Below are 115343 nucleotides of genomic sequence, written 5' to 3'. Positions count from 1 at the left end.
GTGAATCTGAATTAGAATAATTCAATTCTATGTACTTTATCTTTTCTTCAATTTTTTTATCGCTAAATAATATAATAAATATTATTTTCCAATTACAAACTAACCATGCTACTGTAAATGTTCCTATTATTGGATTTGAAAGACGTTCATCAATACTTTTTTTGAAAGATGGTATTAGTTCTTTAAGCATATCCCCATATTTAAAAATATCGCAAATATAACCAAAATAAACAGTTCAAAATCGCAATTTAAACCTTAAAAAACAAGATGAATATTAAAAAAAATTCACTTAAAAGTCTATAAGAAACAGAATAAATTATTTAACCATTACCGCAACACAATATCCTTCACCAAATCCCGGCGCAACTCTTCGTTGATCATCTTAACGATCTTTTCTTTACCGTAGCTTAATTCTTCGCGTAATACCGCAGAAGACAAGGCCACATAGAGCGTAGTTCCTTTTAGCATGATTTCCGTAGTATAATTATTCACCCCGTTACCCATCAGGTTTTTCCAGGCATCGCGAACGTCGATCTTGTCCATTCCGGCCTGTAATTTATGATCCTGAATAAACTGTTTTAGTACGTCAGATATCGGAGATTCTTCATTAAATCGTTTTGCCATGCTGTTATTTTATAGAAAATGAAGTCGCTTTTTTGTAGTGGTATTCCATATCGTGCTCGTTTTTAAGCACCAGTTCTTCATCGGTTATCTTGATCAATTCTTCCTTCCATTTGGCGTAGGCCGTAGTATACTTTAGGTAAACATGGTCGTCTTGTTTGATCACGGCAACTTTTTCGTCCAGTTCACTCACCAGATACGTTCCGTCCAATTGTGGCATTACCTTTTTACGGAATCCTTTATTGTCTTTGATTTCAAAATAATCGATAGTCGGATTGATCGAATACTCCTTACTGCTTCCGTCGGGCATAATGGCTTTTTCAATTTCCCAATATCCGTTGATTTTGGCTAGCGCCGCATCATCGATTTTTTTATGACAAGCCGTAAAAGTAAGGCTAAACAGTACTACCGCAATTATTTTTTTCATGGCACAAACATTTTTACAAATTTACCTTTTAAAACGGGACAAACGAAACTTTAGAACAAAAAAACCAGTAGCTTTAAACCATTTAACAAACGTATAGTCCAAATAGAAATACGATCCCATATGAAACGAATATTCCTCTCGGCAATAACCCTTTTAACAATAGCCAGTTGCAGTTCCGAAAACGAAACGTCCAGCGGTTCCACTCCGGTAACACCTACGGAAAGTATGTATTTTCCACCGATCGGCTCCGGGAGTACCACCTGGGAAACGCGCAGTATTTCAGATTTAGGATGGCATACCAATGCCGTACAACCCTTATTGGATTATCTGGAACAAAAGCACAGCAAGTCCTTTATTGTTTTGGTAAACGGGAGGATTGTTATGGAAAATTATTTTAACGGCCATACCGCCAATAGTTATTGGTATTGGGCCAGTGCCGGAAAAACCTTAACCTCGACAATGACCGGGATTGCGCAACAGGAAGGCCTACTCAATATCAACAACAAAGTTTCCGATTATCTCGGTAACGGATGGACAAGTGCTCCTTTAGCGAAAGAAAATTTGATCAAGTGTAAAAACCTATTGACAATGACTTCCGGACTGGATGATGCCAGTAACGGCGATTGCGTCACACCGGCCTGTTTGACCTATTTGTCAGATGCTGGCACACGTTGGGCGTACGATAATGTGTATGTTAAACTTCAGGATGTAGTCGCTACTGTAGCACAAACATCATTCTCCAATTATTTTAATAGTCGACTACGGGATAAAATCGGAATGAACGGTATTTGGACGAATACATCCGATGGCCTAAGTGTCTATTCCAGTAATTCCAGAAGTATGGCGCGTTTTGGCTTGTTGATCCTAAACAAAGGGAAATGGGACAACCAGCAGATTCTAAACGAAAACTACTGGAACGAAGCGACAAACACTTCTCAAAACATCAACCTAGCGTATGGTTATTTATGGTGGCTCAACGGAAAGTCGAGTTATCATTTACCACAAAGTCAATATCAGTTTTCGGGCAGTATTATCCCTTCAGCACCATCGGATATGTATATGGCATTGGGTAAGAATGATCAGAAAATCTATATTATACCAAGTAAGAAAATGGTGATCATCCGTATGGGAGATGCGGCCGATGGCAGCAATATGGCCTTATCGGATTTTGACGAAGTACTCTGGCAAAAAATAAAGGCGTTATATGAATAACGCCTTTATTTTTATTTTTTATTGAAGTATCTGATAATTGCTACAATCAGCAATACAAAACTTGTTAATCGCAATGCCAGAAAAATACCGGGAAACGGTTTTTCTAAAAAGATAGCCAGAATTCCCAAAACAACACTTATGATCACCATTTTAAGCGGTGACAGGTTTTTAAAAAAAGCGATTACGTTGTTCATTAGCTTTTATTTGAAAAAGGAATCTACAAATTCAAATTTATTGAAGACCTGAAGATCTTCGATGCCTTCACCTACTCCGATATATTTTACCGGTATCTGGAACTGATCGGAAATTCCAATCACCACACCACCTTTAGCCGTACCGTCAAGTTTGGTCACCGCCAGACAGGAAACTTCTGTAGCTGCTGTAAATTGTTTGGCTTGCTCGAATGCATTTTGTCCGGTCGAACCATCCAACACCAATAATACATCGTGTGGTGCATCATCCTGTACTTTTTGCATTACGCGTTTTACTTTTGTCAGCTCATTCATTAAACCAACTTTATTGTGCAAACGGCCCGCTGTATCGATGATCACTACGTCAGCACCTTGAGAAACCGCCGATTGTAAGGTATCAAAAGCTACCGATGCCGGATCGCTTCCCATTTGTTGTCTTACGATAGGCACCCCAACACGGTCGGCCCAGATTTGAAGCTGATCAATAGCTGCTGCACGGAACGTATCCGCTGCACCTAAGACCACTTTATGTCCGGCTTTTTTAAACTGATAGGCCAATTTACCGATGGTTGTTGTTTTTCCAACACCATTCACCCCCACCACCATGATTACATACGGCTTTTTGTTGGCCGGGATTTCAAATTCACTGGCTTCACCGGAATTGGTTTCCGATAATAGTCCAGCGATTTCTTCGCGTAGAATACCATTTAATTCATCCGTGCCAAGATATTTGTCCCGTGATACACGGGCTTCGATTCTTTCGATAATTTTCAGGGTTGTATTCACCCCAACATCAGACGAAACCAGGATTTCTTCCAGGTTATCCAAAACCTCATCATCTACTTTTGATTTTCCGGCTACGGCTTTGGTCAGCTTTGAAAAGAACGATGTTTTCGTTTTTTCCAATCCTTTATCCAGGGTTTCTTTTTTCTCTGATGAAAATATTTTTTTAAAGAAATTCATTCGGTTATTTTACAATTAAATTACGATTTAGAAACGTAAATCTGATCGTTCCGAAAAAACGATCCTTCTTACAATTCTTACGACAAATATAAAAATAAAAAAGCTACTTCCATACGAAAGTAGCTTTTCTATAAATTGTATACTGGAATTATTTCTTTTTTAAGAATTCATCCACTTCTTCAGGAGACATTACAGACTCAACGAAAGTATAAGCACCTGATTTAGGTGATTTTACCATCTTGATAGCCTTAGTTAATCTTTTTGAAGCTGTTTGTAAAGTTGCTACGGTTTTCTTTGCCATGACTTACGATTATTTAATTTCTTTATGAACAGTTACTCTCTTCAAAATTGGATTGAACTTTTTAATCTCTAATCTGTCTGGAGTATTTTTTTTGTTTTTAGTAGTAATGTATCTTGAAGTTCCTGGAACACCAGAAGTCTTATGCTCAGTACATTCTAAAATTACCTGAATTCTATTACCTTTCTTTGCCATCTTGATCTATATTATTTAGGTGGGATTATTTTACAAATCCATTAGCTTTGGCTTGTTTCAAAACCGCAGCAATACCATTTTTATTAATTGTTTTTAAAGCAGCAGTAGATACTCGTAAAGTAACCCATCTGTCTTCTTCAGGAATGTAGAAACGTTTCTTAACTAAGTTAACGCTAAATTTTCTTTTGGTTTTATTCATAGCGTGAGAAACATTGTTTCCTACCATCGCTCTCTTACCTGTAAGTTCACAAACTCTTGACATTATACTTATCTTTATATTCGTTATTCAAAATCAGGGTGCAAAGTAACAAAAAAGAAACCTATTTCACAAACTATTTTGATTAGTTTTTTAAAATTTCTTTATAAATTTTTTCCAGAGCTTTGTTTACCGCCCTGTCTATAACCTTTTCGCGGGGTTGACCAAAGTTAAATTCTTCACTATAAATCCCTTCAGGAGTAGCAATCGCGATAAAAACCGTACCGACACCGGCATCAGAATCTCCTTTGGCCGGACCGGCATTTCCTGTAGTTGCAATGGCATAATCCACACCGAGTATTTTTTGCACACGTGATGCCATTTCTTCGGCCACTTCGGTACTTACAACCGAGTGCTTTTCGATAATCTCCGACGGAATTCCCAGCAGGTTTATTTTAGTTTCGGTGGCATAGCTTACAATACTGCCTTTAAAATAGGCCGACGAACCCGGAACCGATGTAATCGTTGCCGCTACACTTCCCCCGGTACAACTTTCGGCTGTCCCGATAGTTAGTCCTTTTTCCGTAAGTAATTGTCCCAATACAACCTCCAACGTTTCCTCGTCGTCATAACCGACAATATCGTTTTTGATGATCAATTCGAGTTTTTCTACCTGAATTTTAATTTCCCGATGCAATACAAACTCATCGATCCCCATAGCCGAAAGACGCAGGCGAACCCGTCCCGGACTTGGCAGATAGGCCAGTTTAATAAATTCCGGAAGTGCATTTTCCCAGCTTTCGATTCGCTCCGCCAGAAGACTCTCCCCAACGCCGTAGGTAAGAATTGTTTTATGAACGATATACGGTCTGTCGAAACGGTTAATCAACCTTGGAATCACTTCGTTTTCCATCAGGTATTTCATTTCGTACGGAACGCCCGGTAACGATATAAAAACGGTTCCGTTACGTTCCATCCACATTCCGGGTGCGGTTCCGACTTTATTAAAAAGCACAGTACTTTTGGACGGTACCAATGCCTGATCTTTATTGATCTGTGAAGCCGGTCGGTTAAATGCTTTTTCGATTATTTCCACTACATGAGCCAACACTGCTTCATTGACCACCAATTCGTCGCCGAAATAGTCACAAAGTGTCTTTTTGGTAATATCGTCCTTGGTTGGTCCTAAACCACCGGTAATGATCACCACATCGACTTTACTTTCCTGTTCCGAAAGCGTATCCAGAATATGCTGTCGATCGTCGGAAACGGATTGCATTTCATGTACTTTAATTCCGATTTTTTCGAGTGTTTTGGCAATAAAGGACGAATTGGTATCCACAATCTGACCGATAAGGATTTCGTCTCCGATGGTAATAATGCTGGCTTTCATTTTTTTTAACTGTAAAAGAACAAAGGCAAACCATTTCGTTCTGGTTTGCCTTTTTCCGGACGATGCCTATAGATTATAGTCTTTTTTAATTTCTTTTAAAGTATTCTCAACATGTTCTTTTAAACTTTTGAATACTTCTTTTATTTCTTTCTTTTTCCCTTGCGATTTGGTCCACTCCATGATATGAAGGTTTTCGTCATAAGCCAGATCCATTCCCATCAGATCCAGCGTTGGCTTGATCTTATGGGAAGCACTGTAGGTTTTGTCAAAGTCTTTTTCTTCGATTCCTTCTTTTATGATTCGGATTTCATTAGGAATTTCCGACACAAACAGTTGGATAATTTGTTGCGCAAACTCGGCATCATTATCCGAAATCTCGTAAACTTTAGATAAGTTATAATGTATTGCCATTATTTTACCTGTATTCTAAACAATTGTTTTCCTTCTATAAATCCTTCCAGTACGTCATTCGGATTCACCTTAGCCACGCCGGCCGGTGTACCTGTAAAAATAACATCACCGGTTTTAAGTGTAAAATATTGGGACACATACGCAATCAATTCATCGATTTTCCATAGCATATGACTTGTATTTCCCTTTTGCACTGTCTGACCGTTACTGGTTAATTCAAATGTAATATTTTCCAATGAATTAAATTCATTTTTTGGCAAAAAATCACCGATAACCGCCGAACCATCGAAGGCCTTAGCTTTTTCCCACGGAAGGCCTTTTTCTTTTAACCGGGATTGCAGATCACGAGCCGTAAAATCGATTCCCAGTCCGATTTCGTCATAATATTTATGTGCGAATTTCGGTTCGATATACTTCCCTACTTTATTGATTTTCACAAGAATCTCCACTTCGTGATGTACGTCATTTGAAAACTCAGGGATTACAAACGGGGCTTGTTTTATCAAAATAGCAGAATCCGGTTTTAGAAAAATCACCGGTTCGTCCGGGCGTTCATTTTGCAATTCTGCGATATGCTCGGTATAATTTCTACCAATACAGATAATCTTCATAAGTAGCGCTGCGTAGGTTTAACTTAATTTATTATTGAGTTTTCTCAACTTAATCCCGGTCAGTACTTTTTTGGTATACAACGGGAAATCGGCATTTTGAATCCAGCCAAAATAACCCGGTTCTTTATCAAATACCTCATCGACCAACACCCCTTTGTGTTTTCCAAAAGTAAAAATTTCCTGTCCTTCTGCATTTAATGCGATAAAACCGGCAAAATCAACTGATTTTTTACGGGTTGTAAATTCCGAAAGTGTTTTCATATCGTTTTCCAATTCCGGATAACGATCCAACTGTGCTTTTAATATTTCGTATGTTGCCATCGTATCGGCTTCTGCACTATGCGCATTGTCCAACGTCTGACCGCAATAGAATTTATAGGCTGCGCTTAACGTCCGTTCTTCCATTTTATGAAAAATCGTTTGTACGTCGACCGACACTCTGTTTTTCATATCAAAATCCACTTCGGCGCGAAGCAATTCCTCTGCCAATAACGGAATATCAAAACGATCGGAATTAAAACCGGCCAGATCAGAATCCTTGATCATATTGTGAATCTGTGTCGACAACTGTTTAAACGTTGGCTCATTAGCCACTTTTTCATCCGAAATCCCGTGAATCGCAGTCGAATGCGGTGGAATAGGCATTTCCGGATTTACCAGCCAGGTCTTACTTTCTTTATTTCCGTTCGGATATACTTTAAATATCGATATTTCCACTATTCGGTCTTTTGCCACATCAATTCCAGTCGTTTCAAGGTCAAAAAAGCAAATAGGTCTGTTTAATTTAAGTTCCATTTTATTGATTTGAATAGCTACAAATATAACGGTTTTGGAAAGACACCAAAAGTATTATAACAAAAAAGACCGGCTCCAAATAAATTTTGCCGGTCTTTTATTTTACGCTTCGCGCCTACGTAAGTTGGCCGTTTTGATATAAATTGTATCGCCTTATTTCTTTATTAATTTTTGAAATACTCCACTCCATTTTCACCCAGCAATCCTTTTTTACCGGCTTCGGTAGTCACTTCAAACAAACCAAACTGCCAATGCTTATTTACCGGAATAGCATTTAAGATTTTGATTTTCTTATATTTTGGCTTAACGGGCTTATAAATTGAATTTAAAACAAATAGTCCTTTTTTAGTATCCTTTTCAAGAATACAAATGCCATCCCATCGTTCTTTAATAGCATCATATTCATACGCCAACAGCACTTTGCCGGTTTCGTCTATTAATCCCATTTTACCGTTCTTTTTCATCAGGAACGTAGCATACCCCTGATTCGATCGAACCATTTCGATTTTATCGTCACTTTTAAAAATGATTTTATCTTTATCCATAGCATACACCCCATATCCTTCCTTCATTTTTATAATGATCATATTGCCTGAAACACTCACTATTTCACCGTAAGTATTTTCTATTCTTTTATAATTATTTTGCTTAGCCTCCCGCTCACTTTCAGTTGTATGAATCGAACGAATAACAGGTGCGTTATACCATTCCGGCAGTTCCTTCGCAACAACCCTGTCATCGGTAAAATCGACGCCTTTACCCTCCCAATAACTTTTTTCATCTTTGGCTATCCAGTAAAATTTGTCGTTATTTTCATCTTTATTTTGTTCCCAAGGCCAATCTATAGCGCTATATTCAATTGGTATAATCCATTTTCCTTTTGAGTTGATCAACCCTTTTTTAGTCCCTTTTCTCACCTGATAACTTTCATTGGAAACAGACGACACCTCATCATATTCAACAGGTATAAAAACGTTAAAATCCCTGATAACTCCCATCTTATTATTCTTATACGCAAAAATATCATTTGAAAAAAGAGACATCCTTACCGAATCCAAATTCATTTCCGCGAGTAGCTTTTTCCTATATTGATCAATAATTGAAATTTTGCCATTTTTTTTAATCACATATTTTCCTTTAAAATCCGGTGGCGTTATCACAAAATCCACCATACCGGCTGTAAAGGGTTTTACCTTTACAGCTCCCAAAGTATCACAAAGCCCCCAAAGATTACCATCCCGATACGGCAACAACAATTCGTTCTTTTTAGTATGCTGCGAAAAGACCGTCGTAACACTTACTAAAAAAAGTACATAAAATGCTTTCATAAATAGTTCTAATAAGTCGGTAAAACTACTGAAATATCTGACACCAATCTGATTTTAAAATAATCCCCCTTTTTCGTTACTCCCAGAGCCAAATCGTATTTCACGCCACGTTCTTTCTTATCCGGCTCTTTTCAGTTATCAAAACCCGGGAGGAAATCATAAAAAAAGCCCCGAAAAATCAATTTCAGGGCTCTTATTTTACATTTTATCACTGCTTAATGGTTATCGCCACGCCGTTTATCTTAATTTTTAAAATATTCTACGCCGTTTTCACCCAACAATCCTTTTTTACCGGTTGTCGTTGTCACTTCAAACAGACCAAACTTCCAACTCTCACTTACCGGAACCGCTTCTAAAATTTTTATTTCCTTATATTTTGGTTGAACCGGTTTGTAGATCGAATTTAATACAAACAGACCTTTTTTATGATCCTTTTTAAGTATACAAACCCCATCCCAAAATTTATCCTCAATAGCATCATATTCATAATCCAACAACATCTTACCCGTTTCATCAATCAACCCCATTTTACCATTCTTTTTCATCAGAAACGTAGCATACCCATGATTCGATTGGAACATTTCGATCTTATCATCACTTTTAACAATGAATTTATCCTGATTCACATCAAACACACCATAGCCCTCACTTATTTTCACAAGATACATATTGTTTGAAGAAGCAAGTATTTTACCATATTTTTCTTCTACTCTTTTACGATCATTTTCTTCTTCCTCCGTTACCATTCTTTTAACCAAACCCGAAGAAGATACACTGTACCACTCCGGCGTTTCCTCTCCCAAAACGATACTGTCGGCAAAATCAACTTCGTTTTTCTCTCCATTACTTTTTTCATTTCTGGCTACCCAGTAAAATTTGTCGTTATTTTCATCTTGATTCTTATCCCAGGAGTCATATACCTCAGTATATGCAGTTGGAATAACCCGTTTCCCTTTTGAGTTGATCAATCCTTTTTTACCTCCCTTTTCCACTCTATAACTTTCATTGGCCGCAAACGTTATGTCGTCATATTGAACCGGAATAAACATTTTAAAATTCCGGATCACACCCATCTTATTATTTTTATAGGCAAAAATATCCTTTGAAAAAAGAAACATTTCTACCGAATCCAAATCCATTTGCGCCAACAAGGTTCTTTTATGCTGATCGATAATTGAAATTTTTCCGTTTTTCCGAATCACATATTTCCCTTTAAAGTTTGGTGGCGTGGTTTGAAAATTCTTCATACCGGTTGTAAAAGGTTTTACTTTTACCTTACCTAAAGTATCGCAAAGCCCCCAAAGATTGCCATCACGATACGGCAACAACAATTGGTTCTTTTTAGTGTTCTGGGAAAAAACCATCGTAACACTTAATAAAAAAAGGAAACAAAATGCTTTCATAAATAATAGTTATTAGGTCGATAAAATCACTGAAATATCTGACACAAATATAATTTTAAAACCATTCTAATATCATTTTTTTTATCCAATTCACACAAAAACCGACTCCTGTTTTACACCCCTCTTTTTTGCCATCCGAATAGTTCTCAATTCCCTAAATCCGAGCAAAAAACAATAAACAAAAGCCCCGAAAAATAAACTTCGAGGCTTTTGTTTTAATCTTCGTGACTACCGTCATCGGCCATTCGGACCAACTTTGGTGTAAACTTCGCCACCACATCAATCAGTTCTTGTTGTGCTTCCATCACCACAGTGATATCTTTATAGGCCATTGGCGCCTCGTCTCTTCCGGCACCGACAAGCGTTACCCCGTGTTCTTTTAACACCTCACGCATATCGGCTTTGGTAATAGTTTTCACCGCCTGCGTACGGCTCATCTGTCTTCCAGCACCATGTGAAGCCGAATGAATCGCTTCCGATTCTCCTTTTCCGCGCACCAAAAAACCGGGAGCTGTCATCGAACCCGGAATGATTCCCATCACTCCTTTTCCGGCTGGCGTGGCACCTTTTCGGTGAACAATAACCTCTTCGCCATTCCAAATTTCTTTCCATGCAAAATTATGATGGTTTTCCACCTTTGCTAAAAGTGTCCCTCCAAGTGCTTTTTGCATCTTTTCGTGAATCACCTGATGACAAGCCGAAGCATAATCGCCAGCCAAATTCATCGCCAACCAATATTCCATTCCTTCCTGCGAATCCATATTCAGATACGCCAGATTGGCTGCTTCCTGCGGCAACTTACATATTTTTTTGGCCAGCTGCGTATAATGTCCGGCTATCGTGGCCCCCATCCCTCTTGATCCGGAATGCGTTAACAAAGCCACATATCTTCCTTTATCAATATTCAACACCTCATCACGTTGTTCGAATTCAATGATTCCGAATTCCACAAAGTGATTTCCTCCACCGGATGTTCCCAATTGCGACCAGGCTTTATCCTGCAACTTTTTAATAAACGGTGTCAGGTTAAACTCGTCTCGGTCGAGAATATCATGTTGCGTTTTATGTTGCCCGTGATACCCATGTCCGGCGCCAAATTTTGTATTGGCAATTAACTCTCTTTTGTATTTCGCCAGATTCTCATAAAAATGCGTTTCCGGAATATCATAGATCGACAACGCCATACGACAACCGATATCCACTCCGACACCATACGGAATAATCGCATTTTTTGTTGCCAGAACACCACCAATCGGTAATCCGTACCCCTGATGTGCATCGGGCATTAAAGCACCAGCAACCGTAACCGGTAACCGCATCGCTACTCGCATCTGATTTTGAGCGCCTTCTTCAATATGCTCTGCTCCGAATACCCGGTATTCTTTTCCGGTTTCCAACAACGGTATTGTTTCATCAACCGGAGCATTGGCCAACTCTATTAACTTTATAGCCAATTCCTCCCATGTTGCATCGTCCAGGTATCGTTCCGGATGCTCTTTTATATTTTTCAACAACGCTAACATCGCAATCTTATCCTGACCGAACTGTTTTGCTGCTATTTTTAATGCCAATCCTAAAATGGCATTTTCGCTATATCCAACCGCTATTAAATCGGTTCCTGTAATTTTTGTTTCCATTATCTATTGTATAATTCTTCCCGCATTTCCATCAAAAGCATTTCCGCTTTTTCGATATCGGGAAAATCATTTAAATCACTTTCGTTATACTTACTTTCAATACGCTCCAGTATATTTTCAGCTAGTAGCAGCAGTTCTTCATAACTTTTTTCTCCTGCTTTAATAGCCAGCAAAGCTTCCCGGTTTTTGCGTCTGATATTGAGTTTTCCGGTTTCCATGAGTTCATCAGCTACTTCCAACAATCGTATGGTATGCATCATATTTTTGGAATCGTATCCGCCCTGATGTTTTTCATTTACGGCATAACGCTCCTGATTACGCTTTTCAACCCATTCCCAATAGGCATTATAATCCTTACAATAGGACGAATAACTTTCTGTATTAAAACACAAATATACTTGTACTACTTCACCTTCATCCACCGATGACAAACTCACCTCGTTGGAATGCTTATTTTTCTGTACTCCTTTATAACTTTTTATTCCGGTTTGATCATAAAACAAAGCATACATTCCCTTTGCATGCGGTAGTTTTACCAATCCGCAGCGTTCTTGTTCATATCCCTGTGCTGCAATCCAATCCCGAAACGGAACCGCATCGTAATTTTGCAAAACAAAACAGAAATCCTGCACTTCCTTTTTTTCCTTCGGAAAAGGATTTACTATTTTCTTTTTCAATCCTTTCGCCTTACGGATCTGTGTTACCGCATAACCGGAAAAAGTATCTTTTGTTTGTTTCGACAGAAACATTTCGATTGTAAGCCGTTCCATAATCGGATGCTTAAACAACACACAATCTTCCGGTGTCGCCAATAATTCCAATATATTTGGGTTGTTTTTTAAAAGCAATTCTACAAATCTACCCAATTCATAATACACTTCATCATTGGTTTCATTCTGAACCTGTGCTACATGTTGCAATCCGAAGAACTGTTCTTTAGGAAGATAAAATACACCTTTCAGATCGGTATCCGATTCCGGCATATCCAAACCATAGGCTTTACTACCGCTGACACATTCAAACAGCAGCAGTCCTTTTTCTTTTATTTCCTGTATTGTCATAACGTTTTAGCATGGTTTGAAAAAAGGCATCCAGACTTTCGGTTTCGAATATATCTTTTCCGACCGATTTTACGGCTTCTGTTGTTTTTTCAAAAGTTGTTTTTATAAAATCACTTAGTTCCTCGGTTATCATAACCTTATCGGCTTCTTTTGCAGTTTCTTTTTGTTTGATCAATTTCAATATTGTTGTTTTCACTTTAGCCTCATCCGGCAATACGGTCAATAGTTTTTCCATTGTCATCGGTGCTATCGTTTCTTTTTCGACACACCATTTGGCCGCCAATAAAGGGCGAAGGATGTAAAACAACTTTTTGATTTTTATTTCATTACCTTCCTCCATCGTCAACAGTGCACTTTTAGCGATTCCCAAATAATGAAACGCATTACTCCTTTCACTAAAAAAACCTTGCGACAACTGCCATAGCGTTTCACGAAATCCTTTTTCTTCGCAATAGACTTCCGGTGATTGCAACCATTCGAATATTGTTGTGTTGGATTTATTCATGAGTTGCAATACTTTTTTCAAATCCCAACCATACACATCCAGTTCGTCCGTTATCGGAAATGATAAATGTCCATCTACCTCTTTAACCGATAAATAATCATTTACATTACGTATATAGACGAATCGTACATCATAATCGCTATCCGGAGAAGGAAATCCCCAGGCGCGGCTTCCGGATTCGTAGGCAAACACTATTTTTATACCGTTTGCCCTTTCTATTTCTTTTAATTTTTCTGCTATTATTGTTTTCATTTTTAAGCTTTTTATAAAACCGGGTAACAAGCAAAAAGAGTACTAGAGTGTGCTACCATTATACTATCTGTACTGACAAGTACAGTGTCGGAATCGAACCGACTCTACCCGACCCCTAATCGAAGTAACTCTTTTTTTTACGACACCGGTATTTTTGTTTTAATTGTAAAGAGGCAATATTGGTAAAGTGATCAGTCCTTTTAATTGTACGAAGTAACACTTTAGTACGGCACTCTTTGTGTAAGCGTGACAAGCAACAAATGACTTTCGGGACTCGAACCCAATTTAATCTACCAACGAAGTAACATTTGTTTACGACAACCTACGAAACAGAAGCTACATTCGAAAAAAGTACCGGGGCTGTCATTGCCGGAATCGAACCGGATAGCCTTGCTGCTTTTACAACTTCGCTATTCCTCCCCTAAGTGGTGACGAAGTACCTTTTTTCTACGACATTCTGTTTTATTTTTAAACAGGGCAACTAGCAAAAAGAGCATATAATCCTGCTCTACCAACTGAGCTACATCTTAGCGATGGCGGGATTCGAACCCGCGACCCGGGCAGTCTAAATGCGAAGTAACTCTTTTTTACGACACCTGTTTTTTTATTTCTTTTATAACTCCCACGATGTTCTTAACCGTGGGAGTACCACCTACAACCCAATGGCATTGATTTTATCCAAGGCTGTTTCTTTGTTTTCCAAAGCATCTAAAAGATCAAATATTTTATCGGACCAACCGGCCATCAAATACACATCATTCTCTCGTACATCTATCGGTTGCTGACCGTATCCCGCCAAATCGAACAAATACAATTTTGCCTGTGGCGCAATTCGTTTGTACTTTTTCCAGGAACCGGCAAACGAATTAAAAGTCATTTTACTGTCCCACATCTGGACATCGGTAAAAAACATCACCTTGTCCACCTGCTGGTTTTTACGAATCAAATCTTCCAATACCAAATGTCCGTTCGTTGCATAACCTACTTCCCCCTCTCTCCTATAATATTCTTCCACATTGGCAAGTATGGCACTTTTTGACATATTGATTACTTTCCAGCTATCCCCAAACATCCCGCTGATTACATTTTTACAACGGGATTGCATTAACATTCCCAATACCAAACCGATATCATACAACAATATTTTACTTCGTGCCGAGATCGGTTTTTGCATGGATCCCGAAACATCACAAGCGATCACTACTGATGTATCGTAACCAAATCCGCGAATATTTTGCGCACTTATGGTAACCGCTTTTTCTAAAGCCTCCAAAATACTGGACGTAAACGGCGAACTAATTTGTTTCACTTCCCGATAGGCTGCCAAAAACCGAAAGGGCAATTGTTTGGAATTAATAACTGCTTTTTCATTCGTCAAATAATCACAAACCATAGCGATATGTTTTGCCGATACTTTTGCTTCGAGTATATTCCGAAGGTTTCGCATCAAAGCCATATAACCTACTTTACGGCTTTCGATCAATTCTTCCCATTTTAGGCCAAAAGCCATAGTACGAGCGTTTATATTTTCAAATTTTACCGTTCCTAAAACCGAAAGTTCCGTTTCCCATGTATAGGGAACTGCCAACGTATTGTTTACTATTTTATTAAATAACTCCTGTTGGTTTTGGTCTTTTGCTTTCGGGTGAACCAAAAACAAAGCATCTTTTAAAGTCACTTCCGTTTTCCGGTTGTATTTTGCAAACTGATATTCATCAAACGTATTGAACGATACTGCCAAACCTTTCTGAATTTGCTTTGAAAGTCGGTTTAATTTTTTGGTTTCTTTTCGTTCGTTGGCCAACTGATAATAGGCTAACAATTCCGAAATCTCATCTGCTCTTTTCACCACATTAGCAACTGCTTTGCTTACCGTTGCATTTCCGGAAGCCAATTTTGCTAATTCCACTGTCAATACCATCGGAACAGAACGCAAGTTCATTTCATTTCGAGCATATGCAGCTAATTTCGCTACAAATTCCGGATCGCATTTTGCCATTAATTCTTTAATTCGCTGCAATCGTTCCTCTTGCTTTTCATAAAAAGAATCACTTAATCCGGTTGTAACAACTGCGGTATACAATTCTTCTTCTGGCGACATTACGTAAGCCACAGCTCCTTCATTATTGATGATTCTTTTACTTTCTCTTTTTAATAAATTGAATTTCATCGTTTTACTTTTAGTTGTTACACTTCGTTTTTGTTACAGGATTGTTGTGTTATCCTGACATTGCAAAGATGGCCACCTAAGTACGCAACATAAATACGCAGTGAAATATTTTTTACAAATTATTTTTCAATTCATTAATTATCAAAATATTAAATGCTAAAAAAAACAGTTAACCCTATCAAAAACAAAAAACTACGCAAATACATTGCGCAATAAAAGCTATATTTGCTTTAAAATCAAAATCCAATTTGGTCATTATTTAACCAAACCACTAATTTCTTATTGAAATGGCTACAAACAAACTCGCTTTAATTCGCTATAAAACCATCGATAATTGCTTACGCAACCGATTCCGGAAGTGGACGTTGGACGATCTGATCGAAAAAGTAGCCGATGCCTTATATGAATATGAAGGTATCAGTACCGGTATCAGCAAAAGAACCATTCAGGGCGATATCCAGATGATGCGCAGTGATCGTTTGGGCTATAATGCACCGATTATAGTAACCGATCGAAAATATTATTCGTACGAAGACGAACAATTCAGTATTACCAACTCGCCGATTAATGATGCGGATATGGAAAAGATGAAAGAAATCGTTGCGCTTTTAAAACAGTTTAACGGGTTTAATTATTTTGATGAAATGAGTGGAATGATTGCACGTTTGGAGAACAATCTCTATAAATCGTCTGACAAAACCAAAAACTACATCCAATTTGAGAGCAATGCTCAATTAAAAGGAATTGAACATTTAACACCTATATACCAGGCCATTCTAAACCAGACACCCTTATTAATCGAATACCGTTCATTCAAAGCCAAAGAATCCCGACAGGATATCTACCATCCGTATCTTTTAAAAGAATACCGAAACCGATGGTTTTTAATTACGAAACCCAAAAAAGGAACGACTTTGGTTACGCTGGCACTGGATCGTATCGAGGCTTTTTATACCTTATCCAAAGAATTGTATATTCCTTACGAAGGCATTGATTTCGAACGCTACTTTGAAGACGCCATCGGCGTAACCAAAACCCAGAAAGACAGAGCACATCGGGTCATTTTACAATTCGACCCATATAATAGTCCGTATGTAAAAACCAAGCCGTTACATGCTTCACAGCAAATCCTTAGTGAAGATGAAAAAGGACTGATCATTCGTATAGATGTTGTTTTAAATTTTGAATTGGAACGGGAAATACTGGGTTTTGGAGAAAATGTAAAAGTATTGGCGCCAAAAATACTGGCACGAACCATCAAACGCCGATTGGAAAAAGCTAATCAACGCTATGACCAATAAAAAAGCCCCGAAAATAAATTTCGGGGCTTTTAGTATAATCGTATTTTATTAAATATCTCTGTTGATATCCCATGCTTCCAGGTAATCCGCAACGCGTTTTACGAAGCTTCCACCTAGCGCACCATCTACCACACGGTGGTCATAACTGTGCGACAAGAACATTTTCTGACGGATTCCGATAAAATCACCTGCCGGAGTTTCAATAACCGCCGGTACTTTTCGGATCGCACCCAACGCTAAGATACCCACTTGCGGCTGGTTGATGATTGGTGTACCAAAAACACTTCCAAAAGTTCCCACATTCGTTACCGTATAGGTTCCGCCTTGTGTATCGTCCGGTTTCAATTTACCTGCTTTTGCACGGTTTCCTAAATCGTTTACCGCTTTCGCCATTCCAACCAGATTTAACTGATCGGCATTTTTGATAACCGGAACAATAAGGTTTCCATTTGGTAAGGCTGCTGCCATACCTAAGTTAATATTTTTCTTTTTGATGATATAGTCACCTTCTACTGAAATGTTCATTCCCGGGAAGTCGCGTAATGCTTTTGCTACTGCTTCCATAAAGATTGGCGTAAACGTTAATTTTTCACCTTCTCGTTTTTCGAAAGCATTTTTAACTTTATCTCTCCATTTTACGATATTGGTTACATCCACTTCGATAAACGATTGTACGTGAGCCGAAGTTTGTTTGGACTGCACCATATAACCGGAGATCAGTTTACGCATTCTGTCCATTTCCACGATTTCGTCTCCACCGTTTACAGAAACCGGAACCGCTTTTGTAGCTGTTGCTGTCGGTTGTGGAGCTGCTGCTTTAGGTGCTTCCACCGCTGCAGGCGTCGCAACTGGCTGGCTACCTCTGTTTTTAACATACTCCAGGATATCGTTTTTCGTAACGCGTCCGTCTTTCCCGGTACCGTTAATTGCTTCTAATTCAGCAACCGATACGCCTTCTTCTTTAGCGATATTTTTCACTAATGGTGAGAAAAACTTATCCGATCCGGAAAAATCAGCAGGAGCCGAAACTGCAGCCGCTACTTCCACGGTTTTCGCTACTTCTGCCACAACAGCAGGAGTTGCTTCCGCTTTTGGAGCTGCTACCGCACCACCTTCTGTTTCGATAATGGCTATTGTCTGACCAACTTTTACCACATCGTCTACATTAAAAAGGATTTCCGTTAATGTCCCGGAAACCTCCGATGGCACTTCACTATCTACCTTATCCGTAGCGATTTCCAAAACCGCTTCATCTGCTTCGATAGTCTCACCTACGTTTTTCAACCAGTTGGTTATCGTTGCCTCAGCAACACTTTCTCCCATTTTGGGCAGTTTTAATTCAAACCTTGCCATATCTTTAAACTAAAGTTGTTTTTCTTTATTTGCTTTGCAAAATTAATATTTATTTCGATTTATTATTTCACAAAATGCAATTATTATTTAATTTTTACCACCTCACCCCGATCGTTACTACTATCACTTCCGATCCAGAATGAACTACCTTCCGGGATGATTCTATAGCGAAACTTCGCATCTTTATTACGCTCTAAAAAAGCGATGATGTCACGGAAACCAAAACTGTTATTATCCAACAGGACTTCAATTTGTTTCCCTTTTAAATCCGATTGCGAAAATAACGCATTTTCATTAATATCTTTATTCCAATAAAGCTTTTTTTGCAACTGCTCCGCTAATTTTTCCTTTAACGCCACATCGTTGGAAAACAAGCAATAGGCTTCCGTTTCCATCGGTTTTTTAACACCGGTCTGCTTTTTCTTAAACAACGCAAAAGCAAAAGTTCCGATTTCCATAAATACGGTAAAGAAAAGTGAGGCTTTAAAATGTTTCCGGTAAAAAAACTGCATGGCCTCCCGGAAACGCTTCATATACGTTCCATCTTTCACCGTGCTTTCACCTTTATAATGAATCACCGTGGTTTCGTTAAAATAATAGTTGGATTTTCCTGTTTTCAGTACCAGATACGATAAATCGATATCATCGGAATACATAAAACAATCCTCATCAAATCCACCGACTTCGAGGTACAGTTCGCGTTTTAGCACCATAAAAGCGCCGACAAGAATTGCCACTTTTCCGGTCTGATTTTCATTCAGATCCTGTGCATAGTATTGATTGAACAGTCCTGTTTTCGGAAAAAATTTATACAGACTTGTAATTTTAGTAAAAGCCACCCAGGGTGTTGGCACACCTCTTTTGGATTCCGGCAAAAAATTTCCGGTGCCATCGATTAATTTACAACCGATAATCCCCGAATCGGTTTGTTTTTGTGCAAAAGCAAGCACTTTTTCAAACGTATCTTCGGCCACTACCGTATCCGGATTCAGGATACAAACATACTCTCCTTTTGCCTGAGCAACACCTATATTGTTCCCTTTGGGAAACCCAAGATTATCCTGATTTGCAATAAGCATAACCTCCGGAAAACGTTCGCGCATCATGGCACAACTATCATCCGCGGAAGCATTATCCACGACAATAATTTCAGCCTCAATATTTTGCAATGCTTTTTGCACACTCAAAACGCATTGTTCCAAAAAATAGCGGACGTTGTAATTCAGAATAATAACCGATAACTGCATGCTACAAATATAAACAGTAAAAGTTCAAAATGATCCGGTATGTTTATCCGGGAATATTTTTTAACGTTTGCGCACGGCCACTCCATAAAAAACTTCCGAAGAATATACCTCTGGTTTTACATCGGTAAACAACAACCCTTTTTCTCTGGTTTGATATACTTTTTTAATTCCGATAATCGCATCGGCGCACTTACTTTGCGCGCCTTTTTTTAATTTAGTGATCAATTCTTTCTGTGGCGTATCCATAGCCCCTTCCACCTGAATGAGTCCGATTTTCACATAATCAAAATCAATTTTTTCACCTTCGAAAAACAAATCCACCTGTTCCGGCGGTGTTGTACAGACCTCAATTGTCTCTGTTAATGGCGTAAATGTCTCACCTACATACGTTCCATAACTACACGAATGCAGTAGTAGTGATCCGTTTATGATTACAAAAAATTTCATCAATCGTAACTTCATTATTCTCTTTCTTTAAAACGAGCCCAAAAGTAGCTCTTTTCCTATTTTATCATTCTAAAAAATTTCACAAATCGAAAATTATAAATAAAGCTTACTTTTGCAAAAAAGTACCGTCGTGAATTACCTATCTGTAGAAAATATTTCCAAGTCGTTTGGAGAACGCGTTTTATTTGAAAACCTTTCCTTTGGGATCAACAAAGACCAGAAAATTGCTTTTGTGGCCAAAAACGGAACCGGAAAGACTTCAATATTAAAAATCATTACCGGAGAAGACACGCCCGACAGCGGTCAGATCGTAATGCGGAAAGAAATCAAGATGGCTTTCTTATCACAGGAACCGAGTTTACAACAGGAACTAACGATTGAAGAAAGTATTTTCGCATCCGACAATGAGATACTAAAGGTAATCGAACAGTACGAAAAGGCACTTGAAAACCCGGAAGACGAGGAGGCCTACCAAAAAGCTTTCGACAGAATGGACTTGTACAATGCCTGGGATTTTGAAACCCAGTACAAACAAATCCTGTTTAAACTAAAACTGGAGGACCTAAAACTGAAAGTCAAAAACCTTTCCGGAGGACAGAAAAAACGTTTGGCCCTGGCCATTATTCTGATCAACAAACCGGATTTATTGATTCTCGATGAGCCTACCAACCATTTGGATCTGGAAATGATCGAATGGCTTGAAAATTATTTTGCCAAAGAAAACATCACCCTGTTTATGGTAACGCACGACCGTTTCTTTCTGGAACGCGTTTGTAACGAAATCATCGAACTGGACAACGGAAAACTATACCAATACAAAGGTAATTATTCCTATTATTTAGGTAAAAAAGAGGAACGAATTGCCTCCGAAAATGCCAGTATTGACAAAGCACAGAATCTTTTTGTAAAAGAACTCGACTGGATGCGTCGCCAGCCAAAAGCGCGTACCACCAAATCGAAATCAAGAATTGATGACTTTTACGATATCAAAGAAAAAGCCCAAAGTCGCCGCAAGGAAAACCAGGTCGAACTGGAAATCAATATGGAGCGTATGGGAAGTAAAATCATCGAACTACACAAAGTTTCTAAAAAATTCAACGATCGCGTGATCCTGGACGGTTACGACTATACATTTAACCGCGGTGAACGCATTGGAATTATCGGAAAAAACGGAACCGGTAAATCAACTTTTTTAAATATTTTAACCCAAACCATACAACCGGACAGCGGAAAAGTGGTGATTGGCGAAACGATAAAAGTGGGCTATTACACCCAAAGCGGTATCAATCCGAAACCGGAACAAAAGGTTATCGACATTATTAAAGAATATGGCGAATACATTCCATTGACCAAAGGACGTACCATTTCTGCCGGACAATTGTTGGAACGTTTCCTTTTTGACCGTAAAAAACAACACGATTATGTTGAAAAACTAAGTGGTGGCGAACTAAAACGTTTGTACCTATGTACCGTTTTGATTCAGAATCCGAATTTCCTGATTCTGGATGAACCTACAAACGATTTGGATATCGTAACCTTAAATGTACTCGAAAACTTCCTATTGGATTATCCGGGCTGTTTACTGGTGGTTTCACACGACCGTTACTTTATGGACAAAATCGTGGATCACTTGTTTGTATTCCGCGGACAAGGTATAATCGAGGATTTCCCTGGAAATTATTCCGATTTCAGATCGTACGAAGATAGTGCCGAACCCGAAAAAGAAGAAGCGAAAGAGAAAGTCAACTGGAAACAAGCTCAGGCAAAACAAGGACTTACATTTAACGAACAAAAAGAATTTCAGAAAATTGAACGCGAGATCAAAGATCTGGAATTTAAAAAAATTGAGATCGAAAAACTTTTCTCCGAGGGTAAAGTCGGCGACAATGATATTTCGGCCAAAGCCAACGAATTACAGCACATCATCACGCAATTGGAGGAAAAAGAAGAACGTTGGTTTGAACTGAGTGCTAAAATGGAATCTTAAACCGAAATCCATGATCACATATCCAATAACCGCCTACCTCAAATTCCTTTGGCATTCCAAAAACCAGCATGGTGTACATTCGCCTTTTGTGTTTCGTCTGGTTACCAAATGTTTTTACGATAAAAAAAAGAAACCGGAATACGCCACATTAGGGAATTACAGAAAAGCGCTTTTACACAATACCACCACGATTTCGGTAACCGATTTCGGAGCCGGATCGCGGGTATTTAAATCCGACAACCGATCCGTTGCCCGTATTGCCAAAAATGCCGGGATTTCAAAAAAAAGAGCCCGTTTGTTGTTCCGGTTAGTCCGTTATTTTCAACCGGAAAACATATTAGAGATCGGTACCTCGCTCGGATTGGCCACCGCTTCGCTGGCTTCAGGAAACGCCAAAGCAAGGATTACAACAATTGAAGGTTGTCCGGAAACGGCGCGTATCGCCCGAGAAAACTTGGCTACATTCAGTTACAACAACATCACTTCGGTTGTTTCGGAATTTCAAGTCTATCTCGATAGTACTCCAAATACAACCTACGATCTGATTTATTTTGACGGCAACCATCAAAAAGAAGCCACACTGCGATATTTCGACACCTTACTTCCCACGATAAGCAATGACACGCTTTGGATCTTCGACGACATCCATTGGTCGGCCGATATGGAAGCAGCCTGGCAAAAAATCAAAGCACATCCGCAGGTAACCGTTACGATCGACACCTTTCAATGGGGATTTGTTTTTTTCCGACGCGAACAGGAAAAAGAACATTTCATCATACGCGTTTGATCATTTCCTGTAACATTTCTAAAGTTTAGTGCACTTATAGGGTATTAAAAAAACCTTTTTAGTATTTTTAAAAGCGAAAATCAACCATCGATATAAAGGCAATGACTAAACCAATTATAGAAATTAAAGAAATTACGAGAGACTTTCCTTTGGGTAACGAAACCGTATATGTATTAAAAGGAATCGATTTAACGATCAACAAAGGAGAATATGTAGCCTTAATGGGACCATCCGGTTCCGGAAAATCCACCCTGATGAATATTTTAGGATGTTTAGACACCCCTACTGCCGGCGAATATATCCTAAACGGAAAAGACGTTAGCAAAATGGACGACGACGAACTGGCCGGAATCCGAAATAAAGAAATCGGATTCGTTTTCCAGACGTTTAACTTGTTACCGCGTACCACCGCATTAGACAATGTTGCCCTTCCAATGGTCTATGCCGGTTATTCCAAAAGTGACCGTATCGAACGGGCCACCGAAGTACTCAACCAGGTAGGTCTTGGTGATCGTATGGATCACAAACCCAACCAATTATCGGGTGGGCAACGCCAGCGTGTAGCCGTAGCGCGCGCCCTGGTTAACCGTCCTTCAATTATTCTTGCCGATGAACCAACCGGTAACCTCGACAGTAAGACTTCCATAGAAATTATGAATCTTTTTAACGAGATCCATGCCAATGGAAATACCGTTATTCTGGTAACGCACGAAGAAGATATCGCCGAACACGCCCACCGTATCATCCGTTTGCGCGATGGTGTTATCGAAAGCGACAATAAAAACAAATAACCCCAACCCTGTTTCACAACCGTGAGCAAATAATTGCAGTATTATGAAAGTATATACCAAAACCGGCGACAAAGGAACCACTGCCCTTTTTGGGGGAACCCGCGTCCCGAAACACCATATCCGTATTGAAAGCTACGGAACCGTAGACGAATTAAATTCTCATATCGGACTAATCCGCGATCAGGAAATGAATACGCTCTATAAAAATGTATTAATTGAAGTGCAGGATCGGCTGTTTACATTGGGCGCTATCCTGGCCACACCCCCGGAGAAAGAAGTTTTAAAAAACGGTCAGCAACGACTAAACATCAATCGTATTTCGCCGGAAGACATTTCCTATCTCGAAAATGAGATCGACCAGATGGATACAAGCTTACCGCCAATGACACATTTCGTATTGCCCGGAGGTCATACCACCGTGTCATATTGTCATATTGCACGCTGTGTTTGTCGTCGTGCCGAGCGTTTAGCGACACATTTACATGAACTGGAACCTGTCGACCCATTGGTTTTAACCTATTTAAACCGACTTTCTGACTACCTTTTTGTCTTGGCACGAAAGTTGTCATTTGACCTGCAAGCCGATGAAGTAAAGTGGATTCCACGGAAATCGTAAATTGGTCGTTTGGAATTGGACCAGCGAATAGCTCCGGAAATCCGGTAAAAACAGCTTATTTGACCGGATTTCAGACATACGTTCTTATTTTTTTTAAAATAAACAAAATTTTACTTGACTATTTCAGTAGAAAATTTATTTTTGCATAAAACTATAAATCGATAACAAGATGTATTGGACATTAGAATTAGCATCCTATTTGAGCGATGCGCCGTGGCCAGCCACAAAAGACGAACTTATCGACTACGCTATTAGAACTGGTGCGCCATTGGAAGTGGTTGAAAACCTGCAATCGATAGAAGACGAAGGAGAGATTTATGAATCCATGGAAGAGATTTGGCCCGATTATCCAACCGACGAAGATTATCTTTGGAACGAGGATGAATACTAAAAAATAAAAAGCAATGAAAAGTCTCCTTATGAGGCTTTTTTTTTGCTTAAATTTGCACACTTTTATTAGAAAACTAAAAATTATGAGTTTCATAAACAGCATATTAAAAGCTTTTGTAGGAGACAAGTCTCAAAAAGACGTAAAAGCAATCCAACCCCTTATCAATAAAATCAAGTCATATGAAGGGCCACTATCGGCATTATCAAATGATGAGTTACGGGAGAAAACAGTCTATTTTAAAGACATCATCAAAAAAGCCCGCGCTGAAAAAGACGCGATAATTGAGGCTTTAAAACAGGAAGTTGAACAAACGGAAGATATTGATAAAAGAGAAGATCTATACGCTTCGATTGATGCTATAGAAAAAGAAGCTTACGACCTTACTGAGAAAGCCTTATTGGACATTCTACCGGAAGCCTTTGCTGTTGTAAAAGAAACCGCCCGTCGTTTTAAAGAAAACACGCATATCACGGTAACCGCTACTCCAAAAGACCGCGAGTTATCGGCTACCAAACCGTATATCGTAATTGAAGGCGATAATTCCGTTTGGGCCAATTCCTGGAATGCTGCCGGAAAAGAAATTACCTGGGATATGATCCACTACGACGTACAGTTGATTGGTGGTGTGGTATTACACCAGGGTAAAATTGCCGAAATGCAAACGGGTGAAGGTAAAACGTTAGTAGCAACCTTACCAATTTATTTAAATGCATTAACCGGAAACGGGGTACACCTGGTAACTGTGAATGATTACCTTGCCAAACGTGATAGCTCGTGGAAAGCACCTTTATTCGAATTCCACGGATTAACGGTTGACTGTATCGACAATCACCAGCCCAATACAGAAGGCCGTAGAAAGGCATACGAAGCCGATATTACCTACGGTACGAATAACGAATTCGGTTTTGACTACCTGAGAGATAACATGGCACATTCGCCGGCAGAATTGGTACAACGCAAACACAATTATGCGATTGTCGATGAGGTGGATTCCGTTTTAGTGGATGACGCCCGTACGCCATTGATCATTTCCGGTCCGGTTCCACAAGGTGACCGTCACGAATTCAACGAATTAAAACCAAAAGTAGAAAACCTATACAATCTTCAGCGCCAATTGGCAAACGGATTCCTGACCGAAGCGAAACGTTTGTTAAAAGAAGGAAACACCAAAGACGGAGGATTCCAGTTATTACGTGCACACCGTGCCCTACCTAAAAACAAAGCATTAATCAAATTCCTGAGTGAAGAAGGCGTAAAACAAATTCTTCAGAAAACGGAAAACCACTATATGGCCGACAACAACCGTGAGATGCCAAAAGTGGACGAAGCGTTATACTTTGTAATCGAAGAAAAAAACAACCAGGTGGAATTGACCGATAACGGTATCAAATTCCTATCAAAAGATACGGATGATACGTTCTTTATCTTACCGGATATCGGAACGGAAATCGCTGCAATCGAAAAGCAACACCTTTCAAAAGAAGACGAAGCTGAAGCCAAAGAAAGACTATTCCAGGACTTCGGAGTAAAAAGCGAGCGTATTCACACCTTAACACAGCTTTTAAAAGCCTATACGTTATTCGAAAAAGATACGGAGTACGTTATCATGGATAACAAAATCCTTATCGTCGACGAGCAAACCGGTCGTATCATGGACGGACGTCGTTATTCCGACGGTTTACATCAGGCGATCGAAGCCAAAGAAAACGTAAAAATCGAAGCCGCTACACAAACGTTTGCTACGATTACCTTACAAAACTACTTCAGAATGTACAGCAAATTATCGGGTATGACCGGTACAGCGGTAACTGAAGCCGGTGAGTTCTGGGAAATTTACAAATTGGACGTAGTGGAAATTCCAACCAACAGAGGAATTGCCCGAAAAGATAAAGAAGATTTAATCTACAGAACGGTTCGTGAGAAATTCAACGCCGTGATCGAAGATGTTGTTCAGTTATCCGAATCCGGAAGACCGGTATTAATCGGTACAACATCGGTAGAAATCTCCGAATTATTAAGCCGAATGTTGAAAATGCGTGGTGTAAATCACAACGTATTGAATGCGAAATTACACAAACAGGAAGCACAAATCGTTGCCGAAGCCGGTAAACCGGGCGTGGTAACCATCGCAACCAACATGGCCGGTCGTGGAACCGACATTAAATTAACAGACGAAGTAAAAGCTGCCGGAGGTTTAGCGATCATCGGTACCGAGCGTCACGATTCCCGTCGTGTTGACCGTCAGTTAAGAGGTCGTGCCGGACGTCAGGGAGATCCGGGAAGTTCCCAGTTCTATGTATCATTGGAAGACAACCTGATGCGTTTGTTCGGATCGGAACGAGTAGCCAAAATTATGGACCGTATGGGACTAAAAGAAGGCGAAGTGATCCAACACTCGATGATGACCAAATCGATCGAAAGAGCACAGAAAAAAGTAGAAGAAAACAACTTCGGTGTTCGTAAACGTTTGTTAGAATATGACGACGTAATGAACGCACAACGTGAGGTAGTTTACAAACGTAGAAAACACGCACTACACGGAGAACGTCTAAAAGTGGATTTAGCCAATATGATGTACGACGTTTGCGAATTGGTAGTGGAACACAACAAACCATCCGGAGATTTTAAAAACTTCGAATTTGAGTTGATCCGTTATTTCGCTATCAGTGGTGCGATTTCAGAAAGTGATTTCGCTCGTTTATCCGATCGCGAATTGGTTGGAAAATTATACAAAGCCGTATTACAACACTACACGGAAAAATCCGAAAGAAGTGCCAAAGAAGCTTTCCCGGTAATTAAAAACGTATTCGAAAACAACAACGGACAATTTGAACGTATCGTGGTTCCGTTTACAGACGGTATCAAATCGTTAAATGTTTTCACCGACTTACAAAAAGCCTACGAAACAGAAGGAAAATCTTTACTGGCTGATTTCGAAAAGAACATTACGCTGGCAATCGTAGATGAAGCCTGGAAAAAACACTTACGTAAAATGGACGAATTAAAACAATCCGTTCAGTTAGCCGTACACGAACAAAAAGATCCGTTGCTTATCTATAAATTCGAAGCCTTCAACCTGTTTAAAAACATGTTGGACAACGTAAATAAAGAAGTGATTTCGTTCTTATTTAAAGGAGATCTTCCCTCACAAAACCCGAACAACATTCACGAAGCAGAAGAAGTTCCGGTACAACAGGAAGAATACACCATTTCAAAAGAAGAGGTTCTAAACTCGGAAGAAATTGCCGAGCGTAACCACCAGGCTGCGATGCAACAACAAGCACAACAGCAACCGGTAACGGAAACAATCGTACGCGATGCTCCGAAGATTAACCGTAACGACAACGTGACGATCAAACACGTAATGTCCGGTAAATCCGAAACCATGAAATTTAAAAAAGCCGAAGCATTATTAGCATCAGGCGAATGGGTTATCGTTAACGAATAACATAATCCTCACAAATATTAAGAAATCCCTCTGTTTTACAGGGGGATTTTTATTTTTATAATAGGCTTAACATCTTTTTTCTATTTTTTTCTTATCTTTTTTTCCGATATAAAAATTATTTCTAATCCTTTAAATTATTAGTATGGAGTTATACTATTCTTTTTCTATTTTACTCGTTTTAGCCTCATTTTTCGCCTATTTAAACCTTCGTTTCTTAAAACTTCCCTCGACTATTGGAGTAATGATCATCGCAATGATCACTTCGATTATTCTGGTTGTTTTCGGGCACATTTTTCCGGATACCCTAACCCGGTTTTCCAAACTCATCGCCGAATTTGACTTTACCGAAGTCCTGATGGGTGCCATGTTAAACTTCCTGCTTTTTGCCGGAGCGATCCATATTAACATGTTGGATCTGAAAGAACAACGCTGGCCCATTATCGTCTTTTCGACATTAAGCGTTATTTTATCCACTCTGATCGTCGGTGTATTACTTTATAATATCTTACCCTTATTATCACTACAAGTTCCGTTTATTTACTGTTTACTATTCGGAGCACTTATCTCACCAACCGATCCGATTGCCGTATTGGGAATCCTGAAAAATGCCAATGTACCCAAATCGCTAGAAACCAAAGTTGCCGGTGAATCGTTGTTTAACGATGGTGTAGCAGTAGTGGTTTTTGCCGTAATCCTGCAATTGGCGCAAGGTCGCAACATCGATTTATCCTTTAGCCATATTTCCTGGTTGATCATCAAAGAAGCGCTGGGCGGATTCCTGTTAGGAATGGCACTGGGTATTACCGCGTCGAAAGCGATGCGTAAAATCGATGATTATAAAGTGTCCGTTTTAATTACATTATCCGTTGTTATGGGTGGTTATCTGATCGCTCATGCGATGCATATTTCCGGTCCGTTAACGATGGTGGCTGCCGGTCTAATCATTGGAAACTATGGTAAAAAAACCGCCATGTCTCCCATTACCAAAGATTATCTGAACAAATTCTGGGAACTGATCGATGAAATTATGAACGCCATTCTGTTCCTGTTTATCGGATTTGAATTGCTTTTGATTCCGGATATTTTGGGCTACTGGCAAATCGGTTTAATGTGTATACTGTTGGTATTATTCTCCCGTTTCCTTTCCATCTGGATTCCGACACTGGTGATTCCTTTTAAAGAAAAATTCAACCGCGGAACGATTAAAATCCTCGTTTGGGGCGGTTTACGTGGTGGTGTTTCAATTGCTTTAGCCTTATCAATCGAAGAAGGGCCGCACAAACAAATGATACTTGCGATTACCTATTTTGTGGTGGTATTTTCGATTGTCGTACAAGGTTTAAGCATCGGAAAACTGGCCAATAAGGTATTGCCAAAAGAAGCTTAAATTTCCAATCTTTTCACACCTGATAAACGTTAAAAACCTGTCTGATGTGTAAACTAAAAAGGCTGCTTTGATGATCAAAGCAGCCTTTTTTATAAAGATAAGCCAAATCATCTAAACAAACAGACAAAAAAGAATCTAAAAATCACAGTATGATCTTATACATTAAATTTATAATACAATTCTCATTTCAATCATATGAAACAATTTTTATTCTTATTTTATCTTTTAATCGGCTATTCGTCAACAGCACAAGTAAAAATATATATCAACTATGAGGATGGTAAAATCAATTATGAGCCTGTTGAAAAATCAATTCAAACCGACACCAGTATCAATTTATATTATAAAGGTTTTCCTTCCCAGGCAAAAAAAGCTCACTTTTGGTTTATAATTATGCCATCCAAAGAAACCTATACTGACTCTGATTTTTCGGATAAGAAAAATAGCATCAAATCAACCAACTATATTTATAAAGGAGGTGTTTTTACACACTCTATTAACACAGAAGGTAATTACAAAATACTATTAGTAAAAGGTTCAAAGTCAGAAAATTATAAATGGTGGTCACTAGGTACATTTACAGTCACAAAGCAATTATCCATAGAAGATGGCTTTCAAAATCAAAAAACAATAAACCTCTATCCGAATCCTTCCGACGGTGTGTTTACCATCACTCCTAACGATTCTATTTCCGAAATTCAAATACTGGATCAATATGGGCGATCTATCTTAAAAACGTCCTCAGCCACATTCGATCTGACAAACTATCCCGGAGGTATTTATTATGTCAGCATCTATAATACGGATGGCACACAGATTAAAAGAAAAATCATTAAAAAATAAAAAAGGGGATTTTATAGAGTATCCGTTTTCACACCTGACAGGTTTTTAAAGTTTGTCAGGTGTGATCCATAAAAATAACAAAGCTGTCTTAAATAAGACAGCTTTGTTATTATAGTGTGTCCGGAAATATTTTCCCTGGATTAAGAATGTTGTTCGGATCAAATAGAGCTTTAATACCTTTCATCAGCAGCAGCTGTTTGTCGCTAAAAGCAATATCCATATAGTTTTTCTGTACGTAACCAATGCCGTGTTCTCCGGAAAGTGTTCCTTTTAAAGCAACTGTTAGCTCAAAAATTTCACGGATTCCTTTTGGCACTTCCGTTTTCCAGTTTTCGTCCGTCATAGCGCCTTTGATGATATTCACATGTAAATTACCATCACCGGCATGACCATAACAAACCGACTGAAAACCATATTTCGCTCCAATTATTTTGATTCCCTCCAAAAGTCGTGGTAATTCATAACGCGGTACAACGGTATCTTCTTCTTTGTAAACCGAATTCGCTTTTACCGCTTCGGCTACGCCCCTTCTCATTTTCCACAATGCATTTTTCTGATCATCGGAATCGGCAAAAAGGATTTCATCAATTTCAAACGATTCCAATACCTGCATGATTTTTTCGGCTTCAGCAAACAAAATATCCGGATAATTTCCATCGACTTCAATTAGTAAATGCGCTTCGATCGTTTCTTTTACCGGGACATTGATGCCATCGATAAATCGTAACGTCCAGTCGATTGCATCGCGTTCCATAAATTCGAGTGCACTCGGTACAATTCCCGCGCGGAAAATTGCCGATACCGCTTCGCAGGCTTCACCCGCTTTAAAAAACGGTACCAACATCAATACATTATGATGGTTTTTCGGTAGTAATTTCAATACAATTTTGGTAATGATTCCCAACGTGCCTTCGCTCCCAACCAACAATTGTGTCAGGTTATATCCCGTAGAATTTTTCAGTGTATTCGCTCCCGTCCAGATAATCTCACCGGTAGGCAACACCACTTCCAGATTCAGAACATAATCTTGGGTCACTCCATATTTTACAGCACGGGCGCCACCGGCATTTTCGGCAACATTTCCACCGATAAAACAACTGCCGCGACTACTTGGATCGACCGGATAAAACAAACCTTTTTCCAGTACCGTATCCTGTAAAATCTGCGTAATAACAGCCGGTTCGGTGATTACCTGTAGATTTTTTTCATCAATTTCCAAAATCCGGTTCAGTCGTTCGGTTGAAAGTGCAATGCCACCATGGATACTTAAAGCACCACCACTTAAACCTGTACGCCCACCAATAGGAACCACCGGAATTGTATATTCATTTGCCAAAATAACTATAGCCGAAATTTCAGCAGCCGAAGCCGGTTTTACCACCACCTGAGGTGGAAATACCAGATCTTCCGTTTCATCATGTCCATAACTATTTCGGGTTTCTTCGTCGGTAAAAACATAAGAAACACCTACAATTCCCTGAAGCTTTGCTATAATTTCCGGATTCATATCGCTAAATTTTAAGTGAAAGTACTATTTCTTCTTAATATTCGGAAGGAAATACGCAATAAGTCCGATCAAAGGCAGAAAAGCGCAAATATGATACACAAACGTGATACTCGTATGATCGGCCAGATAACCCAATAACGCCGATCCCAAACCGCCCATTCCAAAGGCAAAACCATAGAATAATCCGGAAACCATTCCCAATTTTTTAGGCAATAATTCCTGTGCATATACTAAGATTGCCGGGAAAGCCGACGATAGGATCACACCAATAATCATCGATAATGCACCGGTCCAGAATAAATCGGCAAAAGGCAACAACAACGTAAAAGGCGCCACACCTAAAACCGAAAACCAGATCACATATTTACGTCCGAACTTATCCCCTAACGGTCCGCCTAAAAGTGTTCCGGCCGCCACCGACATCAGGAACAAAAACAAGTGAAACTGTGCATCCTGAACCGATACGTGGAATTTGTCCATCAGGTAAAATGTAAAATAACTTGACATACTCGCTGTATAGAAAAACTTTGAAAAGATCAGCAACAACAGGATCGCGATCGAAAGATTTACTTTTCCTTTTGAAAGATTATGGAGGATTTCCGGTTCTGTCTTTTTTGATTTTCGCAGGCTCAGGTGATCGCGATACCAAAATGCAATTCTACTCAATACCATCATCGCTATGATTGCAAAAATCAGGAACCACAAAATATACTGTTGCGAGTTGGGCACTACAAATAATGCGACCAATAAAGGTCCTATTGCTGTTCCGGCATTTCCACCGATCTGGAAAATCGATTGTGCCAATCCTCTTTTGCCGCCCGAAGCCAGATACGAAACCCGGGACGATTCCGGATGAAAAATGGACGATCCGATTCCAACCAAAATCACAGCTAACAAGATCATATAAAAACTGGTTGCATATGAAAGGGCAATAATCCCGACAGACGTAAACAACATTCCGTATAATTGCGAAAAGGGTTTCGGATGTTTATCGGTATAAAATCCAACAAACGGTTGTAAAATGGAAGCCGCCATCTGATACGAAAAAGTGATCAATCCGATCTGTGTAAAGGACAACTGAAAATCATCTTTTAATATCGGATAAACAGCCGGAATAACCGCCTGCAATAAATCGTTTAATAAATGCGCAAAACTGATCGAAAATAAGATTGAATAGGCTGTTTTTTGCAGCAGTTCCTGCGATTGGTTTGCTTCTAAAGCAATTTCATTGGTTTTCATGGTATTCTATAACTTTTTAGTAGCAACCGGTACCGGTATGGGCGCCGGGTTAATTTTTCCTTTTTTAGTATTGCTATTCAAACGCAGAATAATGACAAAAGCCACTATCCCGGCAGTAGCCATTCCGCCCACCATTGGAAACAAGGTTTCATCGTGTAATGCACTTACAATTGCCGATAAAATCGCCCCGCAAACCATCTGCAAAAATCCAATTAATGCCGAAGCACTACCTGCATTTTCAGAAAACGGTGCCAAGGCCATTGCCGTACTGTTCGGTACTAATATTCCGAGGCAAAACAGGAAGGTAAACAAGTGCAGAATCAGGATTACGGGTGTAAACAATTGCAGTTGTAATAATGTGATCAACGACAAAGCCACAATAAATAAGGTTCCTCCGGACAGCGTAACAATTTGCAACGACGTTAATCGGTTTAACAGTAAACGGTTTAACTGGCTCCCAGCGATAAAACCCATCGCATTGATTCCGAAAACCCAGCCATACTGCGCTTCTGTTAATCCGAAATACTTCATAAACGCAAACGGTGATCCGCTGATATAGGCAAACATCCCCGCCATGGCCGCACTACCGGCAAAAGCGTAGAATAAAAAGGTCTTTTCGAAAAACACAGCTTTATAGTCACGGATACTGTTGTTAAAATTAAGTGGTTCCGTAGTCCTTTCTTTTATACTCTCCGGCAGATAAAAATACACCGCCAGGGTCAACAACAATCCGATTATCGCCAGCACATAAAAAATAGACCGCCAGTCGGAAACCGATACCACCCAACCACCGATAGAGGGCGCCAGAATCGGAGCCACACCTACGATTAACATCAGAATAGAAAATATTTTAGCAATCTCCGAAACCGGAAACAAATCGCGTACTACGGCCCTACTCACAACCATACCGACGCATCCACCTAGTGCCAGAACAACCCGCATAGTGATCAACCAGTAAATCGAAGGGGAAAATGCACAACCGATCGAAGCCACGATAAACAATAACAACCCCAGTAATAAAGGTTTCTTTCGTCCGAATTTATCAATAATCGGTCCGTAGAAAAGCTGGCCGATGCTAATTCCAATAAAATAACTGGTAAGCGACAGGGTAACCTGTGGGATATCCGTATGCAGTCCTTTCGCTATGGCCGGAAATGCGGGCAGGTACATATCGATGCTGAAAGGAGCCAGAGCCGATAAACCTGCGAGGATAAAAAGGAGGGTATATTTTTGTTTAAACGTCATTATATTCGCAGTATCAAGGTGCAAATTTCGACAATCCGCGCCAATAATTTTTCTTAAAAAAAAGCCAAAATATTTTTTATTCCAAAGAAGCGATATAAATTTGTAATACATTTTATTACAGTTATGATTACCGGTAAGTTTGCCATCACCACACATATACTAACGCTCTTAGCAAAATTCCCAGACGAATACATGGCTTCGGACTATATCGCCGGCAGCCTGAACATTCATCCGGTACTCGTTCGCAAAGAAATTGCCAACCTTAAAAAACACCATCTGGTAGCAAGCAAAGAGGGAAAAAATGGCGGAACGAAACTGATCAAGCCAGCATCTATGATCTCTATGGAAGCAATATTTAACATGACTTTCGAAAAGATGAGCTTTGGTTTTTCGAAAAACGATCCGAACCCGGAATGTCCGGTTGGCAAACAAATCAATAGTAATCTGACTGCTTTATATGACGACATCAACATAGCGATTGTCAATAAATTGAAGTCCATCTCGCTGGAAGAATTCAGTGAGCAGTTCTGATATTTTTTTACCCAAAACTGTAACAAATTTTATTATATATAAAAACATGAAAGTAGCCATTATCGGAGCCACAGGATTTGTAGGTTCTACCCTTTTAGACGAAATCAGCAACCGCAACCATCAGGTTACCGCCATTGCCCGAAATCCGAAAACAACAACTCATACCAATGTAAACTGGGTAAAAGCCGACATATTTAACGTTTCGGAACTCGCTACAGTATTAACCGGTCATGATGTTGTGATCAGTGCTTATAATTCCGGATGGACCAACCCGAATATTTACGATGATTTTATCAACGGTTCCAAAGCCATTCAGGAAGCCGTAAAAGAATCGGGCGTAAAACGCTATATCGTAATTGGCGGCGCCGGAAGTTTATTTGTTGCTCCTGGATTACAAGCTGTAGACACACCGGATTTTCCAAAAGAATACCATGCCGGGGCTACTGCCGCACGCGATTATCTAAACTTTCTAAAAGACGAAAAAGAATTGGATTGGGCTTTCTTTAGTCCGGCATTCGAAATGCATCCGGGCATTACCACCGGAAGAACCGGTAACTATCGTTTAGGTTTGGACAACCCGGTATTTGATGACAATCAGCGTAGTATCTTATCGGTTCAGGATTTGGCCGTAGTTATTGCCGATGAAACCGAAAACCCAAAACACCACCAGGTACGTTTTACAGCCGCTTACTAATTTCCATCTAATATAACCCAGGGTGCACAATCTTCAAGTCGAATTGAATATTGTGCACTTTTTCTTTAATTTTACAGTTCAAAATTATCCCAGTGGCAAACAAGAAATCGCATCCAACGGCTTTACACGAAAAAGACGGTATTGAACAACCGGAAATTGTCAGTTCTGCCTCAGTAGCCCAGATCCGGCAATACCGCCGCCAACAACCGACATCGGAACAACTGATTGCCGGGATTTTGAGCGGAGATAAAATTGCATTGAGTCGCGCCATCACTTTAATTGAAAGCACGAGTACCACCCATTTAGAAAAAGCCAATGAAATTATCAAAGCCTGTTTACCGTATGCCAATAAATCGGTACGCGTTGGGATAACCGGTGTACCCGGAGTTGGAAAAAGCACCTTTATCGAAGCTTTTGGAAAATACCTGACCGGATTGGGTAAGAAAGTGGCCGTATTGGCTGTCGACCCGAGTAGTTCAATTTCTCATGGTAGTATTTTGGGTGATAAAACCCGAATGGAAGAATTGGTAAAAGACGAAAATGCCTATATCCGACCATCGGCATCAGGAGAAAGCCTTGGCGGTGTAGCGCGTAAAACCCGTGAAACAATCATTCTTTGCGAAGCCTGCGGATTTGACACCATCCTAATCGAAACCGTTGGCGTAGGTCAGAGTGAAACGGCGGTACACAGTATGGTCGATTTCTTTCTGTTGTTAAATCTGGCCGGAGCCGGAGACGAACTACAAGGGATCAAACGCGGGATTATGGAAATGGCCGATGCGATTGTGATCAACAAAGCGGACGGCGACAATATCAAACGCGCCCGACTGGCGAAAACCGAATACAACCGGGCCTTACATTTATTTCCGATGAAAAACTCCGGTTGGTCACCAAAAGTAACCACCTGTAGTGCTTTAACGCAGGAAGGTATTCCGGACGTTTGGAACACTATTGAAGAATACTTTACACTCACCCGTGAAAACGGCTATTTTCATCAGAAACGAAAAGAACAAAACCAATATTGGTTACTGGAAACGATAAACGAACAGTTAAAACAGAACTTCTATAACCATCCTGACATTCAGATCTTACTGGAGGAAAACAAAAAAGCGGTGCAAAACAATGAAATATCACCGTTTGCAGCCGCTAAATTATTACTTGACAACTATTTTAAATAGGCTTACTCTTCGTAACGCTCCATCTCACGGTCGTAAAACTCACCGGCAAGCTGGATTAATTTTTCCATTTCGGCCTCCATATCTTCCTCATCCTCATCGTCCAGTTCTTCCAAAAACTCAATCGAGTCATCTTTAAGGTTGATCAAAAAACGAGGGTATTCCAGGTGGATAATAAAAATATCATCCGGAAAATCGGTGTTATCGGCCAGTACAAATTTTGGTAATTCCATATGGTTCTTATTTAATTCTCTTAATTTATAATTTTGGTAACTGCTTTAGCATCATCCAGAAGCAATTTTCGCGTCAGACGGCTAAAGCGAATATACAAAAATATTGCTGCGGTGGTTAATCCGGCTAATAATCCGATCCAGATTCCTTCGCCTCCCAATTTGGTATACAAGCCCAGATAAATCGAAATTGGAAATCCGATTACCCAATACGCAACAAAAGTAATATACATCGGGATTTTCACATCCTGAATGCCACGTAAAGCTCCTAAAACCGCGACCTGTACACCATCCGAAATCTGGAAAACTGCCGCTACAATTAGTAAACGGGAAGCAATATGGATTACTTCAGCGGTATCGGCTATATGGGCGGCACTGTTCGCATTGACAAAAAGTGCTGGTAATATCTGATGTAAACCTACAAACAATAAAGCAAAAATCGTCTCAATGATAATTGCCAACAGGAAAATGGAACGCGCCACTACCTGCAATTTTTTATAATCCTGCATTCCTTTGTAATTTCCAACGCGCACCATTCCGGCCACACTTAATCCCGAAGCAAACATAAAGGTAAACGAAGCCATACTCAACGCGATCTGATTGGCCGCCTGACTGGTTGTTCCCAATCGGCCGGAAAGCCATACGGCTCCGGTAAACAACGCCACTTCGAAAAACATCTGCATCGAAGACGGTAATCCCAAGGCAATAATTTTTTTACTCATCGATTTTTTGATCGATGCTAAACTGAATCCTTCAAAATACGGTTTAAACTTTTCTTTCGTTTTTAAGGCATAATGCATATAGATCAGCATTACAAAACGGGACGATACGGTACCGATAGCCGCTCCGACAATTCCCATTTTGGGGAAAATCCAGATTCCATAGATCAGAAAATAATTAATGATCAGGTGAACTACATTACAAATCACCGTAGCCCACATGGCATATTTGGTTTCCGACTTTCCATCGGCAAACTGTTTATACCCCTGAAAAATAATAAGCGGAATCAACGAAAAAGCGACAATATCCAGAAACGGTCTTGCCATTTCCACCACTTCTTCCGGTTGTCCCATAAAACGGATGATCGGTTTTGAAAAATAGATCAGCGTAAACAATGAAATTCCCAATATCGTACACAATACCAGTCCGTGATGGAAAACACTTCTCCCCTTTTCGAGGCTTTTTTCACCATCGGCTTCCGCGATCAATGGCGTTATGGCCGTAGAAAACCCAACGCCCAGCGACATGGCAATAAATACAAAACTATTCCCCAGGGAAACAGCCGCCAATTCGGTTGGCCCAAGTTTTCCTACCATAATATTATCCACGATAGCCACCAGGGTATGCCCCAACATTCCTAAAATAATCGGGTAGGCCAATCGCAGGTTATAACCAAACTCTTTTGTGTATACCGACAATCTCATTTTACTCCATTTTCCGGCAAAGGTAAGAACTTGCCACGCCATAGTATCATTAAAAATAGTAATTTTCAGTCCAGCCCAAAAAAGCATACAAAATATTAAAAATCAATATTTTACACTGTTTTAATACGATATTTTATATTAAATTAACATAAAATTAAGTTTTAAAAAATAACAAAATGGCCTGATTGTTGTTAAAATCCATATTGTTAAACATAAAACGTATTAAATATGAAAAATGTTAAAAAGCTTTTAGGACTGACTGCGATAGCTTCAGCACTATTCTTCTCGACAGATTCCCAGGCCCAAAGTCAGGGATATGAAAAAGGATGGCGTGTAGGGTTCGGACTAAACGGAGGGATTCCGATAAACAGTTCGTACGACTTCAGTTTAGGAGCAGATGCGCGATTGCAATACGATTTAACGCAAAAAACATCGTTGGCCGCCACAACAGGATATACCCATTTGTTCAGCAAGGATGCAGATGGAGGTTTTATTCCGGCCAAACTGGGTTTTAAATCCTTTTTAGGAAACCAGATTTATGTTTTGGGTGAAGTCGGTGCCGGTATTGGTGTCAAAGACGGTATGGGCACTTCCTTCCTTTGGGCACCCGGAATTGGTATTGCAACCAAAAACATCGACATTAGCCTGCGCTATGAAGATTACAACCATTTTAATACCGGACAGCTGTCGCTCCGCCTGGCCTACGGCTTTAAATTATAACAGGAAAATGGTTATGTTTTTTTAGCATTAATTCCAAAAATGTTAGTAAAATATCACTACCTTTATAAGTGAATTCTCTGGATAATCAACAACTTATAAATCACTTCTTATGAAAAAAGTAATTCTAGCCGTAGCTTGTATCGCTTTTGCGATGACCTCGTGTAAAAAAGAAAACAAAGCCGATAGCGACGGAGCAAACACTGAAAAAAGTAGCACGTCACTGGCAAAAAGTAGTGAAAATGTATTGGATTGGGACGGAACGTATAAAGGTGTAACCCCTTGTGCCGATTGTGAAGGTATCGAAACCACCGTTACCCTTAACCGGGATAAAACGTATGTGATGACAACTAAATATCAGGGCAAAGGGAACGACATCCTCCAGGTAACAGGATCCTTCAACTGGAGTGATGATGGCAGTACGGTCAAGCTGGACAATATCAAAGACGGTCCAAGTCAGTTTTTGGTAGGTGCCAATCAGTTGACCATGCTGGACATGGAAGGAAAAAAAATAACCGGGACACTTGCAAAGAAATATGTTTTAAACAAAGAGATGAATGTCCCAGAAAATTAAACGAATATGAAAAAAGTAACTTTATCATTACTAACCCTGGCTTTAGTATCTGTAGGGTGTAACACTGCTAAAAAAACAACCGCAACCGCTTCCCTGGAAGGAACCAAATGGAAATTGACCGAATTGAATGGCAAACCGGTTTCGAAAACCCAAATGGGTAAGGATGTTTACCTGCAACTGGACGCGAAAGATCATCGCATCTCGGGGTTTAGTGGTTGTAATGGTTTTGGCGGTACCTATACGCTTAAAGAAGGAAGCCGTATCGAACTTTCCCAATTAATGGGCACCTTAATGGCCTGCCCGGATCTCGATACCGAAACCGCCTTTTTAGAAGTACTTCGCACCGTAGATAATTACAACCACAACGGTAAAACGTTACAACTCAATAAAGCCCGAATGGCGCCACTGGCAAAATTTGAAGCTGTAAAATAAAAAAACGCCTCCGGGCGTTTTTTTTGTTTTTATTCCTTTTGTAATTCCTCGCGATATACCGCGATATGTTTTTTAATTTCCGGATCCAATTCCGGTTCTTTAATGTCCGTATATTTTTCCAGCTCGTCCAATATTGTTTTCGCTACGATATAACGACACGTCTCTTTATTATCAGCCGGAACCACATACCAGGGCGCATGTTTTTTGGATGTATTATTAATAGCTTCTTCATAATACTGTTGGTATTCGTCCCATCTAGCCCGCTCTTTTAAATCCCCGGGTGAAAATTTCCAGTTGTGCTCCTCTTTGTCCAAACGTCGTAACAAGCGTTGACGCTGTTCTTCCTTACTCAAATGCAGAAAAAACTTTAGAACAATGGTACCATTTTGGGCAATATGCTTTTCAAAATTATTGATCTGCTCGTACCGCTTTTGCCAGAAATCGGCCGGAATATCGGCTACCGATTCGATTCCGGGTAAATTCTCATTCAATATATATTCCGGATGCACACGAGTGACCAGTACATTTTCGTATTGTGTACGATTAAAAACCGAGAACTTTCCTTTTTCCGGTAACGCCATATAATGCCGCCATAAATAATCGTGTTCCAGTTCAGACGAATTGGGTGTTTTAAAACTATGCACTACCACGCCACGGGAATTAAATTCCTTAAAAACTTCCCGAATCAGACTGTCTTTTCCGGCAGTATCCATTCCCTGCAAACAAATCAGTACGCCATAGCGATTGTGTGCATACATTTTATCCTGAAGTTTGCTCAGTTTTTCTCTGGTTTTTTCCAATGCTTTGGATTTCTTTTTTTCGGAAGTATCTATATTTAAAGCAGTCGGTAAATCAGATAATTTAATGCTACTGTCCACTCTAAAATCATCGCACTTAATCGTTTTCATACGTCTGGTGAATTAGATGTTTCTATAAAAATAAGAATATTTAGAGGCATTCCGGCTAATTTATCACGGCTTTTTTCGCAACTTTCAAAAATAATGCAGACTTTTATAGTACTAATTAAGCGCATAACCATGAATCGATTTACCTTAGAATTACTATTTCAAATTATAGGCGTCGGATCGGCTTCCGGACTTATTTTTGATCCTTCCGTTTTGAATATAATCAGCGATAACAGCTCCTATTTATACGAATACGAAACCAAATCCGCACAACTAAAACGTCATCCGTTATTGGAAAACCCGGCTGAAAACATCGCCAAAAAAATCAAACCCGATTTTGAAGCGATTACTTCGTATGCTGATACCTTATATCTTTTTGGCTCCGGATCTACGGCAAACCGAAACAAAATGGTAAAAGTAAATGCAAAGACCAAAAAAGTTGTGTCGGTGGTTGATATTTCCGACTTATATGCGGCCATGCAAACCTTTTCCGGGCTTAGTTCCGAAAATTTTAATATCGAAGGAGTGGCGTATAACGGCAAAAGCTGGTACTTTTTTAACCGGGGTAATGGTACAACCGGAAAAAATATTGTTTTTACGATAGAAGGTAAAAACCTAGTGGATGATTTTAATATTATTTTCAGCGAATTAAAACTACCGAAAATCAAAGGGGTGCGTACTGGTTTTACCGATGCGACGTTGGTTCAGGACAAACTTTATTTTTTGGCCGCAGCCGAAGACACCAATTCGACCTATAACGACGGAGCGGTATTGGGAAGTGTAATCGGACGAATTGATATCGAAAAAATGAAAATTGATTTTACCCGAACGATATCAAACACTCATAAATTTGAAGGGCTGACCTTGTATTCCGATTCTGAAGCGGAAATTTCCTTTTTACTATGTGAAGACAATGATACCGAAAAACTCCAAACCGATATCTATCGTTTGCGCTTAAAAAAATAAACATTTTTCTTTTGTTAAATCGTTACACTATACCAATACCCGTTGTTGTCTACGGATATTTTTTTTGTAATCTGCTAACAGTATAAACAAAAATTAATATTGGAATACAGTTATTTACAAAAATAATTCTTACATTTATAAGGAACTCTTTCTGATAAAAATTTGTTAATCTCAACAAAAGTAGTGTCATCTGCATTGGAGTTCTTATTTTTGTAGTTGTTTAAACAACCATTGTTATGGAAACCATTTTTACTACGGAGAATTTATATAACTTACTATCGGGTCGCATTCCGTCGGCCTTCAATCGTGCTTTATTAAACCAGTTTAAAGCCAATGGCATCAACTTAACCAAAGAACAATGGTCAATTTTGGCCGTTTTATGGAAAAAAGACGGTTGTTCCCAACAAGTGCTGGCCGATGAAACCTATCGCGACAAACCCAGTATCACCCGTTTAATCGATCATTTGGAAAAAGAAGGCTTAGCCGAACGCCGTCCGGACAAAAAAGACCGCCGTCTGAACCTGATTTACCTAACCGAACAAGGTCGGTCGCTGGAAGAAGGCGCGATGCAAGTAGTCGATCAGACTGTTTCTACTGCCGTACGCGATATCGATCCGGAAGTTATTCAATTGGTAAGAGATACTTTTATTCGGATTTATAATAACCTGGAAACAAAAAAATAAAATGAAAAAACACGTACTACTCTCTTTGATTTCACTCTTTTGTCTGGCGGAAGGCTATTCGCAGATAGCGGTTTCGGCTTCACTGGACGATGCGATACAAAAAGCATTGGCAAAGAGCAGTTCGGTAAAAAACAAAGAACTGGAAATCGAAAAACTAAATCTGCAAAAAAAGAGTATCTGGAATAAATACATCCCAACGGTAGAAGCTACGGCGATGTATCTATATTTCGACAACCGGATGACCATCGATTTACCTACGGTTACGGTTGCCAATTATCCGTTATTGGATGGTAAGACTTCCTTTGACAACTACGGAAATATTTTTCATGGCGGTGTTATGGCCAAAACAGTACTCTTTAGTGGACTTCAGATTCCAAACGGTGCGAAAGCGATCGAACAAAAAGCGATCGGAACCGCCTACTTAACGGAATCGGAAAAAGACGGTATCGTAAAAGACGTGATTAACACTTTTGATCAGCTGGCACTTCTGGACGAAGTCGAACGCCTGATCAACGACAGCGAGAAACGTTTAAATGCTGAGACTTTACGCGTAACAAAAGCTATTGAACAAGGATTGGCTATCCCGTATGATCGGGATAAAATAAAACTGGCCACACTGGAACTTTCGTCCAAAAGAATCGAAATGGAAGGAAAACGCAAAGTCGTACTCAAAAAAATAAGTTACCTGACCGGTTATTCAAATGAAGAAATCAAAAACGTACAGTACCAACTGGCTCCGTATTTGATCAGTCAAAATCTGACAGCTGACAACAAGCAGGAAATCAAAGCACTCGAATCGTTTAAATCGGCATATGAATATGCCCTGAAAAAAGAAAAAGGAACCTTCCTACCGACTTTAGGCGCATTTGGAGGCGTTACCTATTCCAGTTTATTTGATGCGAATGCGACCACACCGCCGCTTCCGATATTCGGTCAACCGCTAAATTTAGGCTTGAACGAACTTACCATTAGTCAGAACTGGATTATTGGTGCGGCTTTAAAATGGGAAATTTTTAGTGGTTTCGAACGAAAACACAAGGTTCACGAAGCGAAAATCAACATCGAACAGGTTCAAAATCAAATTGACGATACCAAAGAAAAGTTACAATTGTTATTGGAAAACAATTATGCCAATTATACCGTTTTGAATCAGAAAACGGAAATCGCCGATCAACAGGAAAAAGTAGCCCGAAACAACCTGAATCTGGCTATCAAACAATACAAAGAAGGGCTTATCAATATTTCCGAACGTCTGGAAGCCGAAAACGATATGTATAAAGCTTCATTAAATAAAGTCAGTACTTTAATCGAACAACGTCTGTCGGCCATCGAAACCGTGATCGCAACCGGCGAACTTACCAATTATTTATCCAAATAAAACCAGCATTATGAAACATACACTTACGCTACTAGCCTCAGTTTCCTTACTTATTGGATGTAATAAGCCCGAAAACGACAAAAAGATACAAGGGAAGGTCGAAAAAGAACAGATTGCCGTTGTGAGCAAAGTTCCGGGTAAGCTTGTCAAAATATTTGTCAAAGAAGGCGACCTGGTTCATAAAGGCGATACGTTGGCCATACTGGATATCCCGGAAGTTGACGCTAAAAAAAGTCAGGCCGAAGGTGCCGTTATTTCGGCTAAAGCGCAATACAATATGGCCGTTAAAGGCGCGACAGATAACCAGATCAAACAATTGGAAGCTAAGCAAAAAGCCCTGAAAGAACAATATGATTTTGCCCAAAAATCCATTCGTAGATTGAGCAATATGCTAAAAGACTCACTGGTTTCCCAACAAACCTATGACGAAGCTTTTGCCAAATACCAGGGCGCACAATCCCAATATATAGCCGTACAAGCCGAACTGGACGATGCCAAAAAAGGGGCACGAATCGAACAACAAACCATGGCTCTAGGACAACAGGATCGTGCTTTGGGTGCACTCAAAGAAGTAGAAACCGCCGATAAAGAGCGGTATGTCATCGCACCACAGGATATGAGTATCGAGACAATCACATTGAGTGTAGGTGAATTGGCATTACCCGGTTATACCTTGTTTAACGGTTATGTTGACAATTCGTTGTATTTCCGATTTACACTACCGGAAAGCCAATTGGATAAAGTCAAAAAAGGACAGGAATTATCCGTTTATGTACCGTATAAAAAGCAGGATTTTAAAGGCAAAGTGACCACGATCAAACAATTGGGAGCCTACGGAAACATTGCAACCGCCTACCCGGATTATGAAATGCAGGAAAGTTTGTTTGAGATCAAAATCACGCCTATCGACACCAATGCATCCAAAGACCTGATTACCAAAACCACCGTCACTTTAGCACTATAAGCCTATGGAAAATTTCGGATCACTGATAAAAAGAGAATTTCGCTTTTTCTGGCAGAACAAAGTCCTCCGTTTATTATTTATCGGAGCACCATTGCTCTATGGTATCTTGCTGGGTTATGTATACGGCAAAGGAAAAGTAACCGATTTACCCATCGTGGTTGTAGACGAAGATCGCAGTGAAATGAGCGCCAAGGCGATACAGATGTTTCAGGATAACGAAGTACTGAACATCGCCGCGACCTTATATGATCAGAAGAATTTATCCCAAATTGCGATCGACAAGGAAGCCACCTGTGTGGTATTAATCCCCAAAGGTTTTGAAAAAATGGTACTGACCAAAAAGTATCCTGAAATCGTCACGATAGTCAATACTTCCAACGTACTTACGGCCAATTATGCCTCAACCGCTTTACAGGTTTGCCTCGGCACCCTGAAAGCCGGTGTACAAATTGAAACATTACGCAAACAAGGGACTCCGGAAAGCCTCGTGATGACGCAATACGAGCCATTCCGCACCACGTTTATCAAAAAATACAACCGCAGTACCAACTATATGTATTTCTTATGGCCAGGTGTTTTGGCTACGGTTTTACAACAGGTATTATTGTTGGGACTCGCCTTATCGTTTGCATCGGAATATGAAAACGGAACGTTTAAAGAATTGGTACAAAAATGTCCGTCTTTAGTAAAACTGATCACGATAAAAATTGTTCCGTATCTGATTATGAGTTTTGGTTTATGGATTTTATACTGGTTGTTTACCCTATGGTTCCGTATTCCGTTTTTCGATAATTTAGGACCACTTACTTTTGTAGCCGGTATTTTTGTGATCGCGGTTTGCTTTATCGGTATTTTGGTCAGTATCCTGATTCCGAACCAGCTTAAAGCCACCGAAATCCTAATGGTCATTGCCACACCAAGCTTTATTTTGAGTGGCTTTACATGGCCGCTAAGTCAGATGCCATTTTGGGTACAATGTGTCGCCGATGTCATTCCGCTTACGCATTTCTTAAAAGCGTTTCGTATTCTGATTATCGAGAATGGTGATTTATCCCAAACGGTAAGTGCGATCCGGAATATGGTTCTAATTGCCGTGATTTGCGGAATTGCTTCCTATGTAGCACTGTATTTTAAACGCAAAGCCGTACTTTCGGGATGAATAAAATGAGTCCCTGATAAAACACCTGACAGGTGTGGAATTGTAACAAAATAAAAAAAGAGCGGTATCTACCGCTCTTTTTTTATTTTTCAATTTCCCTAAGGTTTTCCATTTTCTTAAATTCCAGGAATCCTTTGATATCTTCGAAATGCTCCCGTACACGTTTGTTTCCAAACTCAAATACTTTGGTTGCCAATCCGTCCAAAAAGTCCCTGTCGTGGGACACCAGAATCAAGGTTCCGTCGAAATCTTTTAAGGCATCCTTGATGATATCTTTGGTTTTCATATCCAGGTGGTTTGTTGGCTCATCCAGAATCAATACGTTAACCGGCTCCAATAATAACTTGATCATCGCCAAACGTGTTTTTTCACCTCCGGATAATACTTTTACTTTTTTCGTGGTATTATCACCGCTAAACATAAAAGCCCCTAATAAATCTTTGATTTTGGTACGGATATCTCCTACCGCGATATGATCGATTGTTTCAAAAACCGTTAGATTCTCATCTAATAACGACGCCTGATTCTGAGCGAAATACCCCACTTTCACATTGTGTCCCACTTCCAGTTTTCCTTCGAAATCGATCTCCTTCATAATAGCTTTGATCATCGTCGATTTTCCTTCTCCGTTCTTTCCTACAAAGGCTACTTTCTGTCCGCGTTCGATCACCATACCGGCATTTTTAAACACCACATGATCACCATACGATTTTGAAAGTTCTTCCACTACAACCGGATATTGCCCCGAACGTGGCGACGGTGGGAATTTCAGGCGTAATGCCGAAGTATCCACTTCATCCACTTCAACCAGTTCCAGTTTTTCAAGCATTTTTACCCGCGACTGTACCTGTAAGGTTTTGGAATAGGTCCCTTTAAAACGATCGATAAATTCCTGCGTTTCGGCAATCATTTTTTGTTGCTCATCGTAAGCCTTTTGCTGGTGAATTCGTCGGTCTTTACGCAACTCCAGATAATCAGAATATTTGGCTTTATAATCGTAAATACGTCCCATCGTTACTTCGATTGTACGATTGGTGATATTGTCGACAAAAGCACGGTCGTGGGAAATAACCATTACCGCTTTAGCCGAATTGATCAAGAAATCTTCCAACCATTGAATACTTTCGATATCCATGTGGTTGGTTGGCTCATCCAACAGAATTAAATCCGGTTTTTGTAATAATATTTTAGCCAGTTCGATTCGCATACGCCATCCACCACTAAATTCGGATGTCGGACGGTTAAAATCCTCGCGAACAAACCCCAATCCTTTTAATACTTTTTCAACTTCCGCTTCATAATTCACCTCTTCGATCGAATAGAATTTTTCGCTTACTTCCGAAACCCTTTCGATCAACTTCATATACTCATCACTTTCGTAATCGGTACGAACGGTCAGTTGCTCATTCAGGTCATCGATTTCGGTTTTCATTGCAAAAATCGCGGCAAATGCTTTTGAGGTTTCTTCAAAAACTGTTGCGTCATCCTTTGTTAGCAAATGCTGTGGCAAATAGGCTATCACGGCTTCTTTTGGTGCCGATATCGCTCCAGTAGACGGTTTATTTACACCAGCAATAATCTTTAACAAAGTCGATTTACCCGCTCCGTTTTTCCCCATTAAGGCGATTTTGTCATTTTCATTGATGGCGAAAGTCACATCACTAAATAATGTTGTACCTCCAAACTGCACCGAAATATCGTTAACTGTAATCATGGTATGGTTGTATGCCTTTTAATTTTAAGGCGCAAAGATAGTTTTTTATTAGACAGTTCGTGTGGAATTTCCTGTAAGTTTTTGGAAATAAAAAGCCGGTAACTACCGGCTTTTTATCAGTTTAGATATATAGATTTTCGTCTTCGGCTTCTTCTCCGTATTCCTCCAACCCGAATAAATACGGTTCGATCATGGTCTTGTCGGCCAATGCTTCGACACGTTCCGTCAAGGCATGTGCAAAAAACACCCGTTGCGTTTTTTCGATACTATTCGACAATCGCAAAATTATCGCATCCTGACGCAAACGGAATATTTCGTCGGCATCATCCACGATAAATAACTTTACCGTGTTAATGTTAAATCCGGCCGAAGAAAACATTGCGTTTATTTTATGGGGTGTCCCAACCAAAATATCCACGCCCAATGAAATCTGGTTTTTATCGTAATCGATATCCCCTTTGTCGTGCGCTCCAAAAACACGAAGGTTATGGTAATTTCCGAGTTTACGGAACAAATCGACCATTTTCAACACTTCTTCTTTGTCTTTCACGATAACCATCGCCCGTGTGGATTCGCCTTCTGCTTTTTCCAGTTTCTGAATTACGGTATATACAATTGTTGTGGATTTCCCACCATTATCCGGCATGATCACCACTGCATCGGCACCACTTTTCAACGTTCCGAAACACTCCTTCTGGATTTCGTTAGGCTCGGTAATACCGTTTTCCACCAAAGCCTGCGCCAGTTTTTCGTCTATTTTTTTTAATTTCATATAATAATCCCTAAAAAAGAACCGGTTTCCCTGTCTTTTATATTATTTACTTGCAAACATTTTTACGTCATTTTCAGAAATCTCAGCGCCTCCCAATATGATCAATCGTTCGATTACATTTCGAAGTTCCCGGATATTCCCGGTCCAATCGTATTCCTGTAATAGTTTAATCGCCTGAGCCGAAAACTTTTTACAGGTACTTCCCTGTTCGGAAGCTATTTTTTCGGCGAAATGTGTCACCAATAACGGAATATCTTCACGTCGATCGTTTAATGCCGGTACCTTGATCAAAATAACCGCCAAACGATGGTATAAATCTTCACGGAAACGTCCTTCTTCAATTTCCTTTTTCAGATCTTTATTGGTGGCGGCTACAACACGTACATCCACTTTGATATCTTTATCCGCGCCAACTCTTGTGATCATATTTTCCTGTAACGCCCGTAATACTTTAGCCTGAGCCGACAAACTCATATCTCCGATCTCATCCAGGAAGATTGTTCCTTTATCGGCTGCTTCAAACTTTCCGGCGCGATCTTTAACCGCCGATGTAAAAGCGCCTTTAACATGACCAAACAATTCACTTTCGATCAATTCCGACGGAATGGCGGCACAGTTCACTTCGATTAGCGGTGCAGTTGAACGCTCGCTTTTTTCGTGTAACTGATGCGCCACAAGTTCCTTACCGGTTCCGTTTGGTCCGGTGATCAATACTCTGGCTTCAGTAGGCGCAACTTTATCGATCATGTCTTTAATCTGATTGATTGCATCGCTATTTCCGACCATTTCATAATTTTTACTGACTTTTTTCTTCAGTATTTTATTTTCGATCACGAGTTTTTTACGATCCAAAGCATTGCGAACCGTATTTAATAAACGGTTTAAATCGGGTGGTTTGGAGATATAATCGAAAGCGCCCAAACGCATGGTATTTACAGCCGTTTCCAAATCGCCATGACCGGAGATCATCACCATTGGGATTTCGGGTTTTATTTTTTTTACGGCTTCCAGTACTTCTTCTCCATCCATTTTCGGCATTTTAATATCGCACAGTACCAGATCGTAATCTTCATTTTTGATTTTTTCCAATCCCTGTAATCCATCTTCCGCTTCTTCTACTTTGTAAGTATCGTTTTCTTCTGAAAGTATTTTGGACAAGACTCTTCTGATGGCTGCTTCGTCTTCTATGATTAGTATTTTGGGCATTATCGACCGTATTTGAAAGTTATCGTTTGCTAAAATAACAAAAAGCAAAACAAAGTTTGTGAAGTTTATGCTAAACTCCTGTTCCAAAAAAACAATTTAGCGGTTCAGGATTGTAATTTCCCGTTGCGGGAATGGTATGCTAATATTATGTTGTCGGAAAACAGCATCAATTTTAAATCGGATTTCACTTTGGATCTTAGGACTTTTCATGCCATCGCTAACCGAAAAACTCACGGCAAAATCCAGAGACGAATCGCCAAAATCCTGAAAAAGGACGGTAATTCCTTCATCAACCACTACCCCTTCCGTTTCCCGAACACAGTCTTCCAGTAATTTTTTAACCAGTTGCACATCGCTGCCATAGGCTACACCAACAGTTACCTGTTCGCGGTTCGTACTGTTATTTTGTGTCCAGTTAAAAAGCGTTTCACTCATAAACTGATGGTTCGGAATAATCATAACCCTGTCGTTACGGGTTACAGCCCGGGTGGTACGCAAACGGATTTCGGTTACTTTTCCGACTTTTCCATCCACTTCGATAACATCGCCCACATGTAACGACTGATCCAATATCATCAAAATTCCGGAAATAATATCCTGAAAAAAGGTTTGTAACGCCAGTCCGATTCCAACAAACAACGCTGCCGAAGCCGTTAAGAAAACGTTCATATTGACACCGGAAGCATGCAGCGTGAACATCACCACAAATATGTAGGCGATATACTTAAAAAACTGAAATACGCCTACAAATTTATTTTTATCCTGTTCGGGTATTTTTTTGATTATAATCCGGAAGATAATCCGCAGTATAATCCCGGTGAACATAAAAGCAAAGATCAGGACGAGCAGATCGAACACCGAAAAATCGATGCTTTTGGTGTCGATCAGCCGAAATCCCAATATATTCTTTACATGTTCCAGCATAGTATTTGCTAATATTTAAGCCATTTGTATAATTCTTTCCAGGTTGGTTTTTTACCGTACATCAGAATTCCCACTCTATAAATTTTGGAGGCAAACCATACCACCAACAGGAACGTTCCGAATAATAGCGTAATCGAAATGACCAATTGCCACCATGGCACATCAAACGGAATACGCATTAGCATCACGATTGGCGAGGTTAACGGTATAAACGAAAACACGGTTGCTACGGTTCCATGCGGATCGTTCATTACGGTAAAGAAACCAACATATACGCCTAACATCATTGGCATAATGATCGGTAACAGGAACTGCTGCGAATCCGTTTCACTGTCGACGGCAGCACCGATAGCAGCATATAGCGAGCTATATAAAAAGTAGCCACCGATAAAATAAATGATAAAACAAGTTACCAATGTTCCTAACGGGAGCTTGAATATCTCGCTGATATACGTTTGAACAGTTCCGCCCATTTCCTGTTGTGCAGCATTGATCATTTCCGGATTGATCGAAGCCTGCGCTCCGGTTTGAACGCCAAAAAAGGACGCCACACCAACAAGCAACGTAATCCCCACAATCGCCCAAATCGTAAACTGTAAAAGTCCCGCCAGTGAATTCCCGATAATTTTACCAAGCATTAGTTGGAACGGTTTTACCGACGAAATGATAATTTCGATAATACGGTTGGTTTTTTCCTCAATCACACTGCGCATTACAAAGTTACCATAAATGATGATAAACATCATAATCAGGTAGCCAAAGGCCGAACCAATGACAATTTTGATCTCGTTTAGTCCTTTAATACTATCTTCGCCTGAAAACTTCGTCAGGTGAATACTGGCATTGGTTTTGGCTTTTTCGATTTTATCATAATCAAATCCCAGTTCTTTCAGGTTGTTCTGCGTTAACTGATGATCAATTACTTCTTCCATACTCATGATAAAATCCATACTTGGACTGTCGTCTGAGATATATTCTACCTTCGTCAGCAATTCTTTTGGGTTGTTTACTTTCGGAATGTAGATCAATCCTTCGTAACTTTTACTGGCCGTATCTTTTGCGACCTGTAGTGGCATTGCCGACAAATCCACATATACGGTTTTCTCTGTGTCCTTGAAATCTTTTTTAAAGATTCCGGATTCGTCGTGTATCGCTACTTTTTTGACTTCTGCATTATTCATATTGACCAAATAGCCAATCAGAAATGACATTCCCACGATTAGCAACGGACTCAGGAACGTCATCACGATAAATGATTTATTACGCACCTTGGCGATAAACTCTCTTTTTATGATTAGGGATAAAACGCTCATTATTTACGGCTTACAGTTTGAATAAAAATATCGTTTACACTTGGTATTTTTTCCACGAAATGGGTTACCTGTCCATTTTGGGTTAAAATGTTTAACAACGCATTCGGCGTTCCGTTTCCGAGTTGCACTTCCAGTTTTAATTCGTCGTTAAGTGATTTAAAATTAGTTTGCTCCAGCGTAAATTGTTGTGTCAGTTCGTACATCAGCCGTTCGATATTATCGGATAAAATTCCTACTTCGAAAGCATTGGTCCGGTGTTCTTTTTTTACATCGATCAATTTTCCTTCGATCAGTTTATTCGATTTATGAATCAATGCAATATCGTCGCACATTTCTTCCACACTTTCCATACGGTGCGTTGAAAAAATAATGGTGGATCCTTTTTTCTTTAATTCGAGGATTTCATCTTTGATAATATTGGCATTCACCGGGTCAAAACCGGAAAAAGGCTCATCAAAAATCAACAATTTTGGTTGGTGCAACACCGTTACCACAAACTGAATTTTCTGCGCCATACCTTTGGAAAGCTCCTGGATTTTTTTGTTCCACCATCCCTCGATTTCCAGTTTTTCGAACCAATATTGCAGTTGTTTTTTAGCTTCCGCTTTCGAAAGTCCTTTTAACTGTGCCAGGTATAACGCCTGCTCGCCCACTTTCATGGTTTTATACAACCCTCTTTCTTCGGGCATATAACCGATATGTTGTACGTGGTGTGGTGCTAATTTTTCACCGTCGAGAATAACCTCGCCACTATCGGGCATGGTAATTTGGTTAATAATCCGGATCAGGGATGTTTTTCCGGCACCATTCGGACCTAACAGTCCGTATATACTTCCTTTGGGAACTTTTAAAGAAACGCTGTTTAAAGCCGTGTAGTCACCATATTGCTTGACAACGTTTTTAACCTCTAAGATTGAACTCATTTGATTGACTATAGATTTCTGTAAAAGTAAAAAATAGTTACCAAATAGGATTAATTCTTATAAAAAAACCCACCCCTGATTTTCGCAAGGATGGGAAAAATTGCTATGAAAAAGAAATTCACCAGCCTTAGCTAGTGAATTTCAAAAGTATAACTTTTATAATCATTATGAAAACATGTCCTTAACTTTTTCAAAAAATGATTTATCCGATTTTTCCGGTTTCGGGACAAAGTGTTCGTCTTCCAACATTTTCTCAAAAAACTGTTTCTGTTCTTTGTTCAGTGTTTTCGGTGTCCATACATTAACATGTACCAGTAAATCACCACTACCGTAACTGTTCAGACTTGGAATTCCTTTACCTTTTAATCGGAGGATTTTACCGGATTGTATTCCTTCCTCCAGTTTGATACGTACTTTTCCGTTTACCGTATCGATATCTTTTGAGGTTCCCAAAGCGGCTTCCGGAAAACTGATATACAAATCGTAGTGCAGGTTTTCGCCTTCACGCTTTAATTTTTCGTGCTCCACCTCTTCGATAGCCACGATCAAATCGCCCGGAACGCTGTTTCCGCCTGGTGCATCGTTTCCTTTTCCGGCTACTTTTAACTGCATACCGTCTACTACTCCGGCCGGAATTTTGATCGATACTGTTTCGTCTTCCATAATCATTCCCTGTGCATCGGCATTAGACGGTTTACTATCGATTATTTGTCCGCTACCACTACAGGTATGACATGGAGAAGAGGTTTGCATTCGGCCCAGAATCGTATTGGTCACTTTCGTCACCTGACCCGAACCGTTACAGGTTGGACAGGTTTTATAGGTTACGCCTTGCGCCTGAACTTTACGTTTCACTTTGACTTTTTTCTCAACGCCGTTTGCGATTTCTTCCAGTGTTAATTTCACTTTGATACGCAGGTTACTCCCTTTCATACGACGTTGTCCGCCACCGCCACCGAATCCGCCGCTAAAACCGCCGAATCCGCCACCGAAAGCGCTTCCGAAAATATCCCCGAACTGACTAAATATGTCGTCCATATTCATATGTCCGCCACCACCAAATCCACCGGCACCGTCAAAGGCCGCATGACCATACTGATCATAACGTGCTTTTTTGTCAGGATCACTTAGTACTTCATACGCTTCGGCAGCCAGTTTGAATTTTTCCTCTGCTTCTTTATCGCCCGGATTTTTATCAGGATGATATTCGATCGCTTTTTTTCGGTACGCTTTTTTAATTTGCTCCGGAGAAGCGCTTTTATCAATACCTAATATTTCGTAAAAATCTTTTTTCATAAACCAAATTATTCCAATTGAAATACTCCGAAGGCACTGAAATGCCTCCGGAGTTTCTGTTTTTTAAGCTTTATTGTCCTACCACTACTTTTGGAAAACGGATAATTTTGTCGCCAAGTTTGTATCCTTTTTCGATAACATCCACAATTTTCCCTTTTAATTCTTCCGACGGTGCCGGAATCAGGGTAATGGCTTCTGCATAATCCGCATCAAAAGCATCACCTGCTTTAAGTTCTACTTCTTCAAGGCCTTTCGACACTAATGTCGATTTTAACTTATCATAAATCAGCGTCACTCCTTTTGTCAGGTTTTCGTCACCAAGGTTTTTTGCGATTTCCGGCAAAGCTCTGTCAAAATCGTCCAATACCGGCAACATTGCCTGTAAAACTTCCTGATTAGCCGTTTTAAACAGCTCCAATCGTTCTTTTGAAGTTCGTTTTTTATAATTTTCAAACTCCGCAAACAATCGTAGGAATTTGTCTTTTTCTTTCGCTATTTCTTCCTGCAATTGTTCTTCAACAGTAAGTTCCGGTTGTGGAATCGCCTGATTTTCTGCTGTATTCTCACCTTGTGCTGTTTGTTTCTCTATGTTTTCAGTATTGTCCTGGCTCATATTTTTAAATATTTTCTTGAACATTTTTCAGTTTGTATCGCTAATTTGGGTTGCAAAAGTATTGCCAAATATTTAAAAATGTCAATTTGTCACCCAACTATTTTTTAAAAACCGTTATTAACTGCAAAAAAGACAAGGTTTTACCGGCCATTCACAGGTCATCTCCATCCACAAGAAGCACAATAAAAATGGCTTTTTAGTGCGATTCGTAATCGAAATTTAATATAATTTTAAGAATTTATTCGTTTCGTTTCGATAGATTTGTGGAAACTAAAAATTTATTTTTATGAAAAAAGGCATTTTAAGTTTATTTGTTTTAGCGACTTTATCACTGGCTTCCTGTAAAAAAGAAACGACCAATGAAGCAGAGATTAAAGAAACGGTAGAAGCTCCTGTTACGTCAAACGAAGCCGTAAAGTTTAATGTCGATGCCAAAGCATCTTCCATCAACTGGGTAGGTAGCAAACCAACCGGAAAACATACCGGAACGATCAACATTAAAAATGGTGAACTATATGCCAAAGATGGTGTTATTGAAACCGGAAAGGTTTTTATCGACATGACATCAATTGCCGTAACCGATTTAAAAGGTGACGAAAAAACAAGTTTGGAAGGTCATTTAAAAGGTCTTGGAAAAGAAAGCGATGTGGATCATTTCTTTAACACCAAAAAATATCCGGAAGCGGTATTTGAAATTACCAAAGTAAGCGAAGAAGCCGGAAAGAAAATGGTTGAAGGTAACCTGACGTTAAAAGACATCACGAAAAGTGTGAAATTCCCGGCTACTATTACTGCCGATGCCAACGGTATCAGCATCGAAAGTGAGCCTTTTACAATAAACCGAACATTATGGAATGTAAATTATGGATCCAAATCTGTATTTGACAATTTAGGAGACAAATTTATCAATGACGATATCGAATTAAAAGTTAGCGTAAAAGCAACAAAATAATTATTACTTCATCTTACAATTATGCTACGGAGTGCTGAATATTTTCAGCACTTTTTTTATGGTCGTAACAGATTGTCCAATGCTTTATCGAGGAATTTGTATTTAAACTGAAATCCATTATCCAGCGCTTTTTGCGCACTCACCTTCTGACTTTCGAACAGCAATATATGCATATCCCCCAGAATGAGTTTCATTATAAAACGAGGTGCATTCGGCAGAATCACCTCTTTATTTACCGCGTCGGCGATTGCTTTTATCATTTCCTGACTCGTTACGGGATTGGGCGCAACGGCATTAAAAACACCATTCCAGTTGTTTTCCATTGCAAAATAAATCATATCGGCCAGATCGTGAATATGAATCCAGGACTGAAATTGTTTACCGGAACCAAAACCGGACGCCATTCCCATTTTTACAGGTTTAAGCATTTCCATTAAAACACCGCCCTGATCGGACAACACCAATCCAAAACGGAGTTTGCATACATTTATATTGAGTCGACGGAATTGATCGACAGCATCTTCCCATTTGAACACTACATTTCCAAGAAACGTATCACTTACTTCTTTCGATTCTTCACTATATAGCATGGTTTGGCTATCCGGATAAATTCCGATAGCGGAAGCGCTGATAATTTGTCGGACCTGATTTGGGTTTTCTTTGAGTACTTTATACAAAAGATTGGACGACAAAATCCGGCTTTCAATAATTTCTTCTTTATAGGCCGAAGTCCATCGTTTTGAAATGGAAGCGCCCGCCAGATGTACGATCACATCCACTCCCAACAAGCAGTTTTCATCTATAATACCCTGTTCCGGATTCCAGAAAAACCCGTGGTAACAGGATTCTTTTTCAATTTTCTTCCGGGAAGTAGTGAGATAATGAATCGCAATACCATTTTGCAACAGCAACGCAACCAATTCCTTACCTACTAAACCGGTAGCTCCTGTAATTAATACTTTCATACACCCTTTCTTTTTCAAAAACACCGACAACAATAAAGCTTACACTCTTTTCATTTTCAGCATTTTATTACAAATTTAAACGCTATATCGGGAATATAAAAGTTATTTAAGTTAGGTTTAACGTAGTAAAATCAACCTTAAAAGATTACTTAATCCGTACACTCCATTCAAACTCCATTTCCGATACCTGGTCTCCTTTTTCGTCTCTTCCGATCGATTTCATCCAGAAGGTTTGCCCTTCGCCGGTAGCAATGGTATTTTTAATTGCCTCTTCGATCAGATGACCATCGTTACAAACAAACGTAATCCGGCCTCGTGCTTTTTTTGAAAAATTACCTTTATTATTCGCAACAAGCATCGAAATCTTTTTTCCGCTAAGCTGAATCTGGTACATCACCAAAGCACCGGTAGTCAATTCGGCTGCCATTGCCTGAACGGCAAAATACATCGAATTAAACGGATTTTGATTAAACCAACGGTGCTTAACCGTTACTTCGCAGGAAGTCTCCGATATTTTCCGAACACGTACGCCACTCCAAAAAGCAGACGGTAACTTAAAGAATAAGAAGGTGTTTAATTTTGAAGGTGTAAATTTCATAAAGCCTTATTTTTCTATAAAAATACAAAAAATACTATGCGCTCATATAAAATTCAAAAGTTACTTTTTGCACATTAAAACTATATCTAAAAAAGAATTGAATTTACAACAGACTTTTATGCTTTCAAAAATACATCCTGCTTTAGTTTCCATAACCATCAATCTTTATACACGACATTCTTCTTATTAAAAATCTTAAATAAAAATTGCTCCCCACACTCTTCTGTAATAAAATTCTTTACTTTTACAAAACTGCTAAATGGTAGCCTAAATTTTAATCATCACTAACAAAATGATACCAAAACTAAAAATAGCATGTCTCTTCAGTTTACTTTTTCCAGGTATTTTTTGCCATGGCCAAACGAAGTCACTTGCTGAAGCCCCCATTAATTTAGAGAACTTTAATTTTAACACCAAAATTGAAGTTCTTATTCCTGAGAAATACAGAGATGAAAGCGATACCGATTACGAGTCTTATCGATTTTCATCCCGAAATGGTTCGCCAAATTCCTTTACAAAAAACACCATCTTTATAGACGAAAACAATCCTAAAAAGGGAATCATCAGAACTGAATTTTATCAAACGGTTTCCTCCAACAGGGATATAGCAGCCGCATTTAAAAACCAAACCTTTAATCGTGTCAGTTTTGTGCTTGATCAAAACAATCAGATTTATGTTGTTTGTGCCGTTGCAATGATCGTAACCGAAAAAGAGCAAAAAGACTTAATTAAACAACTGAGCAGCAACTATGGTCAGCATAAAAAATACAAAGGAAAATCGACAGGCAATTATTCTGTCTATGAATGGCAAACAAAAGACAAGATCATACGCTATTCGTCTGTATTTGTCGATGGCAATGATATCATCGAAAAACACCTGGTTGATGATGAACAGCCCGAAATGATACCTAAAAAAGTATCTCGTTTTGAAGGCTATTTTTATCTTATTAAAAAACAAAAAATTAAGGACACTAAGACTCTGGAAATGTCCGATTTTAACTTTATCAACTAATCCAATTACTGCAAAAAGCGGTTTCGTATAGCCATTCTTTAACTGCGTACGCTACTTAAATTCCTTTTGATTGCAGAACACTACATTCCAGAACAGTACCAAGCCGGCAGAAATGCCGGTATTCAATACAGATACATTCAAGGTATAAACCTAAATTCCGATATTGTATAAACGCCTTTTACAAAATAAGGCGACTATTCAATTTTTATAGCATCACACGCTACACCTCCTTATTTTCAAACATAAAAACCTGATTTACAAATCAATTAACCTTTTAAACACCGTAATCACATCAATTTCAAAATGTTAAAAAAAAGTTAAATTAATGTACTATGCAATACAAGATACCATCCTTTAGATATATATTTGCATAAGAAAATAATAGCTAATCAATAGTATTATAGAAACGAGAATCAATCATCAATCAAAAAACAATAGTAGTATGAACACAACAACTAACGAAAAGAACACTGCGACGATCATGCATCTAAGCACCTTAAGTCAGTATTTTATTCCATTCGGGAATTATTTTTTCCCGATATTAATCTGGGCTTTTAAAAAAGAAAAATCCGAATTTGTGGATTACAATGGTAAACAAACCCTTAATTTCCAATTAAGCATGTTATTGTATTCTTTAATTCTATTGTTAATATCGGTACCGGTATTACTCTACACGATTTTTAAAAACATTTCATTTAGCAATTTTGACGGTAGCGACCTCATCATCCGCGAAATGTCGACCGCTAATATTTCGGGAATCGTAATTGTAGCCGTAGTTGCCATCCTCCTGTTCTGCTTTTTAAAAGTAATGGAGTTTTTTCTGGTGATTTATGCCGCGGTAAAAAGCAGTAACGGGCAGAAATACCAGTATCCATTAAGCATCAACTTTTTACGATAAAAAATCAATCATCAATCACATCATCAATCATCAATCAAAAAATGAACAGTTTAATCACAAAAAAGAAATTCTATGAACATTGAGAACACTAAAGCTCAGATGCGCAAAGGAATACTGGAATTCTGCATCCTCTCCGTGATCAAGGAAAAAGATGCGTATACATCCGAAATTCTGGACACCTTAAAAAACGCAAAACTACTCGTAGTGGAAGGCACCGTATACCCTTTGTTGACCCGGTTAAAAAACGACGGATTATTAAATTACCGTTGGGAAGAATCGACCTCCGGACCACCGAGAAAATACTATAGCCTAACCGAAGAAGGACACGAATTTTTAAAAGAATTAAATAGTACCTGGACAGAACTATCTGATGCAGTAACCATTATAACCAGCCAAAACCAATAGCCATGAACAAAACAGTAAGTATAAATTTAGGAGGTTTTTTCTTTCATATAGATGAAGATGCCTTTCAGAAATTGAACCGATACTTCGATGCAATCAAGCGCTCCTTATCCCCTGATGGCCGGGACGAAATCATGAATGACATCGAAAGTAGAATTGCAGAACTTTTGTCGGAGAAACTTTCGAGCGACAAACAAGTAGTAAGTCTAACCGAGATCGATCAGGTTATCGCCGTAATGGGTCAGCCGGAAGATTACCGACTGGAAGACGACACCGATAACCCAAAACAAACCTATACGACCTATTCTTCCAACGGATCCAAAAAGCTATACCGTGACAAAGAAAAAGGAATGCTGGGCGGTGTAGCTGCTGGTTTCGGACACTACATCGGACTGGATCCACTTTGGTTACGAATCATTCTGATCTTATTAACATTGGCCGGATTTGGAGCCGGAATTGTAGCCTATATCATTTTATGGATCCTGGTTCCGGAGGCAAAATCAACGGCAGAGAAACTGGAAATGACCGGAGAGCCGATCACGATATCGAATATCGAAAAGAAGGTTCGTGAAGGCTTTGGGGAAATTACCGACAAGATCAACAATCTTGATCATCAAAAAATAGCCGATGAAGCCAAAAGCGGCGCTACCAAAGTAGCTACCACTATAGAAGATGTTTTCCTGGTAATTTTTAAAGTATTTGCCAAAGTAATCGGAGCCATCATCGTGATCTTTTCCCTAATGGGATTAATCGGAATCGTGGTCACCTCCTTTATGATGATTTTTACCGCAGCGATACCCAACTCTCCTTTCTTTGACTTTATGAATGCGTTTAACTATACCGATATGCCGATGTGGTTATTGGGTCTGTTAGCCTTTTTAAGCATTGGAATCCCGTTATTTTTCTTCTTCCTGTTAGGATTAAAAATTCTGGTAAATAACCTGCGTTCTATTGGAAATGTAGCGAAATTCACCTTATTGGGCATCTGGATTATTTCCTTGATCATGTTGATCTATTTAGGAATCCGTCAGGCGACAGAAGTTGGTTTTGAAGGCAAAGTAGTCGAAAAAAAGAATATCGATTTAACCGTTAATGACACCTTACATATTAAGATGCGTTTTAATGATTATTTCTCCAAAACAGCCGATAGCGACACCGAATTCCGCTTTGCACAGGATTCGGCACAAAACGAAGTCATTTATTCCAACAATATTGAAGTACATATACTAAGAACGTCAGAAGCACCTTATGTTCAAATTGAAAAAGTAGCCGGAGGACATTCGTTATCCGATGCGCGTAAAAGAGCTGAAAAAATCAAATATAACTTTGAAATTAAAAACAGTACCTTATTCTTAGACAACTATTTACTGACCGGAATCGCGAATAAATACCGTAATCAAAAAGTTAAAGTATACCTATATCTTCCGGAAGGTACCATTATTCATCCGGGTGAAAATGTAGACGATTATCTGGAAAACAATTATTCGAATTATTACCTGCAAGGTGGTAATGATCAATACCACTACCGTGTTGAAAAAGAAGAATTAAAATGTTTGGATTGTCCGCCAGAAGAAAATGAAGAATGGAATGAAGGTGATATTGACAGTACCAATACCACAACAACCATCACTATTAACGGTAAAGGCGTTCAGGTAAAAGAAAATTCTAAAAAAGAAATCACCAAAAGTGTTGAAGGCGTTGAATTACAAAAAGACAAAATCATCATCAACACCAAATAAATGAATTGCGGTAAAGTCGGCCGAATCGAAAGTCGGCTTTACCGTTTCAAAAAAGACTACCAACCAACCCTCAAAAACGAATATTATGATCAAACTAGCTGTTCATTTTGCAAAAGTAGTAATTGCTGCAGCGGCAGCCTTATTATTCGGTTCCTGTAACAATATCAACATACCCAACTTCGAAAAAGTTGACGGTGATGGCCATGTAACAACACAAACGCGAAACATCTCCTCAAATTTCACCTCCATTACGGCTTCACGCGGATTGGAAATTGTACTGGTACAGGCTCCGGAAACGAAAGTAACCGTTAAAGCCGACAGTAATTTACAAAACCATATCAAAACAGAAGTTATTGAAGGAGAACTTCGCATTACTTCGGATGTAAACATCCGAAACGCAGAATCCAAAACCGTCTATGTAGCCCTTCCGAAACTGGATTCCTTTCAGGCATCGAGTGGTGTAAGTGTGAGCAGTAGCAATATGCTACGCAACAACACCATTGCATTTTCATCCAGTAGCGGTAGCAGTATCGACGTAAAAGTAAATGCCGAAACCATCAGTTGCGAAAGTAGCAGTGGTAGCGAAATAAAAATCGCTGGAAAAGCAAGTCGACTGGAAACGGATTCTTCCAGCGGCAGCAGTATCGTTGCAGACAATCTTACCGTAAAAGATGCTACCGCAGATGCCTCCAGCGGCAGCAGTATTGTACTCAATGCTACGCAAAGTCTTACTGCTGAAGCAAGCAGTGGCAGTTCGGTTTCCTATATCGGAAGTCCGAGTCTTCTAAAAAAGAAAGTCTCATCCGGTGGTAGTGTGTCGCCTTACTAATAAATCAGAAGCATCGCCATCGCGGTGCTATTTTTTTAGGATTAATTTAAGGCAATCCACTTCGGAAATAGCCGGCGCGCAGCTATTTTTTACCTAAATTTGCGTTTCAAATTCAAATAGTTCATGAAAAAAACGATTTTATTATTTGCCCTATTGCTTACAGCAACGCTTACATTTGCTCAGAAAAAAGAAAAACTAAAAGGTTCTAAAATTGTAACCGTTACGCAGAAAGATGTTGAAAAATTTGAAAGCCTGGAATTTGAAGACAATCTTGAAGTATTTCTGGTAAAAGGAGACAAACAGGCGTTGGAAATTGAAGCCGACGACAACCTTCACGAATCCATCAAAGCCGAGATGTACGGCAGTACCCTACGTGTTTACACCGACAAAGACATTTCGAATGCCAAAAAACTAAGCGTTCGCGTTACCTATACCAATGATTTAAAAATGATTTCGGCTAAAAATGAAACCAAACTAAACGCTTTGGCCGATTTACAGCTGGACAATATCACCGTAAAGAATTTCGATTATTCAAAATCCTTTTTAAATGTAAAATCATCCTCTTTTACGATTTTGCTTAACGACAAAAGTAAAGCCGAATTAAATGTAAAAGCCGAGTTTGCCGCATTTGAATTGAGTAAAAATGCCGATTTAAAGGTTTTAGTTGCCGCTGCAGAGTCCAAAATTGACTTGTATCAGAAATCCACCGCAACGATCGAAGGTGATTCCGGTATTTCTAAAATCCGATTGGATAATAACGCAACCTTAAACGCGAAGAAATTTTCGGTAACCGATATGGAACTGATCACCGAATCGTATACCACGTGTACGGTAAATGCGCTTAAAACGATTAGCATCTTTGCCACCGGAAAATCCGAAATTCAGTTATTCGGGGCACCAAAAGTCGACATGAAAAATTTTGCCGATAACGCGACTTTATATAAGAAACAACAATAACTAAAAAAGCTCCTCTAACGAGGAGCTTTTTTTATATCGAAAAGTTTATTCTGCTTACTCTTGTGAAGCCAGGTATCTTTCGGCATCCAAAGCGGCCATACATCCAGTTCCAGCGGCAGTAATTGCCTGACGGTATACATGATCGGCTGCATCACCGGCAACAAAAACACCCGGTACATTGGTTTTAGACGTTCCCGGTTCATTGATGATATATCCGGTTTCGTCCAACGAAATATAATCTTTAAAAATATCGGTATTCGGTTGGTGACCAATTGCTACGAAAAATCCGGTAACCGGAATTTCTTTTAATTCACCAGTCGTTCTGTTTTTTACGCGTACTGCCGTAACCACTTGTCCGTCGCCAATTACCTCATCGGTTTCGGTATTTAACAAGATTTCAATGTTTTCGGTTTTACGAACGCGATCTTCCATGATACGAGACGCGCGGAATTTCTCGCTACGTACCAACATCGTCACTTTACGACACAATTTAGACAAGTAGTGTGCTTCTTCACAGGCACTATCTCCCGCTCCTACGATAATCACATCCTGATTACGGTAGAAAAATCCGTCACAAACCGCACAAGCCGAAACACCACCACCCAATTGCAGGTATTTTTGTTCGGAAGGTAGCCCTAAATATTTTGCAGAAGCACCAGTACTGATAATTACAGTCTCGCAGTGGATTTCTTTTGTATCGTTGATCCAAACTTTATGTATTGGCCCGGAAAAGTCCACTTTTGTAGCCCATCCATCTCTAACATCGGTTCCAAAACGTTTGGCTTGTTCCTGTAACTGCACCATCATTTCCGGTCCGGTTACGCCATCCGGATAACCCGGAAAGTTCTCTACCTCGTTTGTTGTTGTTAATTGTCCGCCCGGTTGTGTTCCCTGGTATAGCACCGGATTCATGTTTGCTCTGGCTGCGTAAATCGCTGCAGTATAGCCTGCAGGTCCCGAACCAATAATCAAACATTTTACTTTTTCAATGGTATCTGACATAATTCTGTTTTTATTTTTTTAGCGATAGCAAATGTAAGCCTTAATTAAAAAAGATGTACACAAAATAGATCAGTTTTAACTATGCCAAAATAAATATGATTTATTTTTAAAAAAGGTTTTGCATTTTAAAATTTAGTTCTATATTTGCACCCACAATAACAGACCGAACGGGGTGTAGCGTAGCCCGGTCATCGCGCCTGGTTTGGGACCAGGAGGTCGCAGGTTCGAATCCTGCCACCCCGACGAAAAGCTCTAACGAAAGTTAGGGCTTTTTTTGTATTATAGTTTTTCTAACAGGTGAACGGTTATCGCGTCCCGATTGCAATCGGGAAGGTCGCAGGTTCGAATCCTGCCACCCCGACAGAAAGCTCTAACGAAAGTTAGTTTTTTTTTTGTTTTTGGACTTTTATATATTTTACTATCCTATAGAATTTAATATTTTCATTAATAAATATTTTTCTATTTTTATATCTTATTTCAAGGAATAGCCATGATGAGTTTCGTAAAAAAGAGGTTATCTGAAATGCCTTAAAAATCCGTAAATGAATACGACACAGAAAGGAAATGATTTTGAGAATAGAGTATTTTTTTTAATAAATGACTTATTAGAAAAAGATGAGTTTACAGTACCTGGAAAACGAAGCCGTATTCATCAGAAAAAAGGATACTATTCAGAAAATAGAAAAAATGAAATCATAACCGATATCTCAATAGAAACTTTTCTTCCTGGCGCTACTGAATATTCAATATTGAATATTATTGAATGTAAATTCTTAAATAAGAATGTCGCAATTGATGATATTGAAGAATTTGATTCAAAGCTTAACCAAATAGGGAGACATAATTCTAAAGGTTTTATAGTTTCAAATAAAGGCTTTGCTAAAACTACAATTAATTTCGCAAAATCACTAAAGATTGGTTTACTCAAAATCAAAAGCAATAACGAATTTGAATGGATTAACTATCGCAAAAAGTATGAGACAATTGATTTTGAAAATGATGAAACTGAACCTTTTTTAGCAAAAGTCGGAAACAAGATATGCAATAACATTGCTGATTTTTTACTTGCAATTAAGGCAATCGACTTTTACAATCAGAAAGATAAATTTTTAACTGTAAAATTTTTGACTGCTGATTATATTAAATCTATAGCTGACAGAATACTAAAATATGATGTCACAAACTATGGTGTACTTGATACTAAAAAGTTGATACAATTTATCAATGAAAAATATTTGATTGAAATTCAATTTGAAAGACTTTATCCAATTATGGGAAAAGTTGAATTTGACCCATTAAAAATAGTCATTGATACCACACTAGATGAGCACAGACAGAGATTTACATTATGTCATGAAATCGGACATTTAGTTTTACATAAAAAAATATTTGAAAATAAAATTAAAAAAAAGGAAGACAGTGAATACACATTGTCACTGAACAATACAATCACAGATTTAATTACACGTAGAATTGAGATTCAGGCTAATATTTTTGCTAGCTATTTATTATTACCATCTGAACACTTTCAACTCGAAGTTTTTAAGTTTTTTATTAAAAACAATATTTCTAAAAATTACATTCACTTAGACAAACAACCCATTAATCAATTATTGGCTACCCAGTTAATTTCTGAAATGAGTAATAAATTTAACGCATCACAAGAAGCTGTTAGATTACGACTAATCGACACTAATTTACTAAAAGACACAACAAGGTTTTCTTATAGAAGTTTATTAGAACACTCTAAAATCTAGGTTCTCTAACAAGCAGCGTATTTAATAAATCGCAAATTGTTGATGATTGAACTTTTTCAAAACTAAGAAAGCTTCTTTTAGTTGAGAGAATTCTACTCAGTTTCCGCTGCTCCTCAAATGCATGTAACGTTAGTTACAATATTAACAATACGTTGTTAACAAGCTGCATTCAAAAAACAATCACTTGATTTTCAAAATATCCTATCTTTGAGTTTTAATAAAAAATGATAGAGTATTTTTTAAAAAATAAAGAATGGATTTTTTCTGGAGCAGGAATTTTTACACTAGGATTAATAATTCAATACTTCAACCGAAAGAAACATTATACTGATAACAATTCACAGCAAAACCATTTAAAAGCAGAAAAAATCAACTTTTCTCAAACTATTGTAAACAATTCTTCGATAGGAAAAACTGAAACTAAGAGTTCAATTAAAAAAGTTTCAAACCCAATGCTAAAAAAAATAAAAGAAGAATATTTCAGTGAGAAAAATATAAAACGTAATTACTTAATAACCAAACTTGCAAAAGCAAGAAATGAAAACTCTATCGTAGAAATACGAACCATTACTGACGCTGCAGAAGAAGCTTATGGCTGGAAGCATAGTGATACTGTAGCTGAACTAGAAAAACTTGAAGAAGAAGGATTAATATGGTTTCAACTCAAAGATAATGAAATGCTTTCTCCTTATACAAGAATAAGACTTACAGAAAAATATTTTTCAATCATTGATTAAAAAACACTTTAACTAATAGTGGTCTAACGCAATAATTTGTTTCATTTTCTTTCTTTAAATTTCTCATATCCTTAAAAACCTAATTCTCAAAACTGCTTTGAAAAAAATTCTACTCCTTATTGCGCTTTTGTTTTTCGGTTTTGGCTTTGGTCAAAATGAAGCTATCGAAAACAACCCAGCAACCGTTTTCCCAGAGATCAATAACTATGTAAATGATTATGACGACATCTTATCCCTTTCGCAGGAAGTAATTCTTAAAGCCTATGCAAAAGAAATAGAAAAGCAAAATAATATTGGGATTGTAATCGTAACCGTTGCTTCCATTTCACCGTATACCGATATCTATGATTACTCATTAGACCTGGCTAAACAAGCAAAATTTGGTTGCATTGTCATTGTCGTTTGTAAAAACATGCGTGCCCTTCAGATACAAAACTGTGATGCCATCGTATCCAAACTGACCGATGAAGAAACGAAATCCATTATTGATCATCATATTATACCCGAATTTAAAAAAGGGAATTATTTTACCGGATTGGAAAATGGAATTCTCGAAATAAAGAAAGAATTACAATAAAGTCCTATTCAATGCTAAAAAAACGATATAGAAAAGCACAATTTATATTCGAGCTCATTTTACTTACGATAATCTTTTCCTTATGCATTTTAATAGGATTCGAAAGCCAAAACCTCGATTTAAAGGAAGCTGACAAAATTACCAGTATTGTAGCAGACCGGGGAATTGATTCCGAACGCGGAATTAAAGGGAAAACAGCCAAAATATTCTATATTAAACTTAAAGATCTCGATCAACGGCTTACCGTATTTAGGACGTTTCGAAACTATGACGCGCTTGTTCAAAAAATAAACATCGGAGATACGGTAACGGTATATTATTACAGTTATATATATCCGAAAAAAAATATTGATTTTACGCTGCTACAGCTCGAACGAAACAGGATTATTTTAATTCATAAGTCCGAATATGAAGGCAAGGAAAGCTTTGGAATTTATGTTGGCATTGGAGGATTCATCGGAACCTTTTTGTTTTTTGTTTATAGCCGAAAAAAGTACTTTAAGTCTAAAAAATATTAACAAACATCGATTCAGTTAAAGAACGACTGGTCAGATTTCCAACTAGATTCAAAATTTAATTTTAAAACAGATATCACCAAGTAAAAATCTGTTTAAAGCAATAAAAAAGCAGAATGACACTTATCATTCTGCTTCATATTTTAAGAAAACAATTCCTTAATAGTCTTTATGGGTAAAAACATTTTTCCGGAGCTTGGCAGAAGTACAAAACCATATTTGTAATAAAATGTTTGAGCATTTTCATCAATTGGATCAACAATAACTGCTATAGTTCCTAAACTTGCTGAAATATCTAAACATTTTTTCAAGGCATCCACAAGCAAAATACCTCCATAACCATTTCCTTTAACACTTTTATCAATTGCCAATCTTCCTAGCAAAACCGTGGGTAAATCCCCATAACTTGGCGGAAGTTTTTTTTGCATTACATCTGGAAATTCATCTCGTTTAACAGAACTTGCAGAAAGAGTATAATACCCTTTTATTTTATCCAATTCATCAACAAGTACAAAACAAGCTGATAAATCCCTACTCACATCTTGTCTTGCTTGTTTTTTTATATAGCTGTCTAATAAACTATATCCACAATCAAAATTTGACTTATCATGTTTTTTTTCTAGAACGTTTATTTGTAACTTCATTTGCTTCAATAAATTTTTTATAATTTAAATGAGCGTTTTTAAGTTTGTCATTTGGAGTTGGCGGATTTAAAATAGCATTTAAAAATATTTTTTTATCCTCTATGCTTTTCAGAATTTGATTATTTTCCACAATAACTTTGTTTGCTTCTTTGTTTGCACAAAAAATAATAAATTCTGTTAAACTTTTAAAACCACATAAATCGGCTGCATACTTAATTAACTCTTTCTGTTCTTTGCTAATACGAACATCTATTCTGTCATTAACTAATGTTGCCATATTATTTACTTTAAAATGTCTACTAATGATACTTACTTAGTCTTATTGTCTTAGTCTTATTGTCTTAGTCTTATTGTCTTAGTCTTATTGTCTTAGTCTTATTGTCTTAGTCTTATTGTCTTAGTCTTATTGTCTTAGTCTTATTGTCTTAGTCTTATTGTCTTAGTCTTATTGTCTTAGTCTTATTGTCTTAGTCTTATTGTCTTAGTCTTATTGTCTTAGTCTTATTGTCTTAGTCTTATTGTCTTATTGTCTTATTTTTTATTATAACAGCTTTCTCGATGTTTCATACTAGCAATACAAATGTACGTAAATTTTACGTACAAAAAAATATTTATTATCAATAATTGCAATTTGATAAAAATAGTATTTCTGCATATAAATGAAACTCTTTTTACAGCTTCAATACTACTCTTTTATTTTTATATCTTTTCTTGATTATCATATAGTTTATTTTCTTTAGTATTTAAACAAAACCTCGTATTACCCCTGTTAATAAACAAACCTTTTAAACGATGATAAAAGTCATCGAATTGTTATTCACAGTTACTTATCCAAGTTATCCTCTTAATTTATAATTGTTTTTTAAGTTGAATATCTAACTTTTTTCAAGACCTTCCGATATTTAAGATCCTACTTAAAGTTTAAAATAATTACCCGAATTCCCAAACACTATACTAAATCAAGTCAAAAACCGTTTTCTTACTATAACCTAACCTCCTAAAACTTATGAAAAGAAAATTTTTAAACATCCTTGCTTTATCTTCGATACTCACCCTAATCGGTTTTTTAATGGATGGCGATGCCAAAGAACCAAGTATGCTACTCCGATTTACAGAATTTTTCGGAATGGTGGGCATTATTTTTTTATTGGTTTCGACATTCTATTTTGGCTCCGGATTGGTCTATAAAACGATTCGAAAAGCATAATACGCTCATACAAAAACAGCCTTAAAGCAATTGCTTTAAGGCTGTTTTTTAATTTGTTGTAATTGTTATTACAACTCCTTCACCAGTTTTTCAACGGCACGTCTAAAGTTGCGAACCGCTATCGGGAGTTTTTCCGTTGCGATGCCATAAGTGTCTATCGTAATGGTCTTTTGAAATTCCGGATTCCCGAATGCCAGAACCAATTTATCTTCATTTTTATTTCCGGTAGTGTAAAAACTGTCCCAATCATCGGTTAGCAACTCCTGCGGAACAGTATTGATCAACTCTTTAGCTTTATTCCATTTCTCCAAAGAAAGCCGTTTCCCCTGAAACACATACCCCTTGGTCTTATTAAAGCGTTGCGAATGCCATACTTCCCGGGTATCGGCCCATAATCCGGTATCGGTTACTTTGTAGATGATATAGGACCCCAGGTAATCGCCACTTTTAAAAATACCGAAGATGAGGTAATCCGGATCGGGTTTCTTTTTAAAACTCCCTTTTAACAATTGTCGGATGGCAGTTAAATGTCCCAACAAAACAATCGGAACGATTACAGTGGGCAGCCAGCTAAACGGAAAATTTAAAATCGCGATATTCGGTTGATCAAAAGCTAGTTTTTGTATCGGAGAAGGCGTAGAAAGTACGGCGCAAATCACAATATTCAGCAAAAGCCCCAGACAAACAAAATTCCAGATTAGAATAGCACGTCTGCTGATTTTCGGTTTTGTAAAACCAAAGTATCCCACTATCGGAGCGGTGATCCCCGCCAGAATATCAAAATTTATTCCGCTAAACGTCATCAGTTCCGGAATTGTTTTAGCGACAAAAAGTCCGTATAAAACCATTTCAACCGGGATCCGAATTACATTTAAATAGGTTAAGCGCTCCAGCGACAAGCTATCGATAAATTGCCGCCCTTTTACCGTGGCAAATAATAACACGATACTCAATAACATCGGAAAGATCCCAAACAACATAATTTTAGGAGGAAAAGAATCGGTATCCGTATTATAGATATCATACCGAGTCAAAACAGCCTGAAGGAACATCCATAGAAATAAACCCAATACAATCCATTTTCCCTTTTTACGTGTTGCTTCCGAACACTGCATTGTCCAGCCAAGAAGCAATATCGTGATTACCGTAGTAAGACCAAACGTCAGTGAGATGTATTTTGATATATGCTCCATAAAATTATTTGTAGTCAGGTAAGTTAGGTTTTATTTTTCACATTTCGTTGCAACAACACCTGACAGGTTTTAAAAACCTGTCAGGTGTAAATAACTATTGGTTTGTTTTCTTATCCCGCCATAAACCGAATTCCGGTACTATACATTCCTTTTAGGAAACGTCCATTCGAAAAACCCGGTTGCCATCGTGGCATTTTCTGGATAATCTGTATCGCTTTCTCGTTTAAAGCTTCATTATCGCTTTTAATCACTTTTATATTTTCGACGCCTCCGTTTTTATCGATGCTCCATCGTAACTGCAAGCTTGCCGAATTATCCCAATCGCCACTACTCGCGTTAGCCAGAAATCTTCGCAAGACCGATTCACCTCCATAGTACATCGTTTTTACTTCCAGAACACTAAAAAAAGCCTCCTGACTTTTTTCATCCAGTGCTTTTCCATTTTCCTGTACTACTTTTCGTTTGTCATTTTCGACTATTATTTTAACCGGAACCGGTTTGGAATCCACATAAAAATGATATTTCCCCGGATCGGTTTTATCCTGTGAAACAATCCGTTGTTCATTCCGGTAATAGTCGATATTGGAGGTAAAAGCATCATTTTCCATTTTCACCACAATCTTAATACCTTTGTCTTTGTCAAATAATTTCCAGACACCGTATTTCTTTCCGTCCTTATCGATACGGTTAATCGTCTCACCTTCGTATTTGATTTCGCTTTGTCCTAATACACTGACTGAAATCATCAGGCATAATGCCATTACTTTTAATTTTATGCTCATTTATTAATTTATTTATATTCTATTCCCTGGAAAGCATTCTAAAAAACAGACTTAGTCGTTAAATACAATCGATGTGGTAAAATTCACCCGTACAAAACTTCCGCGCTGAATACCGGGTTGCCAACGCGGCATACTTTGGATAATCCGAACAGCTTCTTCATTTAAAGCACTATTCTCACTTTCCATTACTTTTACATTGGTAACGATTCCATCATTATCGATTGTCCACATTAACTTTACTTTACCCGAATGTCGTAAAGTACTCTTTCTTACGGCTTTTTCGATAAAACTATGCATCCCCTGCTTTCCCCCGTAAAATATTGGTCGCAACTCCTGAACACCAAAAAAAACTTTTCGCCTCTTCTCATCGAGAACTTCTCCATTATCCTTTACTACTTCAGTTAGCTTATTCCCTTTATCTACTATCGTTACCGGACTCCCTTTTAAATCTTCGTAAAAGGTATACCCTTTCGTTTCTGTGTTATAGGTAAGCACTAAATCATCTTTAAAATAGTACTCGATAGTAGACACAAAAACATCGTCTTCGGTTTTACCGACGATTGTAATACCTCTTTCTGTATCGAACAATTTCCAGACCCCCTGTTTCTTTCCGTCTTTATCCAAACGGTTAATTGCTTCCCCTTCATAATTAACAGCACTTTGCGCAAAAGCCCCCATTCCAACCAGTACACATACGGTTAGCATTTTTAATTTATTGATCATAAAAAATTTAGATTATAAAGGTTGATACCGATTGATTTCGCTTTGTTCCAACCATTCTGTTGCTTTTTGCTGAAAATCCAAAAAGTGTGTGGTTTGCATATGCGCATCGATTGCGGCTTTACTCTCCCAACATTCATAAAAAAGAAACTCCAACGGATTATTCGTGGAAATATGCAATCGGTATTCTTTACATCCGTCTTCCTCTAACGATGCTTTTACCAATTCCTGCAATGTCGCCAAAACCATTTCCTGGTATTCCGCTTTCGCCCTAAGTGTGGCCACTATAGTGATCATATATCTTACTATTTAATTTTTTCGCAAACATCGGATATTTTTTCAAAATGTAGCTCACGAAACATCTTGTTTCTTTTCTCTTTCCTCCTTCCTCTTTTCTCCTTCCTCTTTTCTCTTTCCTCTTTTCTCTTTCCTCTTTTCTCTTTCCTCTTTTCTCTTTCCTCTTTTCTCCTTCCTCTTTTCTCTTGTTTCTACCCAACAGCAATCACCAGTCGCTTTCCGGCATCAATCGTTTTGTTCCAATAGTTATGAATTTCGGCTAAGGGTGCTACTTCGGTTGCAATCTGTAATTTCCCGGCGGACGCCAGTTGAAATGCCTCCGGCAATACTTCTGCTATATATAATTTCATTTCACTTTCGGAAAGACTCCCGATGCCCGATCCGAGAATTTCAATCGCCGTACTGCGCAATACATCCGATCGCAATACAATTTCCTCTCCCGAAATACTGCCCACCGTTACGATTTTCACCGGATGCGTATAACCACCTTTGCCTTTTAATGCCTGAAGTAATAACTCCACCGAATGGCCCCAGATATAATCGATCACAATGTCGATCGGATTTTGCTGCTGAATCGCCTTTAGTTTTTCCACGATAACGGCATCTTCATTTTGTAGCGACACGATTTCATCCGCGCCTAAAGTCCGTAGTTTTTCCAGAGAATCCGTATTCCTACCCGTAGCGATTACCTTCGACGCGCCGTAATGTTTGGCCAATTGCACCGCCACTTGTCCGGTTACACCCGTCGCACCGTTGATCAATACAACTGCACCGGGACGGATTTTGGCACGAAACACTAATGCCATCGCCGATCCGATGACCGCATTGGGCAAAGCCGCCGCCGTTGCTACATCAATATTCGAAGGGAGTACAAGGTATTTATCTTTGTGGATCAGCGCTTTTTCGGCCAGCATTCCGCTAATTCCCTGGGCGTAGACTAAGGTTCCGTCGGCCAGCGTTCCCACGCCGTCAAAACCAACCACAGTCGGTAGTTGCGTATAACTGGCGTAATGCTTTCCGCTGGCGCGTAGTTTGTCCAGATTTTTGACCGATGCGGCTTTCACATCGATAACGATTTCATTTTCGTTTTTGGGTTGTGGATCGGCGAATTCGGCATAAACCGGAACCGTTCCCAATTGTGTTAAAACAGCTGCTTTCATCTTTTTATTTTTAGACAAAATTCCGGCAACCGACTGTAGTAAAACGATAACAATTGTTAAGATCGTTACTTGGATTTTGCTGTTTTATTCCGGATACGACTCAGCGAAACGGCCGTTATTCCGAGATAGGTCGCGATATAATGTTGTGGAATCCGTTGGAAAATATCCGGATTCTTTTGTAAAAGATTGCGATACCGCTCTTCGGGTTTATCCCGCAAAAACGACAGCAAATGTTTCGAATAATAGATAAACCGCTTTAAAATATAGTGATCAAACCAGGCTTTAAATTCGGCATCCTCTTCCCATAACTGCTCAAAACGTTCTTTTTCGAGCACATAAAGGACGCTTTTTTCAAGGCTTTCCAGATAAAAATCACTCGGCTGATTCGTAAGCACACTTTCCAATGAAGCCACCAGACTTCCTTCGAAAAAAAACTGATTCGTAATTTCCTTACCGTTATTGTTCATCCACAAACGCAGGCAACCTTCTTTTATAAAATAAATCCGACGCGCTTTTTCGCCTTCCCCGAGTAAAGTCACCCGGGCATCGACCGTAATCAATTCAAGTTGGTACTTTTCGGCCAGGTAAAGCATCATCTTCCCTGCCGTTACATCGTCCTGAATCGTTATCGCCATACTTTTGTCGTTTCTAAAGTTTTAAAACAAAGCTATTTAAGTCCGATGCAATTTATACCGGATCTGAATAATCTAACTATAGCATAAAACTAAAAAAAATAAACCCCACTTCCTATTAATTATTATTTTTGCGGTGATAAAAAACAACAAAACTATTTATGCTTATAATTGGTATTGCCGGAGGAACTGGTAGTGGAAAAACGACAGTAGTCCATCAGATTATGAATGAATTACCCGAAACCGAAGTAGGGATTATTTCGCAGGACTCCTACTATAAGGCCACCCACAACCTCAGCTTTGATGAGCGAGCGCTTATCAACTTTGATCATCCCAGAGCAATTGACTTTGAATTATTGGTAAGCCATCTAAAAGACTTAAAAGACGGTAAAACCATCGAACAACCGGTATATTCGTTTGTAACGCACAACCGAACCGACGACACCATCGTAACACATCCGCGTAAAGTAATGATTGTAGAAGGAATTTTAATCCTGACCAATCCGGAATTGCGCGATATGTTTGATGTAAAAATCTTTGTACATGCCGATTCCGACGAGCGTTTGATCCGTCGTTTAAAGCGTGACATTGCCGAGCGTGGCCGCGATATGGAAGAAGTATTAAACCGCTACCAGTCGACATTAAAACCGATGCACGAACAATTTATCGAGCCATCGAAAGCCTATGCCGACATTATCATCCCGAACGACAAGTACAATACGGTAGCTATCGACGTGGTGCGTGCGGTGATCAACCAAAGAATATCATAATTTATCGTTACCTTTATAAGCCATGAAAAAAGCATTCGAAAAAATAGTTACCCAGTATCCTTTCCTGAAAATATTCGGGAACCGCTATGTATTGGTGAGCCTTTTTTTTGCGATCTGGATGCTGTTTCTGGACAACTACTCTTATCTGGAACACCGCGTTCTGGACAAGGAAATAAACGAACTCGAAGACAATAAAAAATACTATCAGGACGAGATTAAAAAAGACAGCGAAAACATCAAAAAGCTGAAAAATCCGGATCAGATTGAAAAGTATGCCCGCGAAAAATATTATATGAAACGGGACAAGGAAGATATTTATATCATCGAGTTTGAAGAAGATGTGCCCGAAGAGGACACAAAATCACTTTAATTTTGCATTATGAGCAACAAACTGTTTACGGATTTTGAGGCGGTATCGTCCAAACAATGGAAAACACAGATTCAATACGAATTAAAAGGAGCCGATTACAACGAAACCCTGGTTTGGGAAAGCCCCGAAGGGATTAAAGTACGTCCGTTTTATCATATTGATGAAGCTGCGGAGCCTTTAGCTATTCCGACCGAGGTATCCGGATTTAAAATCGTACAGAATATTTTTGTACACGATCTGGAAAAATCGATTGCACGCGCGAAGGAAACCCTATCCCGCGGTGCCGAAAGTTTGCGTTTTACATTAGAAAATGAAAAAGTCGCTATCGAAAAGCTATTGACGTCGCTTCCGTTGGAAACCACTCCGGTGTATCTGAATTTTCATTTTCTGGACCTTCCGTTTATCGAGAAGATCAATGGTATCGCTAAAAAGCACAACGCCACTATTTACCTGCATGTGGACCCGATCGGGCAACTGGCTCAGGACGGTAATTGGCATAGCAACCTCGACACCGACTTTAATACGTTAAACGATATTGCGTTAAAATGTACCAACCTGAATTTTCTGAGCATCAACAGCAGTTTGTATCAGAATGCCGGAGCCAATATCGTACAACAGCTGGCCTATACGCTTTCGCATGTAAACGAATATTTTAACCGGATGGTTACGATCGGTTCACCGGTAACACTTCAGGTAGCCGTAGGAACCAACTACTTTTTCGAGATTGCCAAACTACGCGCCCTTCGCCTGTTATTTACTACGCTGGCAAAAGAATACGACCACAAACACGAGTGTCATATCATAGCCGTACCGACAAAACGGAACAAAACCCTTTACGATTATAACGTCAACATGCTTCGAACCACCACCGAATGTATGAGTGCGATTTTGGGTGGTGCGAATTCGGTTTCGAATCTGGCTTATGATGCGATTTATCATAAAGACAATGAGTTTGGCGATCGTATTTCGAGAAATCAATTATTGGTTTTAAAACACGAAAGCTATTTTGACCTGGTAAACAACCCGTCGGACGGTGCTTATTATATTGAATCCCTTACGAATCAGTTAGCCGAAAAAGCCCTTACCCTATTTAAGGATATTGAAGCCAACGGTGGTTTTATCACTCAATTAATCGAAGGTACCATTCAACGAAAAATTGGAGAAAGCGCCAAAAAAGAACAGGAATTGTTCGACAATGGTAAAGAAATCCTATTGGGAACCAACAAATACCCGAACAAAGAAGACCGTATGAGTCATGATCTGGAACTGTATCCGTTTGTAAAGGTAAACCCGCGCAAAACGTTAATCACGCCAATCATCGAAAAACGACTGGCCGAAAAACTGGAACAGGAACGATTGGAAACCGAAAAATAATACGTTTACCGGGCGCATCAGCATCATAACAGCAGCTTTGAAATGAGAAAAAATATTCAACATATAACTTTAGACAATTCCAGAACGCAGGCGGAAACCGTTAATGTGGCGACCACTGTCAACGCCGAAGGAATTGAAATCAAACAAACCTATTCCGAAGCCGATCTTCAGGATCTGGAACATCTACACTTCGGAGCCGGATTTGCACCCAATTTGCGCGGACCGTATGCGACCATGTATGTACGCCGTCCCTGGACGATCCGTCAGTATGCCGGGTTTTCGACCGCTGAAGAAAGTAATGCTTTCTACCGTCGAAACCTTGCCGCCGGACAAAAAGGACTATCGGTCGCTTTTGACCTGGCCACACACCGCGGTTACGACAGTGATCACGAACGTGTAGTAGGCGACGTCGGAAAAGCCGGTGTAGCGATTGACAGCGTAGAGGATATGAAAATTCTTTTCGATCAGATTCCGTTAAACGAAATGTCGGTTTCGATGACAATGAATGGTGCCGTATTACCCATTATGGCCTTTTATATTGTAGCCGCCGAAGAACAGGGTGTGGAAGCAAAACTATTATCCGGGACTATCCAAAATGACATTTTAAAAGAATTCATGGTGCGGAACACTTATATTTATCCGCCAACACCATCGATGAAAATCATAGCCGACATCTTTGACTATACCAGTAAAAAGATGCCGAAATTCAACTCGATTTCCATTTCCGGATACCATATGCAGGAAGCCGGAGCCACAGCCGATATCGAGTTGGCCTATACTTTGGCCGACGGATTGGAATACATCCGAACCGGATTGGCCGCCGGAATGAAAATTGACGAATTCGCACCGCGTTTATCGTTTTTCTGGGCTATCGGTATGAACCATTTTATGGAAATCGCCAAAATGAGAGCCGGACGAATGCTTTGGGCTAAATTGCTAAAACAATTCGATCCGAAGGATGATAAATCCCTTGCCTTGCGAACCCACTGTCAGACTTCCGGATGGAGTTTAACCGAGCAGGATCCGTTTAACAACGTAGCGCGTACGGCAATCGAAGCCGCCGCTGCCGCTTTCGGAGGAACACAATCGCTTCATACCAATGCATTGGATGAGGCAATTGCTTTACCAACAGATTTCTCGGCACGTATCGCTCGTAACACTCAGATTTTCCTTCAGGAAGAAACCAAAATATGTAAAACGGTCGACCCCTGGGCCGGTAGTTATTATGTGGAAAGTCTGACGCATGAAATCGCACAAAAAGCGTGGGCGTTAATCGAAGAAGTAGAAGAATTGGGCGGTATGACAAAAGCCATCGAAGCCGGAATTCCAAAACTGCGTATCGAAGAAGCCGCTGCACGTAAACAGGCGCGTATCGACAGTGGGCAGGATATTATTGTGGGTGTAAACAAATACCGACTTGAAAAAGAGGATCCGTTACATATTTTAGAAGTCGACAATCAGACCGTTCGAAAACAACAGATCGAACGTTTGGATCATATTAAAGCCACCCGTAATTCCGAAAAAGTACAGGAGTGTTTAGCCAAGCTAACCGAATGTGCCAAAACCGGACAGGGGAACTTATTGGAATTGGCCGTAGAGGCTGCGCGAAACAGAGCCACCTTAGGTGAAATCAGCGATGCACTCGAATCGGTTTTCGGAAGATATAAAGCACAAATCAAATCCTTTAGTGGCGTGTACAGTAAAGAAATTAAAAACGACGAAAGTTTTGAAAAAGCCAAGCAGTTAGCCGATGCTTTTGCCAAATCCGAAGGCCGTCGTCCGCGTATTATGATCGCCAAAATGGGTCAGGACGGACACGATCGTGGTGCCAAAGTAGTAGCCACCGGTTATGCCGATGTTGGTTTTGACGTCGACATTGGTCCTTTATTCCAAACGCCGGCCGAAGCAGCCAAACAAGCTGTAGAAAACGACGTTCATATTTTAGGGGTATCCTCACTGGCAGCCGGTCATAAAACACTGGTTCCACAGGTGATTGAAGAACTTAAAAAATACGGACGGGAAGATATTATGGTGATCGTGGGTGGTGTTATCCCGGCACAGGATTACCAATATTTATTCGACAGTGGTGCTGTAGCCGTTTTCGGCCCCGGAACAAAAATTAGCGAAGCCGCCATTAAGATCCTTGAGATCCTGATGGACGCTTAACCATACAAAGCCAACCTTAGGGTTGGCTTATTTTTTGTATATTGTATGCTATACCTTATTACTACACCTGACAGGTTTTGAAAACCTGTCAGGTGTAAAATCTTCTACGCCATGAAAACATTAGTTCCACTTGAATACAATAAATACTATCACATTTACAATCGCGGCATCAACAGTTGCGCCCTATTTCGGAAACATGAAAATTATGAATACTTTCTAAAGTTATACGAACATCATATCGATCCCATTGCCGAAACTTTTGCCTGGTGTTTAATGCGGAATCATTTCCATTTTATTGTTCGGATCAAAAACACTACTGAAAATATATTCTTAAACCCTATTTTACCTTCACAGGCATTTTCCAATTTATTTAATGCCTATACCAAAGCGTATAACAAAAGCCAAAACAGGCATGGTGCTTTGTTTGAACGTCCTTTTAAAAGAAAGGAAATCAATACAATCGATTACTTTCTAGACAGTGTTGTTTATGTACACAACAATCCAATCCATCATAATTTATGCAAGCATCCGGCGACCTATCTTTGGAGTTCGTACAAAACCATTTTATCTGCTAAAAAACAAAACTAAAACGAGAAATGGTTCTCAAATTTTTCGGAGGAATTGAAAATTTTAAATATATTCATCAACTGAAAAATCAAAACCTCCCGATCGATGGTATTTGGGGGATTAATTCGTAATACCGCTACACCTGACAGGTTTTAGAAACCTGTCAGGTGTGACAACAACAACAACAGCATGTCAAAACTCCCTCATATCGGTACCAGTATTTTTACGGTAATGTCGCAAATGGCCAACGAACACCAAGCCATCAACCTGTCGCAAGGCTTTCCCAACTTTCCGGTTGACGAACGACTAACCGCCATTACGGCTAAACTGGCCTATGAAAACGTACACCAATACACACCAATGGCCGGTCATAGTGGCTTATTGGACAAAATAACGCGACTGACATCTGTTTCTTATAATCGGAATATAAACCCGGCAACCGATATGGTCGTGACTGCCGGAGCGACCGAAGCTATTTTTGCTACGATCCAGGCGTTGGTCAACCAAAACGAGGAGGTCATCATTCTCGATCCCAGTTACGATTGTTATGAAGCACCGATACTCCTAAGCAATGCCCTACCCGTTCGCGTGGCTTTAAACGACGATTATACGCCCAACTGGGAAGCCATCGCATCCCGAATGAGCGCCAAAACCAGAATGTTGATCATCAATAACCCGCATAACCCGACGGGCAAAATATGGTCGGAAGCCGACTTTATACAGTTGGAAAAGCTGTTGGAACTCTATCCGGATGTCATTTTGCTTTCGGATGAGGTTTATGAATACATCACCTACGAGCAACCGCATATTTCGGTTAACACCCGAATCAAACTCCGTGACAAAAGTGTGATCATTTCTTCATTCGGAAAATCACTGCACATCACCGGTTGGAAAATCGGTTATGCCATCGCTCCGGAACACCTGATGCGCGAAATCAAAAAAGTACACCAATTTCTTGTTTTTAGCGTAAACAGTCTGTCGCAAGCGGCCATCAGCGAATATCTCAATGTTGTTGATTTTAATGAAATCGCAACAATGTACCGTCAGAAAAGGGATTATTTCCGGGAATTGATGGGCCAAACTCCTTTTGAACTCTTGCCTTGTGAAGGCTCCTATTTTCAGGTGGCTTCCTATGCTTCGTTTTCCAAACAAAACGATATCGATTTCAGTAAAGAACTGATCACCCGATATGGTGTGGCTACCATTCCGATTTCAAGCTTTTATGCCGATGGAAAAGATCTGAAACTGGTTCGCTTTTGTTTCGCCAAAGACAACAACACGCTGGAACAGGCGACATTACGATTGCAAAAAGTAGCCTTCTAGATCATTTTAACAGATTATTAGGGCTACAGTCTTATTAATTCGATAATTTTGAACAAGATTTATTCCGATGAAAAAGTTTTTGGTAAGCCTTTTAATGCTGCTGTATTTAATTCCTGCTGTAGGAGTTAATCTTTCCGCGCATTTTTGTGGTCAGGAACTTGCTTCGATCCATCATTCGGTAACCGATACGGACAAATGTCTTTGCGGGATACAACCGATGAAAAAAAGCTGTTGTGAAGACAAACAACTGCAATTTAAAATCAACGATAATCAGCAGAAAGCCGAATTATTGTCGCCAAAATTCAGTAATCCATTTCACGTTCCGTTTACGATTCCTGCGATACTGGAATTAACTTTCGTCTATCCAAGAAACGAAAACCGGAATCATTCATTTTACAATCCACCCGAACCTTATTATAAGCAGGACATTTACCTGCTCAACAACGTATTGCGAATTTGATTTTTAGAATTTAACCGACAGAACCGGCCATTTGCGTCGGCTCTATGCATTACACCAAATTCATTAATTCAAAAATTTCAATACCATGAAAACCTTCAAAAATATATTTTTGGCATTTGTTGCTACCTTCTTTTTTACCGGATGCGACGCCCAGATTAAAAATCAAAAAACCGAAACCGTTAAAGTGTACGGCAATTGTGGGATGTGCAAACGTACCATCGAAAAAGCCGCTAACGAAAAAGGCCTTGTGAAAGCCAATTGGGACATTGACACCGACATGCTTACCGTTACTTATGATCAGACCAAAACCAATACCGATGCTATTTTAAAAAAGGTCGCCTATGCCGGATACGACAGTGATCTTTTCCGCGCACCGGACGAAGCCTATAAAAACCTTCCGGAATGTTGCCAGTACGACCGACCGGTAAAAGCAATGGCGGTAGCGAACAACCATTCCGAACATCAAGGGCACAACATGGCCGATATGTCACAAAACAACGACGTTTTGAGTGCGGTTTATACCAACTATTTTGCGGTTAAAGATGCCCTTATCAAATCGGATGGCAAAACAGCCTCCGCCAAAGCAACCGCGTTGAATAAAGCCATTACTGCTGTTCCGATGGGCCAATTAAAACCGGCACAACATACGATCTGGATGAAAATTCTAAACGAGTTGAAAACAGATGCGGAACATATTGCCGAAACCAACGATGTAAAACACCAGCGGGATCATTTTGCTTCCCTTTCCGAAAACTTGTACACACTGGCAAAATCGGCTACAAATGGCAATACGATTTACTATCAGAAATGCCCGATGTATAACAACGGAAAAGGCGCGTTTTGGTTAAGTCAGGAAAACACCATCAAAAATCCTTATTACGGTTCCGCCATGCTAAGCTGTGGCAGTACGGTTGAAACCCTAAAACCGTAATCCGATGAAAAGTCTGTTATCACTTTTTATAGTGTTTTTTACGGCAAACAGTTGGTCGCAAAATGTCAAAGAATACGATCTGTATGTTTCAGATACCATCGTAAATTATACTGGTAAAAAAGTAAAAGGAATTGCCATAAACGGCAGTATTCCGGCACCAACCTTACATTTTACCGAAGGCGATACCGCTGTGATCCGCGTACACAACAAAATGCACCATGAAACCTCCATTCACTGGCATGGCTTACTATTGCCCAACGAACAGGATGGTGTTCCGTATCTGACCACCGCTCCGATTAAAGGGATGGGTACGCATACGTATAAATTTCCGATCAAACAAAGCGGAACCTATTGGTACCATTCGCATACGATGCTACAGGAACAAAACGGAATGTATGGCGCTTTTATCATCCATAAAAAAGAAGAAGTCCCAATGCCCGAATATACCATGTTGCTAAGCGACTGGACCGATGCCAATCCACATGAAATTGAACGTTCCTTACACAAAGCCAACGATTGGTATGCCATTAAAAAAGGAGCGACTCAAAACTATGCTGAAGCCATTGGTAAAGGACATTTTAAGACCAAACTGACCAATGAATGGAAACGCATGCATGCAATGGATGTGAGCGATGTGTATTACGAACGCTTTTTTGTAAATGGAAAAACCGAAGACCAGGCTCCGCAATTTAAACCCGGTGAAAAAGTACGCGTACGTGTGATCAATGGTAGTGCTTCGACCTATTTCTGGATCAATTATGCCGGTGGAAAAATAGACGTGGTTGCCAGCGACGGTATGGATGTGCAACCCGTTCCGGTGGATCGTTTTATTGTGGGCGTATCCGAAACCTACGATATTATCGTTACGATTCCCGAAAAAGGCAACGCTTTCGAACTGGTTGCCACTGCCGAAGATCGTACCGGTCAGGCATCGCTATGGTTGGGAAGCGGTTTAAAGCAATTGCAACAACCGTTACCGAAATTAAAGTATTTCGAAGGTATGAAAATGATGAACGACATGATGACCGTTGGCGGTACTATGAAAGACATGGGCATGAACATGAGCCTACAACAGATGGACATGAATGCCGTGATGTATCCCGAAATAACAGGAAAAGAACAACCTAAAAAATCCACTGCCATGCCCGAAATGTCACAACACGATCACGGGCAACACGGCAACACCAATCCGGATATCGTAACATTGAATTATACCATGCTGAAATCACCGGTAAAAACAAACTTGCCGGAAGGCCCGGTTCGAACCCTGCATTTTGAACTTACCGGGAACATGAACCGTTATGTGTGGACGCTAAACAACAAAACCATCTCCGAATCCGATAAAGTACTGATTAAAAAAGGAGAAAACATCCGTATCGTCATCACCAATAATTCGATGATGCGCCATCCGATGCATTTACACGGTCATTTTTTCAGAATCCTAAACGGACAAGGCGATTATGCGCCGCTTAAAAATGTACTCGACATCATGCCGATGGAAACCGACACGATCGAATTTCACGCATCGGAAGAATATGGCGATTGGTATTTTCATTGCCATATTTTATACCATATGATGGCCGGAATGGGACGCATCTTTACCTATGAAAATTCACCTCCAAATCCGCAACTACCCGATCCGAAAAAAGCACTAAAGATGGTTTATAATGACGACCGCCGGTATTATTTTTCTGCGGAAGTCGGCTTGGAAAGCAACGGTAGTGATGGAGAAATGCGATTGGAAAACACGCGAAACTTTTTTGATGTAGAATGGCGTTTGGGATTCGACAAAAAATCCGGTTATGAAACCGAAGCCCATTTTGGACGTTATCTGGACAAAAATCAATATTTATCGGTCTATACCGGATTTGACTTTCGCTATCACAACAGTCTGGAACGAAGTAAAAATCTATTCGGACAAATGAGTACACAAGACCAACGTGCCGTGGCTTGTATTGGAATTATCTACCAACTTCCGTGGCTGGTCAATGCCGATATGCGACTGGATCATGAAGGAAAAGCCCGACTACAGTTTACCCGTAAAGACATCCCGGTAACCGAACGGCTCCGCTTATGGGGATCCTGGAACACCGACTTCGAGTATAGTGTGGGTTCCCGTTATATTTTGACCAAATACTGGTCGTTATCGGCTCATTACGACAGCGATATGGGATTGGGCGGTGGTCTGGTTCTAACCTATTAAAAAAAGCGGATTGTAACAATCCGCTTTTGTAACCAATTGCATTTATTCTATTGTAGAAACACTATTACTATGCATGCATAATATTATTTTTTAGTATATTTACCATTACAAAAAACATAACCTATGAATTTTACTGCAAAAATGCTTCGCGATAACGCACTGGAAGATAAAGTAATCGTCGTTACCGGTGGCGGAAGTGGTCTTGGAAAAGCCATGACCCGATATTTTCTGGAACTGGGCGCCAAAGTAGCCATTACTTCCCGTGATCTGGACAAATTGCAAACTACGGCAACGGAACTGGAACAGGAAACCGGTGGTAAATGTCTCGCAGTCGCCTGTGATGTCCGGCATTATGAGCAGGTAGAAAACATGCTACAGGCCGTTTTAAAAGCATTTGGAAAAGTAGACGTTTTACTCAACAATGCTGCCGGGAACTTTATCTCCCCAACCGAACGCCTATCGGCCAATGCTTTTGATACGATAATCGATATCGTACTAAAAGGATCCAAAAACTGTACATTAGCTTTTGGAAAACACTGGATCGACACCAAACAAACCAATACCAACATTCTGAATATCGTAACGACCTATGCCTGGACCGGATCGGCTTATGTGGTACCGTCGGCTACAGCTAAAGCCGGTGTATTGGCCATGACACGCAGTCTTGCGGTAGAATGGGCCAAATATGGTATTCGTACCAACGCGATCGCACCGGGACCATTCCCTACCAAAGGTGCCTGGGACCGACTATTACCCGGCGATTTAAAGGACAAATTCGATTTAGCCAAAAAAGTCCCTTTAAAACGCGTAGGCGACCATCAGGAACTGGCCAATCTGGCGGCTTATCTGGTATCCGATTTTTCAGCCTACATTAACGGTGAAGTGATCACCATCGATGGTGGTGAATGGCTACAGGGCGCCGGACAGTTTAACCTGTTGGAAGCTATACCAAAAGAAATGTGGGACATGCTCGAAGCCATGATCAAACAAAAAGGAAACAAATAAAAATATAGAAAGCCGTTCCATCAGTTGGAACGGCTTTTTCGTTTACAAATACTTTTGGTAGATCGCATAAAGAATACTCAAATCATGTTCGCTTAGTTCAGCGGACTCCTCATTTTCCTGAATATAGTGAATTTTAAATGCTTTGATGGCCGCGTCGGCATTACTTACATCATAACCGATGACCTTCAGTCCAATTTTTGGATCAAAACCGGCTGGCGGTGTGATCAGTTCTTCTTCTGTGTACCAATAACCAAATCCTTTCTCGGCAATGCTTTTCCAGGGAAAATGGTGGGGATCCACTTTTCGCGTAGGCGCCAGATCGGCATGTGCAATAAAATTGGCCTGCGGAATATTGTAGGTACTTTTCAGATAATCCAATAACTGAATCAATGTCGCAATTTGTATATCCGGCCAGGGATCGGTGGTGCCATTGTTATCCAATTCAATCCCAATTGAGGACGAATTCAGGTCAGTATCATTTCCCCATTTTCCTACTCCGGCATGATAGGCTCTAAAATAATCATTTGCCATTTGTACGATACTTCCATCACGTCCAATTATATAATGCGCACTTACCTCACGTTTCGAAGACAAAAAAGTCCGGATGGTTTGCCCAACCGAATCCTGAGCCGTATGATGCAGCACCACATAATTCGGTTTTCGGATGCCAAAATTCACCGTGCCAATCCACCTTTTACGACCGGTTGTATCAACCGCTTTCAATCCCTGATTCTCAGGCGGAACTTGCCTGTAAACACCGGCATAACCGCGAGCTTGTTTTTTATAGGACGGGCCATCCACATAATATTTGCTTCCCGAACAGGAAAGCAATACCAACGAAAGCAACAAGCTTGCTACTACAACTAACATTCTCATAAGCTTATATATTTAGATGAATATTCACTATTGGAATCCTGACCTTACAATTTACAAAAAATCACACCAATAAAACAAATTGTTATAAAATCAAACTTAAAACAAAAACAAAAATACAAGGCGCGTTAAAATTGTAAAACAAAAATCCAAAAACCGTCCTCCGTAAATGTCAGATAAATACCGTCGAACAGAACAACAGCCTTACCGGGAACTTTATTACATTGTTAACAAATAAGATTTTCATAAACCATAATATGCTATTATCTCTTTTTTAGAGTTATCTGAATTCCATTCACTCCATTCATTAGTATAGGGATTATACCCACATTTTAAAGGTTTTGAAAACTTATTGTTTGGTTCTTCAACATAAGCTCTGCAGTCTGTACAAATATGTCTAAACTCACAATCCTTACACACCTCGATTATATCTTTTTTAATACTCCAGCAATCTTTAAAACAATAATTATCAACGACATCTAGTAACTTCGTATCCTTAATATTGCCATAACTTTCTTTCATGGACGGACAATTCTTTATATCTCCATCATTATCGATGGCGATTTTTTTATTCAGACAAGTATTAAAATGATTGGATTCTGTAAACGTTTTTATATTAATTGAAAAATAGTCTTGAGAGATTTGACCGCAATCAGTACATGAGTTAATCGTATGATTTGTAATGTATATTCTCGGATTGTCATTTATTATTTTCTCATTACAGGAATGAAAAACAATACTTAATATAATATTACTCTTTGCTAATAGCTCTTGAATACCCTGCATATCATTAGAGTCATATTTAGCATAAATCACGATAACTGAAACGCCACCTTTATGTAATTCTATCAGTATTTGTTCACATAAGGGAATATTTATATTGGAGTAAAATCGGAATTCAATGTACTTACAACTTAAATCGTTTAACTGATCAATAAGATTGATAAGCGCTGCTTCGTTTAAATTATCCGCTTCTATAATGGCATTATTTATCGTTTCCGGGCTATCCCATTCCAAACTTAAATCCGGATAATACTCCGGATATTTTGTAAAAAAACCTAATTCTTCTTTCACAAATAAATCAATCCATTGTTTCAAATTGTCAGCTACATCAATCGTAGTATTCCCGCTTAACAAAAAGTCAGCTACAAAATTTGGAATAATATAATTCTTATTTCTTTCTAAATCTGATATTGAACTTCGTTTACAACCTTTTACAATTATACAGGTGGCAAATAATTTAAAATACTTCATCTTTTAATATTTTTGAAATAGGTTTTTGTGGTCCGGAACACATCGATAATTTTGTTTTATACTTACCTATGTAATCAAAAAACAACTCCTGTATTTCCGTTTCTTTCTGCTTTTCAACTTTTTCTAATAATGAGTATATGGCGGGTAATTTACTGTTCATTAAAGTTTACAATTAAAGATTTAGCTATTTCTTTTTCTAAGTAATAATTACAGGGATATGAGGTCATACCAAATTGACCTATAGGGTTCACTTCCAAAAAAACAAAATCATTATCCGGAGTCAGTATAATATCAACAGATCCTGTGTTAAGATTCAAAATAGACATCAAATTATCTATTCTTTTTTCAACTTCTTCAGGTAATTTAAAGGGTATATTTCGATTAGGATGCAAATCATTATAATTTCTAAAATCTACGGAAGTCTTTTTATCTAATTGAGAAAAAATTGCCATTGAATAAAACTTCCCTTCTATAAAAAAGCTCCTGATTTCAATTTCCTTTTCGATATATTTTTGAAATAGTGAAGGAAAAAATCGTTCTTCAATTTGCTCTAGAAAACATTCCTCAATTATGACCGTTTTGTTTATATAATTATGTGATTTCCCGGAAAAACTCATTGCTTCTCCCAAAGGTTTCGTTATAATTTTTTTATGCTTTTCGTAAAATTGCAATAAGTCATTCTTATTATTACAAATAATACTTTCAGGTATTTTCAATCCAACACTGGCAGCAGTTTTTAGAACAGTTACTTTATCTATAGCTATTGCATTAAAAAAGGGTAACGATTTAATATTTTTAGTTTGTAAAAAATCGAAAAGGAGCTTACATGACTTTCTCATTTCGATTATTACATTATTCTTAATATTTGCTAAAACTCCAATATCAACATCTTCAAACTTTTTCAATTCATCGTTAAAGGAGAAATTATACGGAATCCATCTTCTATTCCAAACAGATGTAAGATTGTTTAACAGGATATTCCCAAGACTTAATTCAATGCCGTTATCAGAAAGCATTACTTTAAAATTCAGTTCAGAATTCAAATAGGATTCTCCATCAACCCTAACAAAGGGCGCTTTATAATAACAAAGCCAATCAATGACATCATTAGTGCTTTGATCAAAATGGGCACTTAAAATTAAGATCATTTTACTTCTTTCAATTCGACCATTATTTTTCTCCCCCTATAGTCAATATCCAATTTTACAAAACCGAATTTTTCATTAAAATAGTACTTGCAAGAAGAAACTATTTTTCCATTCGCTAACGATTTACAATGAATAACAAAACAATCCATTACTCCCATTGTCTTCAACTTAATTTGTTCCTTTCCAACTATTTGATATTTATTATGAATTTGGGATTCGCTTATTTTAAGATCTTGTCTCATATTGTCCTGGACATGTAAATTACTTGTCCATTCTTTATTTAACGCTAACGGGAAATTAACAACCGGAAAAGGCGTTACTTCAAAAAAAGAAAAACCGGAAGATGTCCTTGGCGGATGCAAAAAAATCATTCTTTCATCTTCAATAATCCCGGACAATTCCGAAAGAGCACCAATTGGGCAATCATCATAATAATAATCGTATTTTATTATTGTCTGGTCTTGCAATATAGACTTATACGTACCCTTAAAGACGGTAAGAATAAATTTATTTATTCTTGTCGCATCATCATCAATATCCTTTTTTTGAACTAAAACAGGTTCTCTTCTTAAACCTTTCAATTCTAAAATGTATTCTATATTGTCTTTAAAAAAATGTATGGAATAGATAAACTTCGATCCGCTTTTATAAATCGTATTGTCCAAATTATTAACATTCGGTTTTCCGTTATCGATAAACATCTTATCTTCATAGCAGTTCCTTTCTCTAAAATTTTTACACGACACACAAAGAACTCCTAAAAAAAACAAAAAGCAACTCTTTTTAAAAAAAGAGCTGCTCAAAAAAAAGTTAACAAGTTCCTTCATCATACCAATCGCCAGAAGCGTCGTTTTGAGTTCCGTAATCATTTCCGTAAATCCATTCCAGAATTGCACTTATGGTTGTATTCGTTTTGTACGGCTTTGTAGTTTGCGTGCCCGCAAAAGACCCTCCATTAACAAACTCTTTTTTTGTAATTACATTCTTTTGAGTAATCACATTTTTTTCAAAATCATCTAGGCTCATAATATATAAATTTGCATTAATAATCAGCAATATACTAAAATTATATAACATTTTGTTATATTCAAAACACAACATCTATTACCCCAACGCAACATTTCATATTATTTTTTATAAAACATCTGACAGAAACCAAAGTGCTAAACATTATATATAAACCATTCATCGGCCTTCTAACTTTATTACATTGTTAACAAATAAGATTTTCATAAACCATAATAAATTGTATTTTTACGGTTCAAAATTTTTAAAGACAGATGGGTAAAATCATTGCTATAGCCAATCAAAAGGGAGGCGTTGGAAAAACTACAACTTCAGTAAATTTAGCTGCCGCGTTAGGCGTATTGGAAAAAAAAGTTTTATTGATTGATGCTGATCCACAGGCAAATGCCAGTTCCGGATTAGGTATCGATGTTGAAAGCGTAGAAATAGGAACCTACCAGATTTTAGAGCATAGTAATACCCCGGACGAAGCTACTTTGGCGTGTTCGGCTCCCAATGTATCTTTAATTCCGGCTCATATTGACCTGGTAGCGATCGAAATTGAGTTAGTCGACAAAGAAAACCGTGAATACATGCTAAAACAAGCACTGGAAAGCACTAAGGAAAAGTACGACTATATCATCATCGATTGCGCACCGTCATTAGGTTTGCTAACGCTTAATGCCTTAACAGCTGCTGATTCGGTAGTCATTCCGATCCAATGCGAATATTTTGCGTTGGAAGGTTTAGGCAAATTACTGAATACGATTAAAAGCGTTCAGAAAATCCACAACCCACAACTGGATATCGAAGGATTGTTATTAACGATGTACGATTCCCGTTTGCGTCTTTCCAATCAGGTAGTAGAAGAAGTACAAAAACATTTTAACGATATGGTATTCGAAACGGTTATCCAGCGTAATGTGAAGTTAAGTGAAGCGCCGAGTTTCGGAGAAAGCATCATTAACTATGACGCGACCAGTAAAGGAGCAACCAACTATATCCATTTAGCAGAAGAAATAATCAAAAAAAACAGTAACTAGTTTTTATGACAAAAGCAATAAAAAAACAAGCATTAGGAAGAGGCTTATCCGCATTATTAAAAGACCCGGAAAACGATATTAAATCCGTGGAAGACAAAAATGCCGATAAGGTTGTTGGGAATATTATTGAGCTTGAAATAGATGCTATTGAAATAAACCCGTTCCAGCCGCGTACCAATTTCAATGAAGAATCGTTACAGGAATTGGCCACTTCTATCCGTGAGTTAGGGGTAATCCAACCGATTACGGTTCGAAAAATGGAATTCAACAAATACCAGCTGATTTCCGGAGAACGTCGTTTGCGCGCTTCAAAATTAGTGGGTTTAACAGCGATACCGGCTTATATTCGTTTGGCAAACGATAACGATTCGCTGGTGATGGCTTTGGTGGAAAACATCCAGCGTCATGACTTGGATCCGATCGAAATTGCCTTATCGTACCAACGTCTGATCGATGAAATTCAGTTAACACAGGAACAGATGAGCGACCGCGTGGGTAAAAAACGATCAACGATTGCGAACTACCTGCGTTTGTTAAAACTGGATCCGATTATTCAGACGGGAATCCGCGACGGTTTTATCACGATGGGACACGGACGTGCGATCATCAATGTAGAAGATCTGGACGTTCAAACCGATATCTATCAGAAAATCGTAAGTCAGAACCTATCGGTACGGGAAACGGAAGCTTTGGTAAAAGCCTATCACGAAAGTTTAAAACCGGCTCCGGCCAAAGCACCAAAAGGAAACACTTTTACAGTAGCCGAAGAAAATAAACAGGCGATTACCGAATTTTTCGGAGCCAAAGTGGATGTAAAGGTAGCCGGAAACGGTAAAGGAAAAATCACCATACCTTTTCATTCCGAAGAAGATTTTAAACGAATTATTAAGCTAATAGAAGGTTAGTGCGTCGCTTTTCCTCCATACTGATGCTGACCTTACTTTTAATCGGTCCGTTTGTTTTTTCACAAAATAAAAAAGACGACGCGCTGCTACAAGTAAAAGACACGGTCAAAGCTGTTCGCATCAATCCCCTTGCGCCATCGAAAGCCGCTTTTTATTCGGCCGTAGTACCGGGATTGGGTCAGATTTACAATAAAAAATACTGGAAGGTTCCCTTAGTCTATATCGGACTGGGAACCGGTTTGTATTTCTACAACAGCAATAACAACAAATACCACGACTTCCGTAACGAATACAAAAAGCGTCTGAACGGTACGGCCGATCCGAACGATCCGTATTTTGGCGGACTGGATAACAACCGACTGATCGAAGCGCAAAAATTCTATCAGCGAAACCGGGATCTTTCCATTCTGGTAACGGTTGGGATTTATATTCTGAATATTGTGGATGCCAACGTAGACGCACACTTAATGCAATTTAACGTAAACGACAACCTGTCGATCCGTCCCGATATTTACCAGAATAATCTGGACTACAAACAAAATCTTGGACTAACGTTAAATTATCATTTTTAAAGCATACTGATCAATGAAAATAGCACTTTTGGGATATGGGAAAATGGGAAAAGTGATCGAACGCATCGCCTTGGAACGCGGACACGAAATTGTACTTCGCAAATCCAGCAGCGATAGCTATGACGGTCTCGAAAATGCCGATGTTGCCATCGATTTTAGCGTACCGACGAGTGCCGTACGTAACATTTCCACTTGTTTTGATACTAATATACCGGTAGTATCCGGAACCACCGGATGGCTGGAACAATATGATGCCGTAGTTGAAGAATGCCGCAAAAAAAACGGTACTTTTTTATACGGATCCAATTTCAGCCTGGGCGTAAACCTGTTCTTTGAACTCAACAATTACCTGGCAAAAATGATGGCCAACCTAAAGGAGTACAATGTAACGATGGAAGAAATCCACCATACACAAAAACTGGATGCGCCCAGCGGAACCGCTATTTCATTAGCAAAAGGGATCATCGAAAATTCGGCTTATACGGATTGGACAATGGAAACTGCGAAAGCCAACGAGATACATATCGAAGCCAAACGCATCGAAAATGTACCCGGTACGCATACCGTTACCTATAACTCTGAAGTCGATTTTATCGAAATCAAACACGTGGCCCATAACCGCGAAGGATTCGCCTTAGGCGCAGTTGTTGCTGCTGAGTGGATCGTTGGTAAAAAAGGGATTTACACGATGAAAGACGTATTAAACCTGATGTAATAATATAAAAAAACAAATATGACACTAATCCAATGGTTTATATTTTTCCTTGTAATACAAATCGTTCATTACGTAGGAACCTGGAAATTATATGAAAAAGCCGGACGTAAATCCTGGGAAGCTGCAATTCCGGTTTACAACGCAATCGTGCTGATGAAAATCATCGACCGTCCGCGTTGGTGGACAATCCTTCTTTTTATCCCGATTGTCAATCTGATTATGTTCCCGGTAATCTGGGTGGAAATCTTACGCGCTTTTGGAAAAAAATCGACTGCCGATACTATTTTAGGTGTCGTAACTTTAGGGCTATATATTTATTATATTAACTATACACAAGACGTAACTTATATTCCGAATAAAAACCATGTCAAGACAGACAACACCTTAAGTTCGCTGTTATTTGCTATTGTGGTAGCCACATTAGTCCACACCTATGTGATGCAGCCGTATACGATTCCATCATCATCCCTGGAAAAATCGCTATTAATCGGAGACTTTCTTTTTGTGAGTAAATTCCATTACGGAGCCCGTACGCCACAAACAGCTGTAGCTTTACCAATGGTACACGATTCTATTCCATTGATTAAAGCAAAATCCTATTTAAACTGGCCACAGATTCCAACGTTCCGTTTTCCGGGAATCCAGAAAATCGAGCGCAACGATATCGTAGTATTCAACTGGCCGGTAGATACCGTTAAAACGATGTTTGGAGACAATTCCGGACAATATACTTACAAACCCGTAGACAAAAAAACCAACTATGTAAAACGTTGTGTGGGTATTCCGGGCGACAGTCTTTCGATAAAAGATGGTGTTGTTATGATCAATGGAAAACCATTACCATTACACGATCGTCAGAAACTACAATTTTCGTATGATGTGGTAACCGATGGTAATCGTTTCGACTACAATTACCTGATACACGATTTAAAATTAAATCCAAATGAAATTGGTGCGATATCTGAGACTCAATTTATATTTCAGTGTCTTACCGATGAAACAGCCAACCGTTTACGCAACAATCCAATCGTAAAATCGGTTACTAAAAAACTGACTACAGCAGGCGAATCCGATATTTTTACAGGACATCCGGGCTGGAACCGCGATAACTTCGGTCCGATTTATATCCCTGGGAAAGGACAGACAGTTGCTTTAAATACCCAATCGCTTCCGTATTACAAACAAATCATTACTGAATACGAACACAACGATCTAAAAGTAACCGGCGACGAAATTCGCATCAATGGCAAAGTTGTCAATTCCTACACCTTTCAACAGGACTATTACTGGATGATGGGAGACAACCGTCACAACTCGCAGGACAGCCGTTACTGGGGTTATGTACCGTTTGAAAACGTGGTTGGAAAACCGGTATTTATTTGGATGAGTTTAGACCAAAATGTACCTTGGGCTAAAGCAATCGATAAGATCCGTTGGGAACGTTTGTTCACTACAGTGGGTGGAAGCGGCGAACCGGTATCGTATTTCAAATACTTTGTTATCGTATTGGCAGCCTGGTTCGGATATGATTTCTACAGAAAAAGAAAAGCAAAAAGAAATTCGTAATTCAAAATCGCGATAAAACGGTTTACCCTGTAAACCAACTGAAATGAGAAGTAAGATGAAGCCGGTTAGCGATAACCGCTGATTTTACTTCTCTTTCGTCATAAAAAAACTAGCCTATGGACATTTTACTACATCCGACCTACTTCCCTTCTATCAGCCATTTTACTGCTATGGCAAAGGCGGATACGATTACTTTTGAAACAGAAGACAATTTCCAGAAACAGACCAACCGTAACCGGATGTATATCTACAGTCCAAACGGAATACAATTGTTAAACATTCCGGTAAAACATACTAAAGAACTGCATCAGAAATTTAAAGATGTTAAGATTGAAAACGCCTTTAACTGGCAGAAACAGCACTTTAAATCGCTTGAAGCGGCTTATAGAACGTCACCATTTTTTGAATATTTTGAAGATGATATCCGTCCGGTTTTTGAAAAACAACATACTTTTATGATGGATCTTAATTTTCAGATCATGGAAATCGTAACGGATTGTTTGGGAATGGATTTTAAATACGCCAAAACGGAAGAATATTTCCACGAAGTAACCGACAAAACGGATTTTAGAAACTTAGTCAACGGAAAAAAAGACACTGCTGTTTTCGAGCCCTACACTCAGGTTTTTGAAGAAAAACACGGTTTTATAAACAACCTTAGTATACTCGACCTGTTATTTAACGAAGGGCGTTATGCCATGGAATACCTCAAAAATCAGTCGCTTTAAAGGCGACTATTTTTTTGCTTTTTCGGTATCGGATGTAACCGGATGCTGTGGTGCTTCATCGCGTAATGTCAATCGGGTCGTGATCGGAAAATGATCGGAATTGATAAAATTATCGTGGTTCACGAAGTTCTTTACCTCGATACGTTTGTCGACAAAAACATAGTCAATGCGCGCCGGATAATAATCATAATCATAGGTCTTTCCGAAACCTTTACCGGCTTCTTCAAACGCATCTTTCATGTTTCCTTTAATGTTACGGTACACATACGAAAACGCACTGTTATTCAAATCACCACAGATAATTAACGGGAAATGACATTCCGCTTTATGTTGTTTGATCAACTCAGACTGCATTTGCTGAATCGCAAAGGCTTCACTAATCCGTCTGAAAATCTTTTTAGATTTCACCTCATCGATTTTCTCGTGGATATCGGGACTTATCTTGATCGACTGCAAATGCATGCTATATACGCGAAGGGTGTCTCTCCCTTTTTTGATATCGGCAAAAATTACGTTATTATTCGAATTTGGAAATTTAATATTCCCACCGTTTACAATCGGAAATTTCGAAAAAATAGCCTGACCGGTTTTTACCTTGTCGCCCTGCATATAAATAAACTGATGTTTATAGCCTTCAAAGTGTACCGGCTGCGTATTCGAATATTCCTGCAAACATAAAATATCCGGATTCTGTGACAATACAAACGCTTCGATCTTATCGATTACATTATCCTGCTTGATCCATTCGAACACGTTAAACAGTCGTACATTATAACTCATCACGACAAAATCATCCTCTTCAGCGATCAGATCTTTGGATGAGAATTTATAGAATTTATTAAAAAAGGTAATCCCGATCAGGAAAACGCAAAGCGAAAGTAGTACCTGTTTTTTAAGCTGAAGCAGCCAATAAAAAAGGAATAGTAAATTAAGGATCAGCATCAGTGGCAAAACCAACGTCAATACCGATAAAAACGGGAATAATTTTGGTGCGAGAAACGGCAACACATAGGCAATAAAGCTCAATACAGTGAGTACTATATTGAAAAAGAAAACTACTTTATTAAACCATGACAGATTTTTCATACTTCGCCGTTATCCGCTTATTATTTCGAAACCGGATTATTTCCCTACTTTAAACAGGAACTCCTTTTCTTCTTTTGTGAGACTATCATAACCGGATTTACTGATTTTATCCAGGATATCGTCGATTTTTTTTTGTGTCATATCCTTATCAGCTCTCGTTACAGTGCTGGTTTGGGACTGTTTTTGGGTATTCCGGTGTACCGTTTTAAAAGGCGTTGTTTTTTTCGGTCGGAATAATTCTGAAATGTAATCTAAAAAAGCCGAAATTCCTTTGGTCAAATCGGTACCATTCTGTAGCATTTTAATATATAAATAACCCAAAAAAGCACCACCCAAATGTGCAATATGTCCCCCGGTATTGTTTAACGGAATCTGAATCAGATCCAGCAAAACCAATGCCAGTGCAAGGTGCCACATTTTCACATTTCCGATCAGCAACAATCGGATTTCCGAAAACGGCGTATAGGTTGCCGCACCTACCAGAATCGCCATGATCGCTCCGGAAGCACCAACGAGTATTGTATTATTCTGAAAAATAAAATCGGTCGCTACAAACAACAGTCCGGCAAAAATCGCGCCTAAAAGATACAATCCGAACAATTGTTTTTGGGTAAAATAGGTAGTAAACAAACGGCTGGCAAAATTCAGCACGATCATATTAAACAACAGATGAAAAAAATCGGCATGCAGAAAAGCATACGTCAATAAAGTCCAGGGCCGGGTTATCATGGTCATCACATCCGATGACAAACTCGTCCAGTTCAGTATCACACTAAAAAGATCCGGAGCAAACGCTTTCAGAAGAAAAAACGGAATGGCAATTCCCACGTTCCAGAAAATCAGCTTTTGTGCGATTCCTCCCAGTCGGTATTGCATTTTAAAATCATCCAGTATATTCATTCTATTCTTTCTTTTTTGTGGTTTTTATACTACTAATTTAGGTTTTATTTTTGGAACCGTTAGCGATCCCAACGATTATTGTTGAATTGATTTTTTTTCCAGAACCACATCATCAGAAAACCGACAATTGCACCGCCAATATGGGCAAAATGCGCAATACCACTAGGTCCGCCAAAAATAGAACGGCCACTCATTCCCAGATACAAATCGACTAACAACAAGCCCGGAACAAAATATTTTGCTTTAATCGGAACCGGGATAAACATCAATGCCAGTTCGGCATTCGGGAACATAAAGGCAAAAGCCACCAAAAGCCCGTAAATAGCACCGGAAGCGCCAACAGCAGGCGCCGCAAAAGCAGAACCAAATTCGGTAACTTTATCCATTCCTCCTAAAACGGCACTCCAGTTTGGATTTATCTTCCCTTCCGATAACAACTGTACTACTTCCGATTGGGACACTCCATTTTCCATCAAAATATTTAATCCATCGTGGTACAAATAATAATTCACGCCACTATGCAGTAAAGCTGCACCCAATCCGCAGGAAATATAGAAAAACAGGAATTTTTTTCCACCCCAGAAATGCTCCAGTGTCGACCCAAACGAATACAAGGCAAACATATTAAAGAAAATATGCATCCATCCGCCATGCATAAACATATGCGTTAGCGGTTGCCAGAATTGGAAATTCGGATTTTCAAAATACCATAACGCCAAATAGTTAAAAGCCGCCGGAACAAACATGGTTCCCAGGAAAAAGATAACGTTAATAATAATTAACTGTTTTACGGTTTCGGTGATATTCATCATAGTGCAAATCGTTTATCAATGTCTTCCACCCGCATTGTGATGAAAGTCGGTTTAAGGAAAGGAGAAACATTTGGTTCTTTACAGGCAAACAAGGTATTCACCATCGTTTCCTGTTCGTGTTCGGTTAAATAGGTACCGGTTTTTACCGCCAGACTTCGCGCCATGGATTTAGCAATCCGGTCACACTGACTAAAACTGTTTTCCGGTAATTCGCCCTGCAAATCTCCGATAAGTTCTTCCAGTAAAATCGCTACCTCACTTTCGGCCACATTTACCGGTAATCCGGAAATAGTTATCCGATCGTCATGAAATGTCTCAAAAACAAAACCGGTGCTTTCCAGCGATGGTTTTAGTTCGGTAATAATAGCCAGTTCTGCTTTGGAAAAATACAATTCCAGCGGAAACAGCAATTGCTGACTCGAAGCCTGATGTACCGTTATATTCGTCAGAAACTGTTCGTATAGAATACGTTGGTGCGCGCGTCGCTGATCAACAATCAACATACCCGATTTAATGGGACTGACAATATATTTTTTATGAATTTGATAGGTTCGGTTATTCGATACCTCATCGATGGTATGCTCATCAAAAAGCGAACCGGTCACCTCCTCGCTTTCCAGCTGGATTTCTCCGATTTCCACCTCTTCGGTCGCCTGTTTAAGTCCTACATACAGACTTTCCCAGCTTGGTCCGGACGATTCTTTTTTATAGCTGCCACCGGAAAAAGAACTTCCGGAACCCGATGTCTTTTTTTCGGTTGCAAAATTCCCGGAAAAAGAAGCCGAAAAATTGGTAACCGGTTTTGTATCTTCTTCCAAAAACGGATTAAAATTGGCATCCACCTGAATCAAAGGTGTTTCTGCGTCTTTACCGGTATAATCATACGGCGTATCTAAAGTCGCATCCCGTTCGAAATCCAGTACCGGTGCCACATTAAACTGTCCGAGGCTATGTTTTATAGACGAACGCAAAATGGCATAAAGCGCCTGTTCGTCGTCAAATTTAATTTCTGTTTTTGTCGGATGGATATTGATATCGATCGTATGGGGCGGTAAATCCAGATATAGGAAATAACTTGGCTGGCAACCGTCTTTTAACAATCCTTCGTAGGCAGCCATAACCGCATGATGCAGATAAGGACTTTTAATAAACCGATCGTTGACAAAGAAAAACTGTTCACCGCGGCTCTTTTTAGCAAACTCCGGTTTTCCTACAAACCCCTGAATTTCGACAATCTCGGTACTTTCTTTAACCGGAACCAGCTTTTCGTTGGTCTTCCCGCCAAATACATTTACGATCCGTTGTCGGAAATTCGAAGCCGGCAGGTTAAACATTTCACTTCCATTGTGAAACAGTACAAAATGAATATTGGCATGCGCCAACGCGACCCGTTCGAACTCATCAATCACATGGCGAAACTCCACGGTATCCGATTTTAGGAAATTACGTCGTGCCGGAATATTAAAAAAGAGGTTTTTTACGGAAAAGGACGTTCCCTTTGGCAATACGGCTACTTCCTGCGATACAAACTTACTTCCTTCGATCACAATATGCGTCCCCAGTTCTTCCTGATCCTGTTTGGTTTTCATCTCCACATGAGCAATTGCCGCAATCGAAGCCAAAGCTTCCCCGCGAAACCCTTTGGTATGAAGTGAAAACAAATCTTCCGCATGACGAATCTTGGAGGTCGCATGACGTTCAAAACACAAACGCGCATCGGTAACACTCATTCCTTTACCGTTATCAATTACCTGAATAAGCGTTTTACCCGCATCTTTCACGATTAATTTAATTTCTGTTGCACCGGCATCCACCGCATTTTCTATCAATTCCTTGACAACAGAGGCAGGACGCTGCACCACCTCACCCGCGGCAATCTGATTGGCAACATGATCGGGAAGTAATTGGATAATACTCGACATTCGTATGTTTTGAAGCTGTTTAGATTAAAAAAGGGTTTTCCTTCTGAACCACCAAATTTAAAGAAAATGACAGACATTTAACGAATGAAGCCTCTCAATTTTTTGTTAATGGTCAACCCTCTAAAAACAAAGAACCTGTAACGCAAAACATTACAGGTTCTAATTATATAACTTGATTTTTTATGCTTTTTTCCGAAGATCTGCCATTTTGATGGCTGCGATAGCCGCTTCGGTTCCTTTATTCCCATGAACACCACCACTTCTGTCGATCGACTGTTGTTCGTTATTATCGGTTAAGACGCAGAAAATCACCGGCACATCGGTTTGCACGTTCAGGTCTTTGATTCCCTGTGTTACACCTTCGCAAACAAATTCAAAATGCATGGTTTCCCCTTTTATTACGCATCCGATTACAATAACCACATCTACATTCTGGGTTTCAATCATTTTTTTGGCACCGTAAATCAGTTCGAAACTGCCGGGCACATTCCAACGAACCAGATTACTTTCCAAAGCGCCACAATCCAGCAAAGCGGCTTCGGCACCGGAATACAATCCTTCTGTTACTTTATCGTTCCATTCCGAAACAACAATCCCAAACCGAAAATCTTTCGCGTTTGGGATTGTGTTTTTATCGTAATTGGATAAATTTTTATTAGCTGTCGCCATATTATTCGGTCATTGCGATCAACGCATCGATATTAGCACCTTCTGCAGAACCTTCGTATTTTTCTTTAATTTGCGTAAAGAATTTGGCTGCATCCGCTTTTTTATTCAATGCCAACGCAACTTGTCCGGCTTTAAATAAAAATCGTGGTGTTGTATATTCGTTATCATTTGCTTCAGCCGCTTTTTTATAGTACGTTAAAGCATCTTCTTTTTTATCAAGTTCTGAAAAAGCATCTCCGATACCTCCTAAAGCTAAGGCTTTAAGCATCATATCATCGGAAGAAAACTGCTCCAACTGCTGAACCGCTTCTTTGTATTTTGCCGTATTCAGGTATGCCATACCTGCATAATAATGCGCTAAGTTAGCCGCTTTTGTTCCGGAATAGTTATCTACGATTCCAAGGAATCCTAATTTACCTTCACCGCCTTTTAATGATAAGGCGAAAAGTGAATCGGCAGCCTGTCCTTCAACAGCTTGTTGGAAATATTGTTGTGCCTGGAACATTTCATTTGCAGCATCGTCCTCTTTCGGTTCTACTACAAATTTGTCATACAAAAGATAACCTGCCGTTGCAATAGCAATAGCACCTACAAATCCGAAAATATATTTCTGATTTCTAGCCACCCATTCTTCCGTTTTGGAAGCACCTTCGTCCAATTTATTAAAAACTCCGGCAGTAGTACTTCCTTTTTCGTCGATTTCTACTGCTTGTTCAAATTCATTTTCAACAGCTTCTTCTTGCGGTTTCGGGGCTTTGTATCCTCTTTTGTTATATGTTGCCATTTATTTTAAATTTATTGAGCTGCAAAAATATACTTTTTATTGAAACTTAAAAGCCCTTTTTATCGATATTTTTCAATAATTTGCACCCGCTTTTAAAAAAAACTGACATAAATATCAGCATTAACCACTTTCCTATCCGTGTATTTAAAGACGCTTTCACTGTTTAATTATAAGAATATTGCCGAAGCTACTTATGCTTTTGATGCCAAAATCAACTGCTTTGTCGGCAAAAATGGTATTGGAAAAACCAATATACTGGATGCTATCTACCATTTGGCCTACGGGAAAAGTTATTTTAATCCGTTGGCGGTTCAGAACATCCGACATGGAGAGGAGTTTTTTGTGATCGAAGGTCAGTTTGAAAAAGACCAACGTACGGAGCAAATTGTCTGCAGTTTAAAAAAAGGACAAAAAAAAGTATTAAAACGCAACGGCAAACCTTATGATAAATTTTCGGATCATATCGGTTTTATCCCGTTGGTTATTATTTCCCCGTCGGATCAAGACCTTATTATAGAAGGTAGCGAAACCCGTCGTAAATTTATCGACAGCGTGATTTCGCAATCAGACAGTTTGTATTTACAACAACTGATCCAATACCAGCGCATACTGACACAACGCAACGCCTTGTTAAAATACTTTGCACTAAACCATACGTTCGACAAAGAAACCCTTGCCGTATATAATGAGCAACTTGCCGTAATTGGTCAGCAGGTATTTGAAAAGCGACAGTACTTTATCCGCGAATTCATTCCTATTTTCAACCGTTATCATCAGTTGATCACTAATTCCTCCGAAACGGTACAGATTGTTTACGAAAGTCAGCTTTTTGAAAAAGACATGTTAGCGCTTTTTGACGAATTTTTATCGAAAGACCGCGCCTTGCAATACACCAGTGTTGGCGTTCATAAAGACGACCTTTCGTTTGAGATTGATCATTTTCCGATTAAAAAATTCGGTTCACAAGGACAACAAAAATCGTTTTTAATTGCTCTAAAACTGGCGCAGTTTGAATTTATCAAAAAACTAAACGGTACCGCTCCTATACTCCTTTTTGACGATATATTTGACAAACTGGACGAAAGTCGGGTACATAAAATTGTCGAGATGGTTAACGATGAAACATTCGGACAACTCTTTATTTCCGACACCCATCCGGAACGTACCGAAGCTATTGTCAAGTCGACTTTACAGAGTTACACCCTTTTTCAACTGTAAAAAAAGCAACTTTTCGTTTCTATATTTACGAAAAACAACTCCTCAACCTCTTTTTTTACAACAAACCTCACATTTGTTTGGATTTTAATTAAATATTCGTGATATTTATTTTTTTGATCCCCAATCTATTAAATAAAAACCAGGACTTTCCTAAATTTACAGCCCCAAATACCACTACCTGCCTTTCTTTTTAATGCTGTTCCAACATAGTAACTGACTCATAAAAGATAGCTGATGAAGATCCCTTTACAAAAGCGAAAAAAAGTACACATTGCCCTTTTTATTTCCATCCTCATCATCCAATTGCTTTTTTTCTGGATGTGGTACCAACAAAACAACGAATACAACACCTTATCCGAATCGGTTCAGAATGCCAGCAAACCCAATGAGGCGGTTTATTTCTCCAATCAGGCGACACGAAGTTTTCTAAACGCCCAAAATGCGTTTAACGACTACCTTCTCAGTTATAAAAAAGCCTCTTTAAACCAATATGAACACTCCATTCGGGAGATGACCGTTTATCTGGACAGCCTGGATCGGCTTTCGGCTGTAAACAAAGATTTTTTCAAGGTGATCAAATCGAAAGAAACAACCGAAAAACAAATCTATCATATCCGCAAGCAACTGGATTCGCTGATGCGAAAAGGAGTCATTTCTTTAATGGGTAGCGATTCGCTTCCGTCTAACTTCAACATTCGGAAATTCAATTATGCCAAAACACTGAATTCGATCAGCTACGACACGACACTTACGTCCGACAAAGACCGTAAAAACGGTTTTTTTGCCCGGATCGGAAAAGCTATTTCCGGAAAAAACGACATTATGAAAGAGCGTCTTCAGGTACGTATTAAAATGGTATATGGGAATACCGAAAAAGTCGGTTCATTTGAGGACCAACTTAAAAACACCTTTAGCACCATTGACCACTATTACACCCAGGAGTTTAAAAAACTAAACCGCACCTATAACAACCTTCGGAAAAAGGATCGGGAATTATTGGAAATCAACAAAACCATACTACGCAACAGTCAGGAGATATTACAGGTTTACTCGGATTCGGCTCAGGAACTCGACAAATTAAAATACGCAACAGCACTCAAAAACATCGAAAAACAGCGTACCCTGATTCTGGCATTACTGCCGATCATGGTTCTCATCACGATAATCCTGCTGTTTTACACGCAATTTGCGTATATCTACGAAAAGAGCCTATTGGACGCCAAGACCGAAGCCGAAAAAAATCTGGAATTCAAAAACCGTATCATTGGCATGCTGAGTCACGAAATGCGGGCACCGCTTCATATTATCTCGAACTTTTCGAAACGGCTAAAATCGGCTACACTACCGGAAACGGCACTTTCTACGGTCAATTCGTTAATTTTCACGTCCAACTCCCTGCAGATTACCGTCAATCAGATTCTCGACTTTTTTAAAAACAAAAGCAGCAAACTGGTCTTATACAATTCTAACTTCAACCTGAAAAACGAAATCCTATCGGTATTGGAATCATTACGTTCGTTGGCCGAAATCAAAAAAATCGATTTGAATCATACGATTGACTCAAAACTAGACACTATAGTCTGGGCGGATAATGTAAAAATACACCAGCTTTTTTATAATATTATTGGAAATGCCATCAAGTTTACCGATCAGGGAAGTATTACCGTAACGGCCGGTTTATCGGATCAAGGCACGCAATACCTTTTGGAAGTTACGATTAAAGACACCGGAGCCGGTATTCCGTCTGAAGACCTGGAAAACATATTTGATCAACATTATCAGAGTAAATTCCATTCCGAACAAATCAAGCTTGGCGCCGGACTTGGCTTAAACCTGTGTAAAGAAATTGTCGATCTTTTTGGCGGCACGATCACCGTAAACAGTGTCCTACAAAAAGGCACCGAAGTTCGTTTTTCGCTACTCTTAAACAAATCCCGCGATATTAAAACAAGTCTGGAGCAACTATTGGAAATCAACCGTAAAAAACCACTAGCTATTGTCATCGTAGACGATGATGCCATCACGTTGGTCAGCCTTAAAAAGATGATCAGCAATACCAATGCCGAAGTCAGCACTTTTACAACGGCCACCGGATTGCATAATCATCTTAACAATCATACCGCTGATCTGATCATAACCGACTTACAATTGGGTACACTTTCCGGTATTCAACTCGCCCGGGAAATACGCAAAACCCATTCGATACCGATTATAGCAGTAACCGGTGATGATTATTGGACACAGGAAAAAGCTACTGATGATTCTCCGTTTGAAACTGTTATTATCAAACCGGTAAACAAGGAAGAACTTTATAGCAAAATTTTAAAAACTGTAAGTTGATCACCATAGTTTTTTAAGAATTCTGATTGTGAAAAGAAACGGAAATCAAAATGGTTTACCTATTTTTACACCATCAAAAAAGCATACTCATTCATGAACATTTCTTCAGACTTTTCGCTTCAAAAATACAATACATTCGGAATTGATGCTAAGGCCAAAACTTTTGTTTCGGTTACAAACGAAACAGAACTGGCGACTATTTTACAACAGCACCATTCGGAAAAACCTTTTATTTTGGGTGGCGGCAGTAACATGCTACTCACTAAAGATATCGACCGACTGGTAATCCATGTTAATTTAAAGGGAAAAAGCATTCTTGAAGAAAACGACGATTATGCATTGGTTCAGGCAGAAGCCGGTGAAAACTGGCATGAATTTGTACTTTGGTGCATTGATCAGGGACTTGGCGGATTGGAAAACCTGTCGTTGATTCCCGGAAATGTAGGTACGACTCCAATTCAAAATATCGGTGCTTACGGTGTAGAAATCAAAGACAGCTTTGTCTCTTGTCGGGCGATGAATATTACAACACAGAAAATTGTAACTTTCGACAAAGCGCAATGCCAGTTTGGTTACCGCGAAAGTATCTTTAAAAATCAGGAAAAGGATCGCTTTGTAATCCTGTCGGTTACTTTTAAACTAACCCGAAACCATCATAAAATCAACACCTCATATGGTGCGATCGAAGCCGAACTAACGCGACATAATATTACCCATCCGACGATTAAAGATGTGAGCAATGCGGTGATCGCCATCCGTCAGAGTAAACTTCCGGATCCAAAAGAACTTGGAAACAGTGGTAGTTTCTTTAAAAACCCGGTGATTCCAAAAACGGCCTACGACAAAATACAAAGTCAGTATCCCGACATGCCGCATTATACGGTTTCCGAAACGGAAGTCAAAGTACCGGCGGGATGGCTTATCGAGCAAGCCGGTTTTAAAGGCAAACGATTTGGCGATGCCGGAATACACCAACACCAGGCATTGGTATTGGTAAACTACGGAAATGCCACCGGAGCGGAAATTCTGGCGGTATCGAAAAACATCCAGAAAACCATTTTTGATAAATTCGGAATTGCAATAGAAGCCGAAGTCAATATTATCTAAAAATGTATAGCGACGAGCAGTATCAGAACAACGATCCCGAAGCGATCCGTGATTTTATCCGACAGAACAGTTTTGGGATACTGATCAATCAAACCGAAGGAAAACCATGGGGCACTCATATTCCATTGGAACTCGAATACAATCCGGATGGTCAGGAAATACTTTACGGTCATATTGCCAAAGCCAATCCGCAAGCTGCAGCCTTACAAAATGGCGCTACGGTATTGGCGATTTTCAACGGACCATACCATTATATTTCCTCTTCCTGGTATGATCATGAAAATGTTCCGACATGGAATTATATTGCGGTACATATTTACGGTACCATTCGCATCATCGAAGGCGATGAACTTTTATTTTCGCTAAAAAAGCTGGTCGACAAATACGAAGCCACTTCCGAAAATCCAACAAAAATCGAAAACCTGTCCGCTAAAACCATGCGCCAGGTAAACGGCATTACAGCTTTTGAAATTAGCATTGATCAAATTCAGGCGGTTCACAAACTCTCTCAAAACCGCGACGACAAGAACCATACGGCTATTATCGAAAAACTGGAAAACCAAAAGGATCCGAATGCGATTCATATTGCCCGGGAAATGCGAAAAAACCGGAAATAAGCTTCGAGGAATTTGTTAAAATCCAATTGGGATTTAACATTTGATTCGTACCTTTGTCCCTTCTTTAATCCCTGATGAATTGCATATGTTAACAATTCTACTCTATATTTTTATCGGAATTATTGCCATCCAGATTTTCTACTATTTGATCATTTTTGGCAAATTTGCATTCGCTCCGGCTCAAAAGATTACGTCGAAACGCATTCCGGTTTCGGTAATTGTATGCGCTAAAAATGAAGCGGAAAACGTAACCAAATTTATCCCGCTTTTAGCCGATCAGAACTATCCTGACTACGAGATTGTTTTAATTGACGATGCTTCCAGCGACGATACACTGGAAATTTTTGAAGCGTTTGAAAAACAATATGCCAATATCCGACTGGTAAAGGTTCAGAATAACGAAGCGTTCTGGGGAAATAAAAAATTCGCGTTAACACTTGGAATTAAAGCCGCCCGAAAAGAATATTTACTCTTTACCGATGCTGATTGTTATCCGACTTCCAAGGATTGGATTACCCAAATGACCTCTCAGTTTACCTTACATAAAACCATCATTTTAGGATATGGTGCTTACGAAAAAATCAAAGGATCCTTTTTAAATAAGATTATCCGTTTTGAAACCCTTTTAACGGCTGTTCAGTATTTTTCGTGGGCCAAAATGGGCAAACCCTATATGGGCGTAGGTCGGAATCTGGCGTATAAAAGAGAAGAATTTTTCAAAGTAAACGGTTTTATGGATCATATGAAAGTACGCTCCGGCGATGATGATCTGTTTATCAATCAGGCGGCAAACCATAAAAATACAGCGATTTGTTACAGCCCGGAAAGCTTTACCATTTCGGCACCCAAAACGAGCTATAAAACCTGGTTTCAGCAAAAGCGACGTCATGTTTCGACAGCGTCCTATTACAAAAGCTTTGATAAATTCCAATTGGGACTTTTCTTTTTCTCACAGCTTTCCTTTTTTATACTGGCCATTTTATTACTGGCATTCCAATTTCAATGGATGATTGTAGCAGGATTAATCGTTGTCCGTTATATTGTCACCTGGTTCACTTTAGGCTATGCTTCGGGCAAACTGCACGAAAAAGATGTCATGTATTGGTTTCCGATTATCGAATTAATCCTTATCTTCACACAACTAAACGTGTATTTTACCAACTCTTTTTCAAAACCGGTACATTGGAAATAAATTCGGAAATAATTCAAAAGAATATTGAAAAAGCAAAAGCCGGCGATCAGGTAGCTTTTACGTTTTTACTGGACTTTTTCTGGAATGAGATCTACGGATTTATGTTAAAACGTACGGAAAACGAAACCGATACGGAAGATATCGCCATCGAAACGTTCGCCAAAGCTTTTGATAAAATTACCACCTATAATCCCGAGTTCGGGTTTAACACCTGGCTGATTGCCATTGCCAAAAATGTACATATCGACATACTGCGCAAAAAGAAATCGGCTTTATTTTTAGGTACCATCGACGAAGAAAATCAACAGGCCTATAATGTAATCGACTCCACTCCCAGTATTGAAGATGAGATTATTAAAGAGCAAAATCTGGCGCGGTTATTACAATACATTAAAGAATTAAAACCCGCTTATCAGGAAGTCATTCAATTGCGGTACTTCCAGGAGATGACCTATCAGGAAATAGCCGATCAGTTGGAAGAACCGTTAAACAATGTAAAAATCAAATTGCTCCGGGCTAAAAAACTACTGGCGGAAATCATTCAGCAGAAAAAATAATTTTATTTTTCACAACTCAACCTCCAAAAACCCTCAAATTTATTCACAAAATATCAAGCAAGATAAATATTTCTTATTTTATTAACATTTCAAATACTAATACCACAACACATAACGTTATACAGGTATATACCACTATATTCTAACCTTAAACTACGTTATCATGTCTAAATTAAACATCTACGAAACCAAATGGATCAATTTGGTTTTTGAAGGCCGTAACAAAGCCTACGGCGCCTATCAATTACGAGCCGAAAATCCAAAAACAACATTAAAAGCTTTGTGTGTTGGTGTTTTACTATTAAGTTCTGCTATTGCTGTTCCGATTATTGTAAATTCACATAACAACGAAAACGATATAGCGGATAATATCCCTAAAATACCCGGTGATATAATTGTTATTGCTGATCTTACACCCAGACTACCCGAAAAAACAGAGGAGCCAAAATTGGAAACCACACCTTCCGATCCGGTAAAAAAAATTAAATATATTGGATTTACGCCTGTAGCTAAAAATCAGGCTACTCAGGAAGTTCCCACTAATGAGGAATTAAAAAATGCGGCTATCAGTACCGAAAACAGTGAAGGAACCGGAACCACCACCAGTCTTAGTGTTGCTTCACAGCCAACCGGGAATGGAAACGGAACCGGAACGGAGGGTACAAACACGATCAACTCCACCTACGAGCTGGAAGCCTTACCACAATATCCGGGCGGAATCGACGCTTTTTTAGCCACCATTGGCAAACGTTTTAAAACGCCCGAAATGGAAGAACTTAAAACATTAAAAGTAATGGTGTATTTCGTGGTCGAAAAAGACGGTAGCTTATCCAATATCCGGGTAACACGAGATCCGGGATATGGTTTGGGTAAAGAAGCCATTCGGGTGTTAAATTCCATGACTACCAAATGGACACCGGGCTACCGAAACGGTCAGCCGGCACGAACCGCTTATAATCTTCCGATAACCGTGAATGTTAATTAAGAAGGAGGAGAAAAGAGAAAAGATGCTATATGTAAAAGCCTGTCGGATAGCTATCCGACAGGCTTTTTCAATTTATATCCAGGCTCCTTTTATAAGATTTCCTTTTTCGTATCCAGTGAAAATTTCAGAAAAACAAATCCGATAACTCCGGCCACCAATGACGAAATCAGGATGGCAATTTTGGAAATCGTAATATCTTCGGTCTGCGATTTAAACGCCAGTAAAGTTATAAATATCGACATCGTAAAACCGATACCGGCGAGAAAACCGGTTGCCAGTATTTGTTTCCATTTTAAATCGTCCGGTAGTTTACAAATCCCGACAGCTACTACCGCAAAACTGAATAAAAATATTCCCAGCGGTTTTCCGATTACCAATCCAAGGAAAATCCCGATACTGTTTTCGTGTGCCAATCCTTCCACCCAATCGTTTCCAATAACAATGGCCGTATTCGCCAAAGCAAACAACGGCAGTATAAAAAACGCTACCGGTTTGTGTAAAGCGTGTTGCATTTTATAGGAAATTGTTTTTTTACCGCCATCACCAAAAGGTACCACAAAAGCCAGTAATACACCGGTTATTGTGGCGTGAATTCCGGAATTGAGCATAAAATACCACATCAACACACCTCCTAAAAGATACGGAAACGGATTATTCACTTTTAAACGATTAAAGACAAACAGCACCGCCATGATTCCCAATGCAATTCCCAGATTCAGTACAGACAAATGATCGGTATAAAAAACAGCAATCACCATAATAGCACCCAAATCGTCGATTACGGCCAAAGCGGTCAGAAATACTTTTAACGACAACGGTACCCGACTTCCCAATAAAGACAACACCCCTAACGCAAAAGCAATATCGGTAGCCATTGGAATTCCGGCACCCGCCTGAGTTGGCGTACCGTGATTAAAAATCATATAAATCGCTGCCGGAACCAACATTCCTCCAATAGCGGCAAAAATGGGCAACATTGCATTTTTTATATTCGAAAGTTCCCCTTTGTAAATTTCCCGCTCCAATTCCAATCCAATCAGAAAAAAGAAGATAGTCATCAAACCATCATTAATCCAGTGTTCAAATGAATGTGCCCCCAATTCGAAATGCCAGATACTTTGATACGCCTCCTGAAAACCGGAGTTCGCCAATATCAGGGAAATCAGGGTACAAAAAATCAGAACAATCCCGGAAGATTTTTCATTATTAAAGAATTCGGTAAATAATTTGGTAGTTTTCATTATACATAGAATAGATTAAATGGCTTTTTATCGATAATTACAAAGATACAATTTTTAAAACAAAACCATTTTCAGATAATTCACAAGACAGTATTGCCTATTAAAAATGCGTTAAACGGACTATTACAAATAAACAACATTACGTATCTTTGCACTTCAAAATTATCAGTAATGGAAACTGTTTTAGACACGAATATCCTTCCGACCGGAAAACCAAAATGGTTACGCGTAAAGCTACCGACCGGAAAAAAATATACCGAATTAAGGGGCCTGGTAGACAAATACAAGTTAAATACGATTTGTACTTCAGGAAGTTGTCCGAACATGGGTGAATGTTGGGGAGAAGGAACCGCAACCTTTATGATACTGGGCAATGTATGTACACGTTCGTGCGGATTTTGTGGTGTAAAAACCGGGCGTCCGGAAACGGTTGACTGGGACGAACCGGAAAAAGTAGCGCGTTCGATCAAATTAATGAATATTAAACACGCAGTAATTACCAGCGTAGACCGTGACGATATTAAAGATGGTGGTTCCATTATCTGGAAAGAAACCGTAAAAGCCATCCGTAGAATGAATCCGGAAACTACTTTAGAGACCCTTATCCCGGATTTCCAGGGTATGGAACGTAATATCGATCGTATTGTAGAAGCCAATCCGGAAGTGGTATCCCATAATATGGAAACCGTTCGCCGTCTGACCCGTGAGGTTCGGATTCAGGCGAAATATGATCGTAGTCTTGCCGTACTGAAATATTTAAAAGATCAGGGCATCCGTCGTACCAAATCCGGTATTATGTTAGGTTTGGGCGAAACGGAAGAAGAAGTTATTCAGACAATGAAAGACTTACGCGAGGCGAATGTAGACATTGTAACCATCGGGCAATACCTGCAACCGAGTAAAAAACACTTGCCGGTAAAAGAATTTATCACGCCGGAACAATTTGCCAAATACGAAGCCATCGGTAAAGAGCTTGGATTCCGCCATGTAGAAAGCGGTGCTTTGGTACGTTCGTCCTACCATGCTCAAAAACACATTTTATAAATACGGTCAACCCACAATATACGGACACTCAATGAATCCAAAAATTAAAATTGCCATTAATGGTTTTGGCAGAATCGGGCGTAATCTGTTCCGATTATTGTTAAACCATCCTGCCATAGAAGTCGTAGCGATTAACGATATTGCCGACAACAGGACGATGGCACATTTGATCAAATATGACAGTATACATGGCGTACTTCCCAATACGGTTACGTTTGATGAAACGTCCATTAGTATCGATGGCAAAGCTTTTCCATTTTTCCACGAAAAAGAAATTTCGAAATTAAACTGGAAACCGCTGGATGTGGATATTGTGGTAGAAGCTACCGGAAGATTCAAAACCTATCCGTTGGCCGAAGCGCATATTACGTCGGGCGCCAAAAAGGTGATTCTTTCGGCTCCGGCAGAAGACGATACCATCAAAACCGTAGTATTGGGTGTAAACGACTCCATTCTGGACGGTACCGAACGTATAATTTCCAATGCCAGTTGCACGACCAACAACGCTGCACCGATGATCAAGGTGATTCAGGAATTATGTGGAATCGAACAAGCCTATATCACGACAGTACACTCCTATACGACCGATCAAAGTCTGCATGACCAACCGCACAAAGACTTGCGAAGAGCCAGAGGCGCGGCACAATCGATCGTACCTACTACGACCGGTGCGGCAAAAGCTTTAACTAAAATTTTCCCGGAACTGGATGGGAAAATGGGTGGTTGTGGTATACGCGTACCGGTTCCCGACGGTTCCCTGACCGACATCACCTTTAACGTAAAGCGTCAGGTTAGCATAGAAGAAATTAACGAAGCCTTTCGTAAAGCCTCGGAAACCACTTTAAAAGGTACATTATCGTATACCGAAGATCCTATCGTTTCGGTAGACATTATTGGTAATCCGACCTCCTGTCTATTTGATGCACAGCTAACTTCGGTAATCGATAAAATGGTAAAAGTAGTAGGCTGGTATGATAATGAAATTGGTTATTCATCCCGAATAATAGATTTGATCACACATACATATGCCAAATAATTAACTATATTTATACGGATTTTTTAAACAAAGAAATGAAGTATATCCTGCTTTTATTATTTTTCATAGGAATTCCCTGTTTTTCTCAGGAAAAAAACACCCCAATAAAAGTTGATAGCATTACCTATTATTTGGAGTTGTCTAATTTTCATAAAAACAATTACACCTATAATAAGGCATTAGAATTTGGTAAAAAAGCGGTTAATTATGCCACCCGAAACAATCTGGAAAAAGGTCTGGCCGACACCTATCTGGCCATTGGTGGCATTTACTATCAGTTAAAAAAGACGGATGACGCGATCGAAAACTTTATTCGAAGTCTGGCGATTTACAACAATTTAAAACCGTCGTCCAACATTGCGTTTTGCTATTACAATCTGGGATTATGCTATCTGGACAAAAACAGTTTTGCGATCGCCGAAAATTATTTTGACAAAGCCATTTCCATCTACGAACAAATACAAATTCCCGACGCAATTGAGTTGATCAACCTGCAAAAAGGAATCATTTATAAAAAAAAGGGGAATATCAACCTGGCCACTGCCCTGTTTAAAAACATCATTTCCAAAAACAATATCGACAATCTTTTTGAAACAAAAGCGGAAGCCTATTATCAGCTGGCGGAAATCAACGAGCGGAACAACCCCAAAAAAGCCATCGATTATCTGGAAAAAGCCAATGCACTCACCAGCAATAATAATATTTCCCAAAAGCTGAAAATCATTCGCAAAATCAGTACGCTTTACAATAAAACCAACAGTGTCAACCAGTCGTTCTATTACCTGAAACGTTATGTCCATCTGAAAGATTCCCTTTCGGCGATTAACAACGACAGTATCGGTGAAGCCGCATTCGAACGCTATATTGCCAACGAGCAGCTTAAGACCATTGAAAAAATGGACAAGGAAAACAAGGAACAGGAAAAATCGATTAAGTTTTCCAAGTTAATCAGTATTCTAAGTATTGCGCTGATTTCTATTTTATCGTTACTCAGTCTTTCGCTTTATAAAAACAACATCATCCGTAAGAAAACCAACCAGCTTTTAAAAGAGAAAAATCTGGAACTGGAAGTTCAGAAAGAACGTGCCGAACGAGCCTCCAAAGCACGTTCCGAATTCCTGTCGACCGTGAGTCATGAGTTGCGCACGCCATTAAATGCGATCAACGGAATTACACATATTCTATTGGAAGACAAACCAAAGGAAAGTCAGCTGACATACCTGAATTCCTTGAAGTTTTCCGGAAACTACCTGTCAACTTTTATCAACGATATCCTCGAAATCAACCGGGTAGAATCGAATGCTCTGGAAGTAGAACATATCAATTTTAACATCCGGGAATTGTTCCAGAATATTATGGATTCGTTTGTCGAGATCGCCAATAACAACAATGTCATTTGCCGACTCAACATCGAAGAGACTGTTCCGAGCTTCCTGATTGGTGATCCAACCAAGCTTTCACAAATATTGATCAACCTTATAAACAACTCGCTGAAATTCACCAAAGATGGCGATGTATGGATTAACGTATTCCAAACGGGTAAAGACGGCAACTGTGTCGATCTGCATTTTGAAATTATCGATACGGGAATTGGAATCTTAAAAGAAAAACAGGAAACTATTTTCGACAGTTTTACACAAGGTTCGGTAGAAATTAACCGTAAATACGGCGGAACCGGATTAGGACTATCCATTGTTCGACGACTGGTTGAAATATTAGGCGGAAAAATTCACCTGGAAAGCGAACTGGACAAAGGTGCCAAATTCTATTTTGACCTGGCGTTCCCTATTGGCGAAGAAATTAAAGTGGAAAAGAAAACCGGATTGGGCTATGATGAACAATGGCTAATCGATAAAAAAATACTTTTGGTTGAAGACAACAAAATCAATCAGATGATCACTAAAAAAATGCTTGAACGTAAACAAATGGTTTGTACGATCATCGAAAACGGAGAAGATGCGATTGAACATTTGGAAAAACACCGAAACGAATACGATCTGGTATTAATGGATGTCCATCTTCCGGGAATTAACGGAACGATTGCCACCGAAGAAATTCGCAAGTTCGATATGCAAACCCCGATCATTGCCTTAACGGCTATTTCATTGGACGAAAATCGCGAAATGCTGCTTTCATATGGTATGAATGAGGTGATCACAAAACCCTTCGATCCGGAAAAGTTTTACGAGATTATTGCGACCACCATCATTTCAAGAAACGGCAATTAATAGGCCGCTATCAGATTTTGGATTAGATTTCGAACATGCGGTTCTGCTGCCTGTGCTGCTTCCAATACTTCATCATGTGTAATGGTATCGATACTGTGTTCGTCGCCCATATCGGTAATAACCGAAATGCCAAAACACTCCATATTCATATGCCGTGCCACGATCACTTCCGGTACTGTCGACATTCCAACACAATCGCCG

118 protein-coding genes and 2 tRNA genes (2 of these 120 running past the window's edge) are annotated in these 115343 nt (G+C 39.2%); 61 read left to right on the top strand and 59 right to left on the bottom strand.

Annotated features, from left to right (window positions below; translation table 11 throughout):
* From ABFU83_RS02400 to ABFU83_RS02390, 3 genes are all read right to left on the bottom strand, one after another.
* Positions 1-190, bottom strand: the 5' portion of a protein-coding gene (locus ABFU83_RS02400) for a hypothetical protein (RefSeq protein WP_347068625.1). The gene continues 497 nt to the left of window position 1, outside the view; only the first 190 of its 687 coding nucleotides appear in the window; its start codon is at positions 188-190; the stop codon falls past the left edge of the window.
* Between the two features lie 137 nt (positions 191-327).
* On the bottom strand, positions 328-624 hold the full coding sequence (locus ABFU83_RS02395) for a DUF721 domain-containing protein (protein ID WP_136403289.1): 297 nt from the start codon (positions 622-624) through the stop codon (positions 328-330).
* Positions 625-628: 4 nt separating this feature from the next.
* A complete protein-coding gene (locus tag ABFU83_RS02390; protein ID WP_347068623.1) occupies positions 629-1048 on the bottom strand; it encodes a lipocalin family protein in 420 nt (139 codons plus the stop codon).
* Positions 1049-1168: 120 nt separating this feature from the next.
* Between ABFU83_RS02390 and ABFU83_RS02385 the strand changes: the two genes are divergently transcribed.
* The gene (locus ABFU83_RS02385; protein ID WP_347068622.1) at positions 1169-2260 is read left to right on the top strand and encodes a serine hydrolase; all 1092 of its coding nucleotides are present in this window, start codon (positions 1169-1171) and stop codon (positions 2258-2260) included.
* 11 nt (positions 2261-2271) lie between these two features.
* Here the strand turns inward: ABFU83_RS02385 and ABFU83_RS02380 are convergent, their stop codons facing one another.
* From ABFU83_RS02380 to ABFU83_RS02310, 15 genes are all read right to left on the bottom strand, one after another.
* Entirely contained in the window at positions 2272-2454 is a 183-nt protein-coding gene (locus ABFU83_RS02380) for a hypothetical protein (RefSeq protein ID WP_300484945.1), read from the bottom strand.
* A 6-nt stretch (positions 2455-2460) separates the two neighbouring features.
* Positions 2461-3414 carry a signal recognition particle-docking protein FtsY gene (ftsY, locus tag ABFU83_RS02375; protein ID WP_347068619.1) on the bottom strand — a complete coding sequence of 318 codons (954 nt, stop codon included), beginning with the start codon at positions 3412-3414 and terminating at the stop codon, positions 2461-2463.
* Between the two features lie 148 nt (positions 3415-3562).
* Positions 3563-3715 (bottom strand): DUF4295 domain-containing protein, encoded by a 153-nt coding sequence (locus tag ABFU83_RS02370; protein ID WP_347068617.1) that lies wholly within the window; start codon positions 3713-3715, stop codon positions 3563-3565.
* A 9-nt stretch (positions 3716-3724) separates the two neighbouring features.
* Entirely contained in the window at positions 3725-3907 is a 183-nt protein-coding gene (rpmG, locus tag ABFU83_RS02365) for a 50S ribosomal protein L33 (protein ID WP_008253902.1), read from the bottom strand.
* A gap of 25 nt (positions 3908-3932) precedes the next feature.
* The gene (gene rpmB, locus ABFU83_RS02360; protein WP_136403294.1) at positions 3933-4169 is read right to left on the bottom strand and encodes a 50S ribosomal protein L28; all 237 of its coding nucleotides are present in this window, start codon (positions 4167-4169) and stop codon (positions 3933-3935) included.
* 79 nt (positions 4170-4248) lie between these two features.
* Positions 4249-5496: a competence/damage-inducible protein A gene (locus tag ABFU83_RS02355; protein WP_347068613.1), complete on the bottom strand. Its 1248-nt coding sequence runs from the start codon at positions 5494-5496 to the stop codon at positions 4249-4251.
* Between the two features lie 66 nt (positions 5497-5562).
* On the bottom strand, positions 5563-5907 hold the full coding sequence (locus tag ABFU83_RS02350) for a histidine kinase (protein WP_347068612.1): 345 nt from the start codon (positions 5905-5907) through the stop codon (positions 5563-5565).
* Entirely contained in the window at positions 5907-6518 is a 612-nt protein-coding gene (locus ABFU83_RS02345; protein ID WP_347068610.1) for a fumarylacetoacetate hydrolase family protein, read from the bottom strand. The genes ABFU83_RS02350 and ABFU83_RS02345 overlap by 1 nt, the downstream gene beginning before the upstream one ends.
* Before the next feature lie 18 nt (positions 6519-6536).
* Complete coding sequence (locus ABFU83_RS02340; RefSeq protein WP_136403298.1) at positions 6537-7313, bottom strand: 3'-5' exonuclease; 777 nt, start codon at positions 7311-7313, stop codon at positions 6537-6539.
* A gap of 164 nt (positions 7314-7477) precedes the next feature.
* The gene (locus ABFU83_RS02335) at positions 7478-8641 is read right to left on the bottom strand and encodes a WG repeat-containing protein (RefSeq protein ID WP_347068607.1); all 1164 of its coding nucleotides are present in this window, start codon (positions 8639-8641) and stop codon (positions 7478-7480) included.
* Positions 8642-8883: 242 nt separating this feature from the next.
* Positions 8884-10044 carry a WG repeat-containing protein gene (locus ABFU83_RS02330; protein WP_347068605.1) on the bottom strand — a complete coding sequence of 387 codons (1161 nt, stop codon included), beginning with the start codon at positions 10042-10044 and terminating at the stop codon, positions 8884-8886.
* A gap of 215 nt (positions 10045-10259) precedes the next feature.
* On the bottom strand, positions 10260-11681 hold the full coding sequence (locus ABFU83_RS02325) for an RtcB family protein (RefSeq protein ID WP_347068603.1): 1422 nt from the start codon (positions 11679-11681) through the stop codon (positions 10260-10262).
* Positions 11681-12742, bottom strand: a complete 1062-nt coding sequence (locus tag ABFU83_RS02320) for a nucleotidyltransferase domain-containing protein (RefSeq protein WP_347068601.1) — start codon at positions 12740-12742, stop codon at positions 11681-11683. Before ABFU83_RS02320 ends, ABFU83_RS02325 begins: the two co-directional genes overlap by 1 nt.
* Entirely contained in the window at positions 12699-13499 is an 801-nt protein-coding gene (locus tag ABFU83_RS02315; RefSeq protein ID WP_347068599.1) for a nucleotidyltransferase domain-containing protein, read from the bottom strand. Before ABFU83_RS02315 ends, ABFU83_RS02320 begins: the two co-directional genes overlap by 44 nt.
* Before the next feature lie 652 nt (positions 13500-14151).
* Positions 14152-15669, bottom strand: coding sequence for a TROVE domain-containing protein (locus ABFU83_RS02310; RefSeq protein WP_347068598.1), 1518 nt, complete (start codon positions 15667-15669; stop codon positions 14152-14154).
* Positions 15670-15956: 287 nt separating this feature from the next.
* Between ABFU83_RS02310 and ABFU83_RS02305 the strand changes: the two genes are divergently transcribed.
* Positions 15957-16970 carry a WYL domain-containing protein gene (locus tag ABFU83_RS02305; protein ID WP_347068596.1) on the top strand — a complete coding sequence of 338 codons (1014 nt, stop codon included), beginning with the start codon at positions 15957-15959 and terminating at the stop codon, positions 16968-16970.
* 48 nt (positions 16971-17018) lie between these two features.
* On the opposite strand, the gene ABFU83_RS02300 is transcribed toward ABFU83_RS02305, so the two are convergent.
* The 3 genes from ABFU83_RS02300 to ABFU83_RS02290 all read right to left on the bottom strand — a co-directional run bounded on the left by ABFU83_RS02300 (position 17019) and on the right by ABFU83_RS02290 (position 20017).
* Complete coding sequence (locus ABFU83_RS02300) at positions 17019-18323, bottom strand: dihydrolipoamide acetyltransferase family protein (protein ID WP_347068595.1); 1305 nt, start codon at positions 18321-18323, stop codon at positions 17019-17021.
* 83 nt (positions 18324-18406) lie between these two features.
* Entirely contained in the window at positions 18407-19570 is a 1164-nt protein-coding gene (locus tag ABFU83_RS02295) for a glycosyltransferase family 2 protein (protein ID WP_347068593.1), read from the bottom strand.
* A gap of 60 nt (positions 19571-19630) precedes the next feature.
* Entirely contained in the window at positions 19631-20017 is a 387-nt protein-coding gene (locus ABFU83_RS02290; RefSeq protein WP_347068592.1) for a hypothetical protein, read from the bottom strand.
* Positions 20018-20147: 130 nt separating this feature from the next.
* On the opposite strand from ABFU83_RS02290, the gene ABFU83_RS02285 reads away from it, so the two are divergent.
* The 8 genes from ABFU83_RS02285 to ABFU83_RS02250 all read left to right on the top strand — a co-directional run bounded on the left by ABFU83_RS02285 (position 20148) and on the right by ABFU83_RS02250 (position 30267).
* Positions 20148-22004, top strand: a complete 1857-nt coding sequence (locus ABFU83_RS02285; RefSeq protein ID WP_347068590.1) for an ABC-F family ATP-binding cassette domain-containing protein — start codon at positions 20148-20150, stop codon at positions 22002-22004.
* Between the two features lie 13 nt (positions 22005-22017).
* A complete protein-coding gene (locus ABFU83_RS02280; RefSeq protein WP_347070193.1) occupies positions 22018-22791 on the top strand; it encodes a class I SAM-dependent methyltransferase in 774 nt (257 codons plus the stop codon).
* A gap of 101 nt (positions 22792-22892) precedes the next feature.
* On the top strand, positions 22893-23582 hold the full coding sequence (locus ABFU83_RS02275) for an ABC transporter ATP-binding protein (protein ID WP_347068588.1): 690 nt from the start codon (positions 22893-22895) through the stop codon (positions 23580-23582).
* Positions 23583-23625: 43 nt separating this feature from the next.
* Positions 23626-24198 carry a cob(I)yrinic acid a,c-diamide adenosyltransferase gene (locus ABFU83_RS02270; protein WP_347068586.1) on the top strand — a complete coding sequence of 191 codons (573 nt, stop codon included), beginning with the start codon at positions 23626-23628 and terminating at the stop codon, positions 24196-24198.
* Between the two features lie 169 nt (positions 24199-24367).
* Entirely contained in the window at positions 24368-24589 is a 222-nt protein-coding gene (locus tag ABFU83_RS02265; RefSeq protein ID WP_002986941.1) for a DUF2795 domain-containing protein, read from the top strand.
* Between the two features lie 82 nt (positions 24590-24671).
* Positions 24672-28037, top strand: a complete 3366-nt coding sequence (gene secA, locus ABFU83_RS02260; protein WP_347068583.1) for a preprotein translocase subunit SecA — start codon at positions 24672-24674, stop codon at positions 28035-28037.
* A 142-nt stretch (positions 28038-28179) separates the two neighbouring features.
* The gene (locus ABFU83_RS02255) at positions 28180-29424 is read left to right on the top strand and encodes a sodium:proton antiporter (RefSeq protein ID WP_347068581.1); all 1245 of its coding nucleotides are present in this window, start codon (positions 28180-28182) and stop codon (positions 29422-29424) included.
* 195 nt (positions 29425-29619) lie between these two features.
* Positions 29620-30267 carry a T9SS type A sorting domain-containing protein gene (locus tag ABFU83_RS02250; RefSeq protein WP_347068580.1) on the top strand — a complete coding sequence of 216 codons (648 nt, stop codon included), beginning with the start codon at positions 29620-29622 and terminating at the stop codon, positions 30265-30267.
* A gap of 109 nt (positions 30268-30376) precedes the next feature.
* On the opposite strand, the gene ABFU83_RS02245 is transcribed toward ABFU83_RS02250, so the two are convergent.
* The 3 genes from ABFU83_RS02245 to ABFU83_RS02235 are packed head-to-tail and all read right to left on the bottom strand — an operon-like array spanning position 30377 to position 34258.
* On the bottom strand, positions 30377-31774 hold the full coding sequence (locus ABFU83_RS02245) for an FAD-linked oxidase C-terminal domain-containing protein (RefSeq protein WP_347068579.1): 1398 nt from the start codon (positions 31772-31774) through the stop codon (positions 30377-30379).
* 24 nt (positions 31775-31798) lie between these two features.
* Positions 31799-33013, bottom strand: a complete 1215-nt coding sequence (locus ABFU83_RS02240; protein ID WP_347068577.1) for an MFS transporter — start codon at positions 33011-33013, stop codon at positions 31799-31801.
* A gap of 6 nt (positions 33014-33019) precedes the next feature.
* On the bottom strand, positions 33020-34258 hold the full coding sequence (locus ABFU83_RS02235) for a multidrug effflux MFS transporter (RefSeq protein ID WP_347068575.1): 1239 nt from the start codon (positions 34256-34258) through the stop codon (positions 33020-33022).
* A 123-nt stretch (positions 34259-34381) separates the two neighbouring features.
* On the opposite strand from ABFU83_RS02235, the gene ABFU83_RS02230 reads away from it, so the two are divergent.
* The 3 genes from ABFU83_RS02230 to meaB all read left to right on the top strand — a co-directional run bounded on the left by ABFU83_RS02230 (position 34382) and on the right by meaB (position 36661).
* A complete protein-coding gene (locus ABFU83_RS02230) occupies positions 34382-34789 on the top strand; it encodes an Rrf2 family transcriptional regulator (RefSeq protein WP_347068573.1) in 408 nt (135 codons plus the stop codon).
* A gap of 46 nt (positions 34790-34835) precedes the next feature.
* Positions 34836-35483 carry an NAD(P)-dependent oxidoreductase gene (locus tag ABFU83_RS02225; protein ID WP_347068571.1) on the top strand — a complete coding sequence of 216 codons (648 nt, stop codon included), beginning with the start codon at positions 34836-34838 and terminating at the stop codon, positions 35481-35483.
* A 92-nt stretch (positions 35484-35575) separates the two neighbouring features.
* Positions 35576-36661 carry a methylmalonyl Co-A mutase-associated GTPase MeaB gene (meaB, locus tag ABFU83_RS02220; protein WP_347068569.1) on the top strand — a complete coding sequence of 362 codons (1086 nt, stop codon included), beginning with the start codon at positions 35576-35578 and terminating at the stop codon, positions 36659-36661.
* Between the two features lie 2 nt (positions 36662-36663).
* Here the strand turns inward: meaB and ABFU83_RS02215 are convergent, their stop codons facing one another.
* Both ABFU83_RS02215 and ABFU83_RS02210 read right to left on the bottom strand, forming a co-directional pair.
* A complete protein-coding gene (locus ABFU83_RS02215; RefSeq protein ID WP_136403318.1) occupies positions 36664-36891 on the bottom strand; it encodes a hypothetical protein in 228 nt (75 codons plus the stop codon).
* Between the two features lie 20 nt (positions 36892-36911).
* Positions 36912-38312, bottom strand: a complete 1401-nt coding sequence (locus ABFU83_RS02210; RefSeq protein WP_347070192.1) for an MATE family efflux transporter — start codon at positions 38310-38312, stop codon at positions 36912-36914.
* Between the two features lie 228 nt (positions 38313-38540).
* On the opposite strand from ABFU83_RS02210, the gene ABFU83_RS02205 reads away from it, so the two are divergent.
* The 3 genes from ABFU83_RS02205 to ABFU83_RS02195 all read left to right on the top strand — a co-directional run bounded on the left by ABFU83_RS02205 (position 38541) and on the right by ABFU83_RS02195 (position 40035).
* Positions 38541-39032: a hypothetical protein gene (locus ABFU83_RS02205; RefSeq protein ID WP_347068567.1), complete on the top strand. Its 492-nt coding sequence runs from the start codon at positions 38541-38543 to the stop codon at positions 39030-39032.
* 109 nt (positions 39033-39141) lie between these two features.
* On the top strand, positions 39142-39603 hold the full coding sequence (locus ABFU83_RS02200) for a copper resistance protein NlpE (protein ID WP_347068565.1): 462 nt from the start codon (positions 39142-39144) through the stop codon (positions 39601-39603).
* A gap of 6 nt (positions 39604-39609) precedes the next feature.
* Positions 39610-40035 carry an META domain-containing protein gene (locus ABFU83_RS02195; protein ID WP_347068563.1) on the top strand — a complete coding sequence of 142 codons (426 nt, stop codon included), beginning with the start codon at positions 39610-39612 and terminating at the stop codon, positions 40033-40035.
* 29 nt (positions 40036-40064) lie between these two features.
* Here the strand turns inward: ABFU83_RS02195 and ABFU83_RS02190 are convergent, their stop codons facing one another.
* On the bottom strand, positions 40065-40943 hold the full coding sequence (locus ABFU83_RS02190) for a PPK2 family polyphosphate kinase (RefSeq protein WP_347068561.1): 879 nt from the start codon (positions 40941-40943) through the stop codon (positions 40065-40067).
* A 129-nt stretch (positions 40944-41072) separates the two neighbouring features.
* Between ABFU83_RS02190 and ABFU83_RS02185 the strand changes: the two genes are divergently transcribed.
* The 5 genes from ABFU83_RS02185 to ABFU83_RS02165 all read left to right on the top strand — a co-directional run bounded on the left by ABFU83_RS02185 (position 41073) and on the right by ABFU83_RS02165 (position 46090).
* On the top strand, positions 41073-41906 hold the full coding sequence (locus ABFU83_RS02185) for a hypothetical protein (protein ID WP_347068560.1): 834 nt from the start codon (positions 41073-41075) through the stop codon (positions 41904-41906).
* A gap of 236 nt (positions 41907-42142) precedes the next feature.
* Positions 42143-42589, top strand: coding sequence for a MarR family transcriptional regulator (locus ABFU83_RS02180; protein ID WP_347068558.1), 447 nt, complete (start codon positions 42143-42145; stop codon positions 42587-42589).
* Between the two features lies 1 nt (position 42590).
* On the top strand, positions 42591-43967 hold the full coding sequence (locus ABFU83_RS02175; protein ID WP_347068556.1) for a TolC family protein: 1377 nt from the start codon (positions 42591-42593) through the stop codon (positions 43965-43967).
* 10 nt (positions 43968-43977) lie between these two features.
* Positions 43978-44931 (top strand): HlyD family secretion protein, encoded by a 954-nt coding sequence (locus ABFU83_RS02170; RefSeq protein WP_136403326.1) that lies wholly within the window; start codon positions 43978-43980, stop codon positions 44929-44931.
* Positions 44932-44935: 4 nt separating this feature from the next.
* A complete protein-coding gene (locus ABFU83_RS02165; RefSeq protein WP_347068554.1) occupies positions 44936-46090 on the top strand; it encodes an ABC transporter permease in 1155 nt (384 codons plus the stop codon).
* Positions 46091-46172: 82 nt separating this feature from the next.
* Here the strand turns inward: ABFU83_RS02165 and ABFU83_RS02160 are convergent, their stop codons facing one another.
* From ABFU83_RS02160 to ABFU83_RS02125, 8 genes are all read right to left on the bottom strand, one after another.
* Positions 46173-47804: an ABC-F family ATP-binding cassette domain-containing protein gene (locus ABFU83_RS02160; RefSeq protein WP_347068552.1), complete on the bottom strand. Its 1632-nt coding sequence runs from the start codon at positions 47802-47804 to the stop codon at positions 46173-46175.
* 121 nt (positions 47805-47925) lie between these two features.
* A complete protein-coding gene (locus tag ABFU83_RS02155) occupies positions 47926-48576 on the bottom strand; it encodes a DEAD/DEAH box helicase (protein WP_136403329.1) in 651 nt (216 codons plus the stop codon).
* Positions 48577-48618: 42 nt separating this feature from the next.
* A complete protein-coding gene (locus ABFU83_RS02150; RefSeq protein WP_136403330.1) occupies positions 48619-49782 on the bottom strand; it encodes a sigma-54 dependent transcriptional regulator in 1164 nt (387 codons plus the stop codon).
* Between the two features lie 96 nt (positions 49783-49878).
* On the bottom strand, positions 49879-50706 hold the full coding sequence (locus ABFU83_RS02145; RefSeq protein ID WP_347068549.1) for a mechanosensitive ion channel domain-containing protein: 828 nt from the start codon (positions 50704-50706) through the stop codon (positions 49879-49881).
* A gap of 8 nt (positions 50707-50714) precedes the next feature.
* On the bottom strand, positions 50715-52019 hold the full coding sequence (locus ABFU83_RS02140; RefSeq protein ID WP_347068547.1) for an ABC transporter permease: 1305 nt from the start codon (positions 52017-52019) through the stop codon (positions 50715-50717).
* Positions 52019-52942 (bottom strand): ABC transporter ATP-binding protein, encoded by a 924-nt coding sequence (locus ABFU83_RS02135; protein WP_347068545.1) that lies wholly within the window; start codon positions 52940-52942, stop codon positions 52019-52021. Before ABFU83_RS02135 ends, ABFU83_RS02140 begins: the two co-directional genes overlap by 1 nt.
* Before the next feature lie 165 nt (positions 52943-53107).
* A complete protein-coding gene (dnaJ, locus tag ABFU83_RS02130) occupies positions 53108-54238 on the bottom strand; it encodes a molecular chaperone DnaJ (RefSeq protein WP_347068543.1) in 1131 nt (376 codons plus the stop codon).
* Between the two features lie 70 nt (positions 54239-54308).
* Positions 54309-54875 carry a nucleotide exchange factor GrpE gene (locus ABFU83_RS02125; RefSeq protein WP_347068541.1) on the bottom strand — a complete coding sequence of 189 codons (567 nt, stop codon included), beginning with the start codon at positions 54873-54875 and terminating at the stop codon, positions 54309-54311.
* 262 nt (positions 54876-55137) lie between these two features.
* Between ABFU83_RS02125 and ABFU83_RS02120 the strand changes: the two genes are divergently transcribed.
* Positions 55138-55803: a YceI family protein gene (locus tag ABFU83_RS02120; protein WP_347068540.1), complete on the top strand. Its 666-nt coding sequence runs from the start codon at positions 55138-55140 to the stop codon at positions 55801-55803.
* 56 nt (positions 55804-55859) lie between these two features.
* Here ABFU83_RS02120 and ABFU83_RS02115 read toward each other — a convergent pair whose 3' ends face one another.
* Positions 55860-56768, bottom strand: coding sequence for a TIGR01777 family oxidoreductase (locus tag ABFU83_RS02115; protein ID WP_347068538.1), 909 nt, complete (start codon positions 56766-56768; stop codon positions 55860-55862).
* A gap of 145 nt (positions 56769-56913) precedes the next feature.
* Positions 56914-57366: a DUF4442 domain-containing protein gene (locus tag ABFU83_RS02110; RefSeq protein WP_347068536.1), complete on the bottom strand. Its 453-nt coding sequence runs from the start codon at positions 57364-57366 to the stop codon at positions 56914-56916.
* A 292-nt stretch (positions 57367-57658) separates the two neighbouring features.
* On the opposite strand from ABFU83_RS02110, the gene ABFU83_RS02105 reads away from it, so the two are divergent.
* The 6 genes from ABFU83_RS02105 to ABFU83_RS02080 all read left to right on the top strand — a co-directional run bounded on the left by ABFU83_RS02105 (position 57659) and on the right by ABFU83_RS02080 (position 63203).
* Positions 57659-58378, top strand: a complete 720-nt coding sequence (locus tag ABFU83_RS02105) for a hypothetical protein (protein WP_347068534.1) — start codon at positions 57659-57661, stop codon at positions 58376-58378.
* A gap of 442 nt (positions 58379-58820) precedes the next feature.
* The gene (locus ABFU83_RS02100) at positions 58821-59276 is read left to right on the top strand and encodes a DUF4870 domain-containing protein (protein ID WP_347068532.1); all 456 of its coding nucleotides are present in this window, start codon (positions 58821-58823) and stop codon (positions 59274-59276) included.
* A gap of 72 nt (positions 59277-59348) precedes the next feature.
* The gene (locus ABFU83_RS02095; RefSeq protein WP_136403340.1) at positions 59349-59681 is read left to right on the top strand and encodes a PadR family transcriptional regulator; all 333 of its coding nucleotides are present in this window, start codon (positions 59349-59351) and stop codon (positions 59679-59681) included.
* A 2-nt stretch (positions 59682-59683) separates the two neighbouring features.
* The gene (locus ABFU83_RS02090; RefSeq protein ID WP_347068530.1) at positions 59684-61417 is read left to right on the top strand and encodes a PspC domain-containing protein; all 1734 of its coding nucleotides are present in this window, start codon (positions 59684-59686) and stop codon (positions 61415-61417) included.
* A gap of 85 nt (positions 61418-61502) precedes the next feature.
* Complete coding sequence (locus ABFU83_RS02085) at positions 61503-62246, top strand: head GIN domain-containing protein (RefSeq protein WP_347068528.1); 744 nt, start codon at positions 61503-61505, stop codon at positions 62244-62246.
* Positions 62247-62369: 123 nt separating this feature from the next.
* Positions 62370-63203: a DUF2807 domain-containing protein gene (locus tag ABFU83_RS02080; RefSeq protein ID WP_347068527.1), complete on the top strand. Its 834-nt coding sequence runs from the start codon at positions 62370-62372 to the stop codon at positions 63201-63203.
* Between the two features lie 54 nt (positions 63204-63257).
* Here ABFU83_RS02080 and trxB read toward each other — a convergent pair whose 3' ends face one another.
* Positions 63258-64205 carry a thioredoxin-disulfide reductase gene (gene trxB, locus ABFU83_RS02075; RefSeq protein ID WP_347068525.1) on the bottom strand — a complete coding sequence of 316 codons (948 nt, stop codon included), beginning with the start codon at positions 64203-64205 and terminating at the stop codon, positions 63258-63260.
* Between the two features lie 168 nt (positions 64206-64373).
* Here trxB and ABFU83_RS02070 point away from each other — a divergent pair.
* The 6 genes from ABFU83_RS02070 to ABFU83_RS02045 all read left to right on the top strand — a co-directional run bounded on the left by ABFU83_RS02070 (position 64374) and on the right by ABFU83_RS02045 (position 67794).
* A tRNA-Pro gene (locus ABFU83_RS02070) sits at positions 64374-64448 on the top strand.
* A 53-nt stretch (positions 64449-64501) separates the two neighbouring features.
* Positions 64502-64559, top strand: a tRNA-Ala gene (locus ABFU83_RS02065).
* Positions 64560-64747: 188 nt separating this feature from the next.
* Positions 64748-65962 carry an ImmA/IrrE family metallo-endopeptidase gene (locus tag ABFU83_RS02060; protein WP_347068523.1) on the top strand — a complete coding sequence of 405 codons (1215 nt, stop codon included), beginning with the start codon at positions 64748-64750 and terminating at the stop codon, positions 65960-65962.
* Positions 65963-66186: 224 nt separating this feature from the next.
* The gene (locus tag ABFU83_RS02055; RefSeq protein ID WP_347068522.1) at positions 66187-66699 is read left to right on the top strand and encodes a hypothetical protein; all 513 of its coding nucleotides are present in this window, start codon (positions 66187-66189) and stop codon (positions 66697-66699) included.
* Positions 66700-66796: 97 nt separating this feature from the next.
* Positions 66797-67276: a TPM domain-containing protein gene (locus tag ABFU83_RS02050; protein ID WP_347068520.1), complete on the top strand. Its 480-nt coding sequence runs from the start codon at positions 66797-66799 to the stop codon at positions 67274-67276.
* Positions 67277-67287: 11 nt separating this feature from the next.
* Entirely contained in the window at positions 67288-67794 is a 507-nt protein-coding gene (locus ABFU83_RS02045; RefSeq protein ID WP_347068518.1) for a hypothetical protein, read from the top strand.
* Between the two features lie 140 nt (positions 67795-67934).
* On the opposite strand, the gene ABFU83_RS02040 is transcribed toward ABFU83_RS02045, so the two are convergent.
* The gene (locus tag ABFU83_RS02040; RefSeq protein ID WP_347068516.1) at positions 67935-68435 is read right to left on the bottom strand and encodes a GNAT family N-acetyltransferase; all 501 of its coding nucleotides are present in this window, start codon (positions 68433-68435) and stop codon (positions 67935-67937) included.
* Positions 68398-68712 (bottom strand): DUF1778 domain-containing protein, encoded by a 315-nt coding sequence (locus ABFU83_RS02035; protein ID WP_347068514.1) that lies wholly within the window; start codon positions 68710-68712, stop codon positions 68398-68400. The genes ABFU83_RS02040 and ABFU83_RS02035 overlap by 38 nt, the downstream gene beginning before the upstream one ends.
* 729 nt (positions 68713-69441) lie before the next feature.
* Between ABFU83_RS02035 and ABFU83_RS02030 the strand changes: the two genes are divergently transcribed.
* A complete protein-coding gene (locus ABFU83_RS02030; protein ID WP_136403350.1) occupies positions 69442-69642 on the top strand; it encodes a hypothetical protein in 201 nt (66 codons plus the stop codon).
* A gap of 68 nt (positions 69643-69710) precedes the next feature.
* Here the strand turns inward: ABFU83_RS02030 and ABFU83_RS02025 are convergent, their stop codons facing one another.
* The 6 genes from ABFU83_RS02025 to ABFU83_RS02000 form a co-directional block, all read right to left on the bottom strand.
* The gene (locus ABFU83_RS02025; RefSeq protein ID WP_347068511.1) at positions 69711-70835 is read right to left on the bottom strand and encodes a hypothetical protein; all 1125 of its coding nucleotides are present in this window, start codon (positions 70833-70835) and stop codon (positions 69711-69713) included.
* A gap of 110 nt (positions 70836-70945) precedes the next feature.
* Entirely contained in the window at positions 70946-71617 is a 672-nt protein-coding gene (locus tag ABFU83_RS02020) for an energy transducer TonB (RefSeq protein WP_347068509.1), read from the bottom strand.
* A gap of 51 nt (positions 71618-71668) precedes the next feature.
* Entirely contained in the window at positions 71669-72340 is a 672-nt protein-coding gene (locus tag ABFU83_RS02015) for a TonB family protein (RefSeq protein ID WP_347068508.1), read from the bottom strand.
* Between the two features lie 12 nt (positions 72341-72352).
* Positions 72353-72634: a putative quinol monooxygenase gene (locus tag ABFU83_RS02010; protein WP_347068506.1), complete on the bottom strand. Its 282-nt coding sequence runs from the start codon at positions 72632-72634 to the stop codon at positions 72353-72355.
* 191 nt (positions 72635-72825) lie between these two features.
* A complete protein-coding gene (locus ABFU83_RS02005) occupies positions 72826-73794 on the bottom strand; it encodes a zinc-binding dehydrogenase (RefSeq protein ID WP_347068504.1) in 969 nt (322 codons plus the stop codon).
* A 65-nt stretch (positions 73795-73859) separates the two neighbouring features.
* On the bottom strand, positions 73860-74429 hold the full coding sequence (locus ABFU83_RS02000; protein WP_347068503.1) for a Crp/Fnr family transcriptional regulator: 570 nt from the start codon (positions 74427-74429) through the stop codon (positions 73860-73862).
* A 158-nt stretch (positions 74430-74587) separates the two neighbouring features.
* On the opposite strand from ABFU83_RS02000, the gene udk reads away from it, so the two are divergent.
* The 10 genes from udk (at position 74588) to ABFU83_RS01950 (ending at position 85595) form a co-directional block, all read left to right on the top strand.
* On the top strand, positions 74588-75196 hold the full coding sequence (gene udk, locus ABFU83_RS01995; RefSeq protein WP_136403358.1) for a uridine kinase: 609 nt from the start codon (positions 74588-74590) through the stop codon (positions 75194-75196).
* A gap of 22 nt (positions 75197-75218) precedes the next feature.
* Positions 75219-75566 (top strand): septum formation initiator family protein, encoded by a 348-nt coding sequence (locus tag ABFU83_RS01990; protein ID WP_230979000.1) that lies wholly within the window; start codon positions 75219-75221, stop codon positions 75564-75566.
* Between the two features lie 9 nt (positions 75567-75575).
* The gene (locus tag ABFU83_RS01985) at positions 75576-76940 is read left to right on the top strand and encodes a methylmalonyl-CoA mutase subunit beta (RefSeq protein ID WP_347068501.1); all 1365 of its coding nucleotides are present in this window, start codon (positions 75576-75578) and stop codon (positions 76938-76940) included.
* Between the two features lie 42 nt (positions 76941-76982).
* On the top strand, positions 76983-79106 hold the full coding sequence (gene scpA / locus ABFU83_RS01980; protein WP_347068499.1) for a methylmalonyl-CoA mutase: 2124 nt from the start codon (positions 76983-76985) through the stop codon (positions 79104-79106).
* Positions 79107-79217: 111 nt separating this feature from the next.
* Positions 79218-79694, top strand: coding sequence for a hypothetical protein (locus tag ABFU83_RS01975; protein WP_347068498.1), 477 nt, complete (start codon positions 79218-79220; stop codon positions 79692-79694).
* A gap of 168 nt (positions 79695-79862) precedes the next feature.
* Positions 79863-80996, top strand: a complete 1134-nt coding sequence (locus ABFU83_RS01970; protein ID WP_347068496.1) for a methionine aminotransferase — start codon at positions 79863-79865, stop codon at positions 80994-80996.
* Between the two features lie 67 nt (positions 80997-81063).
* A complete protein-coding gene (locus ABFU83_RS01965; protein WP_347068495.1) occupies positions 81064-81456 on the top strand; it encodes a hypothetical protein in 393 nt (130 codons plus the stop codon).
* Between the two features lie 85 nt (positions 81457-81541).
* Positions 81542-82387 (top strand): DUF3347 domain-containing protein, encoded by an 846-nt coding sequence (locus ABFU83_RS01960; protein WP_347068493.1) that lies wholly within the window; start codon positions 81542-81544, stop codon positions 82385-82387.
* A 4-nt stretch (positions 82388-82391) separates the two neighbouring features.
* Entirely contained in the window at positions 82392-84590 is a 2199-nt protein-coding gene (locus ABFU83_RS01955) for a multicopper oxidase domain-containing protein (protein ID WP_347068491.1), read from the top strand.
* Positions 84591-84713: 123 nt separating this feature from the next.
* A complete protein-coding gene (locus ABFU83_RS01950; RefSeq protein ID WP_347068489.1) occupies positions 84714-85595 on the top strand; it encodes an SDR family oxidoreductase in 882 nt (293 codons plus the stop codon).
* A gap of 42 nt (positions 85596-85637) precedes the next feature.
* Here ABFU83_RS01950 and ABFU83_RS01945 read toward each other — a convergent pair whose 3' ends face one another.
* The 5 genes from ABFU83_RS01945 to ABFU83_RS01925 all read right to left on the bottom strand — a co-directional run bounded on the left by ABFU83_RS01945 (position 85638) and on the right by ABFU83_RS01925 (position 89896).
* Positions 85638-86471, bottom strand: coding sequence for an N-acetylmuramoyl-L-alanine amidase (locus tag ABFU83_RS01945; RefSeq protein WP_347068488.1), 834 nt, complete (start codon positions 86469-86471; stop codon positions 85638-85640).
* Between the two features lie 240 nt (positions 86472-86711).
* Positions 86712-87722 carry a grasp-with-spasm system SPASM domain peptide maturase gene (gwsS, locus tag ABFU83_RS01940; RefSeq protein WP_347068486.1) on the bottom strand — a complete coding sequence of 337 codons (1011 nt, stop codon included), beginning with the start codon at positions 87720-87722 and terminating at the stop codon, positions 86712-86714.
* Positions 87723-87871: 149 nt separating this feature from the next.
* Positions 87872-88870 (bottom strand): grasp-with-spasm system ATP-grasp peptide maturase, encoded by a 999-nt coding sequence (gwsG, locus tag ABFU83_RS01935; protein ID WP_347068484.1) that lies wholly within the window; start codon positions 88868-88870, stop codon positions 87872-87874.
* Positions 88867-89700: a hypothetical protein gene (locus ABFU83_RS01930; protein WP_347068483.1), complete on the bottom strand. Its 834-nt coding sequence runs from the start codon at positions 89698-89700 to the stop codon at positions 88867-88869. Before ABFU83_RS01930 ends, gwsG begins: the two co-directional genes overlap by 4 nt.
* On the bottom strand, positions 89681-89896 hold the full coding sequence (locus tag ABFU83_RS01925; RefSeq protein ID WP_347068482.1) for a hypothetical protein: 216 nt from the start codon (positions 89894-89896) through the stop codon (positions 89681-89683). The genes ABFU83_RS01930 and ABFU83_RS01925 overlap by 20 nt, the downstream gene beginning before the upstream one ends.
* 254 nt (positions 89897-90150) lie before the next feature.
* On the opposite strand from ABFU83_RS01925, the gene ABFU83_RS01920 reads away from it, so the two are divergent.
* From ABFU83_RS01920 to ABFU83_RS01895, 6 genes are all read left to right on the top strand, one after another.
* Positions 90151-90918 carry an AAA family ATPase gene (locus ABFU83_RS01920; protein WP_347068480.1) on the top strand — a complete coding sequence of 256 codons (768 nt, stop codon included), beginning with the start codon at positions 90151-90153 and terminating at the stop codon, positions 90916-90918.
* A gap of 5 nt (positions 90919-90923) precedes the next feature.
* A complete protein-coding gene (locus tag ABFU83_RS01915) occupies positions 90924-91823 on the top strand; it encodes a ParB/RepB/Spo0J family partition protein (RefSeq protein WP_347068478.1) in 900 nt (299 codons plus the stop codon).
* Positions 91823-92395: a DUF5683 domain-containing protein gene (locus tag ABFU83_RS01910; protein ID WP_347068476.1), complete on the top strand. Its 573-nt coding sequence runs from the start codon at positions 91823-91825 to the stop codon at positions 92393-92395. The genes ABFU83_RS01915 and ABFU83_RS01910 overlap by 1 nt, the downstream gene beginning before the upstream one ends.
* Positions 92396-92408: 13 nt before the next feature.
* Positions 92409-93110 carry a 4-hydroxy-tetrahydrodipicolinate reductase gene (gene dapB / locus ABFU83_RS01905; protein WP_347068475.1) on the top strand — a complete coding sequence of 234 codons (702 nt, stop codon included), beginning with the start codon at positions 92409-92411 and terminating at the stop codon, positions 93108-93110.
* A gap of 18 nt (positions 93111-93128) precedes the next feature.
* Positions 93129-94676, top strand: coding sequence for a signal peptidase I (lepB, locus tag ABFU83_RS01900; RefSeq protein WP_347068473.1), 1548 nt, complete (start codon positions 93129-93131; stop codon positions 94674-94676).
* 116 nt (positions 94677-94792) lie between these two features.
* Complete coding sequence (locus ABFU83_RS01895) at positions 94793-95404, top strand: WbqC family protein (RefSeq protein ID WP_347068471.1); 612 nt, start codon at positions 94793-94795, stop codon at positions 95402-95404.
* 6 nt (positions 95405-95410) lie between these two features.
* Here ABFU83_RS01895 and ABFU83_RS01890 read toward each other — a convergent pair whose 3' ends face one another.
* The 6 genes from ABFU83_RS01890 to ABFU83_RS01865 form a co-directional block, all read right to left on the bottom strand.
* Positions 95411-96490 (bottom strand): endonuclease/exonuclease/phosphatase family protein, encoded by a 1080-nt coding sequence (locus tag ABFU83_RS01890; protein WP_347068469.1) that lies wholly within the window; start codon positions 96488-96490, stop codon positions 95411-95413.
* A gap of 36 nt (positions 96491-96526) precedes the next feature.
* A complete protein-coding gene (locus ABFU83_RS01885; protein ID WP_347068468.1) occupies positions 96527-97390 on the bottom strand; it encodes a rhomboid family intramembrane serine protease in 864 nt (287 codons plus the stop codon).
* Positions 97391-97449: 59 nt separating this feature from the next.
* Positions 97450-98202, bottom strand: coding sequence for a rhomboid family intramembrane serine protease (locus ABFU83_RS01880; RefSeq protein ID WP_347068466.1), 753 nt, complete (start codon positions 98200-98202; stop codon positions 97450-97452).
* Entirely contained in the window at positions 98199-100124 is a 1926-nt protein-coding gene (gene mutL, locus ABFU83_RS01875) for a DNA mismatch repair endonuclease MutL (RefSeq protein WP_347068464.1), read from the bottom strand. Before mutL ends, ABFU83_RS01880 begins: the two co-directional genes overlap by 4 nt.
* Positions 100125-100304: 180 nt before the next feature.
* Positions 100305-100793 (bottom strand): 6,7-dimethyl-8-ribityllumazine synthase, encoded by a 489-nt coding sequence (gene ribH, locus ABFU83_RS01870; protein ID WP_136403375.1) that lies wholly within the window; start codon positions 100791-100793, stop codon positions 100305-100307.
* Between the two features lies 1 nt (position 100794).
* A complete protein-coding gene (locus tag ABFU83_RS01865; RefSeq protein WP_136403376.1) occupies positions 100795-101577 on the bottom strand; it encodes a tol-pal system YbgF family protein in 783 nt (260 codons plus the stop codon).
* A 138-nt stretch (positions 101578-101715) separates the two neighbouring features.
* Here ABFU83_RS01865 and ABFU83_RS01860 point away from each other — a divergent pair, with 138 nt between their 5' ends.
* The 7 genes from ABFU83_RS01860 (at position 101716) to ABFU83_RS01830 (ending at position 109593) form a co-directional block, all read left to right on the top strand.
* Complete coding sequence (locus tag ABFU83_RS01860; RefSeq protein ID WP_347068462.1) at positions 101716-102795, top strand: DNA replication/repair protein RecF; 1080 nt, start codon at positions 101716-101718, stop codon at positions 102793-102795.
* Between the two features lie 234 nt (positions 102796-103029).
* Positions 103030-105135, top strand: coding sequence for a hybrid sensor histidine kinase/response regulator (locus tag ABFU83_RS01855; RefSeq protein WP_347068460.1), 2106 nt, complete (start codon positions 103030-103032; stop codon positions 105133-105135).
* Between the two features lie 93 nt (positions 105136-105228).
* Complete coding sequence (gene murB, locus ABFU83_RS01850; protein ID WP_347068459.1) at positions 105229-106242, top strand: UDP-N-acetylmuramate dehydrogenase; 1014 nt, start codon at positions 105229-105231, stop codon at positions 106240-106242.
* 2 nt (positions 106243-106244) lie between these two features.
* Positions 106245-106859, top strand: coding sequence for an FMN-binding negative transcriptional regulator (locus tag ABFU83_RS01845; protein WP_347068457.1), 615 nt, complete (start codon positions 106245-106247; stop codon positions 106857-106859).
* A gap of 85 nt (positions 106860-106944) precedes the next feature.
* Complete coding sequence (locus ABFU83_RS01840) at positions 106945-108051, top strand: glycosyltransferase (protein ID WP_347068455.1); 1107 nt, start codon at positions 106945-106947, stop codon at positions 108049-108051.
* Positions 108042-108608 carry a sigma-70 family RNA polymerase sigma factor gene (locus ABFU83_RS01835; protein ID WP_347068454.1) on the top strand — a complete coding sequence of 189 codons (567 nt, stop codon included), beginning with the start codon at positions 108042-108044 and terminating at the stop codon, positions 108606-108608. The genes ABFU83_RS01840 and ABFU83_RS01835 overlap by 10 nt, the downstream gene beginning before the upstream one ends.
* Before the next feature lie 163 nt (positions 108609-108771).
* Positions 108772-109593, top strand: coding sequence for an energy transducer TonB (locus ABFU83_RS01830; protein ID WP_347068452.1), 822 nt, complete (start codon positions 108772-108774; stop codon positions 109591-109593).
* A gap of 89 nt (positions 109594-109682) precedes the next feature.
* Here the strand turns inward: ABFU83_RS01830 and nhaA are convergent, their stop codons facing one another.
* Entirely contained in the window at positions 109683-110834 is a 1152-nt protein-coding gene (gene nhaA / locus ABFU83_RS01825; RefSeq protein ID WP_347068451.1) for a Na+/H+ antiporter NhaA, read from the bottom strand.
* A gap of 171 nt (positions 110835-111005) precedes the next feature.
* On the opposite strand from nhaA, the gene lipA reads away from it, so the two are divergent.
* The 3 genes from lipA to ABFU83_RS01810 are packed head-to-tail and all read left to right on the top strand — an operon-like array spanning position 111006 to position 115142.
* A complete protein-coding gene (gene lipA, locus ABFU83_RS01820) occupies positions 111006-111878 on the top strand; it encodes a lipoyl synthase (protein WP_347068450.1) in 873 nt (290 codons plus the stop codon).
* A gap of 31 nt (positions 111879-111909) precedes the next feature.
* Positions 111910-112914: a type I glyceraldehyde-3-phosphate dehydrogenase gene (gene gap / locus ABFU83_RS01815; protein WP_347068448.1), complete on the top strand. Its 1005-nt coding sequence runs from the start codon at positions 111910-111912 to the stop codon at positions 112912-112914.
* 35 nt (positions 112915-112949) lie between these two features.
* Positions 112950-115142, top strand: coding sequence for an ATP-binding protein (locus ABFU83_RS01810; protein ID WP_347068446.1), 2193 nt, complete (start codon positions 112950-112952; stop codon positions 115140-115142).
* Here ABFU83_RS01810 and ABFU83_RS01805 read toward each other — a convergent pair.
* Positions 115139-115343 carry the 3' portion of a purine-nucleoside phosphorylase gene (locus ABFU83_RS01805; protein ID WP_347068444.1) on the bottom strand. The gene runs 608 nt beyond the window's last position, so 205 of the gene's 813 nt are visible here — the last part of the coding sequence; its start codon lies off the right edge, out of view — the gene reads right to left on this strand; it ends in the stop codon at positions 115139-115141. The two genes, ABFU83_RS01810 and ABFU83_RS01805, sit on opposite strands and share 4 nt — an antisense overlap.

It is taken from the genome of Flavobacterium sp. WV_118_3 (assembly GCF_039778605.1).
Classification (GTDB): domain Bacteria; phylum Bacteroidota; class Bacteroidia; order Flavobacteriales; family Flavobacteriaceae; genus Flavobacterium.
Note: the sequence above shows the minus strand (reverse complement) of the source record. Positions and strands in the feature narration are given on the sequence as shown.

Coding starts and splice junctions, on each gene's coding strand:
- ABFU83_RS02395 (WP_136403289.1), bottom strand. CDS start 624: ATGGCAAAACGATTTAATGAAGAATCTCCGATATCTGACGTACTAAAA.
- ABFU83_RS02390 (WP_347068623.1), bottom strand. CDS start 1,048: ATGAAAAAAATAATTGCGGTAGTACTGTTTAGCCTTACTTTTACGGCT.
- ABFU83_RS02385 (WP_347068622.1), top strand. CDS start 1,169: ATGAAACGAATATTCCTCTCGGCAATAACCCTTTTAACAATAGCCAGT.
- ABFU83_RS02380 (WP_300484945.1), bottom strand. CDS start 2,454: ATGAACAACGTAATCGCTTTTTTTAAAAACCTGTCACCGCTTAAAATG.
- ftsY (WP_347068619.1), bottom strand. CDS start 3,414: ATGAATTTCTTTAAAAAAATATTTTCATCAGAGAAAAAAGAAACCCTG.
- ABFU83_RS02370 (WP_347068617.1), bottom strand. CDS start 3,715: ATGGCAAAGAAAACCGTAGCAACTTTACAAACAGCTTCAAAAAGATTA.
- rpmG (WP_008253902.1), bottom strand. CDS start 3,907: ATGGCAAAGAAAGGTAATAGAATTCAGGTAATTTTAGAATGTACTGAG.
- rpmB (WP_136403294.1), bottom strand. CDS start 4,169: ATGTCAAGAGTTTGTGAACTTACAGGTAAGAGAGCGATGGTAGGAAAC.
- ABFU83_RS02355 (WP_347068613.1), bottom strand. CDS start 5,496: ATGAAAGCCAGCATTATTACCATCGGAGACGAAATCCTTATCGGTCAG.
- ABFU83_RS02350 (WP_347068612.1), bottom strand. CDS start 5,907: ATGGCAATACATTATAACTTATCTAAAGTTTACGAGATTTCGGATAAT.
- ABFU83_RS02345 (WP_347068610.1), bottom strand. CDS start 6,518: ATGAAGATTATCTGTATTGGTAGAAATTATACCGAGCATATCGCAGAA.
- ABFU83_RS02340 (WP_136403298.1), bottom strand. CDS start 7,313: ATGGAACTTAAATTAAACAGACCTATTTGCTTTTTTGACCTTGAAACG.
- ABFU83_RS02335 (WP_347068607.1), bottom strand. CDS start 8,641: ATGAAAGCATTTTATGTACTTTTTTTAGTAAGTGTTACGACGGTCTTT.
- ABFU83_RS02330 (WP_347068605.1), bottom strand. CDS start 10,044: ATGAAAGCATTTTGTTTCCTTTTTTTATTAAGTGTTACGATGGTTTTT.
- ABFU83_RS02325 (WP_347068603.1), bottom strand. CDS start 11,681: ATGGAAACAAAAATTACAGGAACCGATTTAATAGCGGTTGGATATAGC.
- ABFU83_RS02320 (WP_347068601.1), bottom strand. CDS start 12,742: ATGACAATACAGGAAATAAAAGAAAAAGGACTGCTGCTGTTTGAATGT.
- ABFU83_RS02315 (WP_347068599.1), bottom strand. CDS start 13,499: ATGAAAACAATAATAGCAGAAAAATTAAAAGAAATAGAAAGGGCAAAC.
- ABFU83_RS02310 (WP_347068598.1), bottom strand. CDS start 15,669: ATGAAATTCAATTTATTAAAAAGAGAAAGTAAAAGAATCATCAATAAT.
- ABFU83_RS02305 (WP_347068596.1), top strand. CDS start 15,957: ATGGCTACAAACAAACTCGCTTTAATTCGCTATAAAACCATCGATAAT.
- ABFU83_RS02300 (WP_347068595.1), bottom strand. CDS start 18,323: ATGGCAAGGTTTGAATTAAAACTGCCCAAAATGGGAGAAAGTGTTGCT.
- ABFU83_RS02295 (WP_347068593.1), bottom strand. CDS start 19,570: ATGCAGTTATCGGTTATTATTCTGAATTACAACGTCCGCTATTTTTTG.
- ABFU83_RS02290 (WP_347068592.1), bottom strand. CDS start 20,017: ATGAAATTTTTTGTAATCATAAACGGATCACTACTACTGCATTCGTGT.
- ABFU83_RS02275 (WP_347068588.1), top strand. CDS start 22,893: ATGACTAAACCAATTATAGAAATTAAAGAAATTACGAGAGACTTTCCT.
- ABFU83_RS02270 (WP_347068586.1), top strand. CDS start 23,626: ATGAAAGTATATACCAAAACCGGCGACAAAGGAACCACTGCCCTTTTT.
- ABFU83_RS02265 (WP_002986941.1), top strand. CDS start 24,368: ATGTATTGGACATTAGAATTAGCATCCTATTTGAGCGATGCGCCGTGG.
- secA (WP_347068583.1), top strand. CDS start 24,672: ATGAGTTTCATAAACAGCATATTAAAAGCTTTTGTAGGAGACAAGTCT.
- ABFU83_RS02255 (WP_347068581.1), top strand. CDS start 28,180: ATGGAGTTATACTATTCTTTTTCTATTTTACTCGTTTTAGCCTCATTT.
- ABFU83_RS02250 (WP_347068580.1), top strand. CDS start 29,620: ATGAAACAATTTTTATTCTTATTTTATCTTTTAATCGGCTATTCGTCA.
- ABFU83_RS02245 (WP_347068579.1), bottom strand. CDS start 31,774: ATGAATCCGGAAATTATAGCAAAGCTTCAGGGAATTGTAGGTGTTTCT.
- ABFU83_RS02240 (WP_347068577.1), bottom strand. CDS start 33,013: ATGAAAACCAATGAAATTGCTTTAGAAGCAAACCAATCGCAGGAACTG.
- ABFU83_RS02235 (WP_347068575.1), bottom strand. CDS start 34,258: ATGACGTTTAAACAAAAATATACCCTCCTTTTTATCCTCGCAGGTTTA.
- ABFU83_RS02230 (WP_347068573.1), top strand. CDS start 34,382: ATGATTACCGGTAAGTTTGCCATCACCACACATATACTAACGCTCTTA.
- ABFU83_RS02225 (WP_347068571.1), top strand. CDS start 34,836: ATGAAAGTAGCCATTATCGGAGCCACAGGATTTGTAGGTTCTACCCTT.
- ABFU83_RS02215 (WP_136403318.1), bottom strand. CDS start 36,891: ATGGAATTACCAAAATTTGTACTGGCCGATAACACCGATTTTCCGGAT.
- ABFU83_RS02210 (WP_347070192.1), bottom strand. CDS start 38,312: ATGAGATTGTCGGTATACACAAAAGAGTTTGGTTATAACCTGCGATTG.
- ABFU83_RS02205 (WP_347068567.1), top strand. CDS start 38,541: ATGAAAAATGTTAAAAAGCTTTTAGGACTGACTGCGATAGCTTCAGCA.
- ABFU83_RS02200 (WP_347068565.1), top strand. CDS start 39,142: ATGAAAAAAGTAATTCTAGCCGTAGCTTGTATCGCTTTTGCGATGACC.
- ABFU83_RS02195 (WP_347068563.1), top strand. CDS start 39,610: ATGAAAAAAGTAACTTTATCATTACTAACCCTGGCTTTAGTATCTGTA.
- ABFU83_RS02190 (WP_347068561.1), bottom strand. CDS start 40,943: ATGAAAACGATTAAGTGCGATGATTTTAGAGTGGACAGTAGCATTAAA.
- ABFU83_RS02185 (WP_347068560.1), top strand. CDS start 41,073: ATGAATCGATTTACCTTAGAATTACTATTTCAAATTATAGGCGTCGGA.
- ABFU83_RS02180 (WP_347068558.1), top strand. CDS start 42,143: ATGGAAACCATTTTTACTACGGAGAATTTATATAACTTACTATCGGGT.
- ABFU83_RS02175 (WP_347068556.1), top strand. CDS start 42,591: ATGAAAAAACACGTACTACTCTCTTTGATTTCACTCTTTTGTCTGGCG.
- ABFU83_RS02170 (WP_136403326.1), top strand. CDS start 43,978: ATGAAACATACACTTACGCTACTAGCCTCAGTTTCCTTACTTATTGGA.
- ABFU83_RS02165 (WP_347068554.1), top strand. CDS start 44,936: ATGGAAAATTTCGGATCACTGATAAAAAGAGAATTTCGCTTTTTCTGG.
- ABFU83_RS02160 (WP_347068552.1), bottom strand. CDS start 47,804: ATGATTACAGTTAACGATATTTCGGTGCAGTTTGGAGGTACAACATTA.
- ABFU83_RS02155 (WP_136403329.1), bottom strand. CDS start 48,576: ATGAAATTAAAAAAAATAGACGAAAAACTGGCGCAGGCTTTGGTGGAA.
- ABFU83_RS02150 (WP_136403330.1), bottom strand. CDS start 49,782: ATGCCCAAAATACTAATCATAGAAGACGAAGCAGCCATCAGAAGAGTC.
- ABFU83_RS02145 (WP_347068549.1), bottom strand. CDS start 50,706: ATGCTGGAACATGTAAAGAATATATTGGGATTTCGGCTGATCGACACC.
- ABFU83_RS02140 (WP_347068547.1), bottom strand. CDS start 52,019: ATGAGCGTTTTATCCCTAATCATAAAAAGAGAGTTTATCGCCAAGGTG.
- ABFU83_RS02135 (WP_347068545.1), bottom strand. CDS start 52,942: ATGAGTTCAATCTTAGAGGTTAAAAACGTTGTCAAGCAATATGGTGAC.
- dnaJ (WP_347068543.1), bottom strand. CDS start 54,238: ATGAAAAAAGATTTTTACGAAATATTAGGTATTGATAAAAGCGCTTCT.
- ABFU83_RS02125 (WP_347068541.1), bottom strand. CDS start 54,875: ATGTTCAAGAAAATATTTAAAAATATGAGCCAGGACAATACTGAAAAC.
- ABFU83_RS02120 (WP_347068540.1), top strand. CDS start 55,138: ATGAAAAAAGGCATTTTAAGTTTATTTGTTTTAGCGACTTTATCACTG.
- ABFU83_RS02115 (WP_347068538.1), bottom strand. CDS start 56,768: ATGAAAGTATTAATTACAGGAGCTACCGGTTTAGTAGGTAAGGAATTG.
- ABFU83_RS02110 (WP_347068536.1), bottom strand. CDS start 57,366: ATGAAATTTACACCTTCAAAATTAAACACCTTCTTATTCTTTAAGTTA.
- ABFU83_RS02105 (WP_347068534.1), top strand. CDS start 57,659: ATGATACCAAAACTAAAAATAGCATGTCTCTTCAGTTTACTTTTTCCA.
- ABFU83_RS02100 (WP_347068532.1), top strand. CDS start 58,821: ATGAACACAACAACTAACGAAAAGAACACTGCGACGATCATGCATCTA.
- ABFU83_RS02095 (WP_136403340.1), top strand. CDS start 59,349: ATGAACATTGAGAACACTAAAGCTCAGATGCGCAAAGGAATACTGGAA.
- ABFU83_RS02090 (WP_347068530.1), top strand. CDS start 59,684: ATGAACAAAACAGTAAGTATAAATTTAGGAGGTTTTTTCTTTCATATA.
- ABFU83_RS02085 (WP_347068528.1), top strand. CDS start 61,503: ATGATCAAACTAGCTGTTCATTTTGCAAAAGTAGTAATTGCTGCAGCG.
- ABFU83_RS02080 (WP_347068527.1), top strand. CDS start 62,370: ATGAAAAAAACGATTTTATTATTTGCCCTATTGCTTACAGCAACGCTT.
- trxB (WP_347068525.1), bottom strand. CDS start 64,205: ATGTCAGATACCATTGAAAAAGTAAAATGTTTGATTATTGGTTCGGGA.
- ABFU83_RS02060 (WP_347068523.1), top strand. CDS start 64,748: ATGAATACGACACAGAAAGGAAATGATTTTGAGAATAGAGTATTTTTT.
- ABFU83_RS02055 (WP_347068522.1), top strand. CDS start 66,187: ATGATAGAGTATTTTTTAAAAAATAAAGAATGGATTTTTTCTGGAGCA.
- ABFU83_RS02045 (WP_347068518.1), top strand. CDS start 67,288: ATGCTAAAAAAACGATATAGAAAAGCACAATTTATATTCGAGCTCATT.
- ABFU83_RS02040 (WP_347068516.1), bottom strand. CDS start 68,435: ATGAAGTTACAAATAAACGTTCTAGAAAAAAAACATGATAAGTCAAAT.
- ABFU83_RS02035 (WP_347068514.1), bottom strand. CDS start 68,712: ATGGCAACATTAGTTAATGACAGAATAGATGTTCGTATTAGCAAAGAA.
- ABFU83_RS02030 (WP_136403350.1), top strand. CDS start 69,442: ATGAAAAGAAAATTTTTAAACATCCTTGCTTTATCTTCGATACTCACC.
- ABFU83_RS02025 (WP_347068511.1), bottom strand. CDS start 70,835: ATGGAGCATATATCAAAATACATCTCACTGACGTTTGGTCTTACTACG.
- ABFU83_RS02020 (WP_347068509.1), bottom strand. CDS start 71,617: ATGAGCATAAAATTAAAAGTAATGGCATTATGCCTGATGATTTCAGTC.
- ABFU83_RS02015 (WP_347068508.1), bottom strand. CDS start 72,340: ATGATCAATAAATTAAAAATGCTAACCGTATGTGTACTGGTTGGAATG.
- ABFU83_RS02010 (WP_347068506.1), bottom strand. CDS start 72,634: ATGATCACTATAGTGGCCACACTTAGGGCGAAAGCGGAATACCAGGAA.
- ABFU83_RS02005 (WP_347068504.1), bottom strand. CDS start 73,794: ATGAAAGCAGCTGTTTTAACACAATTGGGAACGGTTCCGGTTTATGCC.
- ABFU83_RS02000 (WP_347068503.1), bottom strand. CDS start 74,429: ATGGCGATAACGATTCAGGACGATGTAACGGCAGGGAAGATGATGCTT.
- udk (WP_136403358.1), top strand. CDS start 74,588: ATGCTTATAATTGGTATTGCCGGAGGAACTGGTAGTGGAAAAACGACA.
- ABFU83_RS01990 (WP_230979000.1), top strand. CDS start 75,219: ATGAAAAAAGCATTCGAAAAAATAGTTACCCAGTATCCTTTCCTGAAA.
- ABFU83_RS01985 (WP_347068501.1), top strand. CDS start 75,576: ATGAGCAACAAACTGTTTACGGATTTTGAGGCGGTATCGTCCAAACAA.
- scpA (WP_347068499.1), top strand. CDS start 76,983: ATGAGAAAAAATATTCAACATATAACTTTAGACAATTCCAGAACGCAG.
- ABFU83_RS01975 (WP_347068498.1), top strand. CDS start 79,218: ATGAAAACATTAGTTCCACTTGAATACAATAAATACTATCACATTTAC.
- ABFU83_RS01970 (WP_347068496.1), top strand. CDS start 79,863: ATGTCAAAACTCCCTCATATCGGTACCAGTATTTTTACGGTAATGTCG.
- ABFU83_RS01965 (WP_347068495.1), top strand. CDS start 81,064: ATGAAAAAGTTTTTGGTAAGCCTTTTAATGCTGCTGTATTTAATTCCT.
- ABFU83_RS01960 (WP_347068493.1), top strand. CDS start 81,542: ATGAAAACCTTCAAAAATATATTTTTGGCATTTGTTGCTACCTTCTTT.
- ABFU83_RS01955 (WP_347068491.1), top strand. CDS start 82,392: ATGAAAAGTCTGTTATCACTTTTTATAGTGTTTTTTACGGCAAACAGT.
- ABFU83_RS01950 (WP_347068489.1), top strand. CDS start 84,714: ATGAATTTTACTGCAAAAATGCTTCGCGATAACGCACTGGAAGATAAA.
- ABFU83_RS01945 (WP_347068488.1), bottom strand. CDS start 86,471: ATGAGAATGTTAGTTGTAGTAGCAAGCTTGTTGCTTTCGTTGGTATTG.
- gwsS (WP_347068486.1), bottom strand. CDS start 87,722: ATGAAGTATTTTAAATTATTTGCCACCTGTATAATTGTAAAAGGTTGT.
- gwsG (WP_347068484.1), bottom strand. CDS start 88,870: ATGATCTTAATTTTAAGTGCCCATTTTGATCAAAGCACTAATGATGTC.
- ABFU83_RS01930 (WP_347068483.1), bottom strand. CDS start 89,700: ATGATGAAGGAACTTGTTAACTTTTTTTTGAGCAGCTCTTTTTTTAAA.
- ABFU83_RS01925 (WP_347068482.1), bottom strand. CDS start 89,896: ATGAGCCTAGATGATTTTGAAAAAAATGTGATTACTCAAAAGAATGTA.
- ABFU83_RS01920 (WP_347068480.1), top strand. CDS start 90,151: ATGGGTAAAATCATTGCTATAGCCAATCAAAAGGGAGGCGTTGGAAAA.
- ABFU83_RS01915 (WP_347068478.1), top strand. CDS start 90,924: ATGACAAAAGCAATAAAAAAACAAGCATTAGGAAGAGGCTTATCCGCA.
- dapB (WP_347068475.1), top strand. CDS start 92,409: ATGAAAATAGCACTTTTGGGATATGGGAAAATGGGAAAAGTGATCGAA.
- lepB (WP_347068473.1), top strand. CDS start 93,129: ATGACACTAATCCAATGGTTTATATTTTTCCTTGTAATACAAATCGTT.
- ABFU83_RS01895 (WP_347068471.1), top strand. CDS start 94,793: ATGGACATTTTACTACATCCGACCTACTTCCCTTCTATCAGCCATTTT.
- ABFU83_RS01890 (WP_347068469.1), bottom strand. CDS start 96,490: ATGAAAAATCTGTCATGGTTTAATAAAGTAGTTTTCTTTTTCAATATA.
- ABFU83_RS01885 (WP_347068468.1), bottom strand. CDS start 97,390: ATGAATATACTGGATGATTTTAAAATGCAATACCGACTGGGAGGAATC.
- ABFU83_RS01880 (WP_347068466.1), bottom strand. CDS start 98,202: ATGATGAATATCACCGAAACCGTAAAACAGTTAATTATTATTAACGTT.
- mutL (WP_347068464.1), bottom strand. CDS start 100,124: ATGTCGAGTATTATCCAATTACTTCCCGATCATGTTGCCAATCAGATT.
- ribH (WP_136403375.1), bottom strand. CDS start 100,793: ATGGCGACAGCTAATAAAAATTTATCCAATTACGATAAAAACACAATC.
- ABFU83_RS01865 (WP_136403376.1), bottom strand. CDS start 101,577: ATGGCAACATATAACAAAAGAGGATACAAAGCCCCGAAACCGCAAGAA.
- ABFU83_RS01855 (WP_347068460.1), top strand. CDS start 103,030: ATGAAGATCCCTTTACAAAAGCGAAAAAAAGTACACATTGCCCTTTTT.
- murB (WP_347068459.1), top strand. CDS start 105,229: ATGAACATTTCTTCAGACTTTTCGCTTCAAAAATACAATACATTCGGA.
- ABFU83_RS01845 (WP_347068457.1), top strand. CDS start 106,245: ATGTATAGCGACGAGCAGTATCAGAACAACGATCCCGAAGCGATCCGT.
- ABFU83_RS01840 (WP_347068455.1), top strand. CDS start 106,945: ATGTTAACAATTCTACTCTATATTTTTATCGGAATTATTGCCATCCAG.
- ABFU83_RS01830 (WP_347068452.1), top strand. CDS start 108,772: ATGTCTAAATTAAACATCTACGAAACCAAATGGATCAATTTGGTTTTT.
- nhaA (WP_347068451.1), bottom strand. CDS start 110,834: ATGAAAACTACCAAATTATTTACCGAATTCTTTAATAATGAAAAATCT.
- lipA (WP_347068450.1), top strand. CDS start 111,006: ATGGAAACTGTTTTAGACACGAATATCCTTCCGACCGGAAAACCAAAA.
- gap (WP_347068448.1), top strand. CDS start 111,910: ATGAATCCAAAAATTAAAATTGCCATTAATGGTTTTGGCAGAATCGGG.
- ABFU83_RS01810 (WP_347068446.1), top strand. CDS start 112,950: ATGAAGTATATCCTGCTTTTATTATTTTTCATAGGAATTCCCTGTTTT.